Source organism: uncultured Algimonas sp., from assembly GCF_947498175.1.
Classification (GTDB): Bacteria; Pseudomonadota; Alphaproteobacteria; order Caulobacterales; family Maricaulaceae; genus Litorimonas.
In genome coordinates this window covers 1-110454 of the sequence record NZ_CANMJB010000001.1, presented here as the reverse complement: position 1 = coordinate 110454, position 110454 = coordinate 1, and the positions used below count along the sequence as shown (strand labels likewise).

Genomic DNA, 110454 nt, shown 5'->3' with positions numbered 1-110454 from the left:
AGGGTTCCATAAGTGTGAAGGCATGGCCGGTTCGGCGCCATCGCCAATAGAAAAAGCCGCCTCGAAGGGCGGCTTCCGTCTTTGTCCGCGCTTTTGCGCTAGATCATAGGATCTTCTTCGAACAGTGTGTCGCGATCGACCGTCCTGTCCTTGACGGTCGCCTTCTCCGTGATCAGGTCCACGACTTTTTCTTCGTAGATCGGCGCGCGAAGCTGAGCGAGGGCTTGCGGGTTCTTTTGGTAGAATTCGATGACCTGCTGCTCCTGACCCGGATAACGGCGCGCTTCCGCGACCAGCGCGCCTTGCAGCTCTTCGTTGGTAATATCGATGCTTTCCTTCTGACCCATCTCGGCCAGAACAAGACCGAGACGCACGCGGCGCTCAGCGATCTTGCGGTAGTCGGCTTCCAGCTGCTCGTCCGTCTTTGCGGCATCTTCCTCGTCGAGCTGACCGGCTTCCTTCTCGGCTTTCACATGGTTCCAGATGTTGGTGAATTCGGTCTCGACCATGCCTTGGGGCAGGTCGAAGTCATGCTTGCTGTCCAGCTCGTCCAAAATGGCGCGCTTCAACTTCATGCGGGACTGGCCGTCCAGCTCCGATTCCATCTGTTCGCGCACGGCTGTCTTGAGCGCATCGAGATCGTCCATGCCGAAGTTCTTGGCGAAAGCGTCGTCGATCTCGGCCTCTTTCTCGCCTTGGACCTCGTGGATCTTCGTCTTGAATACGGCTTCCTTGCCAGCCAGTTCGGCCGCCTGATAGTCGTCCGGGAACGTCACCACGACATCCTTTTCATCACCGGCTTTCACACCGACCAGTTCGTCCTCGAAGCCCGGAATGAAGGTGCCCGAACCCAGTACAAGCTGGTGGCCTTCCATGGCGCCGCCCTCGAATTCCTCGCCATCGATGGAGCCGACGAAGTCGATCAGGACCGCGTCGCCTTTCTTGGCTTTGGCCGTCTTGGCTTTCTTCTTGTAGCTCTTCTGCCCCTTGGCGAGTTCAGTGAGGCGTGCATCCAGATCCTTGTCGTCAAGTTCGGTCTTGAGACGTGTGAATTTGAGTGTCGTCGGATCGACAGCTTCGAATTCAGGAATGCTCTCGACGGTCATGTAGTAATCGAGATCGGCCTTGCCGTTGGTGACCTCCTCGCCATTGGCGCGCAGGTCGATCTGCGGCTGGCCGGCGGGGCGCAGCTTGTTGTCGTTGATGGCCTGCTGGCTGCTCTCGTTCAGAACTTCCTCGACCACGTCTTTCATGATGCTCTGGCCGAACATCTTGCGGATGTGCGAGGTCGGCACCTTGCCGGGGCGGAAGCCTTTCAGGGAGACTTGCGGCTGCATCTCCTTGATCTTGGCGTCCAGCTTTTCCTCGAGCGCTTCCTTCTTGACCGTAACCTGGTATTTCTTGGTCAGGCCGTCGGATTCGAGTTCCTTGATGTCCATCTTTGTCTCTGACGTATCTGCGGGCATTGAAGTCGCGCCCGGTGGAGGCCGGGGTTCTGTCTGCCGGGCTCGATTGAAGTTCGCGGCGCTATGCCATGCGGCACAGCGGGTTTCAACACGCAGCCCTGCCAAAATTTTTGCTCTGCGCTGACCCTTCCTTGCATGTTCCCATCGATATTTACCAAGACAGGCTTAACCATCATCGCGCATAGCGCCCGCATGATGGACCCGAGCTGGCTACTTTACCTGGGCATTTTCTTGGGTCCCTTCGTCCAGGAGGATGCCGCCGTTATCGCCGCGGCGTCGCTCTCGGCTGCCGACGCCGATCATTTTCCCGTCATCTTCGCAATCATCCTGGCGGGCTTGTTCTTGTCCGACATCTGGAAATACTGGATCGGGCGGGCGGCGCACACGTCTTCGCGGGCGCGTGCCTATGCCGAACGCGAACATGTCACGACCTTTCGCGGCAAGGTGCGGCGCAATCTGTTCGCGACGCTGCTGACGGCGCGGTTCCTGCCGTTGGCGCGCATCCCGGTCTATGTCGCCTGCGGCTATTTCAAAGTCCGCTATGCGCGCTTTTGCCTGTTCATCTTCATCACAGCCCTGATGTATTGCATCGTGATCTTCACTTTGTGCCACTTCCTGGGCGAGTTGTTCGGTGACCGCATCGAACTCATCATCCCGACGATCGCCGTCATCGTCGTGGCCGTCGCCGTCATCGCCCTATGGATCAAACGATCGCGAACGCGCGACCGGACCGAGTAGGTTTCAGCGAACCAGCGTGACGGGGTCCTCGATCAAGCCCTTTTTGTCAGCGGAGACGACCCAGTCCACGATATCGCGCATGGCGGCATCGTTGGCAGCTTCGATCGCCATGACGATGGATGAAATCCGCGCCGCATCCGCTCGAACCTCGTGGCGCGTCGTGAACGTGTCGATCAACCGGCGATCCGTCGCATTTGCAAGCGTCGCCGTAAAACGGACGACCGCCAGAGGGCTGGCGTCTTCACCCTGATCGAACTGCGCCTCGAAATTCTTGATCGTCAGATGAATGCGTGTGTCCGTCCGCGTTCCCGATTGTGGCAGAACGCCGATGACCCGTGATTCGCGCGAAAAGGCATCGACCAGCTTTTCCTGCAGCATGGTCGGCGTGCCTTCCGGCCATTGCGCCTGAGCTGCCGTGGACAGACGCCGCCCGTCCGGCGACACCACGATGGCGCGCGTGTTGAACACGCTCGTTGCCGACGGACGGTCGACGCGGATCACGGTCGCACCGGGCGCCGGTTTCACGCTCTCGCCTGAAAGCTGCAAGCGGTAGATGATGTCCGCGGGTGCCGGATCCGGCAGAATGCTGCAGGATGCGATCGCCAGCGAGGCGACGCCGAGGGCGAAGGGTCGGATCATTGCGGTAACTCCACCGTATCGGACTGCGTCCCCGAAATGAACTCCAGCGGGCTCTGTTCCAGCGCGTCGGCGACGCGGCCCAGTGACAACACCAAGCGGCGGACGGCATCCACAGTCTCCTCGAGGTCCGTCAGACCGGAATTGGAAAGGCGGTTCACTGCATCACGCGCATCGACGATCAACTCGTTGCTGTTCCCGGCTGTCTCTTCGAAGGCGTTCAGCGTTTCGTCGACTTCGCTCAACGTCACTTCCATGCGCGCGCTCAGTGAGGCGATGTCGTTCTCGATGAGGCCGTTTGCCGAAGCGAACGTCGTTTGGGCCGTATCCGCCGCAGCGCTGACGCGACGCACTGCGGCTCGGAAGTCGGTGACGAGGCCGTTGACCTCGTTCATGTCGAATTCGGAGACATCCAGTTCGCTGGTGATGCGTTCGATATTGTCCAATATGCCATGGACGTCCGCAACAGCTTCGTCGCTGAACAGTTTGTTGACCTGCGTCAGAGCGAGTTGCGCCTGCTCGACGGCGGAGCCTCCGCCTTCGATGATGGCGGACAGCTGGTCGGCACGACCTTCGATCCGCCATGTCCCGCTGCGGCCAGGCATATCCTTGATGAGCGGGTACTCCTCGCCCCCCGCGAAGATCTGGAGATAGTTCAGGCCCGTCAGACCGAGTGGCTCCAGCTGCGCATAGCTATTCGTGTCCACCGGAGTGTTGGAGTCGATCCGGATATTGGCCAGCACGGTATTCGGGTCTTCCCGGTCCAGACGGATGTTCGTGACCTCCCCGACGCCGATGCCGTTGAACCGCACTTCGGAGCCCGGCGACAGACCGCGCACGGGACCCTGGAAGGCCACTTGGTATTCGTCGAACTGCTGATCGAACTCCGATCCGGTCAGCCACAGGATGAAGCCCAGCGTCGCCGCAAGGGCGACCAGCACGAACATGCCGATCAGCGCGTAATTTGCCTTGTTTTCCATGCCTATCGTCCTGCCGCCTTGGCGGGCGGCCCCGCATCACGCTCGGGATGCACTGCCATGCGTACCGCCTTCGCATTTTCGGACCGCGATCTCGGCCCCCCGAAATATTCCTGAACCCAGGGATGGTCGTATCGTTCGACCACACCCAGCCTGTCATAGACACCGATCTTCTTGTCCACCAGTACCGCAACACGGTCGCATATCGCATAGAGGCTATCCAGATCGTGCGTGATCATCAGCACAGTCAGGTTCAAAGCCTCGCGCAAGGACAGGATGAGCCGGTCGAACGCGTCGGCCCCGACCGGGTCAAGCCCAGCCGTGGGTTCATCCAGGAACAGAATGCGCGGATCCAGCGAAAGCGACCGGGCCAAACCCGCCCGTTTCTTCATCCCGCCAGACAGGTCCGCCGGATGGAGAGTCGCGCTTTCCGGAGGCAGGCCGACCATATGGATCTTCATGTCCGCCAGTTCCCGCATCAGGCTCTTGGGCATGTCGAAATGCTCGATCATCGGCACCATGACGTTCTCACGAACGGTCAAGGACGAAAACAGCGCACCGCCTTGGAACAGGACACCGATATCGTTCTTCAGACGCAACTCTTCGCGGCTGTCGAGATCGGCACGGCGTTTGCCGAAATAGCGGATTTCGCCGGCATCCGGAACCTTCAGGCCGAGCAGCGTATTCATCAGAACGGACTTGCCGGAGCCGGACCCTCCGACCAACCCTACGATCTCGCCGCGCTTCAGCTCGAAGTCGAGGTTTTCGTGGATCACGTTGGTCCCGAATTGAGTCAGGATACCGCGAGCGGCGATCGGAGGCATGTGATCCTGGTCTGCCATGCTAGACGCCGATCTGGAAGAACAGGATGGCGAACAGCGCGTCGATCAGGATGACGGCGAAGATGGCTTGGACGACCGACGTCGTGACCCGCGCGCCTAGGCTCTCGACCGAACCCGTTACGGCCAAGCCCTGCCGGCAACCGATCACGGCGATCACGATGGCGAAGAACGGCGCCTTCACCATACCGACCCAGAAGTGCTGCACGGCGACCATTTCCTGCAACCGGCTGAGGAACAGCACGGGCGAGATCTGCGAGGGCGTGACCCAAGCCACGATCAGGCCACCCAATATGCCGCTCATCATGGCGAGGAAGGTCAGGATCGGCAATGTCAGCAAGCAAGCGATCGCCCGGGGCACCACGAGCGTTTCGAACGTTTCGAGCCCCATCACGGTCATCGCATCGACTTCCTGACGCATCTTCATGGCCCCGATCTGCGCCGTGAAAGCCGAGGCCGAACGTCCCGCGATGAGGATTGCCGTGATCACGACGGCCAGTTCACGCAGCATCGAGAAGCCGACCAGGTCGACCATGAATACGGAAAAGCCGAGCTGGCCGAGCAAGTTGGCCCCCATATAGGCGATAACCGCACCGATCGCGAAGGATAGCACGGCGACGATGGGGGCCGCGTCCAGCCCAACCTCTTCCATCAAGGCGACGATGGATTTGAACCGGAGACGACGCGGCCTGAGCAAAACCCCGAAAAACATGACGAAGAATTGGCCGAGAAAGGCAAGCGTCGCGTAGAGTTCATCCCAGAACCGCAAGGTCGCCCGGCCCAGGCGATCGAGTGTATCGACGAACTGGCGCGTATGGCGGGGCGGCGCCCCCATCTGGGCCGCTGCCGCGACGTCGAGAAGCGTCTTCTGTCCGGGCGTTCCTCGGGTCAGCGACCATGCCTTGCAGACATCTTCCACGCGGACCGCTTTCGTCAGGAGGTAGGCCCCGGCCGTGTCGAGATCTTCCACCCCCTCCAGATCGAACTCCACCGTCTCGTAGGAAAGGGCGTCATAGTCCCGTCCGAGGGATTCGTAGACCGACGACACCGTTTCGACGGTCCAGCGGCCTTGCGCGGACACGACAAGCCGACGGCCATGGGAGGAAAGATCGTAACGTGCCGGGCTTGTCAGCATTCGCCCGGAGTGCGCCACGCCTCCGACCGGGTCAAGTTGCAAACGCTGGCAACAGCCCCTGCACGATTGAAGCCTCGGACAGCCGCTAAGGACGTCTAGCTGACCGAGCGGTCGGCGGTTCCGGTCTTTTCGTTCAACCGTTTCGTGCGCACGCGGTCTCCGAAGCGGTTGGTGATGTCGCGCAAGCCGTCTACGGCAAGTTGCAGACGGTCGACATCGGCTGCACGATCTGTCGGCAGGCTGTTGCGGAACTCGAGCAAGGCGCGGTCCGAGACCAGCAATGCAGCCTGAAGGCTCTGCAACTCATCCGACAGGTCGCGACGGGCCGGAGCGACATCGAAATAGATCTCGGCCGCTTTGCGGGCCTGCTCAACATGACGTTCTGCAACGCGAATATCTTCCAGAACGACCGAAACAGGCCGTTCGAGCGATGCATAGTCCGGATCCGCTCCATCCACGCCTTTATCGGACAGACCGTTCATCAGCATGTCCGCGGCTGCTTCCATTTTGCGTTGGGACGTTTTCTCGCCAAAGCCGCGAGACGCGAACGCGGCGCTCAACTTCTCGACCGCGCGCTGCACGACATTGCTGTCGGACGATGTTTCGAGCGGTGCGGCATCGTCCGTGCCCGCCATCGATTGCAGGTCAACGGTCGCACAGCCAGTGCTGAACAAGGAGGCGACAAGAAGGAGAGAAACTCCGGATTTCATTCAACACCCCAAATGAGACGACGATATTTCAAGATCAGCGTAATGTCTTATCGCCACCTTGCACGGCACACTTGAATTTTGCCTGAACGGCAAGATCAAAAGTCAGTCGCTGCACTGCGGCATTTCGGTCAGCCTGCAAAATAGGAGGTATAGATCGAAGAGACCAGCACGATGAAAACGAAGAGAGGGGCGACAAAACGCGTCAACACGATCAGGACGTTTCCAAGACCTTCACTGCCGGCGAACTCCTCGGCGATGATGGCCTTGTCGAGCCGCCATCCGACGAAGATCACGATCAGTAGACCGGCCAACGGGAGCATGACCTGCCCGGTGAAGGTATCGATCGCATCCAAGGCATAGGTGTCGCCATCCGACGTGACGCCGAACACGCTGATCAGGCCAACGGCGATCATCAACGCGCCCATCACCCAGGCGGCCTTGGCCTTGCTCATCTTGAAGCGCTCCGATGCGAAAGCCACCGACGGCTCGAGAAGGCTGACCGAGGACGTAATGGCCGCGAAGAATGCCAGGAAGAAGAAGGCCGCGCCGACGATCGGGCCGATCGCACCCATGGAGGCGAATGCATTGGGCAGTGTGATGAAGAAGAGGCCCGCTCCGGCATTGGCTTCGAGCCCGAAGGCGAAAACGATCGGGAAGATCGCCAGTCCTGCAATCAACGCAACGGCCGTATCCGTCAGCCCGACGATGACGGAGGCCTTCGGGATCGAGATGTCTTGCGGCAGATAGGAGCCATAGGTGATCATGATGGCCGAGCCGACGCCGACGGAGAAGAAGGCCTGGCCGAGCGCGGCATTGGCGACATCGCCGTTGATCTTGCTGAAATCCGGGGCGTAGAGGAAGGACAGCGCCGCCGACGTGCCGCCAGTCTCGATGTTGGTCACGAGGGCGAAGACCGCGAGCGATGTCAGCAGTATGAAGAAGAGCGGCATCAGGACCTTGGCCGCCAGTTCGATGCCGCGATTGACCCCGCGTGAAACCAGCCAGATCGTGATGAGCGCAAACAGGAGGAACCAGGGCAGCACTTGAATGGGCGTGCCGATGAAATTCGTGAAGATGCCGGCGACCTGATCGGGTTCGAGACCGGCGAAGTCATTGCCGAGGAACTTGAAGATGTAACGCACGACCCAGGCGGCGACGACGCAGTAGAATGTCACGATGAGGAATCCGGCGATCATGCCGACCCATGACAGCACACCCCAGTTTTTCGTGACCCTGGACTGGATCGCGATTTCGGCGACGCTATCGACTGCATTGGCGGAGCTACCGGCTCGCCCGACGAGATATTCGCTCATCAGGACGGGAATGCAGACCAGCACCACCGCCAGCAGATAGACAAGGATGAAGGCGCCGCCGCCGCTCTGTCCGGCCTCGCTGGAGAACCGCCAGAGATTGCCGAGGCCGACCGACGATCCGACGGCGGCCATGATGAAGGCGAAACGTGACGACCATTGCGCCGTCCCGGGTGCTGCAGGCATAATGTGAACTCCCCAATGACGCCCGCTTGATTAGGGAATGGAGCCGCCGCGTCAAGCGGACAAGCGGTCATGGCCCAGACACCCAGTCAATCGTTACGCGGCAATAGCGTGTCGGCATGGACATGGGCCGACAACATCAGTCCGAAACTTCCCATCACGGCCAAGATCACCGTCCCGCCATAGGAGACGAGCGGCAAAGGTACGCCGACCACGGGCAGGAGGCCCATGACCATGCCGAGATTGATGAAGATGTAGAGCGCGAATGTCGTTGTCAGGCCGAGGATCAGCAGGCGGGAGAACACGGCCTTGCATTGCAGGGAAAGGCGGATGCATGCCGCGATGACGGCGATGTAGAGTCCGATCAGGGCCAGCGATCCGACGAACCCGAACTCTTCTCCGATGACAGTGGAGATGAAGTCCGTGCTGTTTTCGGGCACGTAGCCGCCCTGGCGCTGCGTGCCTTGCATGAAACCCTTGCCGGACAGACCGCCCGATCCCAGCGCGATCTTGGACTGGGTGATGTGATAGGACGCCCCCGCCGGATCGCGGGCCGGGTCGATGAAGGTCAGGATGCGTTCGCGCTGGTAGGCGCGCAGGCCGAATTGCCAGACAACCGGAATGCTGACGGCCGCAAGGACCGATCCCAGCGAAATGATCCGCCAGCTCACACCGGCGAGAAAGACCAGCGACGCCCCCGTCGCCGCGATAAGCAGCGACGTGCCGAGATCGGGTTGCCGGAGGACCAGCGCCATAGGCGCGGCGATCAGGAATAGTGCGCCAGCCAGACCGAGCGGCGAAGAGACGCGCCATGCCGGGAGATCATGGTAGAAGCGCGCCAGAGCCAGCACGACGGCCGGTTTCATGACTTCCGACGGCTGCACCCTGATCGGCCCCAGCTGCAGCCAGCGCACGGATCCGTTCACATTCACGCCAAGAAATTCCACCCCGACAAGCAGGACCAGCGCGACGAAATAGACCGGATAGGCCAAAGTGTACCAGACGCGGATGTTCGTCAGCGCCACGCCGAGCATGATGAGGAAGGCGAACGCCAGACGCACGCCGTGCTGCATCGCCCCGTGTGTCCAGATGCCGTTATTCGCGGACAGGATCGCCAGAACTCCAACTAACCCCAAAACACCGGCGAGGACCGGCAACAGCCAGTTGATCTGGAAAAGCTTGCTGCCGACGCCGTCGAACTCCTCGAACCGGACGGTCACAGCACGTCGGTCTCGGTAGCGTTCTGGGTCTGCTGGCCAAGCCCGTCGCGACGCAGGGCCTCGCCGAGGACGGAACGGACGATCGCCGCCGCGCGGCCCGAACCCGATCCGCCATGTTCGACCACGCAGCCCACGGCGAATCGCGGCGCATCATAGGGTGCGTAGGCGACGAACAGCGAATGATCGCGATATTTCCACGGAAGCCGGTCGTTCTTGTGCAGCCCTGCCGCCCGGTCGGCCAGCGAAATGCCGCGGACCTGCGCCGTGCCGGTCTTTCCGGCCATGTCGATGCCAGGCAGTCCCGTTCCGTTGGGCCGGTAGGCCGTGCCGCCCGGCTCCTGCGTCACGCTCCACATGGCGTCCTGCACGATCGCCAGATGGTCGGGATCGATATCCAGATCCGGGAACGGCGCGATGTCCTGCCCGGCGAACAGGGTCGGAGATACGGCGGACCGACCATTGGCGATCCGGGCCGTCATGACGGCCAGCTGCATCGGCGAGGTCAGCACGTAGCCCTGCCCGATGGAGGAGTTCAGCGTGTCGCCCATGTGCCAGCCTGCGCCCATCCGCTCACGCTTCCATGCCGGATCGGGCACGATGCCATGCTGTTCGCCCGCGATCCCGACGCCGTGCCGCTGTCCCAGCCCGAGCCGTCGCGCCATGTCGGCAATGGCCTCGACGCCGATGATCTGGGAGATCTCGTAGTAATAGGTGTCGCAACTCTGCTTCAGCGAGTAGCGCAGATCGACCGAACCATGACCTTGCCTTTTCCAACAATGGAACAGGCGATTGCCAAGCCGCACGCGTCCGCCGCAGAAGATGCGTTGCCGCGGATCGATCTTGCCGCTTTCGAGAGCCGCCAGCATGACAGCCATCTTGTAGGTCGAGGCGGGGGGATAGCCGCCGGAATAGACCTTGTTGTATTGCGGCCGCTTCTCGTCATTGTTCAGCTTGTCCATGTAGGCCTGGGTCAGCCCCGATACGAACAGGTTGGAGTCGAATAGCGGCATGGACAGCAGGGTTCGCAACTCTCCCGTCATGACGTCCATGACGGCGATCCCACCCGCATCCTCGCCGAACTGTTCTGCGGCATAGCGTTGCAAGTCCGCATCCAGCGTCAGGTAGACATCCTCGCCCGTCACGGCCTTTTCGCTTTTGCCCGGCCACTCACGCACCACGCGGCCTCGCGCATTCACCTCGATCTGGAGGCGCCCGGCCTTGCCGCGCAGACGGTCGTCCGCCGCCTGTTCGACGCCCGTCTTGCCGAGCCTGAATCCAGGCTGCAGCAAAAGCGGATCATCGTCTTCGGCGACATCGGCGTCATTGGCCTTGCCGACATAGCCGACAACATGGGAGAATAGACCGTCATCCGGGTAGGAGCGCCCTTCCCCCGCCCGCGGCGTGATGCCCGGCAAGGCATGAGCGCGCATGTTCAACGCCGCGAAATCGTCCCATTCCATATGGTCTTTGGCCGTGACCGGCACGAAGCCGGGTTTGCGGGAGACGTCGCGTTTGACCTGAGCGATTTCGCGGTCCGACAGTGAAACGATGTTCGACAAACGGCCAAGCGCCAAGTCGAGATCGTCGATCTGTTCGGGTACGAGCTCGATCTGGTAATTCAACGTGTTCGCCGCCAAGGCTTCGCCGTAGCGATCGCGGATGATGCCCCGGCTCGGCACGATGGTGCGGAAGTTGAAACGGTTGTCCTCGGACAGCGCCAGGTAGTTTTCGCTCTGTTCGATCTGCAGCTGGTAGAGGCGGCCCGCCAATATGCCGAACACACCGAGCCCGCCGACCCCCAGAGCAGCGGTGCGGCGCGTGATCAGCGCCTCGGATTTGGCAGTCGGTTTCTTCTTGTTCGGATCCGTCGAGAGTGCATTCATCGTCAATCCTCCTCGCTCATGCGACCGGCGAGACCGTCCCGGACGAGAATGAATATGGGCAGGATCACGGTGACGACAAGGAGACCGCGTCCCAGCGCCATCCAGTCCGGCCAGCTTTCATAAACCATCCAGCCAGTCAGGATCATCACCGGGACGCCGACCAGCAGGGCCAGGACGAAACGCCTGATTCCCGCCAGCAGGCCGCGCCGTCCGCCCCGTGCGCCGGGACGGATCAGCGCATAGGTGATCAGGAAGACGAGCGGCCATTGCCCGGGCGCACCCCAGCTCGTCCAATCCACCCAGAGCCCCCCTGCCAGGAGCAATAGTCCCGACGCCCCGGTGCTGACATGGCGCGGCCACAGCGCGACCACGGCGAAAGGCAGCCAAGTCAGCGGCCAGCTTTCGCCGAACAGGCGGACATCCACGACACTGACAAGACCCGTGACGAGCAATGCCAGCACGGCCGGAATGAGCCGGTCATTGCGCGTCGTGGGCGACATGCCGAAAACGGCCATCAGCCCGCCCCGTCCGGTGCCTCGGCCGTCTGCGTCCCGGCTTCTCCTGACGCACCGCCGTCGACCGGCGGGGCCGTTTCGGTCTCGGTCGTCTCTTCAGCCGCGTCCAGATCGACATCGTCCAGTTCGGGGTCGTCAGCATCCACTAAGCCCGCGAACGGCAAGACGAAAACCCAGTCGACTGGCTCAGCATGGAAATCGAGCCGCACCGTCAGCGGATCGCCGTCCGTCACCGTTCCGACCGGCAGGCCTTGCGGCAAACGTCCGTCGTCTCCGGACGTGACCACGCGGTCTCCGACCGCCCACCGTTCCGTATCGGCGACAAAGGCGAGAACGGGAATATCCGTATTCGTGCCGATCAGGATGGCTCGCGCTCCGCTGCGGTCACTCGCAACGGCAACGCGGCTATTGAGATCGTCGAGCCTCAGAACCCGGGCGGACTGCCGTCCGGCGCTGACGACATGGCCGACCAGTCCCGATTCGGAAATGACGGCATAGCCGTCCCGGACGCCCGCATCGCGTCCCGACCCGATCAGCAGGGACCGAACGAACGGACTGGACACGTCGGAAACGGCGCGCGCCGCGATGCGTTCGTCCGGAATGTCACCCGTGAGTTCGACCGCAAGGAGCGCTTCCAGCCGCTTTTGCCGGTTTCTGGCCGCCGTCAGCCGATCATTGTCGGCCCGCAGAGCAACGAGCTCGCGTCGCAGAGCCCGGTTCTCTTCCAGGGCGCGTCGGCTTTCATCGGCATCGGCCAATGCCTGTTCGAGCTTGCGGAAGGGCTGGCCGAGCCAGGCGGCGACCGGTGCCTGCACGTCGCCGGCCAGCATGGCGGAGGTGCGCCGTTCGCGAGCATTGTCGCGTTGCGTCAGTAGGAGGCCGGTGCTGAACAGGATCAGCAGCAGCAGGCCGAGCCAGCCTTCGGAACTGTTTGATCCAAATCGGGCCACACTTCCCGCACCGCCCTTTCGTCGGCGTGCCTAGACGTCGGTCTTGAGCACGCTCTTCCATTTCTTGAGGTTTTCAACGACTGTGCCGGATCCGCGCACCACGCAGGACAGCGGATCGTCGGCGATGAAGACCGGCAACTCCGTCCGGTTGCGCAATTCGATGTCGAGATTGCGCAGCAAGGCGCCGCCGCCGGTCAGCATGATGCCCTTGTCCACGATGTCGGCCGCCAGTTCCGGCGGCGTCGCTTCCAGCGCGATCTTGACCGCATCGACGATCTGCTCGACCGGTTCGGCCAGGCTTTCGGCGATCATGGCCTCACTCACGCGGATCTCGCGCGGCACGCCGTTCATGAGGTCGCGCCCCTTGATCAGCACGCTCATGCCCTCATTGTCGGACGGCATGGTGGCGGACCCGACTTCCTTTTTGACCCGCTCGGCGGTCATCTCGCCGATCAGGAGGTTCGTCGTGCGGCGGACATACTGGATGATCGCGTCATCCATCTTGTCGCCGCCGACCCGTACGGAACGCGAATAAACGATACCGTCCAGCGACAGGACGGCGACTTCGGTCGTGCCGCCGCCAATGTCCACGATCATGGAGCCCGCCGGTTCGTGGATCGGCAGGCCCGCGCCCAGCGCGGCCGCCATGGGTTCTTCGATGAGGTAGACCTTGCGCGCGCCCGCTTGTTGCGCGGACTGGTAGATGGCGCGCTCTTCCACGGCCGTCGCGCCGGAGGGGACGCAGATCACGACCTTGGGCTTGGCGCGCCGCATGAAGCCGCCTTCGCTCTTCACCTTCTCAATGAAGTGCTTGATCATCTTCTCGGCCACGTCGAAATCGGCGATCACGCCGTCCTTCATGGGGCGGATGGCTTCGATGTTTCCCGGTGTGCGACCCAGCATCATGCGGGCGTCGTTGCCGACCGCGTGGACGATCTTGCGACCGTTGCGGATGGAGAACGACACGACGGACGGTTCGTTCAGCACGACATCGCGGCCTTTGGCATAGACGAGCGTGTTCGCCGTACCGAGATCGATCGCGATGTCGGACGAAAAGGCGTCCATAAGTGATGAGATCATCGAAGGCTCCGCCCGGTCTGTGTCCAGTCTGGCAAACGGCTAGGCCGTTCGTGCGCCCGAAATGGGTGCGTACAGAATCTGTCCATTATTCCCTTAATGTTCGGCTAATGGAAATCACCCGGCCCAAATGCAAGCACTCTCTCCCGTAAGCGGCGTATTTAGCTGTTATTTCTCGCTTGTCGCGCGCGCATGGACTTCGACCAACGCGATAGCAGAAACAAACCCAGCATGGCGAAGCCGCCCATCGTGACCCACAGTCCGACCTGCCGCCCCTGCGCCGAGGACAGGACGCCCTGCGCGACGAGACCGGTCAGCACGATCTTCGGCATGATCCCGATGGCCGTACCGCTTAGGAAGGGCACAGCGCGGGCGCCGGCCAGGCCTGCGGCAAGATTGACGAGTATGAAGGGACCGGCCGGAACCATCCGCACGATCAAGCCCGACTGGAAGCTGTTGCGTGAAAACATGGTCCGGAGGCGCGTCATGCGCGGTCCGGACAGGCGCGCTCGCAACCGGTCCCTGAACAGAATCGCAATGCCCAGATGGATATGCGCGGCGAACATGGTGGCGATCCAGGCCGCAATGGCGCCTTGCAGAAAACCGAACGCGGCGATGGCTGCCGCGATCAGGACCCATTGTGGAAGCAGAAAAAAAGAGCCGACCAGAAATACGCCGATCGCGACCAAGAGCAGGACCGGCGAGTCGGCATAGCGGCCGAGCTGATCGACCCACCGCCCCACTTGGTCGTGGAACACCCAATAGACCGCGAGTGCCGCCAGAGCGAAAACAGCGAGCCGAGCCGCGTCTTTGAGCCAAGGTTTCATAGGGAGGCCAGAAATTCGTCCTTGTCTTCATCGGTTGCCAGAACAGACCAGTCGCGGCACCGATTGCGGAACCAGGTCATCTGCCGTTTCGCGAGCCGGCGGCTATCGCGTTTGGCCGTTTGGATGGCGGTTTCCAAATCACAGCCGCCGTCGAGATATGACAGCAAGTGCGACAGGCCGATTGCCTTGAGCATGGGAGACCGGTTGCGACCGACGCTCGCTACCACGGTGCGCGCTTCGTCCAGCGCGCCCGCCTGGATCATGCGGTCGAAGCGGGCGTCGATACGGGCATAGAGCGCTTTGCGATCGGGAAGGATGACGGCGCGGAAGATCCGCTCTGCACGCAAGACCGGACGCGTGTCGGCTTGCCAGTCGGACAAGGCGCGGCCCGTCGCGCGCCAGACACCGACAACGCGTCCCAAACGCTGCGGATCATCACCGAGGATGCGAGCCGTGGCGATCGGATCGACGGCTTGAGCTTCTTCTCGCAAATCGTTAATATCAATACCGGAAACTTCTCCTTCGATGTGATCGGGAACCGGTGGGATGTCGGCCAGCCCTTGCAAGAGAGCCTGAAAATAGAGCCCCGTTCCACCGACGATCACCGGCACTCGCCCTCGTCCTGCAATGGCTGAAAGAACCGGCACGACATCGCGGACCCATTCCCCGGTCGAATAGGCTGTGCCGCCGGATATGTGTCCGAAAAGATGATGCGGAACGCCGTCCATTTCGTCGGCTCGGGGTCGGGCCGACAGGATCTTCAAATCGGCGTAGACCTGCAGCGCGTCCGCATTGACGATCTCTCCGTCCACCGCTTTGGCGACCCGCACGGCATAGTCCGACTTGCCGCTGGCCGTGGGCCCTGCGATACATATGACCGGACTGTCCAACTCGAGCTCAATCATGTCGTCGCCCCTAGACCAGATCGCCACGCTTGTCCTGCCGCAAGAGAGCGGCGACCAGCTGGCCGCCGGCGCCAGCGCGCTCGGCTTGCGCGACAGTCGTATCCTGTCGCCCGGCCGCGCCATCGAGGGCCTTACCACCGCACATGACAGTGCGGATGCGCGCGCCGTCTTGCAGGCTGCCAAAGTTCGCGGCGATGTCTGCGTCCAACCCGACGGCAATCGCCGCCGCTCCGTCCTGGTCTGCGACATGGACAGCACTCTGATCGGACAGGAATGCATCGACGAATTGGCGGCCTTCGCCGGCGTGAAGGACCGCGTCTCGGAAATCACGGAACGCGCCATGCGCGGCGAAATCGGGTTCGAAAGCGCGCTGGATGAGAGGGTCTCCCTGCTGAAAGGGGTGCCCACGAACGTGCTGCAAACCTGTTACGACGAGCGCATCCATCTGAATGACGGCGCGCGGACACTCGCTCGGACCATGCGGGCGCAGGGGGCGAAGACGCTGATCGTGTCGGGCGGCTTCACATTCTTTACATCGCGCGTAGCGGAAGCCTGCGGGTTCGACGGTCACCGGGCCAACGTCCTGATCGAACAGGACGGCGTGCTAGCCGGAGAGGTCGAGCACCCGATCCTGGGTCGCGAAGCAAAGCGGGAGGCCCTTATGGAGATTTGCGACGGCGATCCTTCGCGCGCCCTCGCCATCGGCGACGGCGCAAACGATCTGGCGATGATCAAAGCCGCCGGTCTGGGTCTGGCCTATCGGGCCAAGCCGGCCGTGGCCGCAGCCGCGCATAGCGCGATCGCTTTAACCAGCCTGCATAGCGCTTTGTACTTTCAAGGATATTCCGACGAGGAATTTTGCGACTAGGTGTTCAGCGCATAGATGATGTAATTGCCGCCGCGATTGATCAACAGCGTCACAGGCTCGCCCGCTTCGATGGCGGCTTGCATCGCTTTTTCGAAGGCTTCCGGGGTCGCGACCGGTTCGAAGCCGACTTCCTCGATGATATCGCCCCTGAGGATCTTACCCGAAGCGCGAGACCGGCGCTCCACATCGACGACCCGCACGCCTTGCACGTCCGGCCGGATCCGGTTGGTGCGGCGCACGTCGGCACTCAACCCTTCGACCGACAGACCGCCGACCGTACGTTCCGCCTTGCCGGTCTCGACGTCGAGTTCGAGACGTTCCTCGACCGAGAGTTCCTCTTCCAGCTCTTCGATCCGAACCGTCGTTGTGCGAGTGTTCCGGCGGCGGACATATTCAACGCCCACATCTTCATCGATCCCGCTTTCGGCGACGACGCGGAACAGGGCGCGTGTGTCGGCGATGTCGCGGTCGCCGATCCGCGTGATCAGGTCGCCGCGCTCCAGCCCCGCCTTTTCCGCCGGGCCGTCCGATAGAACCGCGCTGATAAGCGCGCCGCGCGGTGCGTCGAGTCCGTAGGCCTGCGCAATGTCACGGTCCACTTCCTGCGTGCGCACGCCCAGATAGCCACGCCGCGTTTCGCCGAATTCGATCAACTGGCTGGAGACGCTCCGCGCCAGGTCGCTCGGCACGGAGAAGGACAAGCCGATGGAATAGCCGGTCGGCGAGATGATTGCGGTGTTCACGCCGATTACTTCGCCGTCCATGTTGAATAGCGGACCCCCGCTATTGCCTTGGTTGATGGCGACATCCGTCTGGATGAAGTCGTCATAGTTGCCGGCGGAGATGTCCCGGTTGCGGGCCGAGATGATCCCGGCCGTGACCGATCCGGAATAGCCGAGAGGATTGCCGATGGCGATTACCCACTCCCCCACTTCGGCCGCATCCGAATCGCCGAACGGCACGAAAGGCAGTGCATCGCCCGTCTCGATCTTCAGCACGGCGATGTCGGTCGCCGGATCGCGACCGATCAAGTCGGCCTCGTAGGCATCGCCGTTCGGAAAGGTCACTTCGATCAGGTCCGCGCCTTCGATGACGTGATTGTTGGTGACGATATGCCCGTCTGCGTCGATGACGAAACCCGACCCGAGCGACCGTGAAACGCGACCGTCGCGACCGGGCCGGTTGCCAAAAAAGTCGTTGAACCGTTCCAAAGGCGAGCCTTCAGGAAAGGCGGGAAGATCTTCGTCACCGAACTCCACGGTCTGCGCGGTGGAGATGTTGACGACGGCGGGCGACAGACGCTTCGTCAGCTCCACGAACCCGTCCGGCGCCGGACGGGCATGGACACTGGAAACAGACGTTATGGAAAGCGCGAAAGCGAGAAGAAGCGGTCGGATCATGACCGCGACTGTGGGGCAAGGGGCCGCTTTTGCCAAGACGGCCTGACGCCGCTGGCGCATGACGTTTCAGTCAGACACACGTGTCAAAGCCCTATGAATGCAGCCGGATGCCGATCCAGATCAGCAGCAGGCCGAGCGCAGCGCTGAGCAGCCCCATATTGGCGAGGCTGCGCCCATCCAGCATCGACATTGCCTGATCGTAGGCGCGCCGCATGGCATCGGGCGCCAACGCCCAGGCAATGCCCTCGATGGCGAGCGCGCCCCCGAAGACGAGGAGCAGGACCGTCGCGACACTCACGCCGGACTAGCGGCGCGAGCCCATCTGGTTGTCGAGATAGCCGAGAAAGTCGGAGTCAGGGGACAAGACGAAGGTCGATCGCTCTCCCAGTCCGCGGCGGTAGGCCTCCATGGACCGGTAGAAGGCGAAGAATTCCGGATCCTGTTCAAAGGCGGCGGCATAGATCGCGTTGCGGCGACCATCGCCCTCGCCTCGGATGATCTCGGCCTGTTTCTGGGCCTCGGCTTGGATGACGGTCGCCTGGCGTTCGGCCGTCGCACGGATTTCGCGGGCGCGTTCCAGACCTTCAGCGCGTAGCAGATTGGCCTCCAACGTCCGCTGCGACACCATGCGGTCGAACACGCGTTGATAGTTGGCTTCAGGCAAGTCGGCGCGTTTGATGCGCACATCGATGATGTCGATGCCCAGATTTTCCTGCTCGGCGACAGCGTCCGCCACCGACTGGATTTCCGCCATCAGCTCAGAACGCCGTGTCGAAATGATCTCCGGTTGGGTTGCCCGGCCCAGCACATCGCGCAGGGTCGAGTCGAAGATGGTCTGCAATTGATTTTGCGCGCCGGCTTCGTTGCGCAGCGTTTCATAGAAACGAATGGCGTCGATGATGCGATAGCGCACGAAGGCATCCACAACGAGACGCTCCTGGTCGGACGCCAGCAGCTCGACCGGACGCAGATCCACCTCGAGATTGCGGCGCGAAAGATAGACCACATTCTCGATGAACGGTGTTTTCACCTTGAGCCCGGCATCGGCCTCTTCTCCCCAAGGGTTCTCGACGCGCTGGGCTTCGCCGAACTGGAAGACGATGGCCTGTTCATGCTCTTCGACCGTGAAGAGCGAGGCGAAGATCGCCAGAATAATGAGCCCGCCGAGAACGGCGAGCATGATGAGACGCGGATTTTTCATCATTGGCCTCCCGTGCGGGGTGGATTGTTGCGATTGCTGAGCTGGTCGAGCGGCAGATAGGGAACGACGCCGGACCCGGCATTATCGTCCAGAATGATGGTGTCGCCACTCCCGTAGACGTCCTCGATGGTCTCCAGATACATACGCTGGCGTGTCACGACCGGCGCCTTTCTGTATTCCTCGTAGATCAGGTTGAAACGCTCGGCCTCACCTTCGGCTTCCGCGATCACCCGGTCGCGATAGGCTTGTGCGTCCTGCAGGATCTGAGCGGCCTGGCCACGAGCCTCGGGAACGATCGTGTTCTGGCTGGCGACGGCCTGGTTGATGGTCGTCTCGGCTTCCTGGCCCGCATCCTCGACGTCGCGGAAGGCATCGACCACGCCCCCCTGGTCCGGCGCATCGGCTTTCTGCAACTGCACCTCCACGACGCGGACACCGGCTTTGTATTCATCCAGCGTTTCCTGCATCAGGTCGCGCACGGCAGTCGTGATGGCGAGCCGGTCGGTCGTGATGATCAGCTGCAACTCGCTCTGGCCCACGACTTCGCGCATCGCGCTTTCGGCGACGGCGCGGACGGCCTGGGCGGGATCGTCCACCTCGAAAAAGTAGTTGGCGAGATCGTTGATGCGCCACAGGACCGTGAAGTCGATGTCCACGATATTCTCGTCGCCCGTCAGCATGAGCGACGCGAAGTCGTTTCCGCCGATGTCGTCACGCCGGATGATTTCGGTTTCCTGCTTGTAGGTCGTCTCGATCGGACTGGGCAGCTTGAAGTTCAGCCCCGGCAAAGCCGTACGCTCGTAATCGCCGAAGCGCAGCACGAGCGCGCGCTCGGTCTGGTCGACCGTATAGACAGACGTCGAAAGCAGCAGGACGGCACCCACGGCCAGCGCTATCCCCAGGGGACCCAAAGGCCCGATCCGGAAATCGCCGATATTGCCGCCGCCTCCGCCTCCGCCGCCGGGGCGGCGCGGGCCACCCGGTTTCTTCACTCGGGTCTTGAAGCCTTCGATGACATTGTCGAGGTCAGCGGAGCGGTCGGGTCCGCCCGTGGACCCGGGGCGTTTGCCGCTGCCCCAAGGCGAGTTGCCCTTGTCGCCGGAACCCCCTTTGGGGCCCCAGGGTGAATTGTTGTCAGCCATTCAAGGTCTCCATCGAATCCGCCCCTATGTGGCGAAGCGGTTGAAACCTTTCAAGACGACTTCGCTGCGACAGATGACGATTTCCGGTGGCGCTCCAGCACGCGCACGACGAAAGCGTGGTCGTCGCCCGGTCCGGCCGAATGTTTCGTTTCGCTTTTCACGGTCCAGTCTCTGTCGGGTAACTTCGGAAAACGGGCATCGCCATCGACCGTGGCGGCGACCTCGGTCTCGTAGATCCGGTCCGTCCAGGGCAATAGCACCCTGTAGAGCTGCGCGCCGCCGATAACCATGATTTCGTCCGCGCCCGTCCCCCCGGCCAGCTCGGCGCCGCGGCCCACCATCTGTGACAGGTCCGTAAACACTTCTGCCTCATCGGCCGAATAGTCCGCATTGCGGGTCAGCACAAGATTGGGGCGGCCGGGCAGCGGGAACGGCAGGCTCTCCCAGGTCTTGCGACCCATCAGACACGGCTTGCCCATCGTAACCCGTTTGAAATGCTTCAGGTCGGAGCGCAGCCGCCACGGCAAATCTCCGTCGCGACCGATCACCCCGTTGGTGGACCGCGCGACGATGGCGGCCAGAACGGGTTTTCCAGATAGCGTCATGACGAAAGGGTTACAGCGCGGCGGCGGCGGCGTATAGGGCCGTCATGTCCACCCATGCCAGAACGGAGCCGTTTTCCGCCCCGACCCGCGCCGTGGTCGTGACACTGGTCTATGTGCTGCTCATCCCTTTCATAAACTGGAGTTTCACCTGGGCGCCGATGGTGGCGTTGCCGGGCTTGGGCTGGGCGTTCAATCCCGTCACGATCGTCACCGGGCTGGTCCTCGTGGCCCGGGATTTCGCCCAGCGCGAGATCGGCCATTGGGTGCTGCTGGCCATGGCGGTGGCGCTCGGCCTGACCTGGGCGACGGCAGGCGGCGAGCTGGCCTTGGCGTCCGGTGCGGCCTTCGCCGTGTCGGAACTAGTGGACTGGGCGGTGTTCACCTTTACCCGCCTCAAGCTCTCCACCCGGGTGCTTCTATCCTCGGCCCTCGCCGCGCCGGTCGATACGTCGATCTTTCTGCTCGGCGCCGAAGCGATCCGCGATGGTCAATTCACCTTGCCCAACATAGTGATGAGCATTGGCGGCAAAATGGTCGGCGCGCTGGCGATCTGGTGGCTGATCCGCCGCACGATGGAGAGAAGTGTCGTGGACAAAGCCCCCTATGAACGGAAACAGGCGGAGCGACCTTCCACATGACCCGACCGCTGATCCTCGACGTCGACGGCACGTTTCTGAAGAACGACCTGACCCACGAAATGGTATGGGAGGCGGTGCGGCGCGACCCTGCGCGCGCTCTGCAATATCTAAGTCTCGGACTACGCGACAAGCCGGCCATGAAGCAGGCGATGGTCGCGCGGATCGGCGACCGTCTTTTGCAGGACCCCCAACCGCTCGAACCGGCCATCGTCGCGCTGGCCAAACAGGCCAAGGCGGACGGGCGGTCCGTCTATCTGTGCAGCGGATCAGAAGACAGTCTGGTGCAGCGCCTAGCGGCGCGTCACGATTTCATCGATGGCGCCTTCGGGACGAGTCCGACCTACAATATGACATCCGCGAACAAGGCCGCTTTCCTGCGCGACCGTTTCCCGGACGGGTTCGACTATGCCGGAAACAGCACGCAGGACTTCGCTGTATGGGAAGCGGCGCAAGAAGGTTTTGGCATACGACCGCCGCCCGGGACCGACTTAACGGAAACAGCTGCGGGCCTACCGGTCGATATCCTGATCGAGCGATCGTCGCCCATGGACGCCTTGCCCCTGCTGTTGCGCGGTCTGGAGTTGTGGAAGTTGCTGGTCGTGCTTCTGCCGATCCTGCTGGCGACGGTGTTTATCGGCCTGTCGTCGCGCGACACGCTCATCCTCGCATTGTCGCTGGCGACACTGTTCCTGGCGCGCAACGTCGGTCGCATGCTCAAGAATGTGCCGGAGGACCGGACGCGCAAACGTGCCGGGCTGGACAATCCCGTCGCGACCGGGACGCTATCCGTCCCCTTCGCGGCTGCGGCCTATGTCGGACTCGCCGCCGCCGGGCTGGGACTGCTCGCTTCCGTCAGTATCTGGCCCGCCTTGCTGCTGATCTCGATCCGGGTCCTCGTCTCCTTGTTCAAGCGCGTCTCCCCGTCCGACGCAAAGGCTCGTTCGTGACCGACACTCCACCCTGCCCCGAATGCGGCTCCGACTATGTCTATCCAGACGGCCCGCTGCTCATCTGTCCGGAATGCGCGCATGAATGGGCGGCGGCCGACGCCGCGCCGTCCAAGAGTTCCGAAAAGGTTTACCGCGACGCGAACGGCAACATCCTCGAAGACGGCGACAACGTCACGCTGATCAAGGACCTGAAAGTCAAAGGCACGTCCAAGACCGTTAAGGTCGGCACCAAGGTGCGCATCATCCGCCTGATCGACGAGGATCACGACATCGACTGCAGGATCGACGGAATCGGCGCGATGAAACTGAAGACGGAGTTCGTGAAGAAAGCCTAAGGGTGGGGTGGCGCAAAAAAGTCGAGGCACACGTTTGCGTTTAGACTTCGCTTTGGCCGTTTGACCATGCAGCCTCTCTTCTTCCGATGTGATTTACAGGAAGAGTTGAAGCCGGGCGCACCGATTGGGTTGGTAAGAGCGATCGCTAAGGAATGCGGGTCGTGGATGCCCGTTACACCCTTTTCCTAAACCGCCACCTTCCCCGCGATATTCGGATGCGCGTCATAGCCTGTCAACGTCACATCGGCATAGGTGAAGTTCCCGATCTCGCGCACATCCGGGTTCAGTTCCAGCCTCGGCAACGCCTTAGGCTCTCGCGTCAACTGCTCCCGCACCTGCTCGAAATGGTTGTGATAGATATGCGCGTCACCGAACGTGTGTACGAAGTCGCCCGCTTCCAGGTCGCAGACTTGCGCGACCATGTGCGTCAGCAGCGCATAGCTGGCGATATTGAACGGCACGCCGAGGAAGATGTCCGCGCTGCGCTGATAAAGCTGGCAGGATAGCCGTCCGTACGCGACGAAGAATTGGAACATGGTGTGGCACGGTGGCAAAGCCATCTCGTCCACATCGGCCGGGTTCCAGGCCGACACGATGTGGCGGCGCGAATAGGGGTTGGTCCGGATATTCTCGATCACCTGGGACAATTGGTCGATGACCTTGCCGTCCGGCCCCTCCCAGCGGCGCCATTGCTTGCCGTAGACCGGGCCGAGATCGCCGTCTGCACCGGCCCATTCGTCCCAGATCCGCACGCCATTGTCCTGCAAATACTTGACGTTGGTATCGCCCGCGATGAACCAGAGCAGCTCGTGGACGATGGATTTGCGGTGCAGCTTCTTGGTCGTGACCATCGGAAAGCCGTCGCCCAGTGTGAAGCGCATCTGATGGCCGAACACGCCCCGCGTGCCGGTCCCGGTCCGATCCATCCGGTCGGTGCCGTTGTCCATCACATGTCGGAGCAGATCGAGATATTGGCGCATGCGGGGCGCTTAGCGAGACTCGGCGCAAAGGCGAAATCCGCCTCTGCATAAGTTTCACTGTTCGCGCTTGAACAATGCCATCGCGCTCAGCGTCATCGCTTCCGTCCCGGCCGTAACGCTCGGCTCGGGCGACACCTTGAAGAAGGGCGAATGGTGCGAGGCCACGCCGTCGAGCTCGTCGGCGGGCGTCCCGCCGACGGCCATGTAGACACCTTTCACGCCGAGGTCGGGCGAGATCAGCTCCGCGAAGTCTTCCGCACCCATGCCGCTGCGCGCGGCCTCGATCACCGCGCCATCCGGCATGTTGCCGCGCAGATGCGAGCGCAGGAAGTCGGCGGTCTCGCGGTCGTTCTTCATGGGCGGCGTGCTGCGCGGCAGGCGCGTGACGACCGGCAGCAGGTCGTCCGGCACGCCGTAGGCGATGGCCGTGCCGCGCGCCACGCGGTCGATGGAATCGAGCAGGGTCGTGCGCACGTCGGGGTCGTCGGACCGCACGGTCAGCTTTAGCTCCGCCGTGTCGCCGATGATGTTGTTCTTCGTCCCCGCCTGGAACGACCCGACCGTGATCACGCCCGGTTGCAGCGGGTTGATGCTGCGCGAGACGATGGATTGCAGGTTCACCACAAGGGCGCTGGCGACCAAGATCGGATCGACACCCATATGCGGCGCCGCCCCGTGCGTGCCGACGCCGCGCACGGTGATGTCCACGCTGTCGGAGCTGGAATAGGCCAGGCCGCCCGGCACCATCACCTTTCCGGCTTCCACCGGCGACCAGACGTGGAAGCCGATGGCGTAGTCGGGCTTGGGGAAGCGTTCGTAGAGACCGTCCTCGATCATGGCCTTGGCGCCGGAGATGATCTCCTCGGCCGGCTGACCGATCAGGACCAGCGTGCCGGACCAGTCGTCCTTCAGCCGCATGAGCTGGCGCGCCGTGCCGACCAGCGAGGTCATGTGCACATCGTGGCCGCAGGCATGCATGACCGGCATCTCCTTGCCGACCAAGTTCACCTGGGTCGCCGTGGACGCATAGGGCAGGCCGCTGCGTTCGTCGACTGGCAGGGCGTCCATGTCGGCCCGGATCAGGACGGTCGGCCCCTCCCCGTTCTCCAGCACGGCGACCACGCCGGTGCGCCCGACTTGGGTCGTCACGTCATAGCCGAGCGCGGTCAATTCGGAAGCGATACGCTTCGCGGTTTCGGTCTCCTGGAAGGACAGTTCCGGATTTTCATGAAGGTGAACGAAAAGTTGCTCGAGATTGGCGTCGTAATCGGCCTGGATCGCCGCGCGCAAATCGTCCGAGGAGACCGCCGGTGTCGCCGTTAGAAACAAGGCCGTAGCCAGAAGGGTCTTTTTCATGATGCTCTCTCCCTGCCGCGTTCTATGGGCGCACACTGCGGCCGCGCGCAACGCCAAAGGTTAAGACGGTCTCCGATTCGGCTCCGAAATCCCTAATCCGCGTTAACCATGCGATTTAACACGCCATTTACCGTGCCGCCCCCAGCTCTGGTCCTCATCGTAACACCCCCGTTCGTTCAGGATCGTCATGAGCCACCTTCGCGTCGTCGCCGACAACAGTTTTCCCGCCCCCGCAATGAGCGAGGCGTCCGAGGCTTCGGCGCCGGGCGACCTGCCGCTGAACAGGATCATCCAGGGCGACTGCGTCGATCTGATGAACAGCCTTCCGGCCGGATCCGTCGATCTGGTTTTCGCCGACCCGCCCTACAATCTGCAGCTCGGCGGCGACCTGTTGCGGCCGGACAATTCTACCGTGGACGGCGTCACCGAACATTGGGACCAGTATGACACGATGGACGCCTACGACCTGTTCACCCATGATTGGTTGCAGGCCGCGCGGCGCGTGTTGAAGGATGACGGCTCCATCTGGGTGATGGGCAGCTACCATAACATCTTCCGCGTCGGGACCGTCCTGCAGGACCAGCAGTTCTGGATCCAGAACGACATCATCTGGCGCAAGACCAACCCCATGCCGAACTTCCGCGGCACGCGGTTCACCAATGCGCACGAAACCCTGATCTGGGCGACCAAGAGCGAAGACTCGCGCCCGACCTTCCATTACGACGCCATGAAGATGATGAATGACGGCGTGCAGATGCGCTCCGACTGGACCCTGCCGATCTGCACGGGTCATGAGCGTTTGAAGACCGAAGGCGGCGGCAAGGCGCATCCGACGCAGAAACCCGAAAGCCTGCTGCACCGCGTCATCTTGTCCACCTCCAACCCCGGCGACGTGATCCTGGACCCCTTCTTCGGCACCGGTACGACCGGCGCCGTGGCGAAGAAGCTGGGCCGGCACTATATCGGGCTGGAGCGCGAACACGACTATATCGCCCATGCCCGCAAGCGCATCGCCAAGATCCGTCCCGCCGGAACGGAAGCGATCCAGATCACCCGCTCCAAACGCTCCGAGCCGCGCGTGCCCTTCGCCCATTTGGTGGAACGTGGCCTGATCGACATCGGCACCAAGCTGTTCTCCGCCAAAGGCAAGATTGCGGCTCGCGTTCGCGCCGACGGCAGCCTGAAGTCCGAAGACGGGTTCGAAGGTTCGATCCACAAGGTCGGCGCGCATGTCACCGACGCTCCATCCTGCAACGGCTGGACTTTCTGGCACTTCATGGGCGCTGAGGGCTTGATGCCCATCGATACTATCCGCAGCCAGATCCGGGCCGAAATGGCGGCCTCCTGACTTTCGACATTGCCATTCCGTAGGGTTTGAAACCCTATGGCGGCCTTCCTCATTGCATGGAAAGCGTCCGGCATCCGGCCGGTCGCGCCCATCGTCAATGAAAGGAGACCCCAGACATGGCCAACTATCCCATCATCTACCGCTATCGCATCACGCCCCGCGCGCGCGTGAGCTCTCCCCAGCAGGGCTATTCCATTTTCGACCACATGCAGCGCGAAATGGCGGACATGTTCAACCGCGCCCAGTCGCTGATCGACCAGGACGACGATCAGGAGGCGGGCAGCTTCTTCACCCCCGCCATCGACCATCACGAAACCGACGACGAATTCCGCCTGTCGCTGGAATTGCCGGGTGTGAAGCGCGACCATGTCGATGTCAGCGTCGAAAACGGACAGATCCGAATCTCCGGCGAGAAGAAGTCCCGCTACGAGCGCTCCGAGGACGGTCGCAGTCAGACCGAAACGCGCTACGGGCGCTTCCAGCGCATGCTGGCCCTGCCGGACGGCGTCGACGAGGACAGCATCGAAGCCACGTTCGAAGATGGCGTGTTGGAGCTGACCCTGCCAAAGACGGAAGAGACCCAGCCGGAATCGCGCCGCATCGAGATTGGCGGACGCCACAAGTCCCTGCCGGAGCAGGATGGCATGGCCTCAAGCGATATGAACGACAACGGCAAGGCGGCCTAAGGGCCATTGCCTAACTACAAGCCGTCCCCGGCATTCATTGCGGGGACAACGCCATTAGAGGTCGGCTGCCCTCAACACCTTCTTGAACAGGCTTGGCAGCGCTTCCTGACCCAGCGCGTCCGTCGCGACCCATCGGCCCTCCCCCGGTGGGTCGCTTTTCACATGCGCCACATGAACGTCCAGTCGAAGCTCGAAATGGGTGAAGACATGCCGCACGGGTGCTGCGGTCCGCACCCAATCCGCCGCGATCGGTGGATCGAACGCCGTCTCTGACGCGATCCAATCCGTCGTCGGCACTTCCATCATGCCGCCGAGCAGCCCTTCCTCCACCCGGCGGCGCAGCCAGACCGCGCCGTCCTTTAGCATCACGAACGCCTGTCCATGGCGAACGGGCTTCGCCTTCTTCGGCGTCTTCTTCGGATAATCCGTCTGGTCACCGGCTTCGTAGGCCCGACACCAATCCTTCCATGGACAGAGCAGGCAGGACGGCGAGCGCGGCGTGCAGACGGTCGCGCCGAGATCCATCACGGCCTGGCCGTAATCGCCGGGCCTGTCGGGATCGGACAGCACGGTAGCGAGCCGCTTGAGCTCAGGCTTTGCCTTGGGTAGCGGCGCCTCGACACGGTGCAGCCGCGCCATCACCCGCTCCACATTGCCGTCGACGATAGTCGTCGGCTCGTCGAAGCAGATCGCGGCGATGGTCGAAGCCGTATAGTCACCGATGCCCGGCAGCTGAATAAGCTCCGCCTTTGTGCGGGGAAAGCGTCCGCCATGATTGGCGACGACAATCTTCGCGCATTTGTGCAGGTTCCGCGCCCGCGCATAATAGCCCAGTCCAGCCCAATGGATCAGGACATCGTCCAGCGGGGCTGCGGCAAGGTCGTCCACCGTCGGATAGAGCCGCAGGAATTTGTGCCAGTAAGGCGTGCCGTGCGGCACGGTCGTCTGCTGCAACATGATCTCGGACAGCCAGATCGCGTAAGGATCGGGCTTGGCACCCTTCGCGCGGTCTTCCGGCCGGACACGCCACGGCAATGTCCGCCCTTCTCGGTCGTACCACTCCAGCAGAGCGGCCCGCATGGCCTCTATGTCCTCATCGCTCCACATGATGAGCGCAGACCTGTGCACTTTACCTCGGCCTTGCAATGGTCGATGATCAGGTCGTGACACATCGCCCCCTCACCCCGGCCGAACGCGCCATCGTGGAGCGTTACCTCGAAGCGCGCCGCGCCCGGCCGCAGGCCCGTGCCCTGCCGAGCGCCAGCATGGCCGTGAACCGCGTCATGCGCCCATTGGCGGGCAAGGGACGCAAACGGGGCAGCTCCGCGCTGGCTTTGGCCGATCTCTGGCCCGACATCATGGGCCCGCGCTGGTCGAAGATCAGCGCGCCCGTGCGGTTCCGAGGCAGCAAGGACGGCCGCACGCTGGTGATCAGCGCGCCGGGTCCGGCCGCCTCGCTCATCCTGGCCGCGTCGGGGCCGATCCTGGAGCGCCTGAACGCGCATCTGGGCGCCGGGTCCGTCGCCCGGCTCCAGGTCGTCCAGGCCGCCCCGCCCGGGTCCGATCCGGTCTCGCCCAAACGGGGATTGACCCCGTCCGAGGACGCCGCGCTGCGCGAAGGCCTTACGCAGGTCCGCAATGAACGGCTAAAGGACGTTCTGGAGCGGCTCGGCCGCGAAGTCATCAGACACCAGCCTTGAAAGATCCGAGATGATCCGAGCCACCCTTGCCGTTCTATCGCTCCTGTTCGCCGCGCCGGCGCTGGCGCAGCCTGCGGACGAACCGGACCATGTCTTCACCGAAGCGCCCACGGACCGGACCTTGGGCCAGGCGGACGCGCCCAACACGCTGATCGTCTACGCTTCCAACATGTGCCCGCATTGCGGGGCGTGGTTCGCCAAGGACTGGCCGACCGTGAAATCGGATCTGGTCGAGCCCGGCGCGCTGCGCGTCGTGTTCCGGCCGCTGCCGACGCAACCGATGCAGATGTCGCTGACCGGTTTCCTGATGGCAGAATGCGCCCCGGACAAGGCCTATATGAGCGTGATCGAAGACCAGTTCGCCCGTCAGCGCGCCATTCTCGGGGCGAAGGACGGGACGGAAATCCGCGCCCAGTTCGACGCCGTCGCCCGTGGGGCGGGATTGGCGGACGAAGCGGCCATCACGGCCTGCCTGTCCGACCCAGCCAACATGGAGCCGATCCTGCGCGCCGAACAGCGTTCGGTCGCGGGCCGGATCGACGGCGTTCCCGGTTTCGTCTTCAACGGCCGGGTCATGAAGGGCGACCATGACGCCGAGGCGATCCGCGGCTGGGTGGAAGGCCGCTCCACGGCACGTTGAACCTGTCCATAACGGCCGGAGCCGACCGGCCTTTCGTGCGGGCGCGGCTTGCACTTCACCTTCAATTCGGGATGCTCGACTATGGCTTCTGTGATTCGCACTCTTTCCCTCGTCGGCGCGGCCGCATTGTTCGCAGCCTGCAACAATGCCGGGCAGGACGGCACCGCGTCCTCCGCCACTCCCGCCGGCGCGAGCGCCGACCGCACCGCCTTTGAACGGTCCGACGACCATGCCATCGGCCGCGTTGATGCCCCGGTCACGATCGTAGAATATGCGTCCGTCACCTGTCCAGCTTGCGCTCTATGGCATCGGAACGTCTATCCCGATCTCAAGGCCCGCTATATCGACACCGGCAAGGTGCGGTACGTCTTCCGCGAATTTCTGACCGGCCAGCCCGATCTGGCCGAAGCCGGTTTCAAGATCGCACTCTGCGCCGATGAAGAGGACTATTTTACCAATATCAAGCTTCAGTTCGACCGCCTGCAGCAGATCATGCAGATGGCTCAGAACGGCGATGCGCGAACCGCTTATATCAACATAGCCAAGGCGTCCGGACTGTCGGAAGAGGAATTTGCAACCTGCATGGCGAACGAAGCGCACCGTGAAACCATACAGAGCAAGATGCAGCAGGGCTTCGACGAAGGTGTCGGCGGCACACCCGCTTTCTTCATCAACGGTAATGCCGCCAAGATCGGCACCGTCGAACAACTGGACGAGGTCCTTGGCGAATTGCTGGGCGATGAGGCTCCCGCCCCGTCCGACAACACGACCGAGTAGCCGATGGGCGGGCTTGTCTTCGACAAGATCACGCTCACGGGCTTCAAGAGCTTCGTCGAGCCCACCGACTTCCTGATCGAACCGGGCCTGACGGGCGTCGTCGGGCCGAATGGTTGCGGCAAGTCCAACCTACTGGAAGCCATTCGCTGGGTCATGGGAGCCAACAGCGCCAAGGCCATGCGCGGCGCGCAGATGGAAGACGTGATCTTCTCCGGCACGAAGCAACGCCCGGGGCGCAATCAGGCGCATGTCACGTTGCACATCGACAATAGCGCCCGGGTCGCGCCCGCCACTTTCAACGACTCCGACCAGCTCGAAGTCATGCGCGTCATCGTCAAGGGCAAGGGCTCGACTTACAAGATTAACGGCAAGACTGTCCGGGCCAAGGACGTGCAGCTGCTCTTCGCCGATGCCTCGACCGGCGCCAACTCCCCGGCGCTCGTCCGCCAGAACCAGATCAGCGAGCTGATCTCCGCCAAACCCGCCAACCGCCGCCGCGTGCTGGAGGAAGCCGCCGGGATCAGCGGCCTGCATTCACGCCGCCACGAAGCGGAGCTTCGCCTGCGCGCCGCCGAGACCAATCTCGACCGGCTGGAAGACATCGTCGCGCAGATTGAAAGCCAATTGCTGTCCCTGCGCCGCCAATCGCGGCAGGCGGCGCGCTATAAGCGCCTAGCGGGTGAAATCCACGAATATCGCGCCCTGCTCTGGCGCAAGCGCTGGGTCGCCGCGCTCGACACGCTGGCCGGGGCGCAGGATGCGTTAAAGGCTTGCGACGCGAACGTGCAGGATACGGCGCTCCGATCCGCCGAAGCGCAGCGGATCGCGGCCGATCTGTCGGGCGGCATCAAGCCGCTGCAGGAAGAGCAGCTCATCGCTGCCGCCGTGCTGGCCCGCATCAACGCGGCCAAGGACGCGCTGGAGAGCGAGGAAAAAGCCGCCACATCGGAACTGCGCAAGCTGGAAGCCCAGATCGAACAGCTCTCCGCCGACATCGACCGCGAAAGCGGCATTGTGGAAGATGCGCAGGCTGCCGAGACACGCCTGGAAGTCGAGCACGACAATCTCGCTGCAGCAGGCGACCAATCCGCCGCGCTGGATGAGGCGCGCGACGAGGCCGAAGCCGCGCTTCGTCTGCGCAACACCATCGAAGCGGATATGAACGAGCTGACGGCTCAGATCGCTGGGCAAACGGCACGCGCCGAAAGCGCTGCGCGTGAGTTGGAGCAGGCCGAGCGCAGGCTGTCCGTCCGTCAACGCGAATTGCAAGACGCAGAGCGGGCGCTCACCGCCTTGTCGGCCGATAATGGGGGGTCGGCCAGCCTGTTCGCCGCTTCGGCCCGTGAAGCGCTCGACGCTCTGAACGCAGCCAAGGCCGCGGAACGCAATGCAGCCACGAAACGCAACGATGCCGACGAAGCTGATCAGCAGGCGCGCGAAAGTCTTTCCGACGCGAAAGCCGTGCTCGGCGAACTGACGTCCGAACGTTCGGCGCTGGAACGCATCGTCAATCGAGGCGGAAGCGATCACGCCACGGCCTTGTCGTTGATCACCGTGCAGAAAGGCTACGAACGGGCTTTGGCCGCCGCTTTGGGCGAAGATCTCGATGCAGGCATAGGGGGTCGCTCCGCCCTGCGCTGGACCGGCGCGCCGGATAGCGATCAGCGCCTGCCCCCCGGCGCAACCCCCTTGTCCCAGCTGGTCAGCGGGCCGGTCGAACTCACGGCAAGGCTCGGCCAGATCGGCGTGACGGAAAGCGCTGCGGAACTGGCCGATCAACTCAAGCCCGGACAGCGTCTCGTCACGCGGAACGGGTATGTCGTGCGTTGGGACGGGTTCGTCACGGAAGCCGGTGCTGAAACGGCCGCATCCGTGAAGTTGAAGCAACAAGGTCGCCTGCAGGAGATGGCGAGCGAAATCGAGGCCGCGGAAGCCTCCGTCGCCGATGCGAAACTCGCTTTCGAACGCGCTCGAGCGCATCGCGACCTTGCGCGCGACATGGCTTCCCAAGCTCGCGCCGCCCTGCCTGAACTGGAGCGCAAGGAACGCGCCGCGCAAGCCGCGCTTTCCCAATACGAAACCGATGTCGCGCGTGAAACGGCGCAACGCCGGTCGCTCGAAGAGCGGATCGAACGATTGCAGGCCGAGATCGCCGAACTGCGCCAGCAGCGCGATGCGGCGAAGGCCTCCGTCGACGGCGCGGATCATGACGACAGTTTAGGCGTCAAGCGCAACGCCCTCGCCGAACGTTTGCTGGACGCTCGTGCCGATGCGGACGAGACGAACACGACCTACCGCTCCTTGCGCAACGCCATCGACGCGCGAACGGCGCGTTTGAAGGCCGTCGAAAGCGAACGGGCTGACTGGCAACGCCGCCGCGACCAGGCGGCCGACCGGGTAGCGACCCTGCAGGGACGGCTCGATGCCGCCCGGATCAACCATCAAGGTGCGACGGACGGTCCGGACAGGTTAGAAAACCGTCGTACTGCCTTGTTCGCCCAACTCGAAGAGGCCGAGCAGCGGCGCGACGCGGCCGCAGACACTTTGTCGGGCGCGGAAACGTCATTGCGCGATGCCGAGATCGCCGCACGCGATCTGGAACGGGCTGCCGGACAAGCCCGCGAATCCCGCGCAGCCGCAGAGGCCCGGCTGGTCGCAGCCAAGGAGCGGATCGGCGAGACCAAGGCCCGCATCAACGAAACGCTGCAGTGCAATCCGTCCGAACTGAATGAACATCTCGGATCGCTGTCTCCGGACTCGGATTTGTCCGAAGCGGATATCGAGCGAAAACTCGAACGCCTCGCCGCCGAGCGAGAACGGCTCGGAAGCGTCAATCTGCGCGCCGACGAGGAAGCGGCCGAGCAGGAAGAAACGCTGTCCACACTGACGAAGGAACGCGAGGATCTGGTCAAGGCCATCGCAAAGCTGCGCGAAGGCATCGATGAGCTGAACACGGAAGGACGCCAGAAACTCCTCGCCGCCTTTGATGTGGTCAATGGCCATTTCTCCAAACTGTTCGTGACCCTGTTCGGCGGCGGTGAAGCCTGGCTGTCCCTCACGGAAAGCGATGACCCGCTGGAAGCCGGTCTTGAAGTCTTCGCCCGGCCACCCGGCAAGACCCTCAAGCCCATGAGCCTCTTGTCCGGCGGCGAACAGGCGCTGACGGCGACGGCGTTGATTTTCGCTGTCTTCCTGTCCAACCCGGCTCCTGTCTGCGTTTTGGACGAAGTCGACGCTCCGCTCGACGACTATAATGTCGGCCGTTACTGCGATGTCTTGGATGAGATGTCCCGGCTGACCGACACCAAGTTCATCGCCATTACCCACAACCCCGTCACCATGAGCCGCATGGACCGCCTGTTCGGCGTGACCATGGCCGAACAAGGCGTCTCGCAATTGCTCTCCGTCGAATTGGCGCGCGCCGAAGCGCTGGTTGCGGCCGAGTAGTTGCTTGCACAGCGATTCCCAACCATATCGCGCAGGGCTGAATCTTCTTTCATAAAGCCATATGTTACAGTGGCTTACACGCCTGTTCCGGCTGTTGACTTCATGCCGGGCCATGGATAGGTTCCGCGCGCTTTCGGAAGACGCCGACAGGTAACCTTTTTGGAAGTGTCACGCTTGGTTTTCATGCCGGAACAGAACGGACAGTCCGACCCTCCCTCCCCGACCGATCTCGATACGCTCGAGAGCAAGCTCGCCGCCGCACATATGCGCCGCGATCTTCGCCAAGGCCGGAAGGAAAAGGCGCAGGACAATTCCCTTCTCGGAATGGCATGGCGGCTGAGCACGGAGCTTCTGGCCTCCGTCCTCGTCGGCATGTTCCTGGGTTGGGGCATCGATACGGTTTTCGGGACGGAACCCTGGGGGTTTCTGATTGGGCTTGGTTTGGGCATGGCCGCCGGGTTTATGAGTGTGTTTCGCACGGCTGCGGCCATGGATGCGAAGACGGCGCATATTCCCAAGGGCGACGACCTGCGGGAGCCTGGCTATCCCGGCGACGGGGACGAAGATTAGAAGGAGCGGGACGTGGCAAGCGGACCCATGGAACAGTTCAAGATCGACCGCGACGTCGATCTGTTCGAAATCGCCGGACAGACCGTGTCCTGGACCAATTCCGCCTTCTGGATGGTCATGTCCGTCGTTCTGATCATCGGCTTCTTCGCCCTGACCTTGCGCGGCAAGCTGATCCCGGGGCGCATGCAATCGCTGGGCGAGCTGTCCTACCAATTCATCGCCGACATGGTGCGCGATACGGTCGGCCCCGAAGCCATGCGCTTCATGCCTTTCATCTTCACGCTCTTCTTCTTCATCCTGTTCGCCAATCTGATCGGAATGAACCCCTACGCCTTCACCACCACCTCTCATCTGGCCGTGACACTCGCCATGGCGACGGCCACCATCTTGATCGTTATCATCGCGGGCCTCTGGAAGAACGGACTGTCCTGGTTTAAGATCTTCGCGCCCGGCGGCCTGCCGCTGGTCATGTATCCGATCATCGTCCTGATCGAAGTGATCTCTTTTCTCGCACGTCCGATCACGCTGGCCGTGCGACTGTTCGCCAACATGGTCGCGGGCCATGTCATGCTAAAGCTGTTCGCCATCTTCGCGGCCTATCTCGTGGCGCAAGGCGGGCTGACGTCGCTGGGCGCCGTCGTACCCGTGCTCGGTACGATCTTCATCGTGGCGCTCGAATTCCTCGTCGCCCTGCTGCAGGCTTTCGTCTTCGCGATCCTGACCTGCGTCTATCTCAACGACGTCTACCACGTTGACCACTAACACCCACGCTTTCCACCAATAGGAGATCCCATCATGGAAGCAGAAGCCGCAAAGTATATCGGTGCCGGCGTCGCCGGCCTCGCCCTCGTCGGTGCCGGCCTCGGTATCGGCAACATCTTTTCCAGCTACCTGTCCGGCGCGCTGCGCAATCCGTCCGCGGCCGACAGCCAGCGCACCAACCTGCTGCTCGGCTTCGCCCTGACCGAGGCCACCGGCCTGTTCGGTTTCGTTCTGGCCATGATCATCCTGTTCGCGGCCTAAGGCTCGAACGACGTTAGGAGTATCGGCGCGATGGCGGCGGAAGAGACCTATACGGATGCAGAGCTTGCGGCGGACGCCGCAAGCGGTCTGCCGCAGCTCGATACATCCACTTGGGTGGGCCAGATCTTCTGGCTCTTCCTGACATTCGCGATCCTCTATTTCGCTTTGTCGAAATTCATTCTGCCGCGGTTGCGCGACACGCTCGGCAACCGCTCGGACCGGATCGCCGATGACCTCGACAGCGCCTCGCGCATGAAGCTCGAGGCCGAAGAGGCCGAAAAGGCGCACGAACAATCGCTGCGCGACGCCCGGGCCAAAGCATCCAATGTCGCGGAAAGCACACGCCAGTCTCTCGACGCGGAAATCCGCGCCGAACTGGACGAAGCCGACGCGCAAGCCGAACGCGAAAGCGAACTGGCCGAAGCGCGTATCCGCGACATCAAGACGGCGGCCCTCTCCAACATCGACGCGGTCGCGGTCGATGTGGCCGGAACGCTCGTCAACGAACTGACCGGCAAGACGATCGCGCCGGCCAAGGTCACCGCCGCGCTGAAGGGGGCTCGATCATGACGGCCAACCTCATTCTCGCCAGCGGCAAGGCTTGGTATCTTTCCTCCGAATTCTGGGTGCTTGTTCCGCTGTTCCTTTTCTTCGCCTTGGTCGCTTGGAAAGGCGGCTTCCGGGCGATGGGCGGAGCCTTGGACAAGCGCGCCGAGGCGATTCGCGACGAATTGGACGAAGCCCGGCGATTGCGCGAAGAAGCCCAAGCCCTGCTCGCCTCCTATCAGCGCAAACAGGCCGAAGCGGAAGCTCAGGCCACCGAAATCGTCGAGAAGGCCCGGCGCGACGCCGAGTCCATGGCCGCCCAAGCGCGGGCCGATCTGTCAGAACGTTTGCAACGCCGCGCGGCGCAAGCCGAAGCCAAGATCGCCAGCGCCGAAGCCCAGGCTCTGGCGGAGGTTCGCGCCCGTGCCGCCGATCTGGCCGTCGATACGGCCCGCGATCTGATCGCGACGGAATTGACCGCCTCCGACCGCACCCGCCTGTTCAAAGACGGACTGAGCCAGATGAATGGTACCCTGCGCTGAGCCGATGCTGAGGGTTCCATCGTGGATCAGACGCGACCATAAAGCCGCATCTCCCATCACAGATAGTTTGGAAGTGCTCTGGTCGGATTTTCCGGCACCATCTTCTCTGCGGCGCCTTGTTTCGTCGATCGTATCTCCGCGAGCCACGCCGAATGACAATGGGTCTGCCGATGCCGCTTAGCGTGCGGTTCGCGCCTCGCCCCTCTCTGGAGACAGGTCTAGACCCTGAGATGTGGGATCTGCTTTGCGAAGGACGTGGTCGTCCATGGAGGTCCGAGCCTCAGAGAGAAGGTCGAAAACACCACAAGGTCGAACAGCTCGGTTTGACATCTAATGTCATCGCAACCGATCCGGACCGGACGGCCGACACGGGCAACAGCATCGGATGAAAAAAAGCCCCGGACGATGATCGTCCGGGGCTTCGTCTTGTCTTGCGGGACTGTCGCTACGCTTTTCTGACCAGGTGCATGATCAGGCCGATCACGAACAGAGCCAGGAAAATATAGAACAGGATTGTCGCGATGCCGGATGCGGCGCCGGCGATGCCGCCGAAGCCGAGCACGGCCGCCACGATTGCGATGACAAGAAAAATGATAGCCCAACGAAGCATTGGCTCTCTCCCAGATTGCCGAGCGATATTGCTCTTGGCTGACTAACGGGAGTCGGCCCGACTCCGTTCCCACAGTTTCAAATCAATGAAACCGTGGGATTGGAGGGCCGCTTTACATTTCCGGCTCTTCGTCGATGACGATCTCGTCTGCCGCACCGTCGTCAGCCGCAGTGTGGAGCTCGTCTTCGGTCAGTTTGCCGTCACCGTCCGTGTCGAGCGACTGGAACATGGCGTCATAGTCGCCGGACACGACCAGCGCGCCGGAATTGTCGTCGCCGTCTTCGGCCATGGCAACGGTGAAGTTGATGTACTCTTCCGCGTCGAGCTTGCCGTCGAAATCGACGTCGGCTTTGGCGAGATGCGTTTTCACGTCATCGACGCTCAGCACTGTGCTGGGTGCGGGTTCGACGACTTCCGGCATGGGATCCTGAGCGACGGCAATGGTCGTACCGGCGATTGTCAGGGCGGAAGCGGCGAGAAGAGTCTTGAGGTTCAGCTTAGGCATGGGGGTCTCCTTGTAAAAGTCGATGCCAAGCCCCCCGGCTTGCAACAAACATAAGCACCCCCGACAGAGCCTCAACTTACCGGAAGTTTAGACTCCCGACAGGTTGAAGCCGCCACATTGCGACCATATTGAAATACTGCCCCTTGTATTGGTTAAGACTTTGCCATGTCCGAAATCGCCGTAAAGTCGAAAGATTACGATGCGCCAACATTACAAATACGGCGGACTGGCGGACTTCCATGTCGAAATAGGTCTGAAGTGCGCCGATCCGGCCGAGAATCAGGCCTCTTTGGCGCCAGCCTTCTCGACCGCTTCGACGGCGGCTTCGAAGGCCAACATCGTGCTTTGATGGCGCGCAGGATAGTCTCGCACACTCTGTAACAGCTTCAGCTGCGAGAAACGGCCTTGTGGAGGCTCGCCGGCTTCTTTCAACATGGCTTGCAACCCATCTCTTGCCGTTTTCAGCATCGTTAGATCAGCCCCGAGGATATTCGCCTTCAAGACCGCGGCGCTGGCTTGCCCCAAGGCGCAGGCCTGCACGCGAAGCGCGGCATCGCTGACAAAGCCGCCCTCCATCGCGACATCGACTTCGACCCACGACCCGCAAAGCTTGCTGAGTTTCCGGGCCGTACCGTCCGGCGCGTCCAAGGCTTCGTTGCGCAAGGTCGATGACAGGGAAAGGATATCGCCATTGTAAAGCGCGCCGAGCATGGTTCCGATGTAGGAAGACGCGTTGCCCACGTAAAGCGCCGCATTGGCCCCCTCGCCACGCGGCGATGTTGTCCCTATGTTCCAAAGACTATGCCGCCATCCGATTCGTTCCAGCCTGCGCCGCCCGCGCCTGCGTCCGCAGGCTCGATTTCCGCGCGCGCCATGCCGGTGCGGACGGTCGATGGGTCGGCCGACTATCTGGAGGGACTGAATCCCGAACAGCGCGAAGCGGTCCTCAGCACGGAAGGGCCGTTATTGGTGCTGGCCGGAGCCGGCACCGGCAAGACCCGGGTGCTGACGACGCGGCTGGCCCATATCATCCGCAACCGCCTCGCCTGGCCGAGCCAGATCCTGTCCGTCACCTTCACCAACAAGGCAGCGCGCGAGATGCGCGAACGCGTCGGCGGGCTGATGGGCGAGCAGATGGAAGGCATGCCGTGGCTCGGAACGTTCCACTCCATCGCGGCCAAGATTCTGCGCATTCATGCCGAGCTGGTGGATCTCAAGAGCAGCTTCACCATCCTCGACACGGATGACCAGATCCGCCTGTTGAAACAGGTCATTGAAGCCGCGGGCATCGACAGCAAACGCTGGACGGCGCGCTATATGGCCTCGCTGATCGACGGATGGAAGAACAAGGGTCTGACGCCCGACAAGCTTGGAGCGGATGACGGCCATGCCTTCGCCGAAGGCAAAGGCGTCGAGATCTACGCGACCTACCAAGCCCGGCTGAAAATACTCAACGCGGTCGATTTTGGCGATCTCTTGTTGCACAACATCACGATTTTCCAGCAGAACCCGGATGTCCTGAAGAAATTCCACGACAAGTTCCGCTACCTACTTGTGGACGAGTATCAGGATACGAACGTCGCGCAGTATCTCTGGCTGCGGCTGCTGGCCCAGGGGTCGAACAATGTGTGCTGCGTCGGCGACGACGACCAGTCCATCTATGGCTGGCGCGGCGCGGAGGTGGATAACATCCTGCGTTTCGAAGCCGATTTCCCCGGCGCCAAGGTCATCCGGCTGGAACGGAACTACCGCTCGACCGAGCACATTCTCGGTGCGGCCTCCGGCTTGATCGCGGCCAACAAGGACCGGCTCGGCAAGACCTTGTGGACCGACGATGCAGGCGGCCACAAGGTCAGCGTGACGGGCGTCTGGGACGGACCGGCCGAAGCGCGCATCATCAGCGGCGAAATCGAGAACTGGAAGACCAAAGGCCGCTCATACAATGATGTTGCGATCCTCGTTCGCGCTTCGCGCCAGATGCGCAACTTCGAGGAACGCTTCATCCAGCTCGGCCTCCCCTACCGTGTCATCGGCGGGCCCCGCTTCTTCGAACGCGCCGAAATCCGCGACGCGCACGCCTATCTGCGTGTCTTGCGGTCCGATACGGACGATCTCGCGTTCGAGCGCATCGTCAATACGCCCAAACGCGGTATCGGTGCGACCAGCGTGCGCAAGCTGCAGGAAGCGGCTCGGGCGATGAACGTCTCGCTGGAACAGGCGACGCGCACCATGATCCGCACGGACGAAATTCGCGGCAAGGCCCGCACCAGCCTGCGCGCTTTCACGCAAGACATCGATCGCTGGCGGCGCGAAGCACGAGACACAAAACACACCGAAATGGCCGAGCGCATCCTCGATCAGTCCGGCTACACCCAGATGTGGCGCGACAATAAGGATGCAAAGAGCCAGGGCCGTCTGGAAAACCTCAAGGAGCTGATCTCCGCGATGGGCGAGTTCGATACGCTCGATGCCTATATGGAACATGTCAGCCTGGTGCTGGACGTGGAGTCCGGGCCGCAGGAGGACGAAATCAGCCTGATGACGCTGCACAGCGCCAAGGGCCTCGAATTTCCGCTCGTCTTCCTGCCGGGTTGGGAAGAAGGCACATTTCCGAGCCAAAGGGCGCTGGACGAAAGCGGCATGGCGGGTCTCGAAGAGGAACGCCGCCTCGCCTATGTCGGCATCACCCGGGCGCGGGAAATGGCGAAAATCTATTTTGCGGCCAATCGGCAGGTCTATGGATCCTGGCAATCGTCCTTGCCGTCCCGTTTCATCGACGAGCTGCCGATCGAGCATGTGGATGTCGAAAGCGAAGCCAACCAGTACAATCCGTCCCTGATCGCGGACCGCGTGCAGGAAGATTTCGGCCGCACCTTCGCCAAGGCGCAGTCCGGGCGCGCGTCGCCCGGGTGGCAACGCTATCAGAAGAACAAGGATCGCCAATTCGGACGCGAACCCAAGGAGATCGAAGGTCACGCCGTGCGCCGGCCGGCCAAGGGCAAGACCTCCAACTACACGGTCGGCGAACGGGTTTTCCACACCAAGTTCGGGTATGGCGAGGTCATGTCGGCCGACGGCACTAAGCTGACCGTGGAGTTCGACAAGGCGGGCGAGAAAATGGTACTGGACGGTTTCGTGCAGCGCGCCGCAGATGTCTGACGGCATGTCCCGACCGTTTGCCTTGGCCGTTCGGACAACGCCAGAAGCCGGCTACGCCTTGGCTGAAACGCTCGGCTTCGACGACATGACGGAAGCGCTGTCCGTCTCCATTTTCGATGACGGTCCCGACCGGGTTCACATCCAAGCGCTCTATGAAACCAAGGCCCATGCCGAAGCCGCATCGGCAACAATCGACCCGCGACTGGAATTCGCGATCTCTCAGGTGCCGAACGAAGATTGGGTCAGGCTGAGCCAATCCGGTCTGGCACCGGTCATGGCCGGACGGTTTGCCATCCATGGCAGTCACGACACGCCGCCGCGCGGCCTTGCATTTCCCATTCAGGTCGATGCCGGTCAGGCATTCGGGACCGGACATCACGGCACCACGCAAAGCTGTCTGCTGATGCTGGACGAACTGGAAACCTCCGGAGCGAAGCCGGGGCAAATCCTGGATCTTGGCACCGGCGCAGGCGTTCTCGCCATCGCTGCGGCCAAACTCTTCCCGGAAGCGTCGATATTGGCGACCGATATCGATCCCATGGCCATCGAAGTGGCAATCTCGAACGCGATGTCGAACGATGTATCCTACGAGTCTCTAGTCGCAGACGGGTTCGAGGCGGACAGCCTTCGCGGTCGGACCTTCGACCTGATCATCGCCAACATCCTCGCCGGTCCACTGCGCGAGTTGGCGCCGGACATTGCGGGTGCGATAAGCCCAGACGGGCAGGCAATCCTGTCGGGCATTCTGGATGAACAGGCGCAATGGGTGGCGGATGCTTTCCGCAAGACCGGCCTGACAGTCCAGTCCCGCCCCAGCCTGGGTGGCTGGACATCCCTATGGGCGCGCCCATAAAAAAAGCCCGGACACAAAGTCCGGGCTCTTCATATTTTCATGGCTGGCGGAGCTAGATCGCGCGGAGGGCGCGACGGCTCTGGCGTGCCGAGCGGCGGGCCAGAAGGCGAAGCTGGGCGATTTCGCCAAGCTTGACCTTATCCTGCGTACGCAGGCGTGCGGTATCGAATTGGTAAGACATTGTCCTCTTTCGGTTCTTCGTTCAGATCGGATGGCACAGCGACATGCTATGCCTGATTTCGCGGACGGCATGTAGTCGCGGACTCAATCTGGAAGAACCACCAAGCTTCGGACGGAGCTATGCAAAAACGGTGGGAACCTCGCGGAAATGTTAGCTCGGCGTTAACTCGTCGGTTCTGTCGCGACGGGCGAAAGCGGATTCCGGCGGATACTCGAAATCTAGAAGGTCGGGTGCGGGGTTGATGTTCAGAGGTTTGTCACCCGTCCGAGTGGGCCGCGGCTCGGTTTTGTCCAAGCCCAAACCCGAACCATGTGTCGATAGAAATTTCAATCCGAACAGCCGTGCGGCCATGAATGCTCCTTTTCACGTCCCGCCTCTGCGGACGGTGACGAAAACGACCATAGCACGGATCGGCTGCGTTTTTAAGGGGCTTGCCTTTTCCTTGCGGCCGAAAGCGCCTAGAGCCGCATCATGGGCAGACAAACGACAGACTTGATACAGAATTTCGACGTGGTCGGCGGACCGCAAATGGGGCGGGACCATGTGCCCTTGCTGCGCGCCGAGTTGGACCGCCTCGACCTCGATGGATTGCTGATCCCGCATGAGGACGAATACAATAACGAGTATCTGCCCGACCACAATGAACGGCTGATGTGGGCGACGGGCTTCACCGGTTCGGCGGGCGCCGCTATCGTCCTGCGGGACCGGGCGGCCATGTTCGTGGACGGGCGCTATACGCTGCAAGTGCGTCAACAGGTTGACGGTGATCTCTTCGACTATGCGCGGCTGGAAGACGGGGTCGCCAAATGGTTGCGTGACAATCTGCGCAAGGGCGAACGGGTCGGTTACGACCCGCGTTTGCATTCGGTCAAGGCCGTGGCGGCTTTGACAAAGGCAGCCGAAGGTGCAGGCGCGGCGCTCATCGCGCTGGACGCCAATCCCATCGACATGGCCTGGACGGACCGCCCCGCCCCGCCCAAGGGGGTGGTTTCGGTCCAGCCGGACGATCTGGCTGGAAAGAGCCATGCGGACAAGCGCAAGGAGATCGCGGCCGCCATAGGCCATGCGGGCGCGGATGCCGCCATGTTGACGGCGCCGGCTTCGATCGCGTGGTTGCTCAATCTGCGCGGCGCCGATGTGCGCTGTACGCCGCTCTTGCTGGGCAATGCCATTATCGACGCCGAAGGTCGCGTGACCCTATACACCGATCCGGACAAGCTATCCAACGCGGTACGATCGCATCTGGGCAATCAAGTGTCCATCACGTCCGAACAATCGCTCGACGCCGATATGAAGGCATGGTCGGGCAAAAGCGTCATCGTCGATCCGACGACAGGATCGGCTTGGCACTCGCAGGTCTTGAAAGAGGCGGGCGCGACGGTTCTGGCCAAGCAGGATCCGGTTGCCCTGCCCAAAGCGAAGAAGACGGAAGCGGAGCTGCGCGGGACCGAAACGGCACACCGTCGCGACGCCGTGCCCTTGATCCGCTTCCTTCATTGGCTGGATACCGAGGCGCAATCCGGTGACTATGACGAAATAGACGCCGCAGTGAAGCTCGAGACCTATCGCCACGAGACCGGATCGCTGAAGGACCTGTCTTTCGAAACCATATCCGGTTCCGGACCGAACGGGGCCCATCCGCATTACCGCGTGAATACTGCGACCACATTGCCGCTCAAGCCGGGCACGCTCTATCTGGTGGATAGTGGCGGGCAATATGTGGACGGCACGACGGATGTGACGCGCACCGTTCCCATCGGAACCCCGACCCAGGCTATGCGCGAGCATTTCACGCTGGTCCTGAAGGGGCATATCACATTGGCCACGATCCGCTTTCCGTCCGGCACGACAGGATCCAATCTCGACGCTTTCGCCCGTTACCCGCTCTGGCAGGCCGGACTGGATTACGACCACGGCACCGGCCACGGCGTCGGCGCATTCCTGGGCGTCCATGAGGGCCCGCAACGCATTTCCAAGACACCGAACACTGTCGCACTGGAAACCGGCATGATCGTGTCGAACGAACCCGGATATTACCGCGAGGGCGAATACGGCATCCGGATCGAGAACCTGCAATATGTGACCGAAGCACAAGACATTCCGGGCGGGGAACGACCGATGCACGGCTTCCACACTCTGACACTTGCCCCGCTACACCGCGACCTGATCGACACGGATATGTTGACCGAGGCAGAACGCGACTATGTCGACGGCTATCATGTCCGCGTGTTCAAAGAGATCGGGCCGGAGTTCGATGGCGAAGTGAAGGCTTGGTTGGAAGCGGCTTGCCGACCTCTCTGAGACGATCAAGACACTCAACGATCGGCTCGCCTCAGGCGCCTTTCGCCGGGGGCCGGGTTTTGGCGTGACCTATCCGATCGTCTCCATCCCGCCCATATACGGCACCAGCACGTCCGGTATCGTAATGCTGCCGTCTTCTCTCTGGTAGTTTTCCAGCACCGCGACCAGCGTCCGGCCCACGGCCAGACCGCTGCCGTTCAAAGTGTGGACGAAGCGATTGTCCTTCTCGCCCGCCTTGTAACGCGCATTCATCCGCCGCGCTTGGAAGTCTCCGCAATTCGAGATCGAGCTGATTTCGCGGTAGGTCCGCTGGCTCGGCAACCAGACTTCGATATCGTAGGTCTTCTGTGCTCCGAAACCGAGGTCGCCGGTGCAGAGCTCGACCACGCGGTATGGCAGTTTCAACGCCTGCAAGACGCGCTCCGCGCAACACAGCATCGTCTTATGCTCCTCCTCCGCCTGGTCCGGCGCGCAGATACTGACCAGTTCCACCTTGTTGAACTGGTGCTGCCGGATCATCCCCTTCGTATCCCGCCCGGCCGACCCCGCTTCGCTGCGGAAGCACGGTGTGTGCGCGGTCAGGCGCTTGGGAAGCACATTCGCGTCCAATATGCTCTCCCGCACCGTATTGGTCAGCGAGACTTCGGCGGTGGGGATCAGGAAATGCTCTTGCGTGCCGTAGAGGTCCTCGGCGAACTTCGGCAGTTGTCCCGTGCCGTGAAGCGCTATCGGCCAGACGAGCAAGGGCGGCGACGTCTCCTCGAACCCCTCGCCTGTCTGCATGTCGAGCATAAGGGCCGCCAATGCGCGGTCCAAACGCGACAGCGCACCGCGCAGGATGACGAAACGGCTGCCGCTCATCTTCGCCGCCGTTTCGAAATCCATCAGGCCGAGCGCCTCGCCCAGATCGTCATGGGCCTTGGGCTCGAAGGAAAACTCTTTCGGCTCGCCCCATTTGACGATCTCGACATTGTCCTCTTCTCCCGCACCTTCCGGAACGTCATCGGCTGGAAGGTTCGGCAGACCCGCCAACAAAGCATTCAGCGTGTCTTCCTCGGTCTCCAATTGGGTGCCGAGCACGGCAATGACATTTTTTGCGCCTGCCACTTCCGCCTTCAGCCGTTCGGCTTCATCGGCATCGCCCCGACCCATGGCGGCACCAATCTGCTTGGAAGCCTTGTTGCGCGCGGCTTCGGCTTCCTGAACCATCGTCTTGGTCTTGCGGATGACAGCGTCCCTTTCGAGAATCCTCGGCGTTTGCGGGTCTAGCCCACGGCGCGCCCATGCGCTGTCGAACCTGTCGGGTTTTTCACGGATGGCTTTGATATCGAACATGATAGGTCTTGCTGCGCTTTAGGCCGATGGAAGGTGCGCGCCGCTTTTAGGCGCGCGGAACGGAGGCGTAAAGCGCAGCCTCGTCAAGGCTCCGTTAACCGTGCCGTCGGCATCGTGTTACTGAATCACACTACTGGAGTGTCGTCTCTTGTCGCGTCCCATAACCATCCTGACTTTCCTGATTGTCGGCATGTCCTCGCCAGCTTTGGCGAAGGATGCCGCGGATCCGGGATGGGGCGGCACTATCGAGCTGAACGGTTCCAACACGACGGGCAACAACAACACCACAAATGTCGGCATCAGGCTGAAATTGAAAAACCGGGGCGCGGATTGGCGTCACAACCTCGCGACATCGGCCGATTACGGCAAGGCCCGTGGCCGCACCAACAAGGAGCGGTTCAGGGTCGATTACAAGATCGGGCGCGACATTGGCGAGCGCAGCTACCTGTTCGCCAACGCCAACTATTTCAGCGACGATTTCGGCGCCTTCAAGAACGGGGCCTTCCTAGGCTCCGGTTATGGCTATCAGGTGCTGGAAACGGAACCGATCATGTGGAAGCTCGAAGCCGGGATCGGCTACCGGTCCCAGAAAGCCCGTCTGAAACAGAAAGCCCCGGACGATCCCATCAATCGCAAGGACAGCTTTACATCCGCGCGGCTGTTTTCGGACTTCGAATACGACTTCAGCGAAGCCGTCGCGTTGGCCAACGATACCGAGATCTTCTATTCGGATGTGGATACCTATCTGATCAACGAGACCTCCGTGACATCGGACCTGTTCGGCGCGCTCGCCATGCGGGCGAGTTTCCGCGTCGAAACCCATACGGACGTGCCGGTCGGGCGCGAAAAAACCGATACGGTCAGCCGACTCGGCATCGTCTACACCATGGAATAGCGCTGCGGAGTGGCCGCCCCGCCCACTTCGCGCTAGGGCATTGGCCATGCTATCCCACCTTCTGTTCATGCGTCACGCCAAGTCCAGCTGGGCCGATCCGGACATGCGCGACCATGACCGCCCTTTGAACGAACGGGGCAGGCGCGCCGCCACGGCTATCGGACAGGCCCTGCAGGCGCGCGGATATGCACCGGACACGATCTGGAGCAGCGATTCCCGGCGCACGCGGGAGACCGCCATGCGCCTGATCCGCGCCATCCCAGGCGCACAAACTGTGACCTATCTGCCGGAGTTCTACCATGCATCGCCGCGCAATGTTCTGGATGTCGCTCGCCGGAAGGGCGAACCGGATGCCGGCAAGCTCATGTGGCTCGGTCACAATCCCGGATGGGCGGAACTTCATTCGCTGTTCTCGGGTCGGTTCGACGATTTTCCGACCGGTGCCTGCACCGTTCTGGAACGTGTGTCTGACGATGACTGGCTCTCGCCTGGCAGCTGGCGGGCGATCGATCTGATCCTGCCGCGCGAACTCGAAGCATGAAGCAAAAGGTACGGGCCGTGTGGGGTTTCGCCGTCGCCCTATTGCTCTACCTCGCAGCTTTTGCCGCCCTGATCTGGATCTGGTGGACTGGCCGTTCCGTCTGGTGGGGCTTGGCGATCGTCGCTCTTGTTATCCTATCCGACCGGACGTGGCTGGTGCTTGTTCGCGGCTGGTTCGGCCCGAAACGAAAATAGCGCTCGCGACTAGGAGGAGCCGTCACGAGCGCTATCATGTCCATTCACAAGGGGAAGATCATGGACTCTGTCGGCCGCACCCAAAGGATGTGAAATGCCGCCTGATTTTACTACGGGCTGGACACCGTCCTTGGATTGGAAGGACGCCAGGGATTTCGCGCTACGCTATTTCAGCGCAAGAAGCGTGTCTTGGTCTCGCAAGAGATAGAGCAGTCCCATCGCCGCAGAGGCTGGCAGCGCTGCCAGAAAGATCTGCTGAAAGCTCTCAAGGCCCCAGACATAAGCCTGGACCGAGATCAGAATGGCGCCGACATGCAGGATGAAGACCAAGCCATAGGTCACACGCTTCTTGAACCCGATCACGAAGGCAATAAGCAGCGCGATCCAGAATGCACCGACCGCCAGGTTGACCCAATCCGGAATGCCGCCCGACGTGTGATAGTATGTGTCGGCGATCTTATCGATCTGGTCAGGGTTGGTGAACCGCATCACCTGCCAAGGCAGCAGGAAATAGAAGATGGACAGCCGCGTCAAAAAGAGCGGCAAGCGGAGATTGGGCATGAAGGCCTCCCGGTTTGAAGTGGGAAGCGCCTAACAGATAGAATTGCGACAGTGCGACACTCTGTCGTGAGATCCCGTCACGAGCCCGTGAGCCTAGCGCGCCAACGCGGCCTTGAAATCGTCCGCCACGACACCCGCCGTTGCCTTGGCCGCACCGACAACGCCTGGAACGCCGGCCCCCGGATGCGTGCCCGCACCGACAATATACATGTTGCCCAGCACGTCGTCGCGATTATGGGGTCGGAACCAGGCCGACTGGGTCAGCACAGGCTCGATGGAAAAAGCGCTCCCCAAGTGGGTATTCATCTCGTCCCGGAAGCCGAACGGAGTCAGTGTCTTCCGGACGACCAGATCGCGTTTCAGGTTCGGAATGGCGTGTTCTTCCAGATAGTCCAGAATCTTGTCCGTATAGGCTTCGCCGAACGTGTCCCAATCCACATCGGCATGGCCGAGATGCGGCACGGGCGACAGGACATAGTAGGATGAACAGCCTTCCGGTGCCATGGAGGGATCCGTCACGCAGGGCGCATGCAGATACAGCGAGAAGTCCTCCGGCACCTTGCGGCCCTTTCCGAAGATCTCCGCAATCAGCTCGCGGTAGCGCTGTCCCAGCAGAATGATATGGTGCTTCATGTCCGGATGGGTTGTCTTCAGTCCGAAATAGAGCACGAAGAGCGACATGGAATGACTCTTCTTGGTCAGGCTGCGCCCGTAGCTCTTGCCGCGGTCGTGACCGCGCAGAAGTTTCGAATAGGTGTGCACAACATCCGCGTTGCTGGCGACAAGATCGGCATCCATCGACCAGCCGTCTGCGGCCTCGACGCCTGTCACGCGGTCGTCGTCGGTGCGGATATCGGTAATTTCCGTAGACAGCTTCACCGTGCCGCCGAGATCTTCGAACAGACGGATCATGCCGTCCACCAGCGCCCCGGTTCCGCCTTGGGCGAACCAGACGCCGCTCTTGCGTTCCAACGCGTGGATGAGCGCATAGATCGAGCTGGTCTTGAATGGATTGCCGCCGACCAACAGCGACTGGAAAGACAGCAGCTGCCGCACGCGTTCGTTCTTCACGAACTTGCTGACCATGGCATAGACGCTCTTGTCGGCGCGCAATCGCACAAGCTGCGGCGCCGCCTGCAGCATCTGGCGGAATTTCAGGAACGCCGTCGTGCCGAGCTTCTCATAGCCTTCGCGGTAAAGCTCCTGGCTGTAGGCAAGGAACTTTCGGTAGCCTTTCACATCGTCGGGATTGCGCTGCGCGATTTCGCTTTCCAGCCGTTCCTGGCTTTCCCAATAATCCAGTGTGTCGCCGTCTTCCCACTGCAGTCGGTAGAACGGATCGACGGGCAGCAAGGTGACGTAATCGTCCATCTTGCGGCCGGACAGCTCCCATAGCTCCCGCAGGCAATTCGGATCGGTGATCACGGTCGGGCCACCGTCGAACTTGAAGCCGTCCTCTTCATATACATAAGCACGGCCGCCCGGCTTGTCGCGATTGTCGGCCAGGGTGACGTCGAAGCCCATGCTTTGCAGCCGGATGGCCAGTGCGATGCCTCCGAAACCGGCGCCGATCACGATGGCCGTCGGCTTTCCGTCCGCGCCCTGCTTGGCGGCGGCGATGTCGGCCGGATCGATGGCTGCGTTCATGATGGTGGTCCTTTGGCGCGTTCGCGGCGGATGAACGCCTTTTCGCTGAAATTGGCAAGCGCCCTGCTAACGGGCACGGGGGGCTTTCCGATGAGGATGCGCGCCTTGTCGCGCGCGGTCAAACCGTTCCGGTAGAAACGGCGGATCAACCCTTCGCCCAGACCGTAGAAACGTTGCAACACGACATAGCGTCGCGACGGATCGGCCGCGCGGAAAAACATGCGGTTCAGCAATCGCGCATAAGTCTCTCGGCGAAGGTGATGGGCCCGGAAATCCGCCACGGCTCCGGGCACGGCCGAAGGTCCGTTTCTCAAGATGGCCTGGGCGATGACATCTGCAACCTCGACGGCGTGCGGTACGGTGAAGCCGGTCGCCGCCACGGCGAAGCCGCCGCCCAGCCCGATCTTCGCGCTATCGTCCCGGCGGTCCGTTGCCATCATCATGGGCAGAACCCCTTTCTCACGCCGCACGGTCTTGTAGTCGTTCCATCCCTTGCCGGCGATATAGCGTTCGATGCGGTCCCCGATCGCATTCTCGGACAGATGCGGATCGTCGGAGAAATACGTGTCTTCGACCAGCAGGTCCCGGTCGGAGAACGGAAGGAGGTACATGAACCGGTAGCCGTCGATCTGCTCGACCGTCGCATCCATGATGACGGGGCGTTTTACGCCGTGCGGCTCGTCCGTGCGGATGACGTGGCCGACGAACTTCTGCCATCCTGCGAACTCGTCGTCACGCAGGGCGAAGCCCGTGGCATCGATGTGCGGCGCAGCGTCGTCCGGTTTCGTCCGGCCGAGGTGAACCCGCAACCGCCCTGCCGCGATGAAAGGCGCCACGGCGTTACGCAGGGTTACGGAATTGCCGGAACGGTATCCGATCGGCAGAACACGTCTGCGGTCGGGGAAGCGGACTTCGTAATCGGGCCAGCGATGCGCGACGAACGGGGCGAACCAGTCGCGAAGCTCCGGCGCGATGTCTGTCGCATTGAACGACCAAGTGTGGTCGCCCGCGATACGGTCCGAAATTTCGTACAGGTCGATGATGAGGCCCGGATTGACCGAAAGGCACCGCCACGCCGTGACGAGCCCCGACAGTCCGGCACCGGAGATGACCAGATCGGCCAAGCTCTCTTCCCTGCTTTCCGCTTGCGGTTCCATCGCCGCCGCGCTTAGCTTCAAACGACAGCAACGACCACAGGCACCGACATGAAAACCGCGCTTTCTCTCCTGCTTGCCTTCATCCTGCCGTCAGCTGGCTGGGCGACCGACACGGTCATCCGCGCCGGAACGCTAATCGATACGAAAGCCGGAACGACCCTGTCGGACCGCTATATCCTGATCGAGGACGGCACGATCACCGATGTGCTGTCAGAGGAGGAGTATACCCGCCGGGCCGTATCAGCCACTATGATCGACTTGTCCGACATGACGGTCCTGCCCGGGCTCTCCGACGCGCATGTCCATCTCACCAGCGATGCGACTTTGCACGGTTACAGGCGACTGACCCGTTCCACGCCCCGGGCCGCCATTACGGGCGTACGCAATGCGAAACGTACATTGGAAGCTGGGTTCACGACGGTCCGCAATGTCGGCGCGCCCGATTTCACCGATGTCGCCTTGCGTGACGCTATCACGGACGGCGACATAATCGGCCCGCAAGTCATTCCGGCCGGGCGGGCCATCGGCATCACGGGCGGGCACTGCGACAACAATCTGCTGCCCTATGAATACGGCGCGGTCGGCGGCGGTGTCGCGGACGGACCCTGGGAAGTCCGCGGGAAAGTCCGCGAGAACAAGAAATACGGCGCCGAAGTCATCAAGTTCTGCGGCACGGGCGGCGTCCTGTCCAAAGGCACGACCATCGGTGCGCAGCAATTCACCCTAGAGGAAATGGAAGCCATCGTGGACGAAGCGCATCAGCTCGGCATGAAGGCCACAGTGCACGCGCATGGAGAACGCGGCATCAACTCGGCGATCCGGGCGGGCGTCGATTCGGTCGAACACGCCTCGCTCATTTCCGACGAGGGCATTCGCCTAGCGCTCGAGAACGGCACCGTCCTGTCCATGGACATCTATGTCTCGGATTACATCCTGTCCGAGGGCGAAGCCGCCGGCATACTTCCGGCCAGTCTCGAAAAGGAGCGACAGGTCGGCAAGGCCCAGCGCGAGCGCTTCCAGGCCGCGGTCCGGGCCGGCGTCCCGATTGCCTTCGGGTCGGATGCCGGTGTCTACAAGCACGGGCTGAACGGGCGGCAATTCGCTTACATGGTCCAATGGGGCCAGACTCCCATGCAGGCGATCCAGAGCGCGACGGTCATCAATGCCGAACTGTTCAATCTGGATGGCAGGATCGGCGTGATCGCTCCGGGTGCGGATGCGGACATTATCGCCGTCGATCAGAATCCGCTGCAAAATGTCCGGGCGCTCGAAGATGTGGACTTCGTCATGGCCGACGGGGCGGTGATCGTCGGACGCGGATCGAAGCCGAATTAACCATTATGAGCGATAAGTGTGCCGATCTGGGAAACACGGCGTTCGCAAGCGATTATGCCCTAGCTCAAAGCGTTTCGGACCTGTCATAGCCGCCGCGTCTGCTTCGGCAGGCACGGCGAGCGGTGAGGTTGCCCCACATCAGCCGAACCGCTCGTCACCGGATTGTCAGCTCGCGATCTCGTCCTGGTAGTCGATCTTGGGCTGGTAGTTCTCGTCATGTTTGGCGAGCACTTCTTCGGCATAGAACTCCGTCTCGCCGATCATACGGCCCGACACGACCACGCCCTGCCCTTCGCGGAAGAGATTGGGCAATTGTCCGTTATGCGTGACCTTGATCGGTGTCGGCATGGGTCGCTCGAAATCCTCGACATTGAAAGTCGTCGTGATGCCGGTCCGCGCAATGGATCCTTCCGCGACCAATCCGCCGATCCGGAACGTTTCCGACTGCGGAACGAAACCCTTCGCCATGACATCCGCCGGATTGTAGAAGAATTGCGTGTTATCGCTCAAGGCCGACAGGATGAGCGTCACGCCCAAAGCAAGTCCGACGCCGACGAGAGCGATCAATCCGAGCCGACGGTTTCGCCTAGGCGGAGTTATGGTGGGCGGGGTCATGCTGCGCGCGGTCATGATCCCTAGATAGACTGCGCCCAACCCGGCTGCAATCGGTTGAGTCCGCTCGGCGTGACATCGGTCAAAAGGCGCGCCATAGGGGCGCCATGCCGGACCGGTTCGACACGCTTGCGCGCCCGATCTCCCTGTCGGTTGACTCCCTGCACCTGTCGCGAGGCGATAGACGCTTGATCGAAGGCCTGTCGCTCGAATTGGGCCCTGGCGACGCGCTTTGGTTGACGGGTCCGAACGGCATCGGCAAGACGACCTTGCTGCTTGCTTTGGCGGGATTGTTGCGACCGGACGCGGGAAGCGTCGATTGGATGATAGCCGATCATCGGGTTCGGCCTGAAAATGCCGTGGCCTACGCGGCTCACCAAGGTCCGGAACGCAACGGCCTGAAACTGGGCGAGGAGCTGGCCTTCTGGCAGACGCTCTATCGAGACCGAAAAGTCTTGCAGGCCCGGCTCGAATCAGTGGGCCTGTCAGGGCGCGCCGATACGCCGGTCGCCGGTCTGTCGGCCGGGCAGCGCCGACGCTTGTCCCTGGCGCGGTTGATGGCCTCCAACCGTGGCGCGTGGCTGATGGACGAACCTCTGGCCGGTCTGGACACGGAGGGCCGCGCGCGCGTTACCCATGTGCTAAGCGATCATCTATCTAACGGCGGGCTTGCCGTGATCGCGTCTCATCAGCCCGTGCCGATCGACGGCGTGACCGCCCACAAACTCGTTCTGGAACCGGGGTCATGATGCGCGCCATCCTCCTGCGCGACCTTCGTCTCGCCGCACGCGGTGCATCCGGCACGGGACTGTCGCTCGCCTTCATGGCCCTGTTCGTGCTGCTGTGCGGTCTCGCCCTGGGCGGATCACAGCCCGCGCTCGGCCCCGGCCTGCTCTGGCTCGCCGCGACCTTGTCCGCCCTGCTCGGCCTCGATCGGTTCTATCAGCCGGATCAGGAAACCGGCGCGTTGGCGCAGATGCACCATGCGGGCGCGTCGGAAACGGCGATCGCGACGGCCAAATGCCTGTCCTTCGCCTTGACGGCCATTATCCCGCTTATCCTGGCAGCCCCGTTTCTAGCGCTGCTCTTGGGCATGGACGGGCCATCGATCACGGGAACCGTATTGTCGCTGATCGTCGGCGCGCCTGCCCTGACGGCCTATGCGTCCGTGACGGGCGCTTTGCTGGCGGGACAGCGCAGCGGCGGCGTTCTGGCGGTCATCCTGACGGCGCCTCTGCTTATCCCCGTGCTGATCTTCGGGACGGAAGCGGCGAACGTCTTCGCCGCGGACGGCCTGGCTACGGTGCAATTTCGCATCCTTGCAGGCTTGAGCTTCATCGCCGTCGCGCTAGGACTGCCCGCGACGGTCGCGGCGCTCGCGGCGAATAGAGGCGCATGATGTTCAGCCGGTTTGCTAATCCCCAACGTTTTGTCGGCCTCGCCCGCTGGTTGGGCCCGCTATTGGGATGGGGCGCGTTGGTCACGCTGACGCTCGGCCTGTGGCAGTCGCTGATCGCCTCGCCGCCCGAAGCCGAACATGGCGAGACGGTGCGCATCATGTATGTCCACGTGCCCGCCGCTTGGTCGGCCATGGCGGCCTATAGCGCGATCGCGATTGCCAGCCTCGTCAGTTTCGTCTGGCGCCACCCGCTCGCCGATATGGCGGCCCGGTCGCTCGCCCTGCCCGGCGCGGCCTTCACGGCGCTGGCGTTGATCACCGGTAGCCTGTGGGGCAAGCCCGATTGGGGCACCTATTGGCAATGGGACGGCCGCATGACGAGCGTGCTGGTCCTGTTCTTTATCTACGTCGGCTACATGGCGATCTGGCAGGTGGTCGAAGACCGCAAGCGCGCCTCGCGCCTTGCTGCCATCACCGCCATGATCGGTTGGGTGAACATTCCGATCATCAAGTTTTCCGTCGAATGGTGGAACACATTGCACCAATCCGCCACGGTATCGATGCCCGAAAGCCCCGGATTGGCGATGGAGTTGCTGGTGCCGCTCATGCTGATGGCGACAGGCTATACGCTGCTGCTCGGATGGCTGACCGTGCGGGGCATGCTGGCCGAAATCGCGACCGCACGGGCCGCCCGCTGCCCTGCGCCTGCCGCGACGGCCCGCATGGAAGCGCTATGATGGATATGGGGCCGTTCGCCATCTTCATCTGGGGCAGCTACGGCGCGACCGCGCTGGTGCTCGGCGCGCTCGTCCTGCGCGCTCTGCGTCAGCCCAAGCCATGAGCGTCAGTTGCGATGGTCTGCCCCAAGACCGATATACCCGGCTGAAAGCGTTGATGGAGCGGCTGCGCACCGATTGCCCTTGGGACCGCACGCAGACCTTCGAGACCATCGCACCCTACACGATCGAAGAAGCCTATGAGGTCAAGGATGCCATCGACCAGTCGGACATGGCCGCGCTGAAATTGGAATTGGGCGACCTGCTGTTCCAGGTCCTGTTCCATGCCCGTATCGCCAGCGAAGCCGGTGCTTTCGATCTGGACGACGTCGCCGATGCGCTGGTCGAGAAGATGGTCCGCCGTCATCCGCATGTCTTCGGAGATACGGAGAAGGCCGATTGGGAGGAAATGAAAGCTGCCGAACGGACCGGCGGAACGCTAGACGGGGTGGCGCTCGCGCTGCCCGCTCTCATGCGCGCCCAGAAGCTGCAGAAACGCGCGGCCAAGGTCGGCTTCGACTGGCCCGACGGCGACGGCGCCTTCGACAAGATCGTGGAAGAAGCGGCGGAGTTGCGCGACGCCGCACCGCAAGACCGTCATGAGGAAGCGGGCGACCTGTTGTTCTCGGTCGTCAATCTCGTGCGCAAGCTCGGGCTGAACGCCGAAGCCGCCCTGCGCGACGCCAATGCGAAGTTCACACGGCGCTTCGACGCCGCCGAAGCGCGGGCCGGCGGATCGCTCGACGGTTTGTCCCTGGACGCGATGGAAGGCCATTGGCAGGCCGTGAAACGCGACGAAACCTAGTCGTTCACCAACGCCGCATGGTTCGACCGGAACTTCCCGGCATCGCTTTCAGACAGCCTGACCGTCATATTGACCGCGCCAGCCATGCCGCTTTCCTCGTCCAAGACATGGCCGTTTTCGTGCAGCCACGCGCGGGCCGAAAACGTCTTGGGCGTGATCGTGACGTTCAGGACTTCATCGGTCCGGGTCAGCGCTTCCTCGACACCCGCCAGCAACGCCTCGATTCCGGCCCCGGATAGGCAGGACACGACGTAGGAATCGGTCAGTGACGCTTCGGTGCGCGACCGATCGGCCAATGACTCGACATCCTCGCGCCGGCCTTGCGACAGCAGGTCGGCCTTGTTCCAGACCTCTATGATCGGCTGGCCGTGATCCGGACCGGCGCCGATCTGGTCCAGCACCTCCATCACTTCCTCGCGCCGCCGCGCCGTCAGCGGATCGGAGATGTCGCGCACATGCAGCAATACGTCCGCCTCCAGCGTTTCCTCCAGCGTGGCGCGGAACGAGGTGATGAGCTGCGTCGGCAGGTCGGAAATGAACCCCACCGTATCCGAAAGGATCGCGCTCTGCCCGCTCGGCAGCGGCAGGACGCGGTGGGTCGTATCCAATGTCGCGAACAGCATGTCCTTGGCCAGCACGCCGCCCGTAGTCAGCCGGTTGAACAGGGCCGACTTGCCCGCATTCGTATATCCAACCAGCGCAACGATGCGTTCGCTCGACCGCTTGCGTTGGGCGCGTTGCAGGTCGCGGGTGCGGCGCACATCGTCCAGCTGCGACTTCAGCCGGTCGATCTTCTCGTTAAGCTGGCGCCGGTCGCTTTCGATCTGGGTTTCGCCCGGACCGGCCAGGAAGCCCTGTCCGCCGCGCTGTCGTTCCAAGTGGGTCCAGGTCCGGACCAAGCGCGAGCGTTCATAGTTCAGCCGCGCCAACTCGACCTGCAACCGGCCTTCCTTAGTCGCGGCACGCAGACCGAAAATCTCCAGGATCAGACCGGTCCGGTCGATGACCTTGACGTTCAGAGCCTTTTCCAGGTTTCGCTGCTGGATCGGCGTCAGCTCGCCGTTGACGATGAGGACGTCGAGCGCCAGCGCCTGGATGGCCGCCGCCATGTCCTCGATCTGGCCGGAGCCGAAATAGTTGCTGACCTTGACCTCCCGGATCGGCACGATGCGCGCCTCGACCGGGGCAACGCCCAGCGCTTCGGCCAGACCGACCGCCTCTTCGAGATCATATTCCGCATCGCCGGACCGGGCATCCGAAAAGCGGGGATGCGCGACGAGCGCGCGTTGGATCTTTATGTCGTGATCAAACAAGGTCGGTCGGCGCTTCAGTCTTTGTCCGTGGCGTCTACGTCGGCCTCGGCGTCGGCTTCTGTCGCTGGATCGTGCAGCTGGACGGGGCCGGACGGCATGATCGTGCTGATAGCGTGTTTGTAGACGAGCTGGGAGCTGCCGTCACGGCGCAGCAGCACGCAAAAACTGTCGAACCAGGTCACGACGCCCTGCAACTTCACGCCGTTGACCAGGAAGATCGTCAGCGGCATCTTGGATTTGCGTACGGCGTTGAGGAACGCGTCCTGGAGGTTCTGTTTGCGCTCGGACATGGATCACCCGGTCTTGTTCTTGGGTGCGCCAGCGAGGATCGCACCGGATTGGCCTTACGGCCCGTTCTTAGACGCAGCCATTACAATTACAATCGATAACGGCGCACGGGGGTGAGCGTTCCACAGCATGGGGATCACGTCGTCATTGCCGCCACGTCGCCGGGATGAGCAAGGACAGCGCAATCAGGACTTCCACCCGGCCGATCAGCATGAGCGTCGCGGCGATGGTCAGCTGCAACCCCGTGAAATCCGCATAGCGCAGGCCCGACGACGGCAGCGTCATGTCGAGCAACGGGCCGATATTGGCGATCGACGCCGCCGAGACAGCCAACGCATCCTGCAGCTGCAATCCCCCTGCTCCGAGGAACAACGCGCCGATAGCGAAGCAGAAGGTATAGCCGAAGAAATACATCCAGATCGACAGGAATTCCTCGTCGGCAATAGCTTGCCCCCTGAATTCGATCGGCTTGACGCGCGACGGGTGGGACAGTCGCGCAATGTCCGTTCCCAGATGGCGGAACAGCAGGAGCAGCCGGATCACCTTGATGCCGCCCGCCGTGGAGAGGGCCGATCCGCCGATCAGCGCCGTTACGATCAGGACCGGCGCCGGCACCATGTCCAGACTGATCACGTCGTAGCGGTACCCGGCCGAGCTAACGAAATAAAAGGCATCGAGCAGAGCCGGACCGAAATTGTAGAGGCTCGCGAAAAACAAGGTCGTCAGGAACAGGATCGCGGCGATCGCGAACAGGCCGCGATGTTCGACATGGGTGAAGATGCGGGCGAACGACCGCCACCGCCGCAAACGCAGGAAATCCCACACGACCGAAATATTGAATGCGCCGACCATGCAAAGCATCGCCAGCACGATGGCCGAGACGGGCGACAGCACATTGGCCAGCGGGCCGTTGAAGGGCTGCAACCCGCCCGTGCTGACCCCTGACAGGGCCAGGCACAGCGCCGTGAACGTATCCGTGCCGCCCATGATCATCAGCATGAACCCGATAGCGGCGAAAAACAGATAGATGGCGGCGATCAACTGCCCGATACCGACGATCCGGTCGAATAGCTGTCCGGTGCGGAAAGTGAACAATCCGGAGCGGTGAATGCCGGTACCGGTCAGGTTCAACGCGGCCAGGATGACGACGGCGAAGGTCGCGACAGCCATGCCGCCGAAAAATTGCAGCAACGAGCGCCAGAAGAGAAGCGTCCGCGACAGGCTTTCCGGATCCAGCGTACTGGCCCCGGTCGTGGTCATGGCCGAGACCCCTTCGAAGGCGGCAGTCACGACACTGTCCGTTGCGCCCAGCACATAGAAGGGCAGCGAACAGACGATCGGCACGACCGTCCAGAACAGGACGAGGAACAGGATGGCTTCAGAGGCACTTTCCTTGCTCGCCGCCTTGAAACTCGCCGTGATCATCAAGGCGCCGGTCAGGGCCGCGATGAGCGCCAGAAAAGCCATCAACACCGCCTCACGCAGTTCCAGCACGATGGTGGACAGCATCGCCGTCACCAGCATCAGCGCCGCAGAGCTCAGCAATGCGTAGCCCAGCCACAGGAGTATCTTGATCAGCCTCACCGCGCGGAGTCCGGCCAGGGCGTGGCCATGGCGGCGCTAATAGAGCTCGACACCGACGCGGAACAGCGCCTCGATGTCGCGCAACGCAGCCCGTTCGGCCAGCAGGATGACCCGGTCGCCCTCTTTGAGCAAAAGCGTCGGTTCGGGCATCAGGACGCGCCCGTCGCGCACCACGGCCCCGATGGCGACGCCGTCTTCCACACCGGCTTCGCCCAGTGTCTTTCCGGCGAAGATGGACGTTTCCAGCACTTCGCCTTCCAGCACTTCGGCCGATCCCTGATCGAGCATGTAGACATCGAGAATGCGGCCGCGGCGCACATGCCGCAGGATGGACGACACGGTTGAGGCGCGCGGGTCGATGACCATGTCGATGCCCAGATCCTTCTGCAATTCCTGCATGGAGCGTTCATTCAGCAAGACGATGTTCTGATGCGCCCCCAGGCGGCGCCCCAGGATCGAGGCCAGGATGTTGGTCTTGTCGTCATCTGTCAGGGCGATGAGCAGGTCCGCTGTGTCGGCGCCTGCCTCTTCCTGGACGGCCGCGTCCATGGCGTCGCCGTGCAGAATGACCGTTTTGGGCAATTCGGTCGCCGCCATTTCGGCCCGGTCCTTGTCCGCCTCGATGACGCGGACGCGGATGCCCGACTGGTCTTCCAGCTGGCGCGCCACATAGGTGCCGATGCTGCCGGCCCCGATGATCACGACATGACGTGCGCGCGACTCGGTCGTTCCGACGACTTCGAGCAGGCGCTGGGCATGCTCGGCGCGGGTGACGAAATAGGCGTCGTCACCCACTTCCAGAGGGTCGTCCGGATTGGGGGCGAACAGCACGCCGTCGCGGCGGATGCCGACGATGGCGGCGTGCAGGCCTTCGAACAGATCCGGGATCTGCCGGATCGGCGTGTCGATGATGGGGCAGTCCGGCCCGATCCGGACACCGAGGAATTGCACCAATCCGTCGGCGAACGGCACGACGTTGAACGCGCCCGGCGTGGACAATCGGCGCAGGATCGCCTTGCCGATCTCGATCTCCGGCGAGATGATGATGTCGATCGGCATGTTCTCGCGCGAATAGAGATCGTTATATTGCGCCCGGAGGTAGGATTGCGCCCGGACCCGCGCGACCTTGGTCGGCACGTCGAACAGCGAATGGGCGATCTGGCAGGCGACCATGTTGACTTCGTCGTACTGGGTCACGGCGATGATCATGTCGGCGCTTTCCACCCCGGCCCGGACGAGAACATCCGGGTGGGAGCCGTGACCCACGACGCCGCGCACATCCAGATCGGTCGTGATCTTGCGGATCAGCTCTGCGGAAAGATCCACCACGGTCACGGTGTTGTTTTCGACGGCAAGTCGGGTGGCGAGACCGTAACCGACGCGCCCGGCCCCACAGATGATCACGCGCATGAAGCGGCCTCGTTTGCCCGGCGGAGCCGCTGCACCCGGCGGCGCCTAATCGGCGTCCGCCTGCGCGGCGGCTGTACCGCTACCCGTGTTCAAGCCTAGCGACTTGAGTTTGCGATGCAAGGCGGAACGCTCCATCCCGACGAAGTTGGCGGTGCGGGAAATGTTGCCGCCGAACCTGTCGATCTGCGTCTGCAGATATTGCCGTTCGAAATGCTCGCGCGCATCGCGTAAGGATAGCGCGATCATGCGTTCACTGTCGTCGGGTGCCTGCCCGCCACGCACAACGGAAACTTCCGGCGGCAAGGTCGACAGGGTGATGGGTTGGCCTGGATCGCCGGTCGCGAGGATCAATAGGCGTTCGACGTTGTTGCGCAGCTGCCTTACATTGCCGGGCCAATCGTGCGCCTGCAGCGCGGCCATGGCGTCAGACCCGATCTCGCGCTTGGGCAATCCCGTGGATGTGGACAGCTGTTCGATGAAGAAATCGACCAGCGCGGGAATGTCGTCGCGGCGGTCCGACAAGGGCGGCGCTTCGAGCGGCATGACGTTCAGGCGGTGATAAAGGTCCTCGCGGAAGCGACCCATCTGGACCTGTTCGGACAGATCGCGGGAACTCGATGTTATGACGCGCACATCGACCTGCACGTCGTCGCGCCCGCCGATCCGCTGGAACCGCTGTTCGACCAGCAGACGCAGCAGCTTGCCTTGCGTCTCCAACGGCATGTCGGCGACCTCGTCGATATAGAGCGTGCCGTTGTGGGCGCGCTCCAGCAGGCCGGACTTCTCGACGCCCTCCGTCCCCTCGATCCCGAAAAGCTCCTCCTCGACCCGCTCCGGCACCATGGAGGCCGCGTTGACGGCCCGGAACGGCCCGCCGGAGCGTGTGCTTTCGCGGTGGATCAGTCGCGCGATCAGCTCCTTTCCCGTTCCCGATCCGCCGGAAATCAGCACGCGCGAATTGGTGGCGGCGATACGGGTGATCTTCTGGCGGAGCTGGGAGATCTGCGGACTGTCGCCGATCAGGGTCGTATCGGACGGGGCGCGGCCTTTCAGCTCGCGGTTCTCCTGGCGCAACTTGGCGGCCTCCAACGCCCGCAGGGCCGTCACGATCAGCTTGTCCGCCTTGAACGGCTTGACGATGTAGTCGTAGGCGCCCTTGCGGATGGCCGAAACGGCGGTTTCCACGGTGCCGTGTCCGCTGATGATGATGACGGGCAGATCCGGTGCGCTTTGCTTGAGCGTATCGAGCAGCTCGATCCCGTCCATCGTGCTGCCTTTCAGCCAGACATCGAGAATGACCAGGTTCGGCTCGCGCGCGCGGACGGCGTCCAGCGCCTCGTCCGAGGTCGCCGCCTCGCGTGTCTCGTGTCCCTCATCCTGTAGGATGCCCGCAATCAGCGAACGAATATCGGTTTCGTCCTCCACGATCAGAATGTCCTGGGCCGCCATGGTGAATCCGTCGGTCGTCATTCTGCAGCTTCCTCGCGGTAGAGTGTGTCTTCGTCGGTCTCGCCGGTCTCGGCCAGCAGTTTCAAGCTCACTTGCGCCCCGGCGCGGCCGTCGTCGCGCGCGTCGAGACGGATCGACCCGTTGTGATCTTCCACGATGCGCTTGACGATCGGCAGGCCCAGCCCGGTGCCGCCTTCACGCGTGGTGACATAGGGTTCGAGCAGCCGTTCGATATCCGCCATCGGCCAGCCGGGGCCATTGTCGCGCACGATGATCTCGATATGGCCATCGCGCTGCCGGACGGACGTCTCCACGACGCCGGACCAGCTTTCGTCGTGGCGGTCGGCTTCTCGCAGCACGGCTTCAGCGGCATTCTTGAAGACATTGGTCAAGGCCTGCGTCAGCAACCGGTCGTCGCCCCGCACGGGCAGCGTGTCCGGCCAGGGTCCGGTCTTCCGGAACCGGATGTCCGGGAACGCCACGCCCTGTTCGAACAGCACGTCCTGCAGCACACGCCCCAGGTCCATCGTCTCGAATTCCGGTTGCGGCATGCGCGCAAACGCCGAAAACGCATCCACCATGCGTTCCAGCGATCCGACCTGGCGGATGATGGTCTGGGTGCAATTGTCGAACACTTCGCGGTCCTCGGTCAGGACGCGGCCATATTTTCGCGACAGGCGCTCCGCCGATAGCTGGATCGGCGTCAGCGGGTTCTTGATCTCGTGGGCGATGCGCCGGGCGACTTCGCGCCAGGCCGATTGCCGCTGCGCCGTGACGAGCCGTGTCATGTCGTCGAACGTGACCACCCAGCCCGTATCGCGGCGCGCGCCCTGATAGCTGGCGACGCGCAGGTCGAGATTGATCGCGCCCACGTCGGTTTCGTAGGAAATCTGGTCTTCGGCCGTATTGGTCACGCTTTCACGCGCGCGGGCGAAGGCCGGTGCGAATTCAGGCAGCAGCTCGCCGATCGGCCGGTCCAGCGCCGTCTCCGCCGTCAATCCGAGCAGCCGTTCGGCAGAGGCATTGATCAGGGTGATGCGTCCGCTTTCCGTCAGTCCCAGCACGCCAGCGCGCACGCCCGACAGGACGGCTTCGGAAAACTGCCGCCTTTGTTCGGACACGTCATGTTCGCGCACCAGCTCGTCGCGCTGGCTGTTGAGCTGCTGCGTCATGCGGTTGAAGGCCGAGCCGAGATCGGAAATCTCGCCCCATTCCTCCGAGACATTGACCCGGGCGCTCATGTCCCCGCCCCGCACCCGTTCGGCCGCCGTGACCAGCGACGATAGCGGCGCGATGATGCGGTTGGCGAGCACCAGCCCGAGCCAGGTCGCCGCCATCAGCAGCAGGAGCGCCGTTTCGATGAAGGTCAGCGCGTAGATCCGGTTCATGCGCGACTGGCTGTCCGTAAACGCATCGATCCGCGCCGATGCATCCTCGATCCCGCGAATGTTGGACAGGACTTCCGAAGACGACCGCAAGCGCCGTCCCGCGTAGAGCAGCGTGTCGCTATCAGGCGTCAGCCGGATCAGCGCGATGAGGTAGTTGGTCTGGTCGTTGTTGAGGAACTGGGTCTGTTCCGCCGTGACCGCTTGCAACAGGTCCGGGCGCGGCACCTGGAAGGCCGGTGCAAGCGGTCCTGTCGCCTTCGACAAAACCTGTCCGTCGTCCCGCAAGAGGATCAGGGCGTCGAGATCGCGGACTCGGGCCGCGATCTGCAGTTCCGCCGTCAGGGAGATCCGGTCCCCGATCTCGAAATTGCGCTCCTCCAGACCCTGCCGCACAAGGCTGAGGTCGAACGCCAGTTCAGACAGTTCCTGATCCACATAATCTTCGAGGATCCGCTGGGCGCTTTCCATGTTCTTGCGTATGTCGGAGCCGAACAGGCCGGACATGTTCTGGCTGACGAGGGAAACCGCGAAAGCCCCGATGATGATCGCCGGCAACAAGGCGGCGATGCTGAAGATGGCGACGAAGCGGCGGTGCAGCAACGGCGCGGCGTCGGCTTCGTCATCCAGGAAGAGAGTGCGCCACACGCGGTGGCCCAGAAACAGCGCGATCGCGATGATCAGCACCATATTGGCTTTCAGGATCGTGTAGGCGGTCGCGACCTGCGCATCGTCGGAGCTGAAGCTCAGCAGCGTGCCCAGCATGGTTAGCACGATCGCCGAGACGAAAAAAACGCCGAATGCCGCAGAACGGGCGATGCGCGGCAGATGCCGACGCGTGCCTTGCGCCTTGGCGGCGGATGCGTCCGACGCGGGCGCATCGTTCGGAATGCTCAACACACTGACCACGCGGCTCCCGCCAGACTTCACACCCCCCGGCCGCCCGAAAGACGGACTGTTGCACGTTTACATCAGTGTGACATGCATTCAACAGGCAATCGCGTCACCTATTGCAGGTCGAGCGTCTTCAGACGTGTGCGCAGCGTGTTGCGGTGGATGCCCAACCGGTCGGCCGCCTTGGCGCGGTTACCGCCCGTGATCCGCAGCGCCTCGGTGATGAGCGGCCTTTCGATCCAAGCCATGGCCGTCTGATAATGCGAGGATCCGTCCGAGGCGCCCTCTCCGTCCAGCAAGGCGCGGCAAGCCAGCGACAGCTGGCGGTCGAACCGGTCGCTCGCCTCGGACCCGGAACCGGCCGCGCGCATGTCCTTGGAAAACTCCTGCAACACCATGTCAGACGTGATGACATCGTCGGAGTAAAGCACCGCCAAGCGTCGCACGATGTTTTCCAGCTCGCGCACATTGCCGACCCATTCATGGCGTTGCAGCACTTCCAGCGCGTCGGCGGAAAAGCGCCGGTTCTGGTTCGGGCTGGCCTGACCGAGGAAGTTTTCCGCCAATTCCACCGTATCGCGATCGCGGTCGGCCAGCGGCGGGATGCGGATTTCGGCGACATTGATGCGGAACAGCAGATCGTCGCGGAAGGCGCCTTGTTCGACTTCGCGGCGCAGATCCTTGCGCGTGGCGCAGATCACGCGCGGGCGGTCCGCCGCCGGGATCAGTTCGCTATCCGTCAGGAAGGCAAGCAACCGTTCCTGCTGCGGCGCGGACAGTTCCGCAACTTCGTCGATATAGAGATCGCCGCCATTGACCTTCTGCAGCGTGAGCGAAGTGTTGTCGAAATCGGTTGTGCGCAGGAACGGCCGGTCCTGTCGCGGGCCGCCGTCATGCAAGAGCCGCGCGACCAGATCCTTGCCCGTACCGACCGCCCCTTGAATCAGGACCGGCAGGTTGGCGGCGGCGAACCGCGACACGGCCCGGAAAACGGGTTGCATGGCGGCCGACCGGCCGATCATGGGCAGACCGCGCCCCTGGGCCCGCGCCCCGGTCCTAGACCGCCGGGGTCCGACCGTCTGCCCGGCCCGGGCGACGGCACTGGTGATCTCGTCCAGATCGAACGGTTTGGGTACATATTCGAAGACGCGGTGCCGTCCGGATTTCAGGGCCGTGTTGACCGTGTTGTTGGCCGAGATGACGATGACGGGCAATTTGGGCCGCATCTGCGACAGGGTCGGCAGATGGTCGAACACTTCCTGGCCGTCCATCATCACATCCGTCAGCACGATGTCGCCGTGACCGGCCTCCGCCCATTTCAGCAAGGTCTGCGGATTGTCCGTCGCCCGGACGGAATGGCCCGCCCGGGTCAGGGCCTTGCTCAGGACCAGGCGGATGCTGTCATCGTCGTCGGCAAGAAGGACATCGTATTTCACGAAACGTCTCCTGTAGGATCGGGGAGCAGGACGGAAAAGCTGGTGCGCCCGGGGCGCGAGCGGACCTCGACCAAGCCGCCATGCGCCTTGGCGACTTTGGAGACGAGCGCCAGGCCCAGCCCCTGTCCGTCGCGCTTGGTCGTCACGAAAGGCTGGAAGATATGATCCTGCAAATCGTCGGACACGCCGGATCCGTTGTCGGATACGGTGATCTGGATCGGCAGGTGCCGCGCGCGCCGGCCTTCGCGCGAGCGCGCGGTGACCCCGGCGCGGAAACGGGTCGCGAGTTCGATCTCCGGCGCGGCCGTTTCGCGCAGCGCGTCCTGCGCGTTGCGGATCAAGTTCAGCACAGCCTGCATCAGGGTATCGCTGTCGCCGCGAACGTTAGGCAGGGAAGGATCGTAACGTTCGGTGAAGACGAGACGCGGCTCGGCCGACTGCACCACGGTGCGGGCCTGCCGCAGCACCGTGTGGATGTTGACCGGCCCCATCTGGTCCGGGTCGCGGTCGCCCAGCGTTTCCATCCGGTCTGCCAGACGCCGGATGCGGTCGATTTCAGATCCGATCAGGTCCAGCAGCGCGCGGCCCTCGCTCGATTGGACATCGTCGCGCAGCAATTGCGCCGCGCCCTTTATCCCGGCCAACGGGTTCTTCAGCTCATGCGCGATCAGGCGCCCCATGCCGGAAACGATCGGCGCGCCCAGTTCGCCTTCGCGCGGGCGCAGCCCCGCCATCCAGAACGACACGCCCTGCGTCCCGCCTTCGACCGGGTAGATGGTGACATGGCAGGTCAGCGTCGTGCCGTTGGGCAAGGTCGCCGTGCAGGCCCGGTTGGTCAGAACCGTCGCCGCTGCGGCGGACTTGGCGAGCTGTTGGTCCAGCGCGGGCTCGGTCCGGATCATATCGGTCAGCGCGCGACCGCGCATCCGGTTGACGCTGTCCCCAGTCCATTCCTGCGCCGCCTGATTGGCGAACAGGATCCGGCCTTCATCGATCTGGAAGACCGGGAACGGCCAGTCTTCGATAAGTGACAGGCTCATGCCGCGTCCCGCTTCGCATCGGCGAAAAGGGTCGCAAGAAGCGAGAGGACTTCATCCGGATCGTCGGACCGTGCGAGGCGCTGGCGGCGCATGTCAGAGTCGCTCAACCCGGCCTCTTCGGCATATCCGACCAAATGTTTGCGCGCGATCCGCACGGCCTTGGCGCGCGGATAGAAGTCGAGGATTTCCCGGTAGTGATCCACGGCATGGCGCGCCTTTTGCGCCGCCGTCGAAGCTGCAGGTGGCAGCAACCCGTCGACCGCCGCCATGATGGACGGCAGCGCCCAGGGCCGCCCGATCAGCGCCCGCCCGACCATGACGCCGTCCGCGCCCGACTGTTCCATCGCAGCCAGCGCGCTATCCGCACAGGCGATGTCGCCATTGACGAAAACCGGCACGTCCACCGCTTCGACGGTCGGGCGAACGGCCGCCCAGTCCGCACGCCCCTTGTAGAATTGGCAACGCGTGCGGCCATGCACGGTGATGCCGACCGCCCCTGCATCCACGGCATCGCGCGCGATCCGCGGCGCGTTCAGACTGTCATGGTCCCAGCCCAATCGCATCTTCACCGTCACCGGAACGGAGACGGCTGAGACGACCGCTGCGACGATATCGCGGGCCAGCCCCGGCTCGCGCATCATGGCGCTGCCGCTCAGGCCGGTCACCACCTTCCGGGCCGGACACCCGAAATTGATGTCGATCAAGGCCGCGCCCGCCGCTTCCAGCTTCATGGCCCCCGCGGCCATCCAGTGGGGATCGCGCCCAACCAGCTGCACGGCCATGGGGTCTATCCCGGCCCCGCCCGCCGCGCGCGCGACGTTTTCGGGCTCGTCCTTGGCCAGCCCTTCGCCGGCAATCATTTCCGATACGACTGCGCCGGGTTCGAAACGCAACAGGATGCGTCGGAACGGCAGGTCCGTCACGCCGGACATGGGTGCGACCAGGACTCGCGACCGCAAGGCCAGCTTGCCGATATGGACAGGATTTGCCATCAGGGACACGCCCTAGCCGAGCCCCGGCCTGCGCACAATAATTCAGCATTGGCGAGGCCCGTAATTGACCGACTGCGCACTGATTTTGGTCGCCGCCGGGCGTGGCGAACGCGCGAGAGGGAAAGTCCCTAAGCAATACAAACTTTTACGCGGGCAACCTCTGCTCGCGCATACGCTCAAACATGCAGCGGACACGCAGATTTTCAGCCGGACCGTGCTGGTCGTCGCCGCCGGTGACCGGCAAGCGGGCGATCTCGCCCCGGAGGCCGTCATCGTCACGGGCGGTGCGACCCGGACCGCATCGGTCCGTGCCGGACTGGACGCACTATCGGACGATCCGCCGGATATCGTCATGATCCACGACGCGGCCCGCCCTTTCATCGATGCGACTCTCGTCCGGCCTTTGCTGGACGCGCTTCGCACCCATGACGGCGCCGTTCCGGCGCTGCCGATCGTCGATGCGTTGAAAACGGACGGCTTCGATGCGGTGGACCGGAACGTATTGCACCGCGTCCAGACGCCCCAAGCCTTCCGCTACGGGCCGATCAAGGCCGCTTTCGATGCGCTGCCGCTCGACGTTGCGGCCCATGACGACATCGCCGTCGCCCGCGACGCCGGGCTGTCGCTGGCATTCACGCCGGGGTCGGACCGCAATTTCAAGGTGACGTGGCCGGAGGACTTCGCCAAGGCGGAAGCCATGTTGAGAGCGCCCACCTTGACCGTCACCGGATCCGGTTTCGACGTCCACAAGCTGGCCGAGAGCGACGATCCGCTCTGGCTGTGCGGGGTAGAGGTCGAGAGCCGTTACACGCTGGTCGGTCATTCGGACGCCGATGTCGGGTTGCACGCCATCACTGACGCTATCCTGGGCGCCGTCGCGCAAGGCGATATCGGCGATCATTTTCCGCCGGACGATCCGCAATGGAAAGGTGCGGCGTCCGACCGCTTCCTGCAGCACGCGATCCACTTGGCCCAAGATCAGGGCGCAACGCTGCGCCATGTCGATCTGACGATCATCTGCGAACGGCCCAAGGTGAAGCCCTACCGCGAGGCCATGCGCGCGCGCGTGGCGGAGATCACCGGCCTGCCCTTCGCCCGCGTCTCGATCAAGGCGACGACGACCGAAACGCTCGGCTTCACCGGGCGTCGCGAGGGCATTGCGGCGCAGGCATTGGCGACGCTGGAGGTTCCGGAATGAGCGACCCGGTCCTCGCCGACATGTTCCGCCGGTCGCAGGCGCTGCTCGATCTGGCCAAGGAAAAGGGCGCCACTCTCGGCGTGGTGGAAAGCTGCACGGGCGGCCTGCTGGGCGCGGCGCTCACGGCCCCGCCGGGCAGCTCGACGGTCTTCCATGGCGGCTTCCTGACCTATTCCAATGCGTTGAAGCAGAGCCTGGTCGGCGTTTCGGCCGACACGCTGCAACGATACGGCGCCGTGAGCGAACAGACCGCGCTGGAGATGGCGGCGGGCGGGCGGGACCGGTTGGATGTCGACTACGCGATCTCGATCACCGGCATAGCCGGACCCAGTGGCGGATCGCTGGAAAAACCGGTCGGCACAGTCTGGTTCGGGCTGGCATCGGACCGAGGCGTCACGGCGCAAATGAAACCGTTTGGCGATCTACCCCGCAACCGCGTGCGCGATCAGGCCGTGCTGCACGCGCTGACGATGCTAAACGAGGCGGTCCACCAAACCTAGACGCGTCGCTTCGGCGACCAGATCGATCTTCGAGCCGTCGCCGACAGGCGGGCAATGTTCGGCCGCCTGTTCGATGAAGACATCGCGAACGACCGTCTTGGCCTTCTCGAACTTCTGCCGCAACAGCGCTTCCAGCGGGAACACCAGCCGCACATCGACATGGAAATCCACCAGAGTCGAACCGTCCGACATGGCATGGAACCGCCAGCTGTTCTCCAGCGACTTGACCGGCCCGCCTTTACGCAGCTTGGCGGCCACGACCGTCCGGTCTTCCGGATCGATCTTGACGCGCGAGGCGAAGGTCTCGGTGATGCCCTTGAAGGTGATCACGGCTTCGGCCTCGAACCCGTCCGGCAGATCGCGCGTCTTGCGCAGCGCGCTCATGGCAGGAACGAAGTCGGGATAGCGTTCGACGTCCGTGACCAAGCTCATCACGCAATCGGGCGCATGGGGCACATGCTGCAGAAACTGGGTCGACGGCATGGAAGGCCCGTCAGCGGCCGAGCTGCGCATCGCGCGCGGCGCGGAGCTGCGCGAAATCGCTGTCCGCATGATAGGACGAGCGCGTCAGCGGGCTGGCCGACACCATCAGGAACCCCTTGGCACGGGCAATGGTCTCGTAGGCCTTAAACTCGTCGGGGGTGACGAAGCGTTCGAGCTTGGCATGGCGGCGCGTCGGCTGCAGATACTGACCGATGGTCAGGAAATCGATGCCCGCACTGCGCATGTCGTCCATGACTTGCATGACTTCTTCCTTGGTCTCTCCGAGGCCAACCATCAGGCCGGACTTGGTGAACTGGCTCGGATCGCGGTCCTTGACCTTCTCCAGCAGGCGCAACGAGTGGAAATAGCGCGCCCCGGGACGGATGGAGAGGTAGAGCCGCGGCACGGTTTCGAGATTGTGGTTGAACACGTCCGGCCGCGCGTCGATCACCCGATCCGGCGCGTCTCCCTTGCGCAGGAAATCGGGCGTCAGGATCTCGATCGTCGTTTTCGGCGAACGGGCGCGGATCGCTTCGATCACGTCCACGAAATGCTGCGCCCCGCCATCGGCCAGGTCGTCCCGGTCCACCGAGGTGATGACGACATGCTGCAGGTTCATTTCCGACACCGCCTCGGCGATCTTTCCGGGTTCCGCATGATCCACCGCCTGCGGCAGACCCGTCGCGACATTGCAGAAAGCGCAAGCACGGGTGCAGACCTCGCCGAGGATCATGAAGGTCGCGTGGGACTTCTCCCAGCATTCGCCGATATTCGGGCAGGCCGCTTCCTCGCAGACCGTGACGAGGCCCTTGTCCTTCACGATCTTGCGCGTTTCCGCATAGCCCTTGGATGTCGGGGCCTTGACGCGGATCCAGGCCGGTTTGCGCAGCACGTCCGTTTCGGGCCGGTTGGCCTTTTCCGGGTGGCGCGGACGGGGGCGGTGCTGGAGATCGATCAGTGTGGCCATGACGACGCCCTAACTGGCGTGGCGGACACCGATTCACAAGAGGCGAATGCGCACGCGCTGCTTGCGCGAATGCCGGCCGTTAAACCCGCATTCACCATGTCCGGATCGTTTGCAGCGAGGTACGCCCTTCCGGCGCGCATTTTGCATTCCTTAAGCGTGCAACGGCTAGGGTTTGGGCACGTATGACGATGGCACGCACAGTGAAGACGAAAGGCGTAGCCGTCCGCGACGGCCACGACAATTTCTTCACACCGTTGCGCCTGGTCTTCGCCCTGATGGTGATGGTAGGCCACGCCTTCGTCATCACGCGCGGCGGCGTGGACCATGAACCGCAGATGCTGTTCCACTACACACCGTCCTACCTCGCAGTGAACCTGTTCTTCATCGCCAGCGGTTTCCTCGTCACCGGCTCGATGTTCTTCCGGAACGACGGACCGGCGTTCGCCGCCGCCCGCCTCCTGCGCATCTATCCGGCGCTGATCGTGCATGTGGCCTTCATTCTCTTCCTCCTTGGCCCGGTCGCGACGAGCTGGCCGGTCGGCGACTATCTGTTGGACCCCGGCCTCTGGCTGCAGCCTTTCAAGGTGCTCAGCTTCGCCAACACCGACCTGATCCTGCCTGGCGTGTTCGAGGGCAATGGGGAGCCCTACGCCTCCCACCCGCTCTGGACGCTGCGCTTCGAGATGATCTGCTACGTCGCCACCGGCGCAGCCTTCGCGCTCGGCCTGATGCGGCGGCGCTGGATGGTGCTGGCGCAGTTCGCGCTGCCGGCGATGGTCTGGATGGCTGGGCAAAGCTTCGGGCTGTTCGACGGACTGCCGGCCACGGCGGAAAGCCTGACACGCTTCGGCATGGCTTACGGGCTGGGCGCGACCCTGTTCGCCTATCGGGACCGGCTGCGCTACCGCTGGGCCGCCCTGCCCGTCCTGTTCGTACTGGCGTGGGGGCTCCGCGACACGGCATTGGTCGAAGTCGCCGTCAACCTGTTTCTGGCGACCGCCGTGATGCTGCTGGCCTATATGCGCCTGCCGCGACTGGCCGCGCTGCAAAGATGGCCCGACCTGTCCTACGGCGCCTACATCTACCATTGGGGCGTGATGCAGTTGCTGATCCAATGGTGGCCCGGGCTGGATGTGGCCGCCCTGTTCGTCCTCGCCTTGCCTGTCGTTCTCGCCTTGTCCTGGCTGTCCTGGACGATGGTGGAGAAGCCCATGCTGGCGCAGAAAGGCGATCTCGGCCGCTGGCTGCGCTTCGGGCGGGGCGTGCCGAGGACCAGATCGGCCCTGATGCTGAATTAGACCTCTCACGCCTCATCCTGGACTTGGTCCAGTATGAGGAAAAACGCTATTATACCCTAGAAATGCAGCGCGCGACCATAAGCCGACAGGGTGGCTTCGTGCATCATTTCCGACAAAGTCGGATGCGGGAAGACCGTCTCGATCAGTTCGTGCTCGGTCGTTTCCAGCGTCTGCGCGATGGCGTAGCCCTGGATCAGTTCCGTCACCTCCGCCCCGATCATATGGGCGCCGAGCAGCTCGCCGGTGCCTGCGTCGAACACGGTCTTCACGAACCCTTCGGACTCTCCCAGCGCAATGGCCTTGCCATTGCCGATGAAGGGGAAATTGCCGACCTTGACATCGTAGCCCGCCTCCTTCGCTTCGGCCTCGGTATGGCCGACGCTGGCGACTTGCGGATGGCAATAGGTGCAGCCCGGAATGCGTTTGGGGTCGAGCGGATGGGGATCGAGCCCCGCGATCTTTTCGATGCAGATGATGCCTTCGTGCGACGCCTTGTGCGCGAGCCAGGGCGCGCCGGTGACGTCGCCAATGGCGTAGAGGTTCGGCACGCCGGTGCGCGAATACTCGTCCGTCACGATATGGCTGCGCTCGATGGTCACGCCGAGCGCCTCCAGACCCATATCCTCGACATTGCCGACGATTCCGACGGCCAGCACGACGCGGTCGAACTCCGCCGTCTCCTCTCTGCCGTCCTTGGTGAAGGTCGCCGTGACGCCGGTCTTGCCGGTCTTCAGAGACGCTTGCGTACCGAGCTTGAAGGTCAGGCCGCGCTTCTCGAACTGTTTCTTCGCGAAAGCAGAAACCTCTTCGTCTTCGGCCGGAAGAATGCGGTCCATCATCTCGACTACAGTCGTCTTCGCCCCGAAAGCGGAGAAGAAGCTGGCGAATTCCATTCCAATGGCCCCCGATCCGATCACCAGAAGCCGTTCCGGAACCGTGTCCGGCACCATGGCTTCGCGCGCGGTCCAGATGAACTGCCCGTCCGGTTCCAGCCCAGCCTGCGGGATGGTCCGCGCCCGGGCGCCGGACGCGACGATGACGTGGTCGGCCGTGTAAGTCTTGCCTTCGACGCTGACGATGGGCGCCGGGTCGCCGGGTTCCAGCGAGGCATGGCCGCCGATCACCGTGATCTTGTTCTTCTTCATCAGGTGCTTCACCCCGCCCGACAGCTGCCCGGCGATGTCGCGCGAGCGCTTCACGATGGCGTCGAGATCGTAGCCCGTCTCCGCGCTGAGGCCATAGGCCTTGGCGTGTTGCATGTTCTCGTAGACTTCGGCGGATCGCAGCATGGCCTTGGTCGGGATGCAGCCCCAGTTCAGGCACACGCCGCCCAGATCGGCCTTCTCGATCACGGCGACGGTCTTGCCCAGCTGGCTCGCCCGTATCGCCGTGACGTAGCCGCCGGGTCCGGAACCGATGATGATGACGTCGAAGTCGCTCATGATGACCTACTCTAGCCTGATGGATTGGCGTTCCCGTGAAGGGGCCGCGGATCGCTACGCGACCCGTAGTAAACCCGCCCTAGGTGTGCATCCAAATGGGCGCAAGAGGATGGTCGCGACAGTCGCAGTTCAGGCAAGGGAGAGACTTGGGTCTGCCAAGCTCTAAGGCGACAGAGTCTTCATTCTCGGCATCTCGACGTCTCGCATCCCGGCATTCAGTGCCGAGGGCAAGACAAGAGTTAGGGTGTTGATGGCCATGTTGGCCGCCCTACTCCTCCGCCGCGCGCAGGATGGCCGCCCGCACCGGGTCGGCCAGCTCCGCGATCTCGACCGCTTCGGCCATGGCCAAGGCGTCGTCCATCCGTCCGGCGCGGGCATGGCCGATGCCGATGCGCTGCCGCGCCGTGTCGCGCAACGGGGGCGAGGACAGGCGGCGGATCAGATCGGCCGCCTTGTCGTGATCGTCGTCGGCGAGCGCGCCGTTCAGGTCATCAAGTATGGCGGCGTCGCGCGCGCCCATGATTTCGATCGCGTCCACTTCGATGCGCTGGGTTTCTGGCGAGTCGGATCGGGCGTCTTTGCCGGGAACACCGGAACGGCGAAGCTCCGGCGCGGCCTTCTGCATCACGGCCTGGTCCCGGTCGGCCCGGATGCGTTCCACCGTTTCGTCATCCAGCATCAGGAAGATCGCCAGCGCGACGAGGATCGCGGAAATCACGCCGACAGTCAGATATTTCAGCACCATGACGGGCTCCGGGCAGGCTCGCCCCGAAGCCTATCGGAGCGCGCGAACCCCCTCAACCCGGCACACGCAGCAGGCGAAACCGCTTAAACCGCGTCGCCTCCGGAACATGTCACCTAGAGCATCATGGTCAGCGGGTTTTCGATCAACCCCTTGAAGTGCTGCAACCAACGCGCCCCGGCGGCGCCGTCCACGACGCGGTGGTCGCAGGTCAACGTCACGGTCATTACGGTCGCAACGGCCAGCGCGCCGTCCTTGACCACGGGGCGCGGGGCGCCCGCGCCGACGGACAGGATCATGCCGTGCGGTTCGTTGATGATCGAGCCGAATTCTTTGATGCCGAACATGCCCAGATTGGAGATGGAAAAGCTGCCGCCCTGATATTCCTGCGGCTTGAGTTTGCCGTCTCTCGCGCGGGCGGCCAGATCGGTCATTTCCGCAGAAATGGTCGACAGGCCCTTGTTCTCCGCCTCGCGCACGATGGGCGTGATCAGCCCGCGTTCGGTCGCGACGGCCACGGCGACGTCGGCAGTATGGTGAAAGGCCAGGCCGTCCTCCGTATAGCTGGCATTGCCTTCCGGCACGGCCTTCAGGCTCAGCGCACAAGCGCGGATCAACATGTCGTTGACACTGATCTTGATGCCTTCGGGCGCCTGCGCGTTCAGTTCCTTGCGCATGGCCAGCAGCGCATCGATCTCGCAATCGATGGTCAGCGGGAAGTCCGGGACGTTGACGTTGGAGCTGGTCAGGCGGCGGGCAATGACCTTCTGCACGCCGTCCAATGGCTCCAGCCGATAGCTTTCAGGCGGCACCCCCATCTTGGTCAGCGCTTCGACGCCGCCTGTGGCGCGCGGCAGGCCGACTTCGGTGGTTGTCGCGGATTCGGAAGCTTCGGTTTTCGGCGCAGGCTTCGGAGCCGACTTGGCCGCCTCGACATCCGCCTTCACGATCCGTCCGTTCGGCCCGGACCCGGTGATGGACGCAAGATCCAGCCCCGCTTGTTCTGCCAGGCGCTTGGCGAGCGGACTGGCGAAAATCCGCTTTCCACTCCGCTCATCCCGGCGAACGCCGGGATCCAGCTTGCGGGCTTCCGCACCCTGGCCTGGGTCCCGACTTCCGTCGGGATGAGCGGCGGGTTGGACATCAGCCTCCTTCGGCTCAGCATCATAACGCGTCTGCCGCGTCTCCGCCGCGCCGGTTTCGGCCTTGGCACCGCCCTTCTCCGCCCCGTCGGGCGTCACAGGCGCAATTTCGCCACCACCGTCATTGCCTCCGGCTTCATAACCCTCTAGCGCGCTGGCATCCTCCCCGTCTTCCAGCAGCAGCGCGATGGGAGCGTTTACTTTCACGCCGTCACTGCCGTCAGCAACCAGCAGTTTCGCCACCGTGCCCTCGTCCACGGCCTCGACCTCCATGGTCGCTTTGTCCGTTTCGATCTCGGCCAGCAGGTCGCCCGAAGAGACAGTGTCGCCTTCCTTCACCAGCCACTTGGCCAGCGTCCCCTCCTCCATGGTCGGAGACAAAGCGGGCATGAGGACTTCAATGGGCATTACGTCTCTCTATGTTTCTATAACGCTCTATTGCTAGAGCGAATAGAGACTGTAGAGATAACAACGCCTTAGTATCTCTTGAAGGTTGTTTTTGTTCAATCTGTGATATAGCATCACTAGGCGATACCATAAGCATAGCTTGCAAGAACAAGCTCAATGCTCGCAATGCAAAGGTTTTTTCGTACTTCTCAGTTTCCACCACTCGTTGAGCTTCCAAAGTTGATTCTAGGCCTTGACGAAGTTGAATATTATCAGCCTCAATATGAAACATCATTAGGGCAGCACCGATACCATCTTGGTCTGAGTTAAATTTTGTGAGGCATTCTTGTAATCTATTAAATCCAGATGAGAAGATTAGGCCTCCAGCGTAGAGAAAACTCATGTTCGAAAGTTCATCTGATGTTGTCACACCTCGATGAGTGTTTAGCAAAGCTTCAACGTCCTCGAGTAAATCAGACATACAGAACAGCCTTCGCCGCCCGAACCACATCCTCCGTCCCCGGCAAGCTCATTGCCTCCAGGTTCGCGGCGTAGGGCAGCGGGACGTCCTTCTGGAAAACGCGCGCGGGCGGAGCGTCTAGATAGTCGAAGGCTTCCGCCACGACGGCTGCGGCGATTTCCGCGCCGACACCGTGCTGGCCCCAGCCCTCTTCGGCGCAGACGATGCGGTTGGTCTTCTTGACGCTCTCGATCACCGTGTCCGTGTCGAGCGGGCGCAGCGTGCGCAGGTCGATGACTTCGGCGTCGATCCCCTCGCCCGCCAGGATTTCGGCGGCTTCCAGCGCGAACTTCACCATGCGCGAATGCGCCGTGATGGTCACGTCCGAGCCTTCGCGGCGGATCTTGGCCTTGCCGATGGGGATGAGGAAATCGTCCATGTCCGGCACGTCGAAGCTCTCGCCGTAGATCAGCTCGTGTTCTAGGAAGACGACCGGATTGGGATCGCGGATCGCGGCTTTCAGCAGGCCTTTGGCGTCCGCGCTGTCATAGGGCGCGATGACCTTCAGGCCCGGCACGTGGGCATACCAGGCGGAATAGTCCTGGCTGTGCTGCGCGCCGACGCGGCTGGCCGCCCCATTGGGGCCGCGGAACACGATGGGGCAGCGCATCTGCCCGCCGGACATGTAGAGCGTCTTGGCGGCCGAATTGATGATGTGGTCGATCGCCTGCATGGCGAAGTTGAAGGTCATGAATTCGACGATGGGTTTCAGCCCGCCAAACGCCGCGCCGACCCCGATCCCGGCGAAGCCGTATTCCGTGATCGGCGTGTCCACCACGCGCTTGGCGCCGAATTCCTGCAGCAGTTCGCGCGTGACCTTGTAGGCGCCCTGATATTCCGCGACCTCCTCGCCCATGACGAAGACGGTCTCGTCCCGGCGCATCTCCTCGGCCATGGCATCGCGCAACGCGTCGCGCACGGTCGTCTCGACCATTTTGATGTTGGTCGGGATGGCGGGGTCGTCGGCGACGGGCTTGCCGACCGGGGCCTGGCCCTCGGAGCCGTCGCGATCCGCATTCTCGTTCTCCGGATGGGCCGGACCGGCCGTGCCCGGATCGGTGTCGCCTTTTTCATCATCCGATGGCTTGGCGGCGGGTTTGGCGGACGCATCGGGCAGGTCGTCGGCGCTCTCGCCCTCTTCCAGCAGCTGCGCGATGACCGCGCCGACCTTCACGCCTTCGGTGCCGTCCGCGACGACGAGTTTGCCGATCGTGCCTTCGTCCACGGCTTCGACCTCCATCGTCGCCTTGTCCGTCTCGATCTCGGCCAGCACGTCGCCGGACGCCACTGTGTCGCCCTCTTTGACCAGCCATTTGGCCAGCGTGCCTTCCTCCATGGTCGGGGACAAGGCCGGCATCTGGATATCGATCGCCATCAGTCTTCTGCCTTCTTGATCGTTCCGACGACGTCGCGGCCAAAGCCGAGCTCGTCCAGGAAAGTCTTCGTAATCTGCGTCATCAACGCGTCCGCGTCCATCTTCGTGTTGCCGGACTGGCACAGTGCGTTCACGGCGTGGCGGGCTATGTCCGCCAGAACCACACCCCAGAGAACGCCGTCTTCGCCGTCCGGATGCGTCACGGTCGACAGTGAGACATGCGCCCCGCCATTCGCCGTCCAGAAGCGCAACAGCTCCCGCGCATCCGGCGCCCCGATCGCGGGCGTCGGCACGGGCAGTCCCACCGAGCTATCCGCGCGTTTGTCGAACATCAGACGATCAGCTCCCACAGGATCAGCACGATGCCGGCGATGGACGCGAACCAGGCGAGCGTGCGAAGCCAGGGAACGCCAAAATAGTAGAGTGGCGCGAAAGCCAACCGGCCGAAGAAGAACAGCGCCGCACCGAGTGCGGTCGTCGGCGAAAAAGCATCGAGATAGGCGGCCGCGAGGATCAGCGGCACGAACATCATCATGCCTTCGGTCATGTTGGCCTGCGCCCGCTTGGCGCGGCCGTGCAGCGGGTTCAGCCCGGTCGCGGGCAGATCGTCGCGCGCACCGACCAACTCGCCGACCGTCGCCTTGCGCGAAAAGGTCGCCGCGACAGCCTGCATGACAATCATGGCGAGATAGAGCGCAACGGAGTAGAGGAGGTATTGGATTTCGGTGGGCATTCCTAATTCCCGCGCTTCCCATGCTGCGACGCGGGATCCGGCTCACAGGCCAGCACGAAGCGCTGTCCGGCATGTCTTGTCTGGACCGCGGCTTTTGTCGGGCTGAGCGGTGTTCGAGTTGTATCGACCCTCACGCCTCCACCTCGATGAGCACGTCCGTCCACAGCTCGCTCGGCTCCGGCTCGGGCGTTTCGACCGCGAAGTCGGCGGCAGCCTTGACCGTGTCCTTGATCTCTTTGTCGATCTGCTTGAGCTGGTCCTCGTCCGCCCATTTCTCCTTGAGCAGGCGCGCTTTGACGGCTTCGATCGGATCGCTTTCCTCGCGCGTTTTCGTCACCTCGTCGCGGGTGCGGTATTTGGCCGGATCGGACATGGAATGGCCGCGATAGCGATAGGTCTTCATCTCAAGAATGATCGGCCCCTTGCCGGAGCGCGCATGGTCGAGCGCCATCTTGGCCATGTCCCGAACTTCCAGCACGTTCATTCCGTCCACCAGATGCCCTTCGATCTCGAAGCTGATGCCGCGCTTGTGCAGCTCGGTTTCCGCCGACGCCCGCTCGACACTCGTGCCCATGGCGTACTGGTTGTTCTCGATGATGAACACGACCGGCAGGTCCCACAGCTTCGCCATGTTGAAAGCCTCGTAGACCTGTCCCTGGTTCGACGCGCCGTCGCCGAAGAAGGCCAGGCTGACCGCGCCGTTTTCGTGATATTTGTTGGCGAAAGCGAGCCCCGCCCCGATCGGAACCTGCGCCCCGACGATCCCGTGCCCGCCATAGAAGCGGTTCTCCGTCGAGAACATGTGCATGGAGCCGCCCTTGCCCTTGGAGCATCCGGCGGCACGGCCCGTCAGTTCGGCCATGACCTCTTCGGGGCTCATGCCGCAGGCCAGGCTATGGCCGTGGGCGCGGTAGCCGGTGATCATCTGGTCGCCCTCTTCCATCACGGCCTTGCAGCCGGTCACGACCGCTTCCTGGCCGATATAGAGATGGCAGAAGCCCGCGATCTCGCCCATGCCGTAGAGCTGCCCGGCGCGTTCCTCGAACCGGCGGATCAGCAGCATGTCGCGGTACAGGCCGAGCAGTTCGTCCTTGTCGGACGGGCGCGGTTTCGCCTTTCTCGTCTTGGACGGACCGGTTTTGGTCTTGCTCGTTTTGGCGGCCATCATGCCCTCCGGCAGCGCGGTGCGAAAATCGGCCATCGAAGCGGGCGCCCCGACAGCAGGGGCGCTACATCGCATGCTCGGCCTAAGGGTCAACCCATATCGTGAGCTCGTCGGGGCGCGCGACATGTAAAAGCCGCCGCGCTTCCATATCGAGGGAATCGAGGTCGAGCCCATCGGCGGACAGCAGGTCCACTTCGGCCTGCAAAGCGTCGCGGCGCGCCTCCAGGGCGCTCAGCCGCAGCTCCAGCCGCTCCGCCCGGTCGGACTGTTCCAGCCAGCGCACGAGGCCCTGGCTCCCCGACAGGGCATGATAGCCGAGATAGAGATAGATGACCGTCAGCGCCGCCGCAGGCGCACGGCGCTTGAGGGCCGGAAGTTTCAGGTCGAGCCGCCGCATGATGGTCCGAGATCTAGCCGCGACATCGTTTACGCCGCGTTAAGCACGACGGCGGATCGCAGGCTTTGGGTCCGGCCTAGACCTTGAGGATGCTGCGCCCGGCATAGACTGCCATTTCGCCTAGCTGTTCCTCGATGCGCAGCAGTTGGTTATATTTCGCCAGCCGGTCGGAGCGCGCCAGGCTGCCCGTCTTGATCTGCCCGCAATTGGTCGCGACGGCGAGGTCGGCGATGGTCGTGTCCGACGTCTCGCCCGATCGGTGGCTCATCACGGCGGTGAACCCGGCCCGGTGCGCCATGTCCACGGCGTCGAGCGTTTCGGACAAGGTTCCGATCTGGTTGACCTTGACCAGCACGGAATTGGCGGCCTTCATCTCGATGCCGGTCTTCAGGCGCGACGGGTTGGTCACGAACAGATCGTCACCGACCAGTTGCACGCGCTCGCCGATCCGCTCGGTCAGGCGCGTCCATCCGCCCCAGTCGTCCTCGGCCATGCCGTCCTCGATCGAAATGATGGGATAATCGTCGCAGAGCGCAGCGAGATAGTCGGCGAAATCCGTCGAGCTCAGGCTCTTGCCCTCGCCCTTGATCTCGTACCGACCGTCTTCGAAGAACTCGGTCGAAGCCACGTCCAGCGCAAGGAAAACGTCCCCGCCGGCCGTGTAGCCCGCAGCCTCGATGGCTTTGAGGATATAGTCCAACGCGTCGCGCGTGGAGGACAGGTTGGGCGCGAACCCGCCTTCGTCGCCGACATTGGTGTTGTGGCCGTCGGCCTTCAGCTGCGCCTTGAGCGCATGGAAGATTTCCGCGCCGCACCGCAAGCCTTCGGAAAAGCTTTCCGCCCCGACCGGCATGATCATGAATTCCTGGATGTCGATGGGGTTGTCCGCGTGCTCGCCGCCATTGATGATGTTCATCATCGGCACGGGCAGCACATGCGCGTTCGCGCCGCCGACATAACGGTATAGCGGAACCTGCTGGCTGTCCGCAACGGCCTTGGCGAGCGCGAGCGACACGCCGAGCATGGCGTTGGCGCCGAGGCGGCCCTTGTTTTCCGTGCCGTCCAGCGTCCTGAGGATTTCGTCGATGCCGCGCTGGTTTTCTGCGTCCAGTCCCTCGATGGTGTCGGCGATCTCGGTGTTGACGTTTTGCACGGCGTTGCGAACGCCCTTGCCGAGATAGCGCGACGTGTCGCCGTCGCGCAGTTCCACCGCCTCGTGCGCCCCTGTCGAAGCGCCGCTCGGCACGGCGGCGCGGCCCATGGCGCCGTCGCTCAGTTCGATGTCCACTTCGAGCGTGGGATTACCGCGGCTGTCCAGGATTTCGCGGGCGAAGACGGTCTCGATCTCGATCATGCGCGCCGATTAGTGGGGCGGGGCGCGGAGTCAAGCATGGGAGCGGCCAAGTCGGCGCAATGCAACTTACCCCCTGTCCGTCTCCGGCTGTCATCGCAGGCGCCTCTGAAGAGGTCGGCGCGGATTGATTTCCCGTCCATGTGGGTGTCGAGATATCCGACCCTCCACAAGTCATCCACGGCCTCTGACCCCCGGCGTTATCAGATGATGCCGACTGGCCCGCTATCCGGGCCCGACACAAGCTTCCACCCGGCTTTGGTCGGGGCCGGACGCGGCTCTGATCATCGGGCGGCCCGAACGCAAAAAACCCGGCGCGAAGGCCGGGTTTCGATCATCAGTGTAGCGCGGCCCATGGCCGCACCGGTGACTAGTCCTTGGCTGCGAGCACCTGGCGACCGCGATATTTGCCGCTCTTCAGGTCGATATGATGCGGACGGCGAAGCTCGCCGCTATCCTGATCCTCGACGTAGCAAGGGTTCTTGAGCTTGTCGTGCGCCCGGCGCATGCCGCGGCGCGAATTGCTGATCTTACTCTTAGGGACCGCCATGGTCGCCTCCATGAATTCAAACGTAAAGCGCGGCCCCCGTAAGAGGAGCCGCGTGCATCGGCGCGCCCCTTAGCGAGTCGCGAGCCGTTTCGCAAGCCTTGCCGTCAGCGGCCGTCCCACTCGACCGGGCCGCGCAAGGCCTTGATCTCCGACCGTCGCTTCTGCGCCTTGACCGCACGGCGCGCGGCGCTGCGCGACGGGCGGGTGCGGCGGCGCGGCTTGCGGCGGTGCAGCGCCTTGCGCAGCAGATCGGCCAGGCGGCCCAGCGCCTCGTCGCGGTTGCGATGGAACGACCGGTGCGTGGAAACCGAGATCACGATGGCGCGCTGGGTTTCGCTGATGCGCGAATCGGCATGGCCCAGGACGCGGTCGCGCAAGCTGTCGGGCCAGCCGAACGCATCGACATAGGCGCGCAGCTGCGCCGCCGAATTGGTCTTGTTGACGGATTGTCCGCCCGGCCCGGACGCCTTGACCGCATCGACGCCGATCGCCTTGGCCGGAACATGCAGCCCGTTCCTGATGTGAAGGTCATCCATTCCTGCCCTCTAGCATTATCGGCCAAGCCCCCCTATAGCGGAGCCACCTTATCGATAAACGAGATGACAATTCGATGAAATACCGCGCCTTGCTCTTTGCCTCCGTTCTTGTCCTGGCCGCCTGTGATCCGGGCGCACCCGAAACCGTCGATCCGAGCGTCGCCGCCCCGGCCGAAGTCGCCGCGTCCGACGCCTTGCCCGAAATCGAATTCGAGAAATTCACGCTCGACAACGGACTCGACGTCATCCTGCATGTTGACGAGTCGGATCCGATCGTGGCGATCAACCTGGCCGCCCATGTCGGCTCGGCCCGCGAAGTGCCGGGCAAGACCGGCTTCGCCCATCTGTTCGAGCATCTGCTGTTCCTGGACTCCGAGAACCTCGGCTATGGCGGTCTGGACGAAATGAACACCCGGATCGGCGGCGAAGGCACGAACGGCTTCACGACCAACGACATGACTCAATATTTCCAGGCCGTCCCGGCGGACGCGCTGGAGAAGGTGATCTGGGCGGAGGCCGACAAGATCGGCTGGTTCATCAACACGGTGAACCAGAACGTCATCGACCGCGAAAAGCAGGTGGTGAAGAACGAGAAGCGCCAACGCGTGGACAACCAGCCCTACGGCCACAATCTCTATGTCATCGGCAAGGCGATCTACCCGGAGGGCCATCCCTACAACCACCAAGTCATCGGCTCGCTCGACGACGTGGAATCCGCGACGTTGCAGGACACGAAGGATTTTTTCGCCAAATGGTACACGCCGCAGAACGTGACCGTCACCATCACGGGCGATTTCGACCCGCTGGAGGCGCGCCGCCTGGTGACACGGTATTTCGGCGACATCCCGATGGGCGAGGTCCAGCCCGAACGCGAGGTCGAGCCTGTCACGCTGGAAGAAACCCTGACCTTCGTCCACGAGGACAATTTCGCGACCGTGCCGCAGCTCACCCTCGTGTGGCCGGCCGTGGCGGAATACCATCCGGATTCCTATGCGCTCGAAGTGCTGATCAACTATCTGACGGACGGCAAACGGGCCCCCTTCAATGAAGTGCTGATCGACGAGCAGGAACTGACGACCAGTGTCGGCGGCTTCACCTGGTTCAAGGAATTAGCGGGCGAAATCTATCTGATCGTCCAGCCCAAGGCGGGGGAGGACACGGACGCGCTGATGCCCGCCATCGAAGCCGCCTTCGCGCGCTTCCAGGAGAACGGCATTCCCGAAGACGCGCTGGAGCGCATCAAGACCGAGGCCGAGGTCGGCGTCTATGACGAGGTGCAGAGCGCGCTCGGCAAGGCCATCGCCCTGGCCGAATACAATCTCTTCCGCGACGATCCGGGCTATCTGGACGACGACATCGCCGCGCTTCGGGCGGTGACGGCCGAAGACGTGATGGATGTCTACAACCGCTACATCAAGGACCGGCCCTATGTGGCGACCTCCTTCGTGCCCAAGGGCGAGCTGGAACTCGGCCTGGAAGGCGCCGAGACGGCCAAAGTGGTCGAGGAGGTCGTCGTCCAGGGCGCGGAGGCCGACGTGCCTTACGATCCCGACGCGCGCATCTTCGAGCCGACTTTGTCCTCCTTCGACCGCACGGTCGAGCCGGACTTCGGCGAACCCTACGATCTGCCCGTGCCGACCATCTGGAAAGCGGACGCCCCCAACGGTCTGGAGATCGTCGGCCTGCAATCCGACGAAGTGCCGCTGATCGAATTCTCCATCGACTTCGACGCCGGCAAGAACCGCGCGAGCGCCGACAAGCCCGGCGTCGCCGCCATGATGGGCGACCTGCTGATGAAAGGCGCGGGCGAGATGGACACGGCCGCCTTCGAGGATGCGCTCGGCAATCTCGGCTCGGAGATCAACGTGCTGACGGGCGACCGCTTCACCACAATCCGCGGCAAGACCCTGGCCCGAAATCTGGACGAGACGGTCAAGCTGGTCGAGGCCATGATCAACATGCCCGCCTTCGCCGAGGACGAGTTCGAGACGTTGCGCGAAAGCTTCGCCCAGTCGGCGGTCGGCCAGCAGGCCAATCCGAACTTCCTCGCCCAACAGGCGCAGGCGCGCCTGACCTATCCGACCGAAAGCGCCCTGTCGGTCGCGGGCGCCGGGTCGGAAGACCAGATCCGGGCGATCACGCTGGACGACCTGAAGGCGTTCCACGGCAACTATATGGATCTGTCCACCGCGACATTGAACATCGTCGGCGATTATGAGGAGTCCGAGGTGCTGGCCACCTTCGGCACGCTGTCCGATCCGGTGGAAGGCGATCTGGAGCCCAAGCCGCGCCCCGCCATGGCCGATGTGGACGAAACGGTGATCTATTTCCGCGACTTCCCCGACGCCAAGCAGTCGGTCATCCGCCTGTCCCGGCCGGCACTGGCCTCGACGGATGCGGACTATCCGCGCCTCGATGCGATCAATTTCCCGCTGGGCGGCATCTACACGTCCAAGCTGATGACGGAACTGCGCGTCAACAAGGGCTATACATATGGCATCGGGTCCGGCGCCTCTGGCGACAAGGACCAAGGGTCGTTCGCCATCGGCACCTCTGTTCGGACCAATTCGACCAAGGAAAGCCTCGAGCTGATCCGCGACATCGTCGCCGAACACGGCCGCGACATGACGGAAGAGGAGCTGGCGTCCATGAAGGAATCCCTCATGCGCGGGCAGGCGCTGAAGACCGAAACGCTGGGCGACAAGCTCGGCCTCGTCCAGGACATCAGCCGCAACGACCTGCCCGCCGACATCCGCGCCCAGGAAATGGCGCGGGTGCAGTCCATGACGCTCGACGATGTGCGGGCTCTGTCGGACGCGCATCTGCGTCCAGACGCCATGAGGATCATCGTCGTCGGCGACGCAGCGAGCCAGAAGGCGCGGCTGGAAGATCTGGGTTATGAGGTGGTGGAGTTGAACTGACGCACGGCCCTCTTGTCTTCCCACGCGTTGGGAAGATGCAATGACTGTGGGCAATCCGAGACGGAGGCATGGACTAATTGGTCTGAACCTTCGCCGCAAACTTGTTCGTCTGTCGATCGTAACGGGACAAGCGCCAAGTCATTCGATCTTGACATGAGTAACCTAGAGGTTACATGTAACCTGTAAGTTACAAGGCTATACTCATGACCGACGATTACCGAACCGCTGATACCTTCAGCCAGACGCGCGCGCTGATGTCTCCCTTTCTGGGGTTTCTCCTCCTGGCCTTGCAACAGGGCGTGGTGTTCTCCTGGGACTGGGGTCCGAACGCGGTCCTGGCGTCTGTGCTGTGGATCGCTCTCGCATTGGCCATGTTACTGCTGCTTTTAACCGGCGGGGGATGGTTTCTGCCCAGAAAGGCGCGGGCGCTGACACGTGACGAGCCGACCCAGTATAATCGCGACAAGGCCGTCAGGATCGGTTTCATCACGGCCATGATCACCTGTTTCATCGTCGTCGCCGTTGCGCCCTTCGATCCCTTGCCCGCGGAACGCGCCGCGCATATAGTTTCGAGCATGGGACTCGGCATGGCCTTCCTCGTCTTCGGCATCGCAGAGCTCACCACAGGTGGTTGAGGAACTGAACAACCGGATACGCCACTTTCGCAAAGCCTCGAACCTCACCCAAGCGCAACTGGCAGAGCGCATGAGAGTCAGTCGGAAGACGGTCAATACGGTGGAAAACGGCGTCTTCGCGCCGTCCGTCATCGTCGCACTGAAATTCGCTCAGGCGCTGGGAACCTCGGTCGAACATCTGTTCGAGCTGACAAGTCCTGTCGGTTAACCCGCCGGGTCGCTCATCGCTTCCATGTTGGCATCGGCTTGCCGGATGGCCGCTTCCATCTTCTCCTCAGCACTCGCCAGGTTCTTCTTCGGGTCCTGGTAGAAGGCCGTCAGCTTCATGATCTGCAGGAAAGTCTTGTTCAGCAGGCGGCCGCCTAGCTTCATCGGGCGGTCGAAGTCGAACAACAGGATGACCCGTTCTTCGTCGGTCTCGTTCCAGACCTCGTGCTCGTATGTGTCGTCGAAGACGAAGATCTCGCCTTCTTCCCAAGCCGTGATCGTATCGTCCACCCGGATGCGGCATTTCTGCCGGTCCTTCGGGATGATCAGCCCGAGATGGCTTCGCAGGATCCCTTTGGTCACGCCCTTGTGAGCCGGTATATGATAGCCGGGTGCCAGGATCGAGAACATGGCGGTCTGCAGGTTCGGCACGCGTTCGAGGATGTCCGCCGTCTTCGGCGTCAGTTCGGTGTTCGTTTCCAACCGCTGCCCGAAGCCGAACAGGACATGGGTCTTCCAGTTCTTGGCTGTGGAAAGCCGGTACTGGTCCGGGCTGATTTCGTGGAAGGACGGGATCTCGTCCCGGAAGGCCAGCACGGCCTCGGCTTCGTCGCGGATCGTTTCCCAATTGTCGGTAAAGTCCTTCAGCCAGGGAAAATGGCTGTTGTCGATCTTCGGCGTGTCGGGAACGATGGATTGCTTGGACTGGTAGCCCGCGATAGTGCGCACCAGCTTCTTGCCGTTGCGCTTCACCCAGGCCCGCCGACCCTTCTTCAAGTGCGCGGGCTTTTCAGGTTTTGTCTCGGCAGTCTCCAGGGCGTCGCTCATGGCGCGGCCATCTACGCCAGCAGGCCGGGTCCGTCCATCATGTAGTTCCGCGTGGCGGGCAGCGCATGCACATCCTTGGCAAGCTGGATCTGGAAATTCATGTGTTTGCCGTAGAGGAAAGAGAACTCAGAGATGATGAGGTAGAACTCCCACATGCGGGCGAAGCGTTCGTCCTTCATCGCCACGACCGCGTCGCGGTTGGCTTGGAAGCGCCTGTCCCACTCGGCCAAGGTCCACGCATAGTGCAGGCGCAAAATTTCCATATCCGTGACCCACAGCTTAGCCTTTTCGATCTCGGCAAAGGTTTCCGACAAGGCCGGGCTGTAGCCGCCCGGAAAGATGTATTTGCGGATCCATTTCCCGGTCGTGCCAGGCCCACCCTTGCGGCCGATGGAGTGGAGAAGCGCGCAGCCGTCGACCGTCAGCAGGTCGCGGATCTTGGAGAAATACTCCTCATAATGGCCGACGCCGACATGTTCGAACATGCCGACCGAGACGATGCGGTCGAACGGCCCTTCTACGTCGCGGTAATCGACCAGGCGGATATCGATCTTGTCGGACAGGCCGACCGCCTCGACCCGTTCGCGGGCCAGCGCATATTGGTCGTGCGACAGTGTCACCCCGACGACCTCGACATCGTGCTCACGCGCGAGATGCATTGCCATGCCACCCCAGCCACAGCCGATGTCCAGCACGCGCTGGCCCGGTTCCAGCCGCAGCTTGGCGGCGATGTGGCGCTTCTTGGCGAGCTGCGCCTCTTCCAGCGCGATCTCGTCCAGCGGCTTGAGGTCTGTCGGCCAATAGGCGCAGCTATACTGCATGTCCTCGTCGAGGAAGAGCCGGTAGAGATCGTTGGAGAGGTCGTAATGGGCCTCGACATTTTTTGACGAGGCTTCGCGCACATTGCGCTGCATCAGCTTGCGGAAGCGTTTCTTGGTCCGTTTGATGCGTTGGCGCACCGCCCCGCTGCGCAATCCGTCGCGGTTGTGGGCGAACACTTCGAGAAAGCCGCGAATGCCGCCCTCTTCGACGACCAGCGTGCCGTCCATATAAGCTTCGCCGGCATGAAGTTCGGGATTGAAGAAGAGCGTGCGGTAGAGCGTCGGGTCGGTGATGCGGATCGTCGCCGACGGGTCGCCGCCGGGGCCGTAATCGTGGCGGGCGCCCTTGTGATCGATGATGCCGAGATGGCCGACCGTCACGAAACGGCGCATCAGCATGTCCAGCAATGTCATGTTTCGGCTTTCCCCTGCCCTTGTTCTATTCTGCCGCCAATCCTCTGCGCTCCGCGAGAACGCGGCGCGCGATGCGTTCGGTCCGTTCATTGTCCACGTCGATCGGCGCTTCGGCGAACGGCATGATGATCGGCACGACCTTTACGCGAAATCGGCGCGAAAGCCGATCGAACACGCCGGACAGGGAGACAAGTGTAAAATTATACAGAAGCAAGTTCACCAGGCCGAACGCCTTGAAGATGCGCGCCTTGGACTTGCCGAACTGCCCACCGCCGCGGAACGCCTGAGCCGCCGAGATGGACCGCGGCGTGCGCAACCCGAATAGGTTGCAGTTGGAATATTTCCCGTCCTTGAACGTGTAGGGCCGCCGCTGCCCGTCCGGATATTTCGCCCAGATGACCTCCGCCGGAGTCAGCGCCACGGCCGCGTCGCAATCCGCGCTTTCGAATCCGGCACAGAAATGATCCACCATTTCAGCCGTCTGCAGCGCATTGTCGGCGGTGCAGATGATGATCGGATAGCGGTTCTCGCCGGACAGAGCGTCGCGCACACTTTCGAACAGGTTCTCCGCGCTTTGGATGATCTTGACCGGTTTCCCAAGCCGGCCGTCATGGATCGCTGACACACCATCCAGCGCGGATGGATCGTCGATGGATACGAAGATGTCGCGAACCCTGTCCGACCCGGCCAGCGATTGCAGCACCAGTTCGATCATCGGCACGCCGTCCATCTCGATCAGGCATTTATGCGATACGCCCGCCTTTTCGGCCAACGGGTCCGTCACGCCCGGTCGGCGGGCGGCAAGGACGAGGGCCGACACGCTCATGGCTCATCTCCGGTCAGGACACGCTCGATCACGCCCTGGCGCAGCATCGACCCGGCCAGGATGGTCTCGATCAGCGATTCGTGGCTGTGGCCCAAGCTGCGCCAGCTATTGGAGACGGTTTTCTTGGACCACAAATTGCAGCTCATGTTCAGTTCGATGAAAAAGAACTCGCCCGTCTCAGGCACGTATTTGAACTCGAACCGGCCGAAGTCGAACGGCCAGATTTCCGGCATCAGGCGACGCACCGCATCGAGAATCCGGTTTTCCAGATCGTCATCGTCGCAGACGCGCCACTCCGTATCCAGTTCGCGGAACCGCTTTTCCCGATAGGTGCGATGGCGCAGATCCTCGCCGTCATAGATCATGACCGGCAGAAAGGCCGGCCCGCCATCCGCGCCCGGCACGACCGGAACGGCGACCTCTATGCCGTCCACGAAGCGCTCCACGATGACGTCGTGCGGTGTCTCTTCGGCCATGAGGGCGTCGATGTGATCACGCGCTTCGGTCCAGTCGGCGCAGGCCTTCACGCCCCAGGATGCGGAGCTGGCATTGGGTTTGACCATCATCGGACCGTCGGCGAAGGCGGGCGGATCTTGCGGGACGCCGCCGTGGCGATAGACCTCACTGTCGGGCGTCAGGATGCCGCGCGCCCGGGCGCAGAGTTTCGTCAGATGCTTGTCGTCGCCGATCCCGCGCAGGATCGGCGACGCACCAAGATGCGGCACGCCGCGCCACATTGCGAACAGCGGCCCCAACATTTCGGAATTCTTGAATCCACCACGATTGAGCATGGTGAATAGAAAGTCGTGATCCGGCGGGTCGAACAGATCGGTATAGCGCGTGCCGATGGACAGGTTCGGCACGATGGCGGCCAGGGTTTCGCGCAATTCGTGATGATAGACGGCGTGAAGACCGTCCTGAGCGTCGGGACGGCCGTCGCCCAGCGCGTGCTTGGCCAACAGCATCACCTTGAGGCGTTGCCTGTCTTCATCCGTCAGTTTGAGCCGAAGGTCCACACATGTCTCTCTTCCGGGCGGATCATGTCGCGTCTCGCGTCCGGATTTCCCGGCATTATGACCGGTTGTTCATACTTATAGGCCGGTCTTGCAGGATTCGCACCGTTTTCACGCCATTCGCGAAACCGCGACTCCGACATGGACGATTCCTAACGATGGCTCGTAACCGCATTTATGGATTTGCACGCCGTTTACCAGACCTCCAAACCTGTTCGCTTGGCATAGAGTTTCGTTTTGCGGCGCGGATTGACGATGACGGCCCGGTCCGCGAACTCCAGCAGCGGCGCATCCGAGCGGCTGTCCGAATAGGCTGTGACGCGGTCCGGCGACACGCCGCGGTCGGCGATCCACTCTTCGACACGCTCAAGCTTCTGTTCTCCATAGCAGTTTTCCGATGCAAAACCGCTGGCGAGCCGCCCGTCCCCGGTCCAGTCCAGAAGGGTGGAGACTTGCCCGTCGGCTTGCAACGCCGCTGCATACCGTTCGACCAGCAGGTCGATCGCGGCACTGGCGATCAAGATAATGTGACCGCGGGCGCGGTGGTCCTCCAGGGCGGCCATGACGCGCGGGTCCATGCCGTCCGCCAGATCGTCCGCGACGAAGGCTTCCGCCATGGCCTCCAGCTCCGTCTTCGTGCGTCCGGCGATCGACTGGCGCATCATCGCCGTTTTGACGGCGATCCGGGGTGTGTCGCCGCGCTTGTAGCGCCACTGTGCCAGGCCTGCGGCGGCCCACATCCGCGTCAAGGCGAGCGGACGTCCGCGCAGAGCCCGCGTGACGAAGCGCCCCCACGTGCCCCGCCGCGTCAGCGTGTAGTCCAGGTCGAAGACGGCCAGTTCGGTCATGCGGCCCGTTCCGCATCCGCACGTTCCGCGCCCGGGCTCCGGTGCGCGCTCCTGACGGCGTGACGCGCGGCGAAAATCAGGATGACGACCGCAAAACCGTTGGCGGCCAGCGACGCGAAACCGGGCGCGAGTTCACCCACGATGTCGGCGGCGATCAGGAACGCCGCGATGTAGACAGCCAGCGCCGCCCCGCGGATCATGACCGCCCGGCCGGGCCGGTCAGTGGCGTAGAAGATCGGGTAGAGCGGCGCGGCCGCGCCCATCAGCGCAGCGGCGGGGACCAGCAGCGCCGCTAGCGGAACGGCCTGCGCGTAATCCGCGCCGAAAATGGACGTCAGCACCGGCTCGCCGAACAGGAAGATCAAGGCGGAGAACGCCAGACCCACGCTCAGCAATATGGCGGACGACCGGGTCACGATCCGCCAGATCCGGTCGGCCCGGCCCATGCTGACCAGCTTGGCCAGCTCCGGATAGATCACTTGGTCGAGGAGCTTGAACCCTTCGGTCAGCAGTTTGGCGACCTCTTCGGCGATCTTGAAGACACCGTTCCAGACCGGGCCGAACAGCGCCATAACCAAGAGCTGGGGCAGATGCATTACGCCCGTGGCCAGGGTCGAATCGATATTGGACTTCACGACGAAGCCCCAGATCGGACGGTGCGGGCGGAAGAAACGCATCCGCGCGCGGAGCACCGGCCCGAGCAGGCCGCGTTTTCGGAGTTCCAGGACTCCGGCCGTCCAGAGGAAGACGTATTGGGCGAAGGAGCCGACGAACCATGCGGCCGCGAAGCCGGTCAGCCCCCATCCCTGCCAAGCTGCCAGCGCGGCCCCGGCGAACCGCACGACAGGCATGACCAGCGCTTCCGCGCCGAGGACGACGAATTTGTCGAACAAACGGAAAATGCCGACAGACGTGCTGGTGAACCGAACCAGAATTACCAGGCAGTAGAGCGTAACGAGCGCCTGAAGAGCGTGGATATCGACCCCTTCGCCCGGCGACAGGCCCGGCAATCTGTCCGCGATCATGACCACAAGTCCGAACGCGCCGACGGCCAGCATGTAGCCGAGCGCGACCGAGACGAAGTCGAGCGTATAACCGAAGCGCAGCAACCGGCTCAGCCCGTCCACATCGCCGTTCGTCACATCGTCCGTGCCGAAACGGATCACGGACTGCCAGCTCTGGAACGTCGCGACTTCGGCGAAGAACAGCATGTAGGCATGCAGGAAAACGATGGTCCCGAACTCCGCCGGCGTCAGCGAGCCCGTCGCGATCAGCAGCGTGCCGACACCGAGCAGCGTGCCGAGAATCTTCGCGCCCAGCAGCAGTCCGGTGTTGGAAGCGATGCGCCGACCGACCCCGCCGGACGTCCGGCCGCCTAGATCGGGCTGTATGTCGGACATACGCTCAGGCCCGTTCGCCGCGCCGGGCGACGATCTCTTCCACCAGCGCCAGGTCACCCGGCCGGTCCACGTCGATTGCGGCTTCGGCATGGTCGAGCAGGACCGGAACGGCCCGTGCCCCGATGCGTCGGCTGGCATAATCGAAGGCGTCCGATACGGAGAGGCGTTTGAGGACGTAGCGCAGCGTGATGGCCGGTCCGATCTTGGCGGCCAGCCGCACCGGTTTCTTGCGCAGATGCTGCGCGTCGCGCCAAAAGCGGATCGCGCCCAGACCGTCCTTGTTGCGGATGTAGAACAGGTTGCAGCCGCTGACCGCGACATCGTTGAACACCATGTAGGTGCGCTTCGTTTCCGGGTAGGCCGCACTGATACGATCGCGCGTCGCCAGGCCGACCGCGAAATCTGCGCCGGAGGCTTCCGCATCGCACAGGAAATCGCGAACCATGACGGGCGTCAGCAAGGCGTGATCGCATGTCGTCAGCAGGACCGGGAAGTCGCCGGCCTCCGCGGCCATCAGAGCGCTGTCGGCCGGGCCGCATCCGCCTTCCACCGTGTCGAAACCTTCCCGCTCCGCCGGGTAGCCCGACAGGGTGAAGGGTTCGGGAAGTCCGGCCGCGCGCAAGGCGTGCGCCACCCGGTCCACCATGGGCACGCCGCCGACGGGGATGTCAGCCTTGTAGGCGACGCCGGCCTGTTCGCACAGCGCGTCACGGCCCGGACGTTGCCCGGCCAGGATCACCACGCGCACGCTCACAGCGCCGCCTCGACCATGCGATAGGTCTTGTAGAGTTCCGCATCCACCAGGTCGCATATGGCCGTCATGCTGCGATTGCCTTCCAGAATCCAGGACAGCTCGCACGTCTCGAACCCTTGCGCCTGCCCGGCATCGAACGCTTCGCAGCAGATTTCCGTCGTCAGCGCAACGCCGCGGCGGCCCTTCTGGAACTCCTTTTTCAACCCCATCAAGGGAATGCGGCCTTTGGCGACCTTCCGCCTCTTCAGCCGCCACAGCAGCTTGGCCCAGCCGAACGGCAGCAGCCGTCCGTCAAGATCGCGCACGGCCTCGTTCACATCCGGGATCAGCCAGACGAAAGCTGCGGGCTCGCCGTCTACGAAGCCGATCTGAAACCCCTCCCGGAACATGATGGGCTTCATTTCCTTGGCCATGTGCGCGAACTGTTCGTCCGAGAACGGGATGAAACCCCAATTGTCCGACCAGGCATCGTTGAAGATGTCGCGCGCGCGGTCCACATCGCCCATGAAATCGGCCATATCGAGCGAACGCCAGGTCAGCCCGTCATCCGCGCGCGCCTTCGCTCTCAAGCCGTCGACCAAACGCCCTTCGGGCGCGCCGCCCCGCAGATCCGCCTGGTAGGCATAGAGGTCGATCGCCTTTTCGAAGCCGTTGCGTTCCACGGCCTGCAACTGGAATGGCTGTCCGTAAGGCATCATGATAGCAGGCGGATGTTCGAACCCGTTGACCAGCAAGCCGACTTCCTCGTTCACGCTCCACATGGCGGGTCCGCGCAAGGTCCGGCAGCCTTTTTCGCGCGCCCATGCCTTGGCAGCGCGTAAAAGCGCGTCCGCCACATCCGCATCGTCGATGCAGTCGAAATAGCCGAAAAAGGCCGTGCCCGGCGCGTGTTGTGCGTCATGAGCCTCATTGACGAAGGCCGCGATGCGCCCGACGGCTTGTCCGGAGCGCCGGGCGACCATGAAGGCGGGCTTTATGAAACGCCGCGCAGGATTGCGCGGGCCGAGCTGGGCGCGCCGTTCCATGCGCAAGGGCGATCGCCAAACCGGATCGCCTGCATGCAGGCGATAGGGCAGAGCCAGGAAATCCGAGCCGGGCCGGGCCGTTACGTCGATGTCGATCGGGGCGTCCGCCATGCGGCACTTCCAGGAAGTCGGGATGAAGCGGGCGCTTTGGCGGGCGGAGCTAGTCCAGGTCAACCAGATTGATGACGATATCCACGCCGTTTTCCGGCACGGTGAAACGCGTCTCATCCCATTTGGGCAGGCGCAGCGACTTGATCACCGGATTGTTGGACAGGCCGTAAGGCTCCTTGGGCATGAAGTTCCATTTCTTGTCGAGCTTCCTGTCGCCGTCGCGGTCGTGATAGCCGACCACGGCATATTCGCCCGGTTCCGCCACGTTGATGCAGACCTTGACGCTGCCATCCTCGGCCGGAACGCGGATCCGGCGCAGCTTGCCGGAGCTCTGCATGAAGTTGCGTTCGCCGAACAGTTCGAGCTTCAGCAGACCTTCACGCGTGATGTTTTTCACGGTCACGCGGATTTGATGATGGCCCAGAACGCATTGATCAGCCGCGTCGCGCTCATAGAGTTCCAGACCGCGCTCCGCACCGATGGCCGATAAGGGTTCCGGATCGCTGGCGGCGGCGGCCTGCGAGGCGATCGCGCCGGACATGACACCAGCCGCGACCAGCAGCGCGCTGCGCCTGCATTTGCGGCGTATGCGTCCGCCACTCACACATTTGCTTGAGGGCCTGTGAGACAGGTTTGCGTTGATCATCACTTTTACATAGGCCCCACAAGTGCCGCCGAACATGAACCCTTTCATGCCCGGCTTGGGCTGGATATGGGGCCGAACGGTGTTTATCAAAGTGGGGATCGCAGGAATCGCTTGGGCCGTCTAAACACATATCTTTTCAAAAAGGCGTCCATCGCCATTGGCGGGCTGGTCGTTTTCGCCTGCTGCGTGCTTCTGCTCGAGCGATTATTGCGGATATTCGAGGTCGTGACGACTTCGACGCAACCGGCTTCGGACGCCAGTAGCATGATCATTTCGTTGCTGCCCTATTATCTGGGCATCGCCGTGCCGATGGCCCTGATGTTGGGCACGATCATCACGGTGGACCGCTTTTCGCGCTCGTCCGAGCTGACGGCCGCCCTCGGCGCCGGCGTGTCGCTGACGCACATGACCAAGCCGTTCCTGGCCATCGCCGCCATTCTGGCCGTCATTTCCATTCTCATCGAAGGCTGGCTGCAGCCCTTGGGACGCTACCAGTACCGCGCCGTAGAAAATTCCGTGAAACAGACGGCATTCACCGCCGCGCTGCGCGAAGGCATGTTCACGACGGTCGGATCGCGGACCTATTTCGGGGGCACGGATAAACCCGACGCGGGGATCGGCCCGATCTTCATCTATGAAGACACCTATGAGAACGGCGTCCGCAGCGGTTTCCGCCTGACGACCGCCAATGAGGGCGAACTGATCGTGCGCGAGGAATCGGGCGCGCCGGTCCTGCAGCTGGGCGACGGCCGCGGCTACCAGGTCGAGGACAACCGCCGCCTGACCGACGATATCGGCTTTGGCGGCATGTCCATTGCCGGCGCCGCGACCATCGTGCCCTTCCGCATGCGGGGCAACGACGAGCGCGAACTGACATCCTCGGAACTGTTCGAGAACCGGCGCGGCGATCTTCGGACCGAGATCGACCGCAACACCAACAATTCGGCATTGCATCTGCGCATCGCCCGGACCGTCATGCTGTTCATCCTGCCGTTCATCGCCGTGCCGTTCGGCCTGAACTACGGACGCAACCCCTCCTCGGCGGGCATATTCGTCGGCGTCGTCTTCCTCGTCTCCTTGCAAAAAGGCCTCGAGTTCGCCCAATCGCTCGGCGCGGCCGGAACGATCCCGCCTTGGCTGGGCGTCTGGGGAATCGTCACGCTGCTGGCGCTGTTCGCGGCGTTCATCTTCCACAAGAGCGCCTTCAAGATGGGGCAGCCGCCGCTGACATCCTTTGCCCAATGGCTGTCTCACGCCAATGGACAGGTCCGGACGGCATGGCGCAGTATGCGCCAACGCGTTCGCGGCACGGCGGAGGCGCACCGTGCTTAAGTTCGCCGCCTATCTGTCACGCTCCTTCCTGATCACCTGGTTGACCGTCGTCTTCGGCTTCCTGGTCCTGATCGGCCTGCTCGACAGTCTGGCGAACGGGGCCGACATCGTCGCCAGCGGCGAAAGTTTCCGCGGCACGTTCAAATATATGGGCCTGCGCGCGCCGGTCATCTTCGACCGGATCTTCGTCTTCACCCTCGTGGTCGCGATATTGCTGACCTATGTGAAGCTGATCCGCCAGCACGAGCTGGTCGCCCTGCTCGGTTTCGGCATCAGCGCGACGCGGCAAGTGCTGTTGCTGATCCCGGTCGTGTTCGGATCCGCCCTCGCCTCGATCACGCTGATCGACTACACGATGGCCCCGGCCGTGCGCGCCTTGCAGGCCTGGGGCATCGGGGAATACAGGGTCAAGAACATCACGCCCGAAAACCCGCTCTGGCTCGAAGACAGTGGCGCCATCGTCAAGGCGACCGAGCGCGAAAGCTACGAGACGTTGGCCAATCTCGAAATCTTCCAGCGCGACGAGAAGGGCGAAGTCCAAGCCATCATCTGGGCCGACAAGGGCACCTATCGGGGCGATGGATGGCTGCTGAGCGATGTGCGCAGGCTCGAAGTCGCCGGAGCGAACGGCGAGCCGCGCGAAGCCGAAACGATCGACCGTCCGATGATCTGGACCACCTCGCAGACGCCGACTTCGATCGCGAGGCTGGCCGCCGAACCGCGCGACCTGTCGCTCGCGGAAATGCGCAACTTCATGCAGCCCGGCAATAGCGGGGCGAACCCGTCCTTTTCCTATGCCTTCTGGCATGCCCACAGGCTAACGCGGCCGCTGGCGGCGATCATTCTGCTGATCGCCTGCGCCGCCCTGATGCAGCGCACGGGGCGAGAGGATACGGGCGACAGGACGCTGATCCTGGGCATTACGCTGGGCTTCGTCTTCCTCATCATCGACGGGGCCATGGCGACGTTTGCGGCCTCGGGGGGTATCGCGGTGACGCCGGCCATCGCCATGCCGCTGCTCGCATTCGGGCTGCTCGCGGCGTTTCTCCTGACCCGAACCGAAGCGCTATAGGCCCGCCATGACCGCGTCCCTCTTCATCAATCCCCATTCCGAGCGGGTCGGCAAGAAGGGCTCCCGCCTGGCCAACCATGCCGAGGATCACGATGCGCGCGTCTTCGACCTCGCCTTGTTCGAATCCCTGCCCGCCCAGGTCGAAGCCGCGCTGGACACATCGGACTTGATCGTGATCGAAGGCGGGGACGGCACGGTCCAATGCGTCATGAGCGAGGTCATGCGGCAAGTCGGCGACGACAGACCTCTGCCGGATTTCGCCATTGCGTCGGGCGGCATGACGAACCAGATCGCCAAGATCATCGGCATGAAAAACGTCGGCCGGTCCGGATTGAAGACCATCCATGACGACCCCAAGGCCTTGCAGACACGCATGATCCGCCTGTCTTGCGACGGCGTGCCGGACCAGTACGGTTTCCTGTTCTCGACCGGGGCGCTGCCCATGGTGACGGATTACGCCAAGAACGAACTGCATGCGCGGGGCATTGGCGGTTCGGCCGCCGTGTTCGGCAGCATCGTCAAGGCCGTGCTGGGCGAACGCGACACGCTGATGCCGCCGACCGATTGCGTGCTCCGCTTGAACGGCGAAACGCTGGCCGGACCGCATCTCGGCACGGTCGCGACGACGCTGCCGTCCGTGACCATGGGCCTCGACCCGTTCTGGGGCGACGGGGACGAACCCCTGCGCCTGACATATGTGGACGGCGACGCGTCGCGCCTGCACCGCCACATCGCAGAGGTCTGGGTCGGTTTCAAGGGCAAGGACCGCACGCCGGACGGCTTCCATAGCTGGAACACGGATGGCGCCGCCTTCGATTACAGCGGACCCGTCATGATGGACGGCGAACCGTTGGACATGCCGTCGGACCGCTTCTCCCTCTCGGTCAGCCGCCCCGTCACCATCCGCCGATGAACGGTCCCGAACCGGACGCGCTCCTGGACCTCATCCGCTCGGAACGGCTCGACCCGCCCGCCCGGGTCCACGCCGTCATGGACGCCATTCGCGTTCGCCATCCGGACCGCGTGCTGGGTTTCGTCTATTACGGCTCGTCCCTGCGCGACCTGGACGATCCGGAAAAGATGCTCGATTTCTACGTATTGGTGGACAGTTACCGGAAAACGCACGGTTTTGGATGGCGCGCCCTGACCAATCGCCTGATTCCGCCCGCCGTCTATTATCTGGAGCACGAAGAAAACGGCATTCTTTCGACCTGCAAATATTCGATCATCAGCTTGAGCGAATTCGAACGACGTTGCGCCGATGGCTTTCTCAGCCAGCTCTGGGGCCGGTTCAGCCAACCTTGCGCCTTGCTCGGCGCCGCGGATGCGGACGTTGAACGCCGCATCGGCGAGGCCCGCGCGGATGCGGTGCGCAAGCTGGCCGGCGAGACATCGCCCCTATTCGACACCCCGGCCAGCGCGTCGGAGTTCTGGAGCCGGGCGTTTTTCGAGAGCTACCGCACGGAGCTGCGACCCGAGAGCGACGATGGTCGCGCCCGCGAAATCGTCGCGCGATATCTGGACCGCTACGAAGCCGTCAGCGCGGCCCTGTTCGGCCCGGCCCGTGACGGTCTTTACGATGTGCAGGACGTCTCCGGCGAAGGCTCATCTCTCCGATGGACCCTGCGCCGTCTGATCGGCCGCCCGGTCGCGGCTCTGCGCGTTGTCAACAGCGCCGCGACCTTCGACGGCGGACTCGACTACGTCCTGCGGAAGGTGGAACGCCATTCCGGCGTATCGCTGGAAGTCACGGACGCTCAGCGACGCCATCCGGTCCTGTGGAGCCCAATTCTGGGGTGGAAGCTATGGCGACGCGGCGCGTTCGGCTGAACCGCTCGGGCGTGTCGTTATGACGGCGAGGAAAGACCGCCTTCGCAACCGAGCGCCCTACTCCGATGCTTGCATCCGGCGCATCATCTCGTTCATCAGCTCGGCACTATTGTCCTTCAAGGCGCGGAACTTCGCGAGTATGGCCCTCACATCCTCTTCCGTATGCGCGGCAGAGACACTGATGCGCAGCAAGCTGGAACTTTGCGGCGTGCCGGGCGGGACGGCCAGATTGACATAGACCCCCTCCTGCAACAGCCAGTTCCACTCCATCGCGGCCTGCGCTTCATTGGGGCGGCGCACGGCGATGACCGGGCTGGCGGGCGCGCAGAGGTCGAACTCCATGTCCGCGAGGCCGGAATGAAGCTGCGCGGCGCGGTCCGTGATGTTGCGGCGTAGTTCCGGGCGCGACTTGATCGCCTCCAAAGCCGCTTGCGCAGCGCAGATATTGGCGGGCGCGGCGGAGGCCGTGAACATGTAGGGCCGCATGACCTTGCGCAGCAATTCGAACTCCGGATGGTTGGATGCGCAGAAGCCGCCCACGCTGGCCAGGCTTTTGGAAAACGTCCCGCTGTAGAAGTCGATCTTGTCGAGCACGCCTTGGTCTTCGGCAATCCCCCGCCCGCCTTCGCCGAACACGCCGTAGCTGTGCGCCTCGTCCACATAGAGATAGGCGCCGTGACGCTCGCAGACTTCGGCGAATTCGTCGATGGGCGCGATGTCGCCGAACATGGAGTACAAGCCTTCGATCACCACCAGCGCGTGGCCGCCATCCGCGAATTTCTGCCGACCCAGCCGCTTGTCCAGATCTTTCGGATCGTTGTGCCGGAAGCGCACCGTCGTCGTCCCGGCCAGACGCGTGCCGTCGATGATGCAGGCGTGGGCGTCGGCGTCGATGAAGATCACATCGTCCGGCCCGGCCAGACCCGTCATGGCGGCCAGATTGGTGACGTAGCCGGTCGTAAAGACGATACAGGAGGGCTTGCGGAGATGCTCCGCCAGATCGCGCTCCAGCCGGGCATGTTCGACATAGGATCCGTTGGCGATGCGCGATCCGGTCGTGCCTGTGCCGTGCCGGTCGATCGCATCCTTGGCGGCCGCCCGCGCGCCCGCGTCATAGGTCAGGCCTAGATAGTTGTTCGTCCCGGCCAGGATGATCTCGCGGTTGCCGATCCGCCCGCGGGTCGGGCCCATGATGTCGTCGAACGTCATGTTGAACGGATCGATGCCGAGCTTGTTCAATACGCTCGCCCGCTCGCGCAGCGGTTCGTACTTGCTGAAGATCGACAGGCCAGGCTTGGCCGAGACGTCCGCGCCGCCGGTTCCGCTCATTGGTTCAGCAGTTCCTGGATGGCGAGCACGAGTTCGCCGACCGTCTTGACGTCGCTGATGACCTCCATGGGAATGGAAATGTCGAAGAAATCCTCCAGTTCCATGATGAGGTCGAACACCGCCGTGGAGTCGACTTCCAGATCGGACATGATGCCCGACGTCCGGAGGATGGGTTTGTTCTTGACGTTGTACGGCTTCAATAGCTCGCAGATCTTGTCGTAGATTTGCTGGTCGGTCGGCATGCGGCTCTTTCGATGGACTCAATGTCCTGATGGGCCGGGCCGTTAACAAGCTGGTGGCGGGCCGTCCAGCCATCGAAGCGGCACGATCGTGCCGCAAAGGCAGTCGGATCAGCCTTGCGCTTCCACGGCGCGAAGCGGCGTCGGCGCCTGCAGGTCGATAATGCCGCCGTCGAGATATTTCTGTTTCACGCGCGCGCGAGACAGCTTGCCCGACGAGGTGATGATCATGGTCGATTTGGGCACGAGCATGAGCTGCACCGGCACGCCGACTTCCAGGCGGATCGCCGCCGAGACAGCCTTTTCGATCTCCTGCAGCAGCTTGTCGTCCCGCGTGCGGCATTCGAGGAGCAGCATGATGGTCTTCTCGTCGCCCGCCCCGCCTACGGAAAACGCACACGCCCGGCCGCACCGATGCGGCGCCGCGGCTTGGGCGGCCCATTCGATGTCCTGGGGCCAGATATTGCGGCCGTGATAGAGGATGAGGTCCTTGTGGCGGCCGGTGACGATCAGCTGCCCGTCATGCCAATAGCCCAGATCGCCCGTATCGAGCCAGCCGTCGCGTGAGAATGCCGCCTCCGTCGCTTGGCTGTTGCGGAAATAGCCGGGCGAGAGAGACGGTCCCTTGAGGCAGATGCGACCGACATGATCCTCGCCGAGCACCGCATTGTCGGCATCGCGGATTTCGATGTCGTGACCGGGCAGCTTGACGCCGCACGCGACGAAAGTCCGTGTGTCCGCGGGCGGGGTCAGATCTGTGGCCGCCACGGCATTCGACGTGGTCTCGTAATGGCGCATGTCGATCGTGTGCTTGACCAGCCCCTGGCCCAGCGGGGCGAATGTGGCCGCGAGGGTCGTCTCGGCCATGCCGTAGGACGGGGTGAATGCGGATCCGGTGAAACCCATCGGGCCGAAGGTCTGGGAAAATTCCGTCAAGGGCTCGGGCCGCACCATGTCGCCGCCGATCCCGGCCGCCCGCCAACAGGACAGGTCCAGATCGCGGTCGTCGCGCCAGCGGCGCACGCAGAGCTCGTAACCGAAGGTCGGCGAATAGGAGAGCGTGCCGCGATTGTCCGAGATCAGCTGCAGCCAGGTGATGGGACGGCGGGTGAAGTCCGTCGGGTCCATGTAATCGACCGACAATTGCGCCATCATCGGCGCGATCATGAAACCGATCAGCCCCATATCGTGATAGAGCGGAAGCCAGGAGGTGGCCCGGTCCGTCTCGTTCACTTGCAAACCGTGTTTAGTGATGCCGTGACAATTGGCCGAGACAGAGGCCTGGGACCCGAGAATGCCCTTGGGCGACGAGGTCGACCCGGACGAATACTGGATGTAGCACAGATCGTCGTCGCCGAAGGGGCGCAGCGCGTCGCCCTTGGGCAGATCCTGCACCGCCTCGAAGGTGATGACCGGCGTGGCCGTGTCGTTCAGCGCCGAACTCATGATCGGCTCCATCGACTCCGGGGCGAACAAGGCGAAGAAGTCGCCCGTATCGGCCATGCGCTCCAGCTGGCGTTCATAGGACGACCGGCCGCCCAGCGTGACGGGCAGCGGCACCGGCGCCGGAACCAGGCCGGCATACTGGCAGGCGAAAAACAGCACGGCGAAATCCGGTGTGGACACCGCCGCCAGACCGATACGCGAATCCTTGGGCGCAAAACCCACGAGGCGGAGCGCCAGGTCCATGGCGCGGTCTCGCAGCTCTGCATAGGGCAGGCTGGTGGTCAGACGGCCGCGGCCGTCGAAATAGTTGAACCCCGTATCGCCCGTCGCCGCATAGTCGAGCGCCGCGGTCAAAGTGGGGAAATCGCCATGCCTGAGCGGGATGCTGCGAGCGGTGGGCGTCGGCTCGGTCATAAAACTCTCTCTTGGGACGAGCCGGACGGCTCAGTCTGTAGCGGTCGGAAAGAAGGAAAGATGCGTCAAGGACAGCCCGGACCCGGCATATGTGTCCCCTCCTGCCGATCCGGCGGACCTAACATAGCTGTTTAAACGAAATTTTCACGTCGTCTTTCCGTTTGTAACACGCTTGTGACGGAGTTTGCCCTCGAACTGTTGCAAATGGGAGACAGTTTGCGCGCAGCGGTCGCGGTTTTTCGAAATGCGACGGCGCGCTTGATTTCCGCGGACACAGCGTTAAAGACCGCGGCTTCGCAGGACTTGGTCTTACGGGCGATTAGCTCAGCGGGAGAGCACTGCCTTCACACGGCAGGGGTCGCTGGTTCAATCCCAGCATCGCCCACCATGTCCCTTCATGATCCCGCAGAGTGATCGCGTCGATGTGATGATCTCTCTGACAGGGTTCCGGGCATCACCCGGAAGGCCCTCGCGGCGCCACTGCAGCGAAATGCGCCATGCGCCATGCGCCTCAAGGAGGGCAAACCGCCTACCGCGGCAATGCCGTTCCGTGCACGGCCGACCAGTACTGTGCGATATCCCGCGCATTGCCGACATAACGCGTTCCGGACGCTAGGCTCACCCCCGGCCCGTCCGGGCTTTCGCCGTGCAGCACAAGGGTTGGACAATTCCATGTCCCCACCCCCAACGCTGCCACCAGACCGGAGCGCGGATGCGACAAGCCTTCATGGACGATGCGGAGCGTCTCCCGCAAAGCGGGGTAGTAGCCGAGCAGCCCCCAAATTTCGGCGCATTCGGGACAATATTGGCGTTCGGTCCCGGCCTGAAAGCCGGGCGGCAAAAGATGTAGGGCGTCACGGGTCATGACTCGCCGACTTCCAGATTCTTTATCATGAACCCTTTCAGCGACGGGAAAAGCGCTTCGAGATCCGCGAACGCGACATGGCGGAACACGACATCGGAACGGAAACACTGGCCGAACCCGTTTTCCAGTTCCACCGTCGCGGTCAGGCGTCCCTCTTGCGTCTTCGGGGACCATTCGTCCGATCCGTATGTACCGAACAGGAAACAATGGATCCCGGCGGACGCCTGGCCCGGTTGCAGCAACGGGCGGAAGTCGAACGGGTCCGGGCCGGGTTTGATGACGGGCAGCGGCCGGCTGTCCGCGTTCGAAATCACGGTTTCGGGCGGAGACACATCGAACAGGAAGGACTGCACCGTCTTGCGGTTGCGGAGCCGGAGTTTCAATTGCGTGTCGGCGATGGATGTCGTCCGCCGCCCGAAATTGGTGCGCGCCAGATAGCCGATCGCGACATAGCGCCGGATCGGCTCCGGCGCCGTTTCGTCGACCAGTTCGCTCCAGAACATCCAGTCGTCGTCGAAGACGGGTGCGATGCGGATGTCGGCGCGGTCCGCCCGGTAGTTTTGCAGAACGGATAATCCGTTGACCATGCTGAGAACGGCGATCGCCGCGATCAGCACGGGTTGCCAGTCGAATCCTTCGATCATGACGATAGCCCCACTATGTCGTTGATTGTGTGTCTCAGAGCAGAAACGGCTTCAACTTCTCCATCATGTCCTTGGGCGCGCGTCGCGGGCGGCCGTCCAGGTCGATGCAGGCCGCTTCGCTATCGGCCGTCAGGATGACGTCGCCTGCACGCTCGATACGCTGAGTCACCAACAGTCGCGCGCCCTTGAACGTGTCGTATGTCGTCACGACCGACAGCACGTCGTCTATCCGGGCGCTGCTGCGGTAGTCGAGATTGATCTTGCGGATGACGAAGGCCAGCGGCGGATCGCGTTCCAGCAGTTCGGCGTGGCCGATCCCGGCCAAACGGAAGAAGCTGGACCGGGCGCGTTCCAGAAACCGCAGATAGTTGGCGTAATAGACCACGCCGGAAAAGTCCGTGTCCTCGTAGAAGACCCGGATCGGAAACCGGTGTTCGCGGCCTTCGAAATAGCCGAGCGGCGGACGGTCGCGGTCCGGAATGGCGGCGTCTTCGGTCCTCATTCGTCGTTCCTTCCGCGCTTGCCGCGATAATCGCGCACCAGTCCCAGGACAGAGAAGACCGCAAGGCTGATCACGAAAACCTCCAGCAGGTCGCCGCCGTCGATGGGCGGCGCCTGGCCGACCAGCAAGGGCGGCAGGGCGCGGATAGACGCGTAGAGGATCATGATCGCCACGGCCGGGGCCACGGTCCGGCGCAGGAATCCGGGCGGCGGATCGTCGGGCGGAGGTGCCTCAGTCATCGCTCCCGCCTTCGAACAGATCGCCCGTCGGCACGCTGGCCGGGGCCGGCAATCCGATATGGGCGTAGGCCCGCGGGGTCGCGACGCGGCCGCGCGGCGTGCGCATCAGGAACCCCTGCTGGATCAGATAGGGCTCGACCACGTCTTCCAGCGCGTCGCGCGCTTCGGCCAGCGCCGCGCCCAGCGTTTCCACCCCGACCGGCCCGCCGCCGAACATTTCGCACAAGGCGCGCAGATACCGCATGTCCTGGGAGTCGAGCCCGAGGTGATCGACGCCCAGCTTGGTCAGGGCGGCATCGGCCGCGACCGCGTCCACGACGGCAATGCCTTCATGTTCGGTCAGGTCGCGCACGCGCCGGAGCAGCCGCCCGGCCACGCGCGGCGTTCCCCGCGCACGCCCGGCGATTTCGGCCGCGCCGTCGGCCGTCATCTCCATCCCGAGCTTGCTCGCCGCCCGCGCGACGATGTCGGTCAAGTCCGCCTTGGAGTAGAATTCCAGCCGCACCGGAATGCCGAACCGGTCCCTCAAGGGCGTGGCCAGCAGCCCGGCGCGCGTCGTCGCGCCGATCAGGGTGAACGGCGACAGATCGATCTTGATCGACCGCGCCGCCGGTCCCTCCCCGATGATGAGGTCGAGTTCGTAATCCTCCATGGCGGGATAGAGCACTTCCTCCACGACCGGGTTCAAGCGGTGGATCTCATCGATGAACAGAACGTCGTTGGGTTCCAGATTGGTCAGCAGCGCGGCCAGATCGCCGGCCTTGGAAATGATCGGACCGGACGTGGCGCGAAAGTTCACGCCGAGTTCGCGCGCCACGATCTGGGAGAGCGTCGTCTTGCCGAGACCGGGCGGTCCCGACAGCAGCAGATGGTCGAGCGGCTCGCCCCGGCGACGGGCGGCCTCGACATAGACCTTCAGGTTCGCGATCGCCGCCTGTTGCCCGCGGAAATCGGCGAACGACAGCGGCCGCAGCGCCCGGTCGCGGACATCGCCCGCTTGCGTGTCGGCGGATGTGAGGCGGTCGTTCATGAGGGGACGCCTGCGGCGGCACCATTCTGGTGTCCCCCTCCGACCGGTGCGCTCACGCGCCCCGGCCACCTCCCCCTTGCGGGGGAGGAACAGACCCAAGTTCCTCCCCCGCAAGGGGGAGGTGCCGAACGCAGTGAGGCGGAGGGGGACACCGAAATCTGTTGCGCGAAGCGCATCCTTAAGACCCCAGTTTCTTCAACGCCGACCGCACCAGATCGTCCAGCGGCGGATCGTCCGCGAACGTCCCGTAGCTCTCCGCCACCGCCCGCAAGGCCTCGCTCTGCCCGATCCCGAGATTGACCAGCGCGCTGACCGCGTCGTTGCGCAGACGCATGTCCGACAGGCCTTCGTTGCGGGTGGCGCCGTCCACTGCGTCCGCGCTCGGCGCGGTGAAGGCGGAGGTGAAGCCGCGCCCGACCGGGGGCGGTTTGCCGGACAGTTCCGTCGCGATCCGAGCGGCGAGCTTCGGACCGACGCCGGAGGCACGCGAGAAGGCCGTCTTGTCCTCCAACGCCGCCGCGCTCATTACCTCGCCCGGCGTCAGGATGTCCAGGATCGCCAGCGCCGCCTTCGGCCCGACGCCCTGCACCGCCTGCAGCCGCTCGAACCAGGCCCGTTCCTCTTCGTTCGTGAAACCGAACAGGGTGATCGCCTGCTCGCGCACATGGGTTTCGACATGCAGGCGCACGGGTGCGCCTTCGCTCATCTCGCGCAAGGCCCGCACGCCGCAGCGCACCAGATAGCCGACCCCGCCGCAATCGACGATGGCCTCGCCCCCCGACGATGTCTGCCCCGCCATCAGGCAGGTGCCGCTCAACATTCCGATCATTCTTGGCCGATCATTCTTGGTCTTCCGATCCCGATTCGCCGTCGGCCCTAGCATATCGTCGCCCGGGACCGGACCGCAAAAGCGCGGCGGCAGGACGTGCATTTATCGAAATTTTAAGGTCCGCGCGGCAGGGTGCCGTCCATGATCAGGCTCGCAAGGTTCAAACACGTCCCGCTCGCCCTCGCAGGCGCGCTCTGGCTCGGCGGTTGCGCCTATGGCGGCGCGGTCAGCGACCGTTATGGCGGCGGACCTGTCGCAGGTTACGGCTACGACGTTTGCGGCCCGGTGACCTGCGCCCCGGTCGCCCTGCCTGCCGATTGCTGCTTCGCCCCGCCGCCACAGGTCCAGACCGTCTATGTCGACCGCCCCGTCGAAAAGATCGTCGAGGTCGAGAAAATCGTCGAAGTGGAAAAGATCGTCGAAAAGCCGGTCTACATCGAAGTCCCCGCCCCGGCGCCCGCCCCCGTTCCCGCACCGCCGACGACGGTCTGCTGCGAGTATCTGCCCCCGCGCAAATAGCCTAAGGCACATCCGCACTGGCGAAAGGCTCGGACGCGCTGATCGGGCCGAGCGTCACCGCGCCGTCGTAATCGCATATGAATTCGGGTTGCCGGGTCAGGTCGATCATGAACGGGGCCGCCTCGGTTGCATCCTGGCCTTCCGCCGTCGATGGACCGCAAACGCCGCCTCTGCAATTCCACGCCGTTCCCGTCGCGTAGGTCGTGAGCAGTCTTACAGTGCCAGGCACATCGATGAAATCCGACATCAGCCTGTAATCGCGGCCGTCCCGCTCCATCCGGCCTTCACATCCGTGCACACTGCCGACCAGGACGATCGTCAGATCGGCGTCTTGCAGGCCCGACACGATGTTCCGCGCCATGTTGGCTTCATGCGCTTCCGCGTAACCGTCCTGGTCGGCGAGCGCGTTCCGGTCCGCGTTCAGATAGGGTGAGGCATCGAAATTCGACACGAAGCCGAAGACCGAAAGCCGATGGCCCTCGGCCCGGAAAGCGCGCAACGTTTCGATGAGATCGAACTTGGCGCGGCTGCGGCGGCCATCCTGCTGTTCGGCCCGCCAACGCGAGTCCCGCGTGAAAGCGTCGATATCCGATGGACCGCCCGGGCTTTCCAGATAGGCATCCAACCGGCCGTCGTCGCCGGGGAGTTCCAGTCCGACGGCCACCGATTTGCCGCTCGCCAAGGCGTGGCAGACCATGTTCCCGATCAATCGCGGCCCCTGCTCCGTGCCGTGCAGCTCGCCGACGATGACGAGGCGGGCCTCCGTCTCCGACATGAAGGTCCCGACATTGCCAAGCGAAGGGCACTCCGACACCGGCCGTTCCGCCTGCCGAAGCCGATCCGTTTCGTCGGTCGCACCGCACGCCGCGAGGGCTGCGGCCAAGATTATGGCCAGATATCGCATGCTTGACTATCGGCGGGCGCTGCCGACTTGTCAAAGTCCGCCGCAATGATTGGCATGCGTGATCGCGATCGCCAGCGCATCCGCCGCGTCTCCCGCCGCGACGTTCGCGCCGGGCAGCAGCAGGTTCATCATGTGGGCCACTTGCGCCTTGTCGGCGGCGCCCGTGCCGACGACGGACTTCTTGACCAGGCGCGCGGCGTATTCGCCCACGACCAGGCCGGACTGCGTCGCCGCTAGGATGCAGGCCGCCCGCGCCTGCCCGAGTTTCAGCGCGCTCATCGCATTGTCCTTCATGAAGGCTTCTTCCACTCCAGCTTCGCTGGGACTGTGCGCCGCTATGGCTTCGCTGCACGCATCGAACAGAAAGGACAAACGGCTGGCCAATGGCTCCTTGCGCGGCGGGCGGATCACGCCGTGCGCGACATGGCGCATCTTGGACCCTTGCACGTCGATCACGCCCCAGCCGCAAGCGACGAGCGACGGGTCGAACCCGATGATGCGGCGAGTGGAAGCCATGGATTATCCTGTAGGCGGACAGCACTTGTCCCCACTATCCCCACTATCCGAGCGCTGTGGAAATGTATAGCGCGATGTTCCGCTTTCGTTCTATCGTCATGACCCGGACTCGGCCCGCGAGTCGTGACACTAAGCCTGAATGACCCAGCCGCTCGACATGCCCGAGGACTTCCCCACAGACGACCCGATGCTGGACGATTACGGCGCCGAGCTCGACACGACGCCGCACAGCATGGAGGCCGAACAAGCCCTGCTGGGCGCCCTGCTCTACGACAACGAGATCTACCACCGCGTCAGCTCGATCGTCGAAGCCAAGCACTTCTACAATCCGCTGCATGTGAACATCTACCGCGCCATGGCGAGCCTGATCGAGCATGGCAAGCTGGCCGACGCCATCGTGCTGAAGAACCGCTTCGCGGCAGACGACACGCTGGCGGACATCGGCGGCGTGGAATATCTCGCTTTGTTGCTGGAGCAGGCCCCGCCCGGCTCGACCGCGCCGGAATATGCGCGGCTGATCTTCGACATGGCGATGCGGCGGGAGCTGATCCGCCTAGGCGACACCATGAAGGAGACGGCCAAGGACCAGAACAGCGAGGAGGACGCATCCGCCCAGATCCAGCAGGCGGAGATGCAGCTCTACAATTTGGCCGAGATCGGCGGCACGCAGACCGGTTTCGTGTCGTTCGAGGACGCACTGATCGATTCTATCGAAATGGCCACCGCCGCCTATCAGCGCAAAGGCCAGCTGTCGGGCATCGCGACGGGCCTGCAAGACCTCGACGCGCAGCTGGGCGGGATGCATAAATCCGATCTGCTGATCCTGGCGGGCCGCCCGTCCATGGGCAAGTCGTCGCTCGCGCTCAACATCGCCTTCCACGTCGCCAAGAACCACAAGACGGAAACGGACGAGAACGGCGTCGAGAAGACCATCAATGGCGGCGTGGTCGGCGTCTATTCGCTGGAGATGAGCAGCGAACAGCTCGCCACGCGCCTGCTGGCCGAACACAGCGCCGTGCCGTCCCACCGCATCCGCCGCGGCGAGATCAATCCCGAACAATATGAGCACTTGCGCGACGCCGCCGACGAGATCAGCCGCATCCCGCTCCACATCGACGATACGGGCGGGCTGTCCATCGGCGCCATGGCGGCCCGGGCGCGGCGCCTGAAACGGATGCAGGGGCTCGACCTGATCGTGGTGGACTATCTGCAGCTGCTGACCGGCGGGGCGATGATGAACTCGTCGACCAACCGGGTGCAGGAAGTGACCATGATCACCCAAGGTCTCAAGGCGTTGGCCAAGGAACTCAATGTTCCCGTCCTCGCCCTCGCCCAGCTCTCGCGCCAGGTCGAACAACGCGACGACAAGCGCCCGCAGCTCTCGGACCTGCGCGAATCCGGCTCCATCGAGCAAGACGCCGACGTGGTCATGTTCATCTACCGCGACGAATACTATCTCGCCCGCGAACAGCCCGACGAGGACGATCCGGAAGCCGTGATGAAGTGGCAGACCAAGATGGACAACGCCGTCGGCAAGGCCGAAGTCCTGATCCAGAAACAACGCCACGGCCCCATCGGCACGGTCATGCTGAGCTTCACGCCGGAGCTGACCAAGTTCGGCAATCTGGCGAGCGACGAGGGCGGGGGCTATACGGAGTACTGAGACTTGCCCCACGGATTTGCGTCTCAGAAAGCCCGCCGCCAGGCGGACGATCGCGACCCGTTCAGTCCTTGTCGAACAGCACGTGCGGGTTCACCATGCTCTTGATTTCCAGAACGTTCTGGTTCGGATCGGCGATGAAGAAGGTTTCCTGCTCGTATTTATCGCCTTCGAAGCGGCGATAGGGTTCGTCGATATAGTTTAGACCGGCTTCGGCGATGCGGTCCTTGACGGCGTCGAAGTCGTCCTGGCTCAGATGGATGCCGAAATGCGGCACCAGCACGGCGCCCATGTCGACGTCGTGGCGCACCGTCGGCAGACGTTCCTCGCTCTGGTGGAGCGTCAGCTCGTTGCCCCAGAAATCGACATCGACCCAGCGGCCCGCTTCGCCGTTTCCGAGCGTGCAGCCCAGAACGTCGGTGTAGAATTTGACGGTGCGGTCCAGGTCGCCCGCCGGAATAGCGAGATGTACGATGGCGCTCATGACTGGGTCCTATCTTTCGGAGTCGGTCGATCGCCGTCGGCTGTATGCCAAGGCGTCGGGCAAATCATGCCCGATCTAGGAAGGCCCGGAAGCGCTCTGCGGTTCCATGACGAATTCATCGGACGGTCCGCCTTGCGGCAGGCCTCTTTCGATGCTCTTCCCTTCCTTTCGCTCTCTCCCGTCATCACACGGCTCGACCGTGCGATGACGGTTTGAGGAGGGTGCGGGCAGAGGTTTGCAATTCAATCCTCGCAAATGCCTTTCCGCATCCTCGCTTTCGCGTCCGCCAAGCCCTTGTTCCGCTTGGTATTGTCTCCTGTTCATCCGAAAGAATCGACAATTAGATCCTCGCTCTGCGAAGCTGTGCTATCTTCCGACCCGTTCGCTGCAGGACACGAGGAGGGGCGTAACCCTCGGTGCAGCGGGCAGGAGCGAGGGCTCGGTAGTGTGAGCGGGGATCCTCCCGCCGCACGGGGACTGTGACGAGCAGTCCGCGGGTCGTCTTTCGGGAGAGCCGACGCCGGGGTCTGACAAACCCCGGTGCAATCGTAGCCCCGGAGAGGACCGCGCACCGCCGGGTGGA

At 63.1% G+C, this 110454-nt stretch carries 116 protein-coding genes and 1 tRNA gene; 41 read left to right on the top strand and 76 right to left on the bottom strand.

What is annotated here, in order from left to right; translation table 11 throughout:
- Window positions 1-98: 98 nt before the first annotated feature.
- Window positions 99-1439, bottom strand: a complete 1341-nt coding sequence (tig, locus tag Q0718_RS00585; protein ID WP_298911868.1) for a trigger factor — start codon at window positions 1437-1439, stop codon at window positions 99-101.
- 219 nt (window positions 1440-1658) lie between these two features.
- Here tig and Q0718_RS00580 point away from each other — a divergent pair, with 219 nt between their 5' ends.
- Complete coding sequence (locus Q0718_RS00580; protein ID WP_298911865.1) at window positions 1659-2204, top strand: VTT domain-containing protein; 546 nt, start codon at window positions 1659-1661, stop codon at window positions 2202-2204.
- Between the two features lie 3 nt (window positions 2205-2207).
- On the opposite strand, the gene Q0718_RS00575 is transcribed toward Q0718_RS00580, so the two are convergent.
- From Q0718_RS00575 to miaA, 13 genes are all read right to left on the bottom strand, one after another.
- The gene (locus Q0718_RS00575) at window positions 2208-2843 is read right to left on the bottom strand and encodes an ABC-type transport auxiliary lipoprotein family protein (RefSeq protein ID WP_298911862.1); all 636 of its coding nucleotides are present in this window, start codon (window positions 2841-2843) and stop codon (window positions 2208-2210) included.
- Complete coding sequence (locus Q0718_RS00570) at window positions 2840-3820, bottom strand: MlaD family protein (protein WP_298911859.1); 981 nt, start codon at window positions 3818-3820, stop codon at window positions 2840-2842. Before Q0718_RS00570 ends, Q0718_RS00575 begins: the two co-directional genes overlap by 4 nt.
- 2 nt (window positions 3821-3822) lie before the next feature.
- Window positions 3823-4659 carry an ATP-binding cassette domain-containing protein gene (locus Q0718_RS00565; protein ID WP_298911857.1) on the bottom strand — a complete coding sequence of 279 codons (837 nt, stop codon included), beginning with the start codon at window positions 4657-4659 and terminating at the stop codon, window positions 3823-3825.
- A gap of 1 nt (window position 4660) precedes the next feature.
- Entirely contained in the window at window positions 4661-5737 is a 1077-nt protein-coding gene (locus Q0718_RS00560; RefSeq protein WP_298911854.1) for an ABC transporter permease, read from the bottom strand.
- 149 nt (window positions 5738-5886) lie between these two features.
- The gene (locus Q0718_RS00555) at window positions 5887-6501 is read right to left on the bottom strand and encodes a hypothetical protein (protein WP_298911851.1); all 615 of its coding nucleotides are present in this window, start codon (window positions 6499-6501) and stop codon (window positions 5887-5889) included.
- Window positions 6502-6629: 128 nt separating this feature from the next.
- Window positions 6630-7997, bottom strand: a complete 1368-nt coding sequence (locus Q0718_RS00550; protein WP_298911848.1) for a sodium-dependent transporter — start codon at window positions 7995-7997, stop codon at window positions 6630-6632.
- An 86-nt stretch (window positions 7998-8083) separates the two neighbouring features.
- The gene (gene rodA / locus Q0718_RS00545) at window positions 8084-9214 is read right to left on the bottom strand and encodes a rod shape-determining protein RodA (protein ID WP_298911845.1); all 1131 of its coding nucleotides are present in this window, start codon (window positions 9212-9214) and stop codon (window positions 8084-8086) included.
- A complete protein-coding gene (gene mrdA, locus Q0718_RS00540; RefSeq protein ID WP_298911842.1) occupies window positions 9211-11097 on the bottom strand; it encodes a penicillin-binding protein 2 in 1887 nt (628 codons plus the stop codon). Before mrdA ends, rodA begins: the two co-directional genes overlap by 4 nt.
- Before the next feature lie 2 nt (window positions 11098-11099).
- Entirely contained in the window at window positions 11100-11612 is a 513-nt protein-coding gene (locus Q0718_RS00535; RefSeq protein ID WP_298911839.1) for a hypothetical protein, read from the bottom strand.
- On the bottom strand, window positions 11612-12562 hold the full coding sequence (gene mreC / locus Q0718_RS00530) for a rod shape-determining protein MreC (protein ID WP_298911834.1): 951 nt from the start codon (window positions 12560-12562) through the stop codon (window positions 11612-11614). Before mreC ends, Q0718_RS00535 begins: the two co-directional genes overlap by 1 nt.
- A gap of 30 nt (window positions 12563-12592) precedes the next feature.
- Window positions 12593-13642: a rod shape-determining protein gene (locus Q0718_RS00525; protein WP_298911831.1), complete on the bottom strand. Its 1050-nt coding sequence runs from the start codon at window positions 13640-13642 to the stop codon at window positions 12593-12595.
- Window positions 13643-13800: 158 nt separating this feature from the next.
- Entirely contained in the window at window positions 13801-14466 is a 666-nt protein-coding gene (locus tag Q0718_RS00520; RefSeq protein ID WP_298911828.1) for a VTT domain-containing protein, read from the bottom strand.
- A complete protein-coding gene (gene miaA / locus Q0718_RS00515; RefSeq protein WP_298911824.1) occupies window positions 14463-15371 on the bottom strand; it encodes a tRNA (adenosine(37)-N6)-dimethylallyltransferase MiaA in 909 nt (302 codons plus the stop codon). The genes Q0718_RS00520 and miaA overlap by 4 nt, the downstream gene beginning before the upstream one ends.
- On the opposite strand from miaA, the gene serB reads away from it, so the two are divergent.
- A complete protein-coding gene (gene serB, locus Q0718_RS00510; RefSeq protein ID WP_298911821.1) occupies window positions 15370-16239 on the top strand; it encodes a phosphoserine phosphatase SerB in 870 nt (289 codons plus the stop codon). The two genes, miaA and serB, sit on opposite strands and share 2 nt — an antisense overlap.
- On the opposite strand, the gene Q0718_RS00505 is transcribed toward serB, so the two are convergent.
- The 5 genes from Q0718_RS00505 to Q0718_RS00485 form a co-directional block, all read right to left on the bottom strand.
- On the bottom strand, window positions 16236-17639 hold the full coding sequence (locus Q0718_RS00505; protein ID WP_298911818.1) for a Do family serine endopeptidase: 1404 nt from the start codon (window positions 17637-17639) through the stop codon (window positions 16236-16238). The genes serB and Q0718_RS00505 overlap by 4 nt on opposite strands.
- Before the next feature lie 91 nt (window positions 17640-17730).
- On the bottom strand, window positions 17731-17937 hold the full coding sequence (locus tag Q0718_RS00500; protein WP_298911816.1) for a DUF2065 family protein: 207 nt from the start codon (window positions 17935-17937) through the stop codon (window positions 17731-17733).
- 6 nt (window positions 17938-17943) lie between these two features.
- Window positions 17944-18840: a protease modulator HflC gene (locus tag Q0718_RS00495; RefSeq protein ID WP_298911813.1), complete on the bottom strand. Its 897-nt coding sequence runs from the start codon at window positions 18838-18840 to the stop codon at window positions 17944-17946.
- Window positions 18840-19982, bottom strand: coding sequence for an FtsH protease activity modulator HflK (gene hflK / locus Q0718_RS00490; RefSeq protein WP_298911810.1), 1143 nt, complete (start codon window positions 19980-19982; stop codon window positions 18840-18842). Before hflK ends, Q0718_RS00495 begins: the two co-directional genes overlap by 1 nt.
- 50 nt (window positions 19983-20032) lie before the next feature.
- Window positions 20033-20587 carry a dihydrofolate reductase gene (locus Q0718_RS00485; protein ID WP_298911807.1) on the bottom strand — a complete coding sequence of 185 codons (555 nt, stop codon included), beginning with the start codon at window positions 20585-20587 and terminating at the stop codon, window positions 20033-20035.
- Window positions 20588-20631: 44 nt separating this feature from the next.
- On the opposite strand from Q0718_RS00485, the gene Q0718_RS00480 reads away from it, so the two are divergent.
- From Q0718_RS00480 to Q0718_RS00470, 3 genes are read left to right on the top strand one after another with little or no spacing between them, the layout of a single operon-like run.
- On the top strand, window positions 20632-21225 hold the full coding sequence (locus Q0718_RS00480; RefSeq protein ID WP_298911804.1) for a hypothetical protein: 594 nt from the start codon (window positions 20632-20634) through the stop codon (window positions 21223-21225).
- Window positions 21222-22172 carry a hypothetical protein gene (locus Q0718_RS00475; protein WP_298911802.1) on the top strand — a complete coding sequence of 317 codons (951 nt, stop codon included), beginning with the start codon at window positions 21222-21224 and terminating at the stop codon, window positions 22170-22172. The genes Q0718_RS00480 and Q0718_RS00475 overlap by 4 nt, the downstream gene beginning before the upstream one ends.
- Window positions 22169-22510: a zinc ribbon domain-containing protein YjdM gene (locus tag Q0718_RS00470; RefSeq protein ID WP_298911799.1), complete on the top strand. Its 342-nt coding sequence runs from the start codon at window positions 22169-22171 to the stop codon at window positions 22508-22510. The genes Q0718_RS00475 and Q0718_RS00470 overlap by 4 nt, the downstream gene beginning before the upstream one ends.
- Window positions 22511-22695: 185 nt before the next feature.
- Here Q0718_RS00470 and Q0718_RS00465 read toward each other — a convergent pair whose 3' ends face one another.
- Together Q0718_RS00465 and Q0718_RS00460 are read right to left on the bottom strand one after the other, a co-directional pair.
- A complete protein-coding gene (locus Q0718_RS00465; protein WP_298911796.1) occupies window positions 22696-23490 on the bottom strand; it encodes a thymidylate synthase in 795 nt (264 codons plus the stop codon).
- 54 nt (window positions 23491-23544) lie between these two features.
- Window positions 23545-24846 carry an amidohydrolase gene (locus Q0718_RS00460; protein ID WP_298911793.1) on the bottom strand — a complete coding sequence of 434 codons (1302 nt, stop codon included), beginning with the start codon at window positions 24844-24846 and terminating at the stop codon, window positions 23545-23547.
- 235 nt (window positions 24847-25081) lie between these two features.
- On the opposite strand from Q0718_RS00460, the gene Q0718_RS00455 reads away from it, so the two are divergent.
- The gene (locus Q0718_RS00455; protein ID WP_366523791.1) at window positions 25082-26194 is read left to right on the top strand and encodes a site-specific DNA-methyltransferase; all 1113 of its coding nucleotides are present in this window, start codon (window positions 25082-25084) and stop codon (window positions 26192-26194) included.
- A 116-nt stretch (window positions 26195-26310) separates the two neighbouring features.
- Complete coding sequence (locus Q0718_RS00450; protein WP_298911788.1) at window positions 26311-26880, top strand: Hsp20/alpha crystallin family protein; 570 nt, start codon at window positions 26311-26313, stop codon at window positions 26878-26880.
- A gap of 54 nt (window positions 26881-26934) precedes the next feature.
- On the opposite strand, the gene mutY is transcribed toward Q0718_RS00450, so the two are convergent.
- Window positions 26935-28008 carry an A/G-specific adenine glycosylase gene (gene mutY / locus Q0718_RS00445; protein WP_298911786.1) on the bottom strand — a complete coding sequence of 358 codons (1074 nt, stop codon included), beginning with the start codon at window positions 28006-28008 and terminating at the stop codon, window positions 26935-26937.
- 35 nt (window positions 28009-28043) lie between these two features.
- On the opposite strand from mutY, the gene Q0718_RS00440 reads away from it, so the two are divergent.
- The 9 genes from Q0718_RS00440 to Q0718_RS00400 all read left to right on the top strand — a co-directional run bounded on the left by Q0718_RS00440 (window position 28044) and on the right by Q0718_RS00400 (window position 36125).
- A complete protein-coding gene (locus Q0718_RS00440; protein WP_298911784.1) occupies window positions 28044-28580 on the top strand; it encodes a DciA family protein in 537 nt (178 codons plus the stop codon).
- 10 nt (window positions 28581-28590) lie between these two features.
- Window positions 28591-29220, top strand: coding sequence for a thioredoxin domain-containing protein (locus Q0718_RS00435; protein WP_298911782.1), 630 nt, complete (start codon window positions 28591-28593; stop codon window positions 29218-29220).
- Window positions 29221-29301: 81 nt separating this feature from the next.
- The gene (locus Q0718_RS00430) at window positions 29302-29997 is read left to right on the top strand and encodes a thioredoxin domain-containing protein (protein WP_298911780.1); all 696 of its coding nucleotides are present in this window, start codon (window positions 29302-29304) and stop codon (window positions 29995-29997) included.
- Between the two features lie 3 nt (window positions 29998-30000).
- Window positions 30001-33444 (top strand): AAA family ATPase, encoded by a 3444-nt coding sequence (locus tag Q0718_RS00425; RefSeq protein ID WP_298911778.1) that lies wholly within the window; start codon window positions 30001-30003, stop codon window positions 33442-33444.
- 183 nt (window positions 33445-33627) lie between these two features.
- On the top strand, window positions 33628-34014 hold the full coding sequence (locus Q0718_RS00420) for an AtpZ/AtpI family protein (protein ID WP_298911776.1): 387 nt from the start codon (window positions 33628-33630) through the stop codon (window positions 34012-34014).
- 12 nt (window positions 34015-34026) lie between these two features.
- The gene (locus Q0718_RS00415) at window positions 34027-34776 is read left to right on the top strand and encodes a F0F1 ATP synthase subunit A (RefSeq protein ID WP_298911774.1); all 750 of its coding nucleotides are present in this window, start codon (window positions 34027-34029) and stop codon (window positions 34774-34776) included.
- A 33-nt stretch (window positions 34777-34809) separates the two neighbouring features.
- The gene (locus tag Q0718_RS00410) at window positions 34810-35037 is read left to right on the top strand and encodes a F0F1 ATP synthase subunit C (protein ID WP_298911771.1); all 228 of its coding nucleotides are present in this window, start codon (window positions 34810-34812) and stop codon (window positions 35035-35037) included.
- 30 nt (window positions 35038-35067) lie between these two features.
- A complete protein-coding gene (locus Q0718_RS00405) occupies window positions 35068-35607 on the top strand; it encodes a F0F1 ATP synthase subunit B' (RefSeq protein ID WP_298911768.1) in 540 nt (179 codons plus the stop codon).
- Window positions 35604-36125: a F0F1 ATP synthase subunit B gene (locus Q0718_RS00400; RefSeq protein ID WP_298911766.1), complete on the top strand. Its 522-nt coding sequence runs from the start codon at window positions 35604-35606 to the stop codon at window positions 36123-36125. The genes Q0718_RS00405 and Q0718_RS00400 overlap by 4 nt, the downstream gene beginning before the upstream one ends.
- A 445-nt stretch (window positions 36126-36570) precedes the next feature.
- On the opposite strand, the gene Q0718_RS00395 is transcribed toward Q0718_RS00400, so the two are convergent.
- The 3 genes from Q0718_RS00395 to Q0718_RS00385 form a co-directional block, all read right to left on the bottom strand.
- On the bottom strand, window positions 36571-36735 hold the full coding sequence (locus Q0718_RS00395) for a DUF1328 domain-containing protein (RefSeq protein WP_298911762.1): 165 nt from the start codon (window positions 36733-36735) through the stop codon (window positions 36571-36573).
- A 112-nt stretch (window positions 36736-36847) separates the two neighbouring features.
- Window positions 36848-37240: an EF-hand domain-containing protein gene (locus Q0718_RS00390; protein ID WP_298911759.1), complete on the bottom strand. Its 393-nt coding sequence runs from the start codon at window positions 37238-37240 to the stop codon at window positions 36848-36850.
- Window positions 37241-37519: 279 nt separating this feature from the next.
- The gene (locus tag Q0718_RS00385; RefSeq protein WP_366523790.1) at window positions 37520-37951 is read right to left on the bottom strand and encodes an iron-sulfur cluster assembly scaffold protein; all 432 of its coding nucleotides are present in this window, start codon (window positions 37949-37951) and stop codon (window positions 37520-37522) included.
- 162 nt (window positions 37952-38113) lie between these two features.
- Between Q0718_RS00385 and Q0718_RS00380 the strand changes: the two genes are divergently transcribed.
- Window positions 38114-40399, top strand: a complete 2286-nt coding sequence (locus tag Q0718_RS00380; RefSeq protein ID WP_366523789.1) for a UvrD-helicase domain-containing protein — start codon at window positions 38114-38116, stop codon at window positions 40397-40399.
- Window positions 40400-40403: 4 nt separating this feature from the next.
- Window positions 40404-41252, top strand: coding sequence for a 50S ribosomal protein L11 methyltransferase (locus Q0718_RS00375; protein ID WP_298911753.1), 849 nt, complete (start codon window positions 40404-40406; stop codon window positions 41250-41252).
- Window positions 41253-41304: 52 nt separating this feature from the next.
- On the opposite strand, the gene Q0718_RS00370 is transcribed toward Q0718_RS00375, so the two are convergent.
- Both Q0718_RS00370 and Q0718_RS00365 read right to left on the bottom strand, forming a co-directional pair.
- A complete protein-coding gene (locus tag Q0718_RS00370; protein WP_298911750.1) occupies window positions 41305-41433 on the bottom strand; it encodes a hypothetical protein in 129 nt (42 codons plus the stop codon).
- 150 nt (window positions 41434-41583) lie between these two features.
- The gene (locus tag Q0718_RS00365; RefSeq protein WP_298911747.1) at window positions 41584-41784 is read right to left on the bottom strand and encodes a hypothetical protein; all 201 of its coding nucleotides are present in this window, start codon (window positions 41782-41784) and stop codon (window positions 41584-41586) included.
- 177 nt (window positions 41785-41961) lie between these two features.
- On the opposite strand from Q0718_RS00365, the gene Q0718_RS00360 reads away from it, so the two are divergent.
- The gene (locus tag Q0718_RS00360) at window positions 41962-43734 is read left to right on the top strand and encodes an aminopeptidase P family protein (protein WP_366523788.1); all 1773 of its coding nucleotides are present in this window, start codon (window positions 41962-41964) and stop codon (window positions 43732-43734) included.
- A gap of 69 nt (window positions 43735-43803) precedes the next feature.
- Here Q0718_RS00360 and serS read toward each other — a convergent pair whose 3' ends face one another.
- Window positions 43804-45069: a serine--tRNA ligase gene (gene serS / locus Q0718_RS00355; protein WP_298911741.1), complete on the bottom strand. Its 1266-nt coding sequence runs from the start codon at window positions 45067-45069 to the stop codon at window positions 43804-43806.
- 148 nt (window positions 45070-45217) lie between these two features.
- Here serS and Q0718_RS00350 point away from each other — a divergent pair, with 148 nt between their 5' ends.
- Genes Q0718_RS00350 through Q0718_RS00340 form a run of 3 tightly spaced genes read left to right on the top strand, consistent with a single transcriptional unit; the run spans window position 45218 to window position 46699 of the window.
- Window positions 45218-45964 (top strand): DUF481 domain-containing protein, encoded by a 747-nt coding sequence (locus Q0718_RS00350; RefSeq protein ID WP_298911739.1) that lies wholly within the window; start codon window positions 45218-45220, stop codon window positions 45962-45964.
- A 46-nt stretch (window positions 45965-46010) separates the two neighbouring features.
- Complete coding sequence (locus Q0718_RS00345) at window positions 46011-46505, top strand: histidine phosphatase family protein (RefSeq protein WP_298911737.1); 495 nt, start codon at window positions 46011-46013, stop codon at window positions 46503-46505.
- Window positions 46502-46699: a hypothetical protein gene (locus Q0718_RS00340; RefSeq protein ID WP_298911735.1), complete on the top strand. Its 198-nt coding sequence runs from the start codon at window positions 46502-46504 to the stop codon at window positions 46697-46699. The genes Q0718_RS00345 and Q0718_RS00340 overlap by 4 nt, the downstream gene beginning before the upstream one ends.
- A 165-nt stretch (window positions 46700-46864) precedes the next feature.
- Here the strand turns inward: Q0718_RS00340 and Q0718_RS00335 are convergent, their stop codons facing one another.
- The 3 genes from Q0718_RS00335 to crtY form a co-directional block, all read right to left on the bottom strand.
- Complete coding sequence (locus tag Q0718_RS00335) at window positions 46865-47260, bottom strand: hypothetical protein (RefSeq protein WP_298911733.1); 396 nt, start codon at window positions 47258-47260, stop codon at window positions 46865-46867.
- 93 nt (window positions 47261-47353) lie between these two features.
- Window positions 47354-48907 carry a phytoene desaturase gene (locus Q0718_RS00330; RefSeq protein ID WP_298911731.1) on the bottom strand — a complete coding sequence of 518 codons (1554 nt, stop codon included), beginning with the start codon at window positions 48905-48907 and terminating at the stop codon, window positions 47354-47356.
- The gene (gene crtY, locus Q0718_RS00325; protein WP_298911729.1) at window positions 48904-50064 is read right to left on the bottom strand and encodes a lycopene beta-cyclase CrtY; all 1161 of its coding nucleotides are present in this window, start codon (window positions 50062-50064) and stop codon (window positions 48904-48906) included. The genes Q0718_RS00330 and crtY overlap by 4 nt, the downstream gene beginning before the upstream one ends.
- Before the next feature lie 48 nt (window positions 50065-50112).
- Between crtY and Q0718_RS00320 the strand changes: the two genes are divergently transcribed.
- Window positions 50113-51399 (top strand): amidohydrolase family protein, encoded by a 1287-nt coding sequence (locus tag Q0718_RS00320; RefSeq protein WP_298911727.1) that lies wholly within the window; start codon window positions 50113-50115, stop codon window positions 51397-51399.
- Window positions 51400-51564: 165 nt separating this feature from the next.
- Here the strand turns inward: Q0718_RS00320 and Q0718_RS00315 are convergent, their stop codons facing one another.
- Window positions 51565-52014 (bottom strand): cytochrome c maturation protein CcmE, encoded by a 450-nt coding sequence (locus tag Q0718_RS00315; protein ID WP_298911725.1) that lies wholly within the window; start codon window positions 52012-52014, stop codon window positions 51565-51567.
- 104 nt (window positions 52015-52118) lie between these two features.
- Here Q0718_RS00315 and ccmA point away from each other — a divergent pair, with 104 nt between their 5' ends.
- From ccmA to mazG, 5 genes are read left to right on the top strand one after another with little or no spacing between them, the layout of a single operon-like run.
- Window positions 52119-52760, top strand: coding sequence for a heme ABC exporter ATP-binding protein CcmA (gene ccmA / locus Q0718_RS00310; protein ID WP_298911723.1), 642 nt, complete (start codon window positions 52119-52121; stop codon window positions 52758-52760).
- Window positions 52757-53410, top strand: a complete 654-nt coding sequence (locus Q0718_RS00305; RefSeq protein WP_298911721.1) for a heme exporter protein CcmB — start codon at window positions 52757-52759, stop codon at window positions 53408-53410. Before ccmA ends, Q0718_RS00305 begins: the two co-directional genes overlap by 4 nt.
- On the top strand, window positions 53410-54147 hold the full coding sequence (ccmC, locus tag Q0718_RS00300) for a heme ABC transporter permease CcmC (protein ID WP_298911720.1): 738 nt from the start codon (window positions 53410-53412) through the stop codon (window positions 54145-54147). The genes Q0718_RS00305 and ccmC overlap by 1 nt, the downstream gene beginning before the upstream one ends.
- On the top strand, window positions 54144-54251 hold the full coding sequence (gene ccmD, locus Q0718_RS00295; RefSeq protein ID WP_298911718.1) for a heme exporter protein CcmD: 108 nt from the start codon (window positions 54144-54146) through the stop codon (window positions 54249-54251). Before ccmC ends, ccmD begins: the two co-directional genes overlap by 4 nt.
- Window positions 54248-54991 carry a nucleoside triphosphate pyrophosphohydrolase gene (mazG, locus tag Q0718_RS00290; RefSeq protein WP_298911716.1) on the top strand — a complete coding sequence of 248 codons (744 nt, stop codon included), beginning with the start codon at window positions 54248-54250 and terminating at the stop codon, window positions 54989-54991. Before ccmD ends, mazG begins: the two co-directional genes overlap by 4 nt.
- Here mazG and hflX read toward each other — a convergent pair.
- The 9 genes from hflX to dusB all read right to left on the bottom strand — a co-directional run bounded on the left by hflX (window position 54988) and on the right by dusB (window position 66782).
- A complete protein-coding gene (gene hflX, locus Q0718_RS00285; protein ID WP_298911713.1) occupies window positions 54988-56304 on the bottom strand; it encodes a GTPase HflX in 1317 nt (438 codons plus the stop codon). The two genes, mazG and hflX, sit on opposite strands and share 4 nt — an antisense overlap.
- A gap of 14 nt (window positions 56305-56318) precedes the next feature.
- Entirely contained in the window at window positions 56319-56594 is a 276-nt protein-coding gene (hfq, locus tag Q0718_RS00280; protein ID WP_298911712.1) for an RNA chaperone Hfq, read from the bottom strand.
- A gap of 142 nt (window positions 56595-56736) precedes the next feature.
- Window positions 56737-58176: a potassium transporter TrkG gene (locus Q0718_RS00275; protein ID WP_298911710.1), complete on the bottom strand. Its 1440-nt coding sequence runs from the start codon at window positions 58174-58176 to the stop codon at window positions 56737-56739.
- Window positions 58177-58212: 36 nt separating this feature from the next.
- Window positions 58213-59586 carry a Trk system potassium transporter TrkA gene (gene trkA / locus Q0718_RS00270; protein WP_298911708.1) on the bottom strand — a complete coding sequence of 458 codons (1374 nt, stop codon included), beginning with the start codon at window positions 59584-59586 and terminating at the stop codon, window positions 58213-58215.
- 45 nt (window positions 59587-59631) lie between these two features.
- Complete coding sequence (locus Q0718_RS00265) at window positions 59632-61056, bottom strand: sigma-54 dependent transcriptional regulator (protein ID WP_298911706.1); 1425 nt, start codon at window positions 61054-61056, stop codon at window positions 59632-59634.
- Window positions 61053-63350, bottom strand: a complete 2298-nt coding sequence (locus Q0718_RS00260) for an ATP-binding protein (protein WP_298911704.1) — start codon at window positions 63348-63350, stop codon at window positions 61053-61055. The genes Q0718_RS00265 and Q0718_RS00260 overlap by 4 nt, the downstream gene beginning before the upstream one ends.
- Before the next feature lie 77 nt (window positions 63351-63427).
- On the bottom strand, window positions 63428-64750 hold the full coding sequence (locus tag Q0718_RS00255; RefSeq protein WP_298911702.1) for a sigma 54-interacting transcriptional regulator: 1323 nt from the start codon (window positions 64748-64750) through the stop codon (window positions 63428-63430).
- On the bottom strand, window positions 64747-65790 hold the full coding sequence (locus Q0718_RS00250) for an ATP-binding protein (RefSeq protein WP_298911700.1): 1044 nt from the start codon (window positions 65788-65790) through the stop codon (window positions 64747-64749). Before Q0718_RS00250 ends, Q0718_RS00255 begins: the two co-directional genes overlap by 4 nt.
- Window positions 65787-66782, bottom strand: coding sequence for a tRNA dihydrouridine synthase DusB (dusB, locus tag Q0718_RS00245; protein ID WP_298911699.1), 996 nt, complete (start codon window positions 66780-66782; stop codon window positions 65787-65789). The genes Q0718_RS00250 and dusB overlap by 4 nt, the downstream gene beginning before the upstream one ends.
- A 64-nt stretch (window positions 66783-66846) precedes the next feature.
- On the opposite strand from dusB, the gene Q0718_RS00240 reads away from it, so the two are divergent.
- Together Q0718_RS00240 and Q0718_RS00235 are read left to right on the top strand one after the other, a co-directional pair.
- The gene (locus Q0718_RS00240; RefSeq protein WP_298911698.1) at window positions 66847-67980 is read left to right on the top strand and encodes a bifunctional 2-C-methyl-D-erythritol 4-phosphate cytidylyltransferase/2-C-methyl-D-erythritol 2,4-cyclodiphosphate synthase; all 1134 of its coding nucleotides are present in this window, start codon (window positions 66847-66849) and stop codon (window positions 67978-67980) included.
- Entirely contained in the window at window positions 67977-68480 is a 504-nt protein-coding gene (locus Q0718_RS00235; RefSeq protein WP_298911696.1) for a CinA family protein, read from the top strand. Before Q0718_RS00240 ends, Q0718_RS00235 begins: the two co-directional genes overlap by 4 nt.
- Here Q0718_RS00235 and Q0718_RS00230 read toward each other — a convergent pair.
- Both Q0718_RS00230 and lipA read right to left on the bottom strand, forming a co-directional pair.
- The gene (locus tag Q0718_RS00230; protein WP_298911694.1) at window positions 68454-68963 is read right to left on the bottom strand and encodes an SRPBCC family protein; all 510 of its coding nucleotides are present in this window, start codon (window positions 68961-68963) and stop codon (window positions 68454-68456) included. The genes Q0718_RS00235 and Q0718_RS00230 overlap by 27 nt on opposite strands.
- A gap of 10 nt (window positions 68964-68973) precedes the next feature.
- Window positions 68974-69930 carry a lipoyl synthase gene (gene lipA, locus Q0718_RS00225; protein ID WP_298911692.1) on the bottom strand — a complete coding sequence of 319 codons (957 nt, stop codon included), beginning with the start codon at window positions 69928-69930 and terminating at the stop codon, window positions 68974-68976.
- Between the two features lie 200 nt (window positions 69931-70130).
- On the opposite strand from lipA, the gene Q0718_RS00220 reads away from it, so the two are divergent.
- Window positions 70131-71228 carry an acyltransferase gene (locus tag Q0718_RS00220; protein WP_298911690.1) on the top strand — a complete coding sequence of 366 codons (1098 nt, stop codon included), beginning with the start codon at window positions 70131-70133 and terminating at the stop codon, window positions 71226-71228.
- A gap of 56 nt (window positions 71229-71284) precedes the next feature.
- Here Q0718_RS00220 and lpdA read toward each other — a convergent pair whose 3' ends face one another.
- From lpdA to arfB, 12 genes are all read right to left on the bottom strand, one after another.
- Complete coding sequence (lpdA, locus tag Q0718_RS00215; protein WP_298911688.1) at window positions 71285-72670, bottom strand: dihydrolipoyl dehydrogenase; 1386 nt, start codon at window positions 72668-72670, stop codon at window positions 71285-71287.
- A gap of 268 nt (window positions 72671-72938) precedes the next feature.
- A complete protein-coding gene (locus Q0718_RS00210; RefSeq protein ID WP_298911686.1) occupies window positions 72939-73415 on the bottom strand; it encodes a hypothetical protein in 477 nt (158 codons plus the stop codon).
- 113 nt (window positions 73416-73528) lie between these two features.
- Complete coding sequence (locus Q0718_RS00205; RefSeq protein WP_298911684.1) at window positions 73529-74962, bottom strand: pyruvate dehydrogenase complex dihydrolipoamide acetyltransferase; 1434 nt, start codon at window positions 74960-74962, stop codon at window positions 73529-73531.
- The gene (locus tag Q0718_RS00200; RefSeq protein WP_298911683.1) at window positions 74952-75422 is read right to left on the bottom strand and encodes a hypothetical protein; all 471 of its coding nucleotides are present in this window, start codon (window positions 75420-75422) and stop codon (window positions 74952-74954) included. Before Q0718_RS00200 ends, Q0718_RS00205 begins: the two co-directional genes overlap by 11 nt.
- Window positions 75415-76836: a pyruvate dehydrogenase complex E1 component subunit beta gene (locus Q0718_RS00195; protein ID WP_298911682.1), complete on the bottom strand. Its 1422-nt coding sequence runs from the start codon at window positions 76834-76836 to the stop codon at window positions 75415-75417. Before Q0718_RS00195 ends, Q0718_RS00200 begins: the two co-directional genes overlap by 8 nt.
- Entirely contained in the window at window positions 76836-77168 is a 333-nt protein-coding gene (locus tag Q0718_RS00190; RefSeq protein WP_298911681.1) for a DUF5076 domain-containing protein, read from the bottom strand. Before Q0718_RS00190 ends, Q0718_RS00195 begins: the two co-directional genes overlap by 1 nt.
- A complete protein-coding gene (locus Q0718_RS00185; RefSeq protein ID WP_298911680.1) occupies window positions 77168-77569 on the bottom strand; it encodes an MAPEG family protein in 402 nt (133 codons plus the stop codon). The genes Q0718_RS00190 and Q0718_RS00185 overlap by 1 nt, the downstream gene beginning before the upstream one ends.
- Before the next feature lie 130 nt (window positions 77570-77699).
- Complete coding sequence (gene pdhA / locus Q0718_RS00180) at window positions 77700-78770, bottom strand: pyruvate dehydrogenase (acetyl-transferring) E1 component subunit alpha (RefSeq protein ID WP_298911679.1); 1071 nt, start codon at window positions 78768-78770, stop codon at window positions 77700-77702.
- Window positions 78771-78816: 46 nt separating this feature from the next.
- A complete protein-coding gene (locus tag Q0718_RS00175; protein ID WP_298911678.1) occupies window positions 78817-79131 on the bottom strand; it encodes a septum formation initiator family protein in 315 nt (104 codons plus the stop codon).
- Window positions 79132-79207: 76 nt separating this feature from the next.
- Window positions 79208-80485, bottom strand: a complete 1278-nt coding sequence (gene eno, locus Q0718_RS00170; RefSeq protein ID WP_298911677.1) for a phosphopyruvate hydratase — start codon at window positions 80483-80485, stop codon at window positions 79208-79210.
- Between the two features lie 367 nt (window positions 80486-80852).
- Window positions 80853-81032, bottom strand: coding sequence for a 50S ribosomal protein L32 (rpmF, locus tag Q0718_RS00165; protein WP_298911676.1), 180 nt, complete (start codon window positions 81030-81032; stop codon window positions 80853-80855).
- A 104-nt stretch (window positions 81033-81136) separates the two neighbouring features.
- A complete protein-coding gene (gene arfB, locus Q0718_RS00160) occupies window positions 81137-81568 on the bottom strand; it encodes an alternative ribosome rescue aminoacyl-tRNA hydrolase ArfB (RefSeq protein WP_298911675.1) in 432 nt (143 codons plus the stop codon).
- A gap of 74 nt (window positions 81569-81642) precedes the next feature.
- Between arfB and Q0718_RS00155 the strand changes: the two genes are divergently transcribed.
- From Q0718_RS00155 to Q0718_RS00145, 3 genes are all read left to right on the top strand, one after another.
- Window positions 81643-84489 (top strand): pitrilysin family protein, encoded by a 2847-nt coding sequence (locus Q0718_RS00155; protein ID WP_298911674.1) that lies wholly within the window; start codon window positions 81643-81645, stop codon window positions 84487-84489.
- 203 nt (window positions 84490-84692) lie between these two features.
- On the top strand, window positions 84693-85124 hold the full coding sequence (locus tag Q0718_RS00150; RefSeq protein ID WP_298911673.1) for a hypothetical protein: 432 nt from the start codon (window positions 84693-84695) through the stop codon (window positions 85122-85124).
- On the top strand, window positions 85117-85332 hold the full coding sequence (locus Q0718_RS00145) for a helix-turn-helix transcriptional regulator (RefSeq protein WP_298911672.1): 216 nt from the start codon (window positions 85117-85119) through the stop codon (window positions 85330-85332). The genes Q0718_RS00150 and Q0718_RS00145 overlap by 8 nt, the downstream gene beginning before the upstream one ends.
- On the opposite strand, the gene Q0718_RS00140 is transcribed toward Q0718_RS00145, so the two are convergent.
- The 9 genes from Q0718_RS00140 to Q0718_RS00100 form a co-directional block, all read right to left on the bottom strand.
- Window positions 85329-86159 carry an aspartyl/asparaginyl beta-hydroxylase domain-containing protein gene (locus tag Q0718_RS00140; protein ID WP_298911671.1) on the bottom strand — a complete coding sequence of 277 codons (831 nt, stop codon included), beginning with the start codon at window positions 86157-86159 and terminating at the stop codon, window positions 85329-85331. The two genes, Q0718_RS00145 and Q0718_RS00140, sit on opposite strands and share 4 nt — an antisense overlap.
- A gap of 11 nt (window positions 86160-86170) precedes the next feature.
- A complete protein-coding gene (locus Q0718_RS00135; RefSeq protein ID WP_298911670.1) occupies window positions 86171-87394 on the bottom strand; it encodes a cyclopropane-fatty-acyl-phospholipid synthase family protein in 1224 nt (407 codons plus the stop codon).
- 25 nt (window positions 87395-87419) lie between these two features.
- Complete coding sequence (locus Q0718_RS00130) at window positions 87420-88220, bottom strand: nucleotidyltransferase family protein (RefSeq protein ID WP_298911669.1); 801 nt, start codon at window positions 88218-88220, stop codon at window positions 87420-87422.
- Window positions 88217-89236: a hypothetical protein gene (locus tag Q0718_RS00125; protein ID WP_298911668.1), complete on the bottom strand. Its 1020-nt coding sequence runs from the start codon at window positions 89234-89236 to the stop codon at window positions 88217-88219. The genes Q0718_RS00130 and Q0718_RS00125 overlap by 4 nt, the downstream gene beginning before the upstream one ends.
- Before the next feature lie 191 nt (window positions 89237-89427).
- Complete coding sequence (locus Q0718_RS00120) at window positions 89428-90081, bottom strand: HAD-IB family hydrolase (protein ID WP_298911667.1); 654 nt, start codon at window positions 90079-90081, stop codon at window positions 89428-89430.
- On the bottom strand, window positions 90078-91481 hold the full coding sequence (locus tag Q0718_RS00115; RefSeq protein ID WP_298911666.1) for a lipopolysaccharide biosynthesis protein: 1404 nt from the start codon (window positions 91479-91481) through the stop codon (window positions 90078-90080). The genes Q0718_RS00120 and Q0718_RS00115 overlap by 4 nt, the downstream gene beginning before the upstream one ends.
- A gap of 4 nt (window positions 91482-91485) precedes the next feature.
- Window positions 91486-92235, bottom strand: a complete 750-nt coding sequence (locus tag Q0718_RS00110) for a nucleotidyltransferase family protein (RefSeq protein ID WP_298911665.1) — start codon at window positions 92233-92235, stop codon at window positions 91486-91488.
- Complete coding sequence (locus Q0718_RS00105; RefSeq protein WP_298911664.1) at window positions 92232-93371, bottom strand: hypothetical protein; 1140 nt, start codon at window positions 93369-93371, stop codon at window positions 92232-92234. The genes Q0718_RS00110 and Q0718_RS00105 overlap by 4 nt, the downstream gene beginning before the upstream one ends.
- A gap of 49 nt (window positions 93372-93420) precedes the next feature.
- Window positions 93421-93975 carry a DUF2141 domain-containing protein gene (locus Q0718_RS00100; RefSeq protein ID WP_298911663.1) on the bottom strand — a complete coding sequence of 185 codons (555 nt, stop codon included), beginning with the start codon at window positions 93973-93975 and terminating at the stop codon, window positions 93421-93423.
- Between the two features lie 108 nt (window positions 93976-94083).
- On the opposite strand from Q0718_RS00100, the gene Q0718_RS00095 reads away from it, so the two are divergent.
- The 4 genes from Q0718_RS00095 to Q0718_RS00080 are packed head-to-tail and all read left to right on the top strand — an operon-like array spanning window position 94084 to window position 98251.
- Window positions 94084-95349, top strand: a complete 1266-nt coding sequence (locus tag Q0718_RS00095; protein WP_298911662.1) for an LptF/LptG family permease — start codon at window positions 94084-94086, stop codon at window positions 95347-95349.
- On the top strand, window positions 95342-96421 hold the full coding sequence (locus Q0718_RS00090; RefSeq protein ID WP_298911661.1) for an LptF/LptG family permease: 1080 nt from the start codon (window positions 95342-95344) through the stop codon (window positions 96419-96421). Before Q0718_RS00095 ends, Q0718_RS00090 begins: the two co-directional genes overlap by 8 nt.
- A gap of 7 nt (window positions 96422-96428) precedes the next feature.
- Window positions 96429-97334 (top strand): diacylglycerol kinase family protein, encoded by a 906-nt coding sequence (locus Q0718_RS00085; RefSeq protein ID WP_298911660.1) that lies wholly within the window; start codon window positions 96429-96431, stop codon window positions 97332-97334.
- Window positions 97331-98251 (top strand): hypothetical protein, encoded by a 921-nt coding sequence (locus Q0718_RS00080; RefSeq protein ID WP_298911659.1) that lies wholly within the window; start codon window positions 97331-97333, stop codon window positions 98249-98251. The genes Q0718_RS00085 and Q0718_RS00080 overlap by 4 nt, the downstream gene beginning before the upstream one ends.
- A 57-nt stretch (window positions 98252-98308) precedes the next feature.
- On the opposite strand, the gene Q0718_RS00075 is transcribed toward Q0718_RS00080, so the two are convergent.
- The 3 genes from Q0718_RS00075 to Q0718_RS00065 form a co-directional block, all read right to left on the bottom strand.
- A complete protein-coding gene (locus Q0718_RS00075; RefSeq protein WP_298911658.1) occupies window positions 98309-99580 on the bottom strand; it encodes an aminotransferase class I/II-fold pyridoxal phosphate-dependent enzyme in 1272 nt (423 codons plus the stop codon).
- Complete coding sequence (locus tag Q0718_RS00070; protein WP_298911657.1) at window positions 99577-99822, bottom strand: acyl carrier protein; 246 nt, start codon at window positions 99820-99822, stop codon at window positions 99577-99579. Before Q0718_RS00070 ends, Q0718_RS00075 begins: the two co-directional genes overlap by 4 nt.
- Before the next feature lie 108 nt (window positions 99823-99930).
- Window positions 99931-101679 carry a fatty acyl-AMP ligase gene (locus tag Q0718_RS00065; protein WP_298911656.1) on the bottom strand — a complete coding sequence of 583 codons (1749 nt, stop codon included), beginning with the start codon at window positions 101677-101679 and terminating at the stop codon, window positions 99931-99933.
- Window positions 101680-101992: 313 nt separating this feature from the next.
- Here Q0718_RS00065 and Q0718_RS00060 point away from each other — a divergent pair.
- Window positions 101993-102067 (top strand) — tRNA-Val (locus Q0718_RS00060).
- Between the two features lie 141 nt (window positions 102068-102208).
- On the opposite strand, the gene Q0718_RS00055 is transcribed toward Q0718_RS00060, so the two are convergent.
- The 6 genes from Q0718_RS00055 to ruvA form a co-directional block, all read right to left on the bottom strand.
- Entirely contained in the window at window positions 102209-102544 is a 336-nt protein-coding gene (locus tag Q0718_RS00055) for a DUF3088 family protein (protein WP_298911655.1), read from the bottom strand.
- Window positions 102541-103188 (bottom strand): hypothetical protein, encoded by a 648-nt coding sequence (locus Q0718_RS00050; RefSeq protein WP_298911654.1) that lies wholly within the window; start codon window positions 103186-103188, stop codon window positions 102541-102543. Before Q0718_RS00050 ends, Q0718_RS00055 begins: the two co-directional genes overlap by 4 nt.
- Window positions 103189-103222: 34 nt before the next feature.
- Window positions 103223-103690, bottom strand: coding sequence for a YbgC/FadM family acyl-CoA thioesterase (locus tag Q0718_RS00045; RefSeq protein ID WP_298911653.1), 468 nt, complete (start codon window positions 103688-103690; stop codon window positions 103223-103225).
- The gene (locus tag Q0718_RS00040; RefSeq protein WP_298911652.1) at window positions 103687-103929 is read right to left on the bottom strand and encodes a hypothetical protein; all 243 of its coding nucleotides are present in this window, start codon (window positions 103927-103929) and stop codon (window positions 103687-103689) included. Before Q0718_RS00040 ends, Q0718_RS00045 begins: the two co-directional genes overlap by 4 nt.
- Entirely contained in the window at window positions 103922-104959 is a 1038-nt protein-coding gene (gene ruvB, locus Q0718_RS00035) for a Holliday junction branch migration DNA helicase RuvB (RefSeq protein WP_298911651.1), read from the bottom strand. Before ruvB ends, Q0718_RS00040 begins: the two co-directional genes overlap by 8 nt.
- Before the next feature lie 178 nt (window positions 104960-105137).
- Window positions 105138-105788, bottom strand: a complete 651-nt coding sequence (ruvA, locus tag Q0718_RS00030; protein ID WP_298911650.1) for a Holliday junction branch migration protein RuvA — start codon at window positions 105786-105788, stop codon at window positions 105138-105140.
- A 141-nt stretch (window positions 105789-105929) separates the two neighbouring features.
- Here ruvA and Q0718_RS00025 point away from each other — a divergent pair, with 141 nt between their 5' ends.
- Complete coding sequence (locus tag Q0718_RS00025; RefSeq protein ID WP_298911649.1) at window positions 105930-106307, top strand: hypothetical protein; 378 nt, start codon at window positions 105930-105932, stop codon at window positions 106305-106307.
- A gap of 1 nt (window position 106308) precedes the next feature.
- Here Q0718_RS00025 and Q0718_RS00020 read toward each other — a convergent pair whose 3' ends face one another.
- Together Q0718_RS00020 and ruvC are read right to left on the bottom strand one after the other, a co-directional pair.
- Complete coding sequence (locus Q0718_RS00020; RefSeq protein WP_298911648.1) at window positions 106309-107190, bottom strand: hypothetical protein; 882 nt, start codon at window positions 107188-107190, stop codon at window positions 106309-106311.
- Window positions 107191-107241: 51 nt separating this feature from the next.
- Window positions 107242-107727: a crossover junction endodeoxyribonuclease RuvC gene (ruvC, locus tag Q0718_RS00015; RefSeq protein ID WP_298911647.1), complete on the bottom strand. Its 486-nt coding sequence runs from the start codon at window positions 107725-107727 to the stop codon at window positions 107242-107244.
- A 139-nt stretch (window positions 107728-107866) separates the two neighbouring features.
- On the opposite strand from ruvC, the gene Q0718_RS00010 reads away from it, so the two are divergent.
- Window positions 107867-109390 carry a replicative DNA helicase gene (locus tag Q0718_RS00010; RefSeq protein WP_298911646.1) on the top strand — a complete coding sequence of 508 codons (1524 nt, stop codon included), beginning with the start codon at window positions 107867-107869 and terminating at the stop codon, window positions 109388-109390.
- Window positions 109391-109451: 61 nt separating this feature from the next.
- On the opposite strand, the gene Q0718_RS00005 is transcribed toward Q0718_RS00010, so the two are convergent.
- Window positions 109452-109871: a VOC family protein gene (locus tag Q0718_RS00005; protein WP_298911645.1), complete on the bottom strand. Its 420-nt coding sequence runs from the start codon at window positions 109869-109871 to the stop codon at window positions 109452-109454.
- Window positions 109872-110454: the final 583 nt, after the last annotated feature.

What these genes read in the sequence shown, in the direction of transcription:
- Q0718_RS00460 (WP_298911793.1), bottom strand. Translation starts at nt 24,846, where the DNA reads ATGAAAAAGACCCTTCTGGCTACGGCCTTGTTTCTAACGGCGACACCG.
- miaA (WP_298911824.1), bottom strand. Translation starts at nt 15,371, where the DNA reads ATGATTGAGCTCGAGTTGGACAGTCCGGTCATATGTATCGCAGGGCCC.
- Q0718_RS00010 (WP_298911646.1), top strand. Translation starts at nt 107,867, where the DNA reads ATGACCCAGCCGCTCGACATGCCCGAGGACTTCCCCACAGACGACCCG.
- Q0718_RS00520 (WP_298911828.1), bottom strand. Translation starts at nt 14,466, where the DNA reads ATGAAACCTTGGCTCAAAGACGCGGCTCGGCTCGCTGTTTTCGCTCTG.
- Q0718_RS00250 (WP_298911700.1), bottom strand. Translation starts at nt 65,790, where the DNA reads ATGAGCCTGTCACTTATCGAAGACTGGCCGTTCCCGGTCTTCCAGATC.
- Q0718_RS00095 (WP_298911662.1), top strand. Translation starts at nt 94,084, where the DNA reads ATGGGGCCGAACGGTGTTTATCAAAGTGGGGATCGCAGGAATCGCTTG.
- Q0718_RS00495 (WP_298911813.1), bottom strand. Translation starts at nt 18,840, where the DNA reads ATGAAAAATCCGCGTCTCATCATGCTCGCCGTTCTCGGCGGGCTCATT.
- Q0718_RS00505 (WP_298911818.1), bottom strand. Translation starts at nt 17,639, where the DNA reads ATGATCCGACCGCTTCTTCTCGCTTTCGCGCTTTCCATAACGTCTGTT.
- Q0718_RS00410 (WP_298911771.1), top strand. Translation starts at nt 34,810, where the DNA reads ATGGAAGCAGAAGCCGCAAAGTATATCGGTGCCGGCGTCGCCGGCCTC.
- Q0718_RS00175 (WP_298911678.1), bottom strand. Translation starts at nt 79,131, where the DNA reads ATGCGGCGGCTCGACCTGAAACTTCCGGCCCTCAAGCGCCGTGCGCCT.
- Q0718_RS00055 (WP_298911655.1), bottom strand. Translation starts at nt 102,544, where the DNA reads ATGACCCGTGACGCCCTACATCTTTTGCCGCCCGGCTTTCAGGCCGGG.
- Q0718_RS00230 (WP_298911694.1), bottom strand. Translation starts at nt 68,963, where the DNA reads ATGCCGTCGACCCAGTTTCTGCAGCATGTGCCCCATGCGCCCGATTGC.
- Q0718_RS00485 (WP_298911807.1), bottom strand. Translation starts at nt 20,587, where the DNA reads ATGACGCTATCTGGAAAACCCGTTCTGGCCGCCATCGTCGCGCGGTCC.
- pdhA (WP_298911679.1), bottom strand. Translation starts at nt 78,770, where the DNA reads ATGGCCGATTTTCGCACCGCGCTGCCGGAGGGCATGATGGCCGCCAAA.
- arfB (WP_298911675.1), bottom strand. Translation starts at nt 81,568, where the DNA reads ATGGATGACCTTCACATCAGGAACGGGCTGCATGTTCCGGCCAAGGCG.
- Q0718_RS00140 (WP_298911671.1), bottom strand. Translation starts at nt 86,159, where the DNA reads ATGAGCGACGCCCTGGAGACTGCCGAGACAAAACCTGAAAAGCCCGCG.
- Q0718_RS00395 (WP_298911762.1), bottom strand. Translation starts at nt 36,735, where the DNA reads ATGCTTCGTTGGGCTATCATTTTTCTTGTCATCGCAATCGTGGCGGCC.
- crtY (WP_298911729.1), bottom strand. Translation starts at nt 50,064, where the DNA reads ATGGAACCGCAAGCGGAAAGCAGGGAAGAGAGCTTGGCCGATCTGGTC.
- Q0718_RS00555 (WP_298911851.1), bottom strand. Translation starts at nt 6,501, where the DNA reads ATGAAATCCGGAGTTTCTCTCCTTCTTGTCGCCTCCTTGTTCAGCACT.
- Q0718_RS00235 (WP_298911696.1), top strand. Translation starts at nt 67,977, where the DNA reads ATGAGCGACCCGGTCCTCGCCGACATGTTCCGCCGGTCGCAGGCGCTG.
- Q0718_RS00450 (WP_298911788.1), top strand. Translation starts at nt 26,311, where the DNA reads ATGGCCAACTATCCCATCATCTACCGCTATCGCATCACGCCCCGCGCG.
- Q0718_RS00050 (WP_298911654.1), bottom strand. Translation starts at nt 103,188, where the DNA reads ATGATCGAAGGATTCGACTGGCAACCCGTGCTGATCGCGGCGATCGCC.
- Q0718_RS00390 (WP_298911759.1), bottom strand. Translation starts at nt 37,240, where the DNA reads ATGCCTAAGCTGAACCTCAAGACTCTTCTCGCCGCTTCCGCCCTGACA.
- lipA (WP_298911692.1), bottom strand. Translation starts at nt 69,930, where the DNA reads ATGGCCACACTGATCGATCTCCAGCACCGCCCCCGTCCGCGCCACCCG.
- Q0718_RS00085 (WP_298911660.1), top strand. Translation starts at nt 96,429, where the DNA reads ATGACCGCGTCCCTCTTCATCAATCCCCATTCCGAGCGGGTCGGCAAG.
- ccmA (WP_298911723.1), top strand. Translation starts at nt 52,119, where the DNA reads ATGCCGGACCGGTTCGACACGCTTGCGCGCCCGATCTCCCTGTCGGTT.
- Q0718_RS00435 (WP_298911782.1), top strand. Translation starts at nt 28,591, where the DNA reads ATGATCCGAGCCACCCTTGCCGTTCTATCGCTCCTGTTCGCCGCGCCG.
- Q0718_RS00320 (WP_298911727.1), top strand. Translation starts at nt 50,113, where the DNA reads ATGAAAACCGCGCTTTCTCTCCTGCTTGCCTTCATCCTGCCGTCAGCT.
- hfq (WP_298911712.1), bottom strand. Translation starts at nt 56,594, where the DNA reads ATGTCCGAGCGCAAACAGAACCTCCAGGACGCGTTCCTCAACGCCGTA.
- ruvB (WP_298911651.1), bottom strand. Translation starts at nt 104,959, where the DNA reads ATGAACGACCGCCTCACATCCGCCGACACGCAAGCGGGCGATGTCCGC.
- Q0718_RS00155 (WP_298911674.1), top strand. Translation starts at nt 81,643, where the DNA reads ATGAAATACCGCGCCTTGCTCTTTGCCTCCGTTCTTGTCCTGGCCGCC.
- Q0718_RS00205 (WP_298911684.1), bottom strand. Translation starts at nt 74,962, where the DNA reads ATGCCCATTGAAGTCCTCATGCCCGCTTTGTCTCCGACCATGGAGGAG.
- Q0718_RS00425 (WP_298911778.1), top strand. Translation starts at nt 30,001, where the DNA reads ATGGGCGGGCTTGTCTTCGACAAGATCACGCTCACGGGCTTCAAGAGC.
- Q0718_RS00130 (WP_298911669.1), bottom strand. Translation starts at nt 88,220, where the DNA reads ATGAGCGTGTCGGCCCTCGTCCTTGCCGCCCGCCGACCGGGCGTGACG.
- eno (WP_298911677.1), bottom strand. Translation starts at nt 80,485, where the DNA reads ATGATCGAGATCGAGACCGTCTTCGCCCGCGAAATCCTGGACAGCCGC.
- trkA (WP_298911708.1), bottom strand. Translation starts at nt 59,586, where the DNA reads ATGCGCGTGATCATCTGTGGGGCCGGGCGCGTCGGTTACGGTCTCGCC.
- Q0718_RS00315 (WP_298911725.1), bottom strand. Translation starts at nt 52,014, where the DNA reads ATGACCCCGCCCACCATAACTCCGCCTAGGCGAAACCGTCGGCTCGGA.
- Q0718_RS00190 (WP_298911681.1), bottom strand. Translation starts at nt 77,168, where the DNA reads ATGTTCGACAAACGCGCGGATAGCTCGGTGGGACTGCCCGTGCCGACG.
- Q0718_RS00195 (WP_298911682.1), bottom strand. Translation starts at nt 76,836, where the DNA reads ATGGCGATCGATATCCAGATGCCGGCCTTGTCCCCGACCATGGAGGAA.
- Q0718_RS00535 (WP_298911839.1), bottom strand. Translation starts at nt 11,612, where the DNA reads ATGGCCGTTTTCGGCATGTCGCCCACGACGCGCAATGACCGGCTCATT.
- rpmF (WP_298911676.1), bottom strand. Translation starts at nt 81,032, where the DNA reads ATGGCGGTCCCTAAGAGTAAGATCAGCAATTCGCGCCGCGGCATGCGC.
- Q0718_RS00340 (WP_298911735.1), top strand. Translation starts at nt 46,502, where the DNA reads ATGAAGCAAAAGGTACGGGCCGTGTGGGGTTTCGCCGTCGCCCTATTG.
- Q0718_RS00330 (WP_298911731.1), bottom strand. Translation starts at nt 48,907, where the DNA reads ATGAACGCAGCCATCGATCCGGCCGACATCGCCGCCGCCAAGCAGGGC.
- Q0718_RS00360 (WP_366523788.1), top strand. Translation starts at nt 41,962, where the DNA reads ATGGGGCGGGACCATGTGCCCTTGCTGCGCGCCGAGTTGGACCGCCTC.
- Q0718_RS00305 (WP_298911721.1), top strand. Translation starts at nt 52,757, where the DNA reads ATGATGCGCGCCATCCTCCTGCGCGACCTTCGTCTCGCCGCACGCGGT.
- Q0718_RS00375 (WP_298911753.1), top strand. Translation starts at nt 40,404, where the DNA reads ATGTCCCGACCGTTTGCCTTGGCCGTTCGGACAACGCCAGAAGCCGGC.
- Q0718_RS00400 (WP_298911766.1), top strand. Translation starts at nt 35,604, where the DNA reads ATGACGGCCAACCTCATTCTCGCCAGCGGCAAGGCTTGGTATCTTTCC.
- mazG (WP_298911716.1), top strand. Translation starts at nt 54,248, where the DNA reads ATGAGCGTCAGTTGCGATGGTCTGCCCCAAGACCGATATACCCGGCTG.
- Q0718_RS00480 (WP_298911804.1), top strand. Translation starts at nt 20,632, where the DNA reads ATGTCCACCCATGCCAGAACGGAGCCGTTTTCCGCCCCGACCCGCGCC.
- Q0718_RS00070 (WP_298911657.1), bottom strand. Translation starts at nt 99,822, where the DNA reads ATGCCGACCGACCAGCAAATCTACGACAAGATCTGCGAGCTATTGAAG.
- Q0718_RS00405 (WP_298911768.1), top strand. Translation starts at nt 35,068, where the DNA reads ATGGCGGCGGAAGAGACCTATACGGATGCAGAGCTTGCGGCGGACGCC.
- Q0718_RS00115 (WP_298911666.1), bottom strand. Translation starts at nt 91,481, where the DNA reads ATGTCCGACATACAGCCCGATCTAGGCGGCCGGACGTCCGGCGGGGTC.
- Q0718_RS00210 (WP_298911686.1), bottom strand. Translation starts at nt 73,415, where the DNA reads ATGGTGCTGAAATATCTGACTGTCGGCGTGATTTCCGCGATCCTCGTC.
- tig (WP_298911868.1), bottom strand. Translation starts at nt 1,439, where the DNA reads ATGGACATCAAGGAACTCGAATCCGACGGCCTGACCAAGAAATACCAG.
- Q0718_RS00135 (WP_298911670.1), bottom strand. Translation starts at nt 87,394, where the DNA reads ATGACATTGCTGGACATGCTGATGCGCCGTTTCGTGACGGTCGGCCAT.
- Q0718_RS00005 (WP_298911645.1), bottom strand. Translation starts at nt 109,871, where the DNA reads ATGAGCGCCATCGTACATCTCGCTATTCCGGCGGGCGACCTGGACCGC.
- Q0718_RS00185 (WP_298911680.1), bottom strand. Translation starts at nt 77,569, where the DNA reads ATGCCCACCGAAATCCAATACCTCCTCTACTCCGTTGCGCTCTATCTC.
- Q0718_RS00335 (WP_298911733.1), bottom strand. Translation starts at nt 47,260, where the DNA reads ATGCCCAATCTCCGCTTGCCGCTCTTTTTGACGCGGCTGTCCATCTTC.
- Q0718_RS00565 (WP_298911857.1), bottom strand. Translation starts at nt 4,659, where the DNA reads ATGGCAGACCAGGATCACATGCCTCCGATCGCCGCTCGCGGTATCCTG.
- Q0718_RS00455 (WP_366523791.1), top strand. Translation starts at nt 25,082, where the DNA reads ATGAGCGAGGCGTCCGAGGCTTCGGCGCCGGGCGACCTGCCGCTGAAC.
- Q0718_RS00475 (WP_298911802.1), top strand. Translation starts at nt 21,222, where the DNA reads ATGACCCGACCGCTGATCCTCGACGTCGACGGCACGTTTCTGAAGAAC.
- serB (WP_298911821.1), top strand. Translation starts at nt 15,370, where the DNA reads ATGTCGTCGCCCCTAGACCAGATCGCCACGCTTGTCCTGCCGCAAGAG.
- Q0718_RS00365 (WP_298911747.1), bottom strand. Translation starts at nt 41,784, where the DNA reads ATGGCCGCACGGCTGTTCGGATTGAAATTTCTATCGACACATGGTTCG.
- Q0718_RS00065 (WP_298911656.1), bottom strand. Translation starts at nt 101,679, where the DNA reads ATGACCGAGCCGACGCCCACCGCTCGCAGCATCCCGCTCAGGCATGGC.
- Q0718_RS00465 (WP_298911796.1), bottom strand. Translation starts at nt 23,490, where the DNA reads ATGCGCCAATATCTCGATCTGCTCCGACATGTGATGGACAACGGCACC.
- Q0718_RS00385 (WP_366523790.1), bottom strand. Translation starts at nt 37,951, where the DNA reads ATGCTCGGCGCGCTTTACAATGGCGATATCCTTTCCCTGTCATCGACC.
- Q0718_RS00120 (WP_298911667.1), bottom strand. Translation starts at nt 90,081, where the DNA reads ATGACCGAACTGGCCGTCTTCGACCTGGACTACACGCTGACGCGGCGG.
- dusB (WP_298911699.1), bottom strand. Translation starts at nt 66,782, where the DNA reads ATGGCAAATCCTGTCCATATCGGCAAGCTGGCCTTGCGGTCGCGAGTC.
- ccmD (WP_298911718.1), top strand. Translation starts at nt 54,144, where the DNA reads ATGATGGATATGGGGCCGTTCGCCATCTTCATCTGGGGCAGCTACGGC.
- lpdA (WP_298911688.1), bottom strand. Translation starts at nt 72,670, where the DNA reads ATGAGCGACTTCGACGTCATCATCATCGGTTCCGGACCCGGCGGCTAC.
- Q0718_RS00025 (WP_298911649.1), top strand. Translation starts at nt 105,930, where the DNA reads ATGATCAGGCTCGCAAGGTTCAAACACGTCCCGCTCGCCCTCGCAGGC.
- ccmC (WP_298911720.1), top strand. Translation starts at nt 53,410, where the DNA reads ATGTTCAGCCGGTTTGCTAATCCCCAACGTTTTGTCGGCCTCGCCCGC.
- Q0718_RS00430 (WP_298911780.1), top strand. Translation starts at nt 29,302, where the DNA reads ATGGCTTCTGTGATTCGCACTCTTTCCCTCGTCGGCGCGGCCGCATTG.
- Q0718_RS00575 (WP_298911862.1), bottom strand. Translation starts at nt 2,843, where the DNA reads ATGATCCGACCCTTCGCCCTCGGCGTCGCCTCGCTGGCGATCGCATCC.
- mrdA (WP_298911842.1), bottom strand. Translation starts at nt 11,097, where the DNA reads ATGAATGCACTCTCGACGGATCCGAACAAGAAGAAACCGACTGCCAAA.
- serS (WP_298911741.1), bottom strand. Translation starts at nt 45,069, where the DNA reads ATGTTCGATATCAAAGCCATCCGTGAAAAACCCGACAGGTTCGACAGC.
- Q0718_RS00420 (WP_298911776.1), top strand. Translation starts at nt 33,628, where the DNA reads ATGCCGGAACAGAACGGACAGTCCGACCCTCCCTCCCCGACCGATCTC.
- ruvC (WP_298911647.1), bottom strand. Translation starts at nt 107,727, where the DNA reads ATGGCTTCCACTCGCCGCATCATCGGGTTCGACCCGTCGCTCGTCGCT.
- Q0718_RS00525 (WP_298911831.1), bottom strand. Translation starts at nt 13,642, where the DNA reads ATGATCTCATCACTTATGGACGCCTTTTCGTCCGACATCGCGATCGAT.
- ruvA (WP_298911650.1), bottom strand. Translation starts at nt 105,788, where the DNA reads ATGATCGGAATGTTGAGCGGCACCTGCCTGATGGCGGGGCAGACATCG.
- Q0718_RS00380 (WP_366523789.1), top strand. Translation starts at nt 38,114, where the DNA reads ATGCCGGTGCGGACGGTCGATGGGTCGGCCGACTATCTGGAGGGACTG.
- Q0718_RS00150 (WP_298911673.1), top strand. Translation starts at nt 84,693, where the DNA reads ATGACCGACGATTACCGAACCGCTGATACCTTCAGCCAGACGCGCGCG.
- Q0718_RS00080 (WP_298911659.1), top strand. Translation starts at nt 97,331, where the DNA reads ATGAACGGTCCCGAACCGGACGCGCTCCTGGACCTCATCCGCTCGGAA.
- Q0718_RS00040 (WP_298911652.1), bottom strand. Translation starts at nt 103,929, where the DNA reads ATGACTGAGGCACCTCCGCCCGACGATCCGCCGCCCGGATTCCTGCGC.
- Q0718_RS00105 (WP_298911664.1), bottom strand. Translation starts at nt 93,371, where the DNA reads ATGGCGGACGCCCCGATCGACATCGACGTAACGGCCCGGCCCGGCTCG.
- Q0718_RS00045 (WP_298911653.1), bottom strand. Translation starts at nt 103,690, where the DNA reads ATGAGGACCGAAGACGCCGCCATTCCGGACCGCGACCGTCCGCCGCTC.
- Q0718_RS00570 (WP_298911859.1), bottom strand. Translation starts at nt 3,820, where the DNA reads ATGGAAAACAAGGCAAATTACGCGCTGATCGGCATGTTCGTGCTGGTC.
- Q0718_RS00265 (WP_298911706.1), bottom strand. Translation starts at nt 61,056, where the DNA reads ATGACGACCGACGGATTCACCATGGCGGCCCAGGACATTCTGATCGTG.
- Q0718_RS00200 (WP_298911683.1), bottom strand. Translation starts at nt 75,422, where the DNA reads ATGTCTGATTTACTCGAGGACGTTGAAGCTTTGCTAAACACTCATCGA.
- Q0718_RS00550 (WP_298911848.1), bottom strand. Translation starts at nt 7,997, where the DNA reads ATGCCTGCAGCACCCGGGACGGCGCAATGGTCGTCACGTTTCGCCTTC.
- hflK (WP_298911810.1), bottom strand. Translation starts at nt 19,982, where the DNA reads ATGGCTGACAACAATTCACCCTGGGGCCCCAAAGGGGGTTCCGGCGAC.
- Q0718_RS00345 (WP_298911737.1), top strand. Translation starts at nt 46,011, where the DNA reads ATGCTATCCCACCTTCTGTTCATGCGTCACGCCAAGTCCAGCTGGGCC.
- Q0718_RS00370 (WP_298911750.1), bottom strand. Translation starts at nt 41,433, where the DNA reads ATGTCTTACCAATTCGATACCGCACGCCTGCGTACGCAGGATAAGGTC.
- Q0718_RS00075 (WP_298911658.1), bottom strand. Translation starts at nt 99,580, where the DNA reads ATGAGCGGAACCGGCGGCGCGGACGTCTCGGCCAAGCCTGGCCTGTCG.
- Q0718_RS00580 (WP_298911865.1), top strand. Translation starts at nt 1,659, where the DNA reads ATGATGGACCCGAGCTGGCTACTTTACCTGGGCATTTTCTTGGGTCCC.